At 27.9% G+C, this 115,343-nt stretch carries 106 protein-coding genes and 1 pseudogene (1 of these 107 running past the window's edge); 21 read left to right on the top strand and 86 right to left on the bottom strand.

The genetic code is table 11. The annotated features are described in order from the left end of the window. From OW729_RS03970 to OW729_RS03920, 11 genes are all read right to left on the bottom strand, one after another. Positions 1–705, bottom strand: partial view of an L-cysteine desulfidase family protein gene (locus OW729_RS03970; protein WP_268060159.1) — the 5' portion only. 624 nt of this gene lie to the left of the window's left edge; 705 of the gene's 1,329 nt are visible here — the first part of the coding sequence; the start codon lies at positions 703–705; the stop codon falls past the left edge of the window. 550 nt (positions 706–1,255) lie between these two features. Beyond that, complete coding sequence (locus OW729_RS03965; protein ID WP_268060158.1) at positions 1,256–2,464, bottom strand: dicarboxylate/amino acid:cation symporter; 1,209 nt, start codon at positions 2,462–2,464, stop codon at positions 1,256–1,258. Positions 2,465–2,852: 388 nt separating this feature from the next. Next, positions 2,853–4,607: a sigma-54 interaction domain-containing protein gene (locus OW729_RS03960; protein ID WP_268060157.1), complete on the bottom strand. Its 1,755-nt coding sequence runs from the start codon at positions 4,605–4,607 to the stop codon at positions 2,853–2,855. Between the two features lie 267 nt (positions 4,608–4,874). Next, positions 4,875–6,305, bottom strand: coding sequence for an aspartate ammonia-lyase (locus tag OW729_RS03955; RefSeq protein ID WP_268060156.1), 1,431 nt, complete (start codon positions 6,303–6,305; stop codon positions 4,875–4,877). A 291-nt stretch (positions 6,306–6,596) separates the two neighbouring features. Beyond that, complete coding sequence (locus tag OW729_RS03950) at positions 6,597–7,151, bottom strand: Fe-S-containing hydro-lyase (protein ID WP_268060155.1); 555 nt, start codon at positions 7,149–7,151, stop codon at positions 6,597–6,599. Between the two features lie 14 nt (positions 7,152–7,165). Beyond that, the gene (locus tag OW729_RS03945) at positions 7,166–8,005 is read right to left on the bottom strand and encodes a fumarate hydratase (RefSeq protein ID WP_268060154.1); all 840 of its coding nucleotides are present in this window, start codon (positions 8,003–8,005) and stop codon (positions 7,166–7,168) included. 68 nt (positions 8,006–8,073) lie between these two features. Further along, on the bottom strand, positions 8,074–8,784 hold the full coding sequence (gene cuyB, locus OW729_RS03940; protein WP_268060153.1) for a cysteate racemase: 711 nt from the start codon (positions 8,782–8,784) through the stop codon (positions 8,074–8,076). A 32-nt stretch (positions 8,785–8,816) separates the two neighbouring features. Then, positions 8,817–10,064 (bottom strand): dicarboxylate/amino acid:cation symporter, encoded by a 1,248-nt coding sequence (locus OW729_RS03935; RefSeq protein ID WP_268060152.1) that lies wholly within the window; start codon positions 10,062–10,064, stop codon positions 8,817–8,819. Between the two features lie 73 nt (positions 10,065–10,137). Beyond that, positions 10,138–11,313, bottom strand: coding sequence for an NAD(P)-dependent malic enzyme (locus OW729_RS03930; protein ID WP_268060151.1), 1,176 nt, complete (start codon positions 11,311–11,313; stop codon positions 10,138–10,140). 262 nt (positions 11,314–11,575) lie between these two features. Then, complete coding sequence (locus OW729_RS03925) at positions 11,576–12,256, bottom strand: response regulator (RefSeq protein ID WP_268060150.1); 681 nt, start codon at positions 12,254–12,256, stop codon at positions 11,576–11,578. Continuing rightward, the gene (locus OW729_RS03920; protein WP_268060149.1) at positions 12,253–13,872 is read right to left on the bottom strand and encodes an ATP-binding protein; all 1,620 of its coding nucleotides are present in this window, start codon (positions 13,870–13,872) and stop codon (positions 12,253–12,255) included. Before OW729_RS03920 ends, OW729_RS03925 begins: the two co-directional genes overlap by 4 nt. A gap of 442 nt (positions 13,873–14,314) precedes the next feature. Between OW729_RS03920 and OW729_RS03915 the strand changes: the two genes are divergently transcribed. Together OW729_RS03915 and OW729_RS03910 are read left to right on the top strand one after the other, a co-directional pair. Continuing rightward, positions 14,315–15,046, top strand: a complete 732-nt coding sequence (locus OW729_RS03915; RefSeq protein ID WP_268060148.1) for a hypothetical protein — start codon at positions 14,315–14,317, stop codon at positions 15,044–15,046. Beyond that, positions 15,039–15,848, top strand: a complete 810-nt coding sequence (locus tag OW729_RS03910) for a LamG domain-containing protein (protein WP_268060147.1) — start codon at positions 15,039–15,041, stop codon at positions 15,846–15,848. Before OW729_RS03915 ends, OW729_RS03910 begins: the two co-directional genes overlap by 8 nt. A gap of 448 nt (positions 15,849–16,296) precedes the next feature. Here OW729_RS03910 and OW729_RS03905 read toward each other — a convergent pair whose 3' ends face one another. After that, positions 16,297–16,791, bottom strand: a complete 495-nt coding sequence (locus tag OW729_RS03905; protein WP_268060146.1) for a hypothetical protein — start codon at positions 16,789–16,791, stop codon at positions 16,297–16,299. A gap of 591 nt (positions 16,792–17,382) precedes the next feature. Further along, positions 17,383–17,877 carry a hypothetical protein gene (locus OW729_RS03900; protein ID WP_268060144.1) on the bottom strand — a complete coding sequence of 165 codons (495 nt, stop codon included), beginning with the start codon at positions 17,875–17,877 and terminating at the stop codon, positions 17,383–17,385. Between the two features lie 310 nt (positions 17,878–18,187). Here OW729_RS03900 and OW729_RS03895 point away from each other — a divergent pair, with 310 nt between their 5' ends. Beyond that, positions 18,188–18,736 (top strand): hypothetical protein, encoded by a 549-nt coding sequence (locus OW729_RS03895; RefSeq protein ID WP_268060142.1) that lies wholly within the window; start codon positions 18,188–18,190, stop codon positions 18,734–18,736. Positions 18,737–18,826: 90 nt separating this feature from the next. Here the strand turns inward: OW729_RS03895 and OW729_RS03890 are convergent, their stop codons facing one another. From OW729_RS03890 to OW729_RS03865, 6 genes are all read right to left on the bottom strand, one after another. Continuing rightward, on the bottom strand, positions 18,827–19,093 hold the full coding sequence (locus OW729_RS03890) for a hypothetical protein (protein WP_268060140.1): 267 nt from the start codon (positions 19,091–19,093) through the stop codon (positions 18,827–18,829). A 1,053-nt stretch (positions 19,094–20,146) separates the two neighbouring features. Then, positions 20,147–21,790: a methyl-accepting chemotaxis protein gene (locus OW729_RS03885; protein WP_268060139.1), complete on the bottom strand. Its 1,644-nt coding sequence runs from the start codon at positions 21,788–21,790 to the stop codon at positions 20,147–20,149. 100 nt (positions 21,791–21,890) lie between these two features. After that, positions 21,891–22,130, bottom strand: coding sequence for a hypothetical protein (locus OW729_RS03880; protein ID WP_268060138.1), 240 nt, complete (start codon positions 22,128–22,130; stop codon positions 21,891–21,893). Between the two features lie 254 nt (positions 22,131–22,384). Next, positions 22,385–23,119, bottom strand: coding sequence for a hypothetical protein (locus tag OW729_RS03875; RefSeq protein ID WP_268060137.1), 735 nt, complete (start codon positions 23,117–23,119; stop codon positions 22,385–22,387). Positions 23,120–23,373: 254 nt separating this feature from the next. Beyond that, the gene (locus OW729_RS03870) at positions 23,374–23,610 is read right to left on the bottom strand and encodes a hypothetical protein (protein WP_268060135.1); all 237 of its coding nucleotides are present in this window, start codon (positions 23,608–23,610) and stop codon (positions 23,374–23,376) included. 151 nt (positions 23,611–23,761) lie between these two features. Beyond that, positions 23,762–24,184: a phosphate-starvation-inducible PsiE family protein gene (locus OW729_RS03865; protein WP_268060134.1), complete on the bottom strand. Its 423-nt coding sequence runs from the start codon at positions 24,182–24,184 to the stop codon at positions 23,762–23,764. A gap of 421 nt (positions 24,185–24,605) precedes the next feature. Here OW729_RS03865 and OW729_RS03860 point away from each other — a divergent pair, with 421 nt between their 5' ends. From OW729_RS03860 to OW729_RS03850, 3 genes are all read left to right on the top strand, one after another. After that, positions 24,606–25,256: a PspA/IM30 family protein gene (locus OW729_RS03860; RefSeq protein ID WP_268060133.1), complete on the top strand. Its 651-nt coding sequence runs from the start codon at positions 24,606–24,608 to the stop codon at positions 25,254–25,256. Between the two features lie 131 nt (positions 25,257–25,387). Further along, the gene (locus tag OW729_RS03855) at positions 25,388–26,044 is read left to right on the top strand and encodes a DUF1292 domain-containing protein (RefSeq protein WP_268060132.1); all 657 of its coding nucleotides are present in this window, start codon (positions 25,388–25,390) and stop codon (positions 26,042–26,044) included. Positions 26,045–26,205: 161 nt separating this feature from the next. Next, entirely contained in the window at positions 26,206–26,811 is a 606-nt protein-coding gene (locus OW729_RS03850) for a hypothetical protein (protein WP_268060131.1), read from the top strand. A gap of 162 nt (positions 26,812–26,973) precedes the next feature. Here OW729_RS03850 and OW729_RS03845 read toward each other — a convergent pair whose 3' ends face one another. Together OW729_RS03845 and OW729_RS03840 are read right to left on the bottom strand one after the other, a co-directional pair. Beyond that, positions 26,974–27,669 carry a DUF4878 domain-containing protein gene (locus tag OW729_RS03845; RefSeq protein ID WP_268060130.1) on the bottom strand — a complete coding sequence of 232 codons (696 nt, stop codon included), beginning with the start codon at positions 27,667–27,669 and terminating at the stop codon, positions 26,974–26,976. A 140-nt stretch (positions 27,670–27,809) separates the two neighbouring features. Then, positions 27,810–28,259, bottom strand: a complete 450-nt coding sequence (locus tag OW729_RS03840) for a GNAT family N-acetyltransferase (RefSeq protein WP_268060129.1) — start codon at positions 28,257–28,259, stop codon at positions 27,810–27,812. Positions 28,260–28,508: 249 nt separating this feature from the next. Here OW729_RS03840 and cooS point away from each other — a divergent pair, with 249 nt between their 5' ends. Beyond that, entirely contained in the window at positions 28,509–30,425 is a 1,917-nt protein-coding gene (cooS, locus tag OW729_RS03835) for an anaerobic carbon-monoxide dehydrogenase catalytic subunit (protein WP_268060128.1), read from the top strand. 66 nt (positions 30,426–30,491) lie between these two features. Here cooS and OW729_RS03830 read toward each other — a convergent pair whose 3' ends face one another. The 3 genes from OW729_RS03830 to OW729_RS03820 form a co-directional block, all read right to left on the bottom strand. Continuing rightward, positions 30,492–30,689, bottom strand: coding sequence for a cold-shock protein (locus OW729_RS03830; RefSeq protein ID WP_308152259.1), 198 nt, complete (start codon positions 30,687–30,689; stop codon positions 30,492–30,494). Positions 30,690–31,094: 405 nt separating this feature from the next. After that, on the bottom strand, positions 31,095–32,492 hold the full coding sequence (locus OW729_RS03825; protein WP_268060127.1) for an alginate O-acetyltransferase AlgX-related protein: 1,398 nt from the start codon (positions 32,490–32,492) through the stop codon (positions 31,095–31,097). Positions 32,493–32,506: 14 nt separating this feature from the next. Continuing rightward, positions 32,507–33,922: an MBOAT family O-acyltransferase gene (locus OW729_RS03820; RefSeq protein WP_268060126.1), complete on the bottom strand. Its 1,416-nt coding sequence runs from the start codon at positions 33,920–33,922 to the stop codon at positions 32,507–32,509. 636 nt (positions 33,923–34,558) lie between these two features. Here OW729_RS03820 and OW729_RS03815 point away from each other — a divergent pair. Beyond that, the gene (locus OW729_RS03815) at positions 34,559–35,668 is read left to right on the top strand and encodes a DEAD/DEAH box helicase (RefSeq protein WP_268060125.1); all 1,110 of its coding nucleotides are present in this window, start codon (positions 34,559–34,561) and stop codon (positions 35,666–35,668) included. Positions 35,669–35,757: 89 nt separating this feature from the next. On the opposite strand, the gene OW729_RS03810 is transcribed toward OW729_RS03815, so the two are convergent. From OW729_RS03810 to OW729_RS03675, 28 genes and pseudogenes are all read right to left on the bottom strand, one after another. Further along, positions 35,758–35,988 carry a DUF2164 domain-containing protein gene (locus tag OW729_RS03810; protein WP_268060124.1) on the bottom strand — a complete coding sequence of 77 codons (231 nt, stop codon included), beginning with the start codon at positions 35,986–35,988 and terminating at the stop codon, positions 35,758–35,760. 445 nt (positions 35,989–36,433) lie between these two features. Then, entirely contained in the window at positions 36,434–36,760 is a 327-nt protein-coding gene (locus OW729_RS03805; RefSeq protein ID WP_268060123.1) for a hypothetical protein, read from the bottom strand. Positions 36,761–36,865: 105 nt separating this feature from the next. Continuing rightward, a complete protein-coding gene (locus OW729_RS03800; RefSeq protein WP_268060122.1) occupies positions 36,866–37,981 on the bottom strand; it encodes a LolA family protein in 1,116 nt (371 codons plus the stop codon). Positions 37,982–38,135: 154 nt separating this feature from the next. Then, on the bottom strand, positions 38,136–39,593 hold the full coding sequence (locus tag OW729_RS03795) for a sensor histidine kinase (protein ID WP_268060121.1): 1,458 nt from the start codon (positions 39,591–39,593) through the stop codon (positions 38,136–38,138). Further along, on the bottom strand, positions 39,590–40,294 hold the full coding sequence (locus tag OW729_RS03790; protein WP_268060120.1) for a response regulator transcription factor: 705 nt from the start codon (positions 40,292–40,294) through the stop codon (positions 39,590–39,592). The genes OW729_RS03795 and OW729_RS03790 overlap by 4 nt, the downstream gene beginning before the upstream one ends. Positions 40,295–40,661: 367 nt before the next feature. Continuing rightward, positions 40,662–41,903: an MFS transporter gene (locus OW729_RS03785; RefSeq protein WP_268060119.1), complete on the bottom strand. Its 1,242-nt coding sequence runs from the start codon at positions 41,901–41,903 to the stop codon at positions 40,662–40,664. Between the two features lie 361 nt (positions 41,904–42,264). Next, on the bottom strand, positions 42,265–42,822 hold the full coding sequence (locus OW729_RS03780) for a hypothetical protein (protein ID WP_268060118.1): 558 nt from the start codon (positions 42,820–42,822) through the stop codon (positions 42,265–42,267). A gap of 332 nt (positions 42,823–43,154) precedes the next feature. Continuing rightward, complete coding sequence (locus OW729_RS03775) at positions 43,155–43,997, bottom strand: protein kinase domain-containing protein (protein ID WP_268060117.1); 843 nt, start codon at positions 43,995–43,997, stop codon at positions 43,155–43,157. Between the two features lie 222 nt (positions 43,998–44,219). Further along, positions 44,220–45,590: a GntP family permease gene (locus OW729_RS03770; protein ID WP_268060116.1), complete on the bottom strand. Its 1,371-nt coding sequence runs from the start codon at positions 45,588–45,590 to the stop codon at positions 44,220–44,222. A 121-nt stretch (positions 45,591–45,711) separates the two neighbouring features. After that, positions 45,712–47,430, bottom strand: coding sequence for a dihydroxy-acid dehydratase (gene ilvD, locus OW729_RS03765; RefSeq protein WP_268060115.1), 1,719 nt, complete (start codon positions 47,428–47,430; stop codon positions 45,712–45,714). 242 nt (positions 47,431–47,672) lie between these two features. Beyond that, complete coding sequence (locus OW729_RS03760; RefSeq protein WP_268060114.1) at positions 47,673–48,347, bottom strand: FadR/GntR family transcriptional regulator; 675 nt, start codon at positions 48,345–48,347, stop codon at positions 47,673–47,675. Positions 48,348–48,489: 142 nt separating this feature from the next. Further along, positions 48,490–49,512: a sugar kinase gene (locus OW729_RS03755; RefSeq protein ID WP_268060113.1), complete on the bottom strand. Its 1,023-nt coding sequence runs from the start codon at positions 49,510–49,512 to the stop codon at positions 48,490–48,492. A gap of 11 nt (positions 49,513–49,523) precedes the next feature. Beyond that, on the bottom strand, positions 49,524–50,177 hold the full coding sequence (locus OW729_RS03750) for a bifunctional 2-keto-4-hydroxyglutarate aldolase/2-keto-3-deoxy-6-phosphogluconate aldolase (protein WP_268060112.1): 654 nt from the start codon (positions 50,175–50,177) through the stop codon (positions 49,524–49,526). A 178-nt stretch (positions 50,178–50,355) separates the two neighbouring features. Then, complete coding sequence (locus OW729_RS03745) at positions 50,356–51,117, bottom strand: IclR family transcriptional regulator (RefSeq protein WP_268060111.1); 762 nt, start codon at positions 51,115–51,117, stop codon at positions 50,356–50,358. Positions 51,118–51,338: 221 nt separating this feature from the next. Next, the gene (locus OW729_RS03740; protein WP_268060110.1) at positions 51,339–51,806 is read right to left on the bottom strand and encodes a hypothetical protein; all 468 of its coding nucleotides are present in this window, start codon (positions 51,804–51,806) and stop codon (positions 51,339–51,341) included. A 27-nt stretch (positions 51,807–51,833) separates the two neighbouring features. Further along, a complete protein-coding gene (locus OW729_RS03735) occupies positions 51,834–51,971 on the bottom strand; it encodes a hypothetical protein (protein WP_268060109.1) in 138 nt (45 codons plus the stop codon). Between the two features lie 33 nt (positions 51,972–52,004). Beyond that, positions 52,005–52,196 (bottom strand): hypothetical protein, encoded by a 192-nt coding sequence (locus tag OW729_RS03730; protein ID WP_268060107.1) that lies wholly within the window; start codon positions 52,194–52,196, stop codon positions 52,005–52,007. A gap of 67 nt (positions 52,197–52,263) precedes the next feature. Beyond that, positions 52,264–52,449 carry a hypothetical protein gene (locus OW729_RS03725; protein ID WP_268060106.1) on the bottom strand — a complete coding sequence of 62 codons (186 nt, stop codon included), beginning with the start codon at positions 52,447–52,449 and terminating at the stop codon, positions 52,264–52,266. Between the two features lie 686 nt (positions 52,450–53,135). Continuing rightward, positions 53,136–54,176 (bottom strand): S-methyl-5-thioribose-1-phosphate isomerase, encoded by a 1,041-nt coding sequence (mtnA, locus tag OW729_RS03720; protein ID WP_268060105.1) that lies wholly within the window; start codon positions 54,174–54,176, stop codon positions 53,136–53,138. 13 nt (positions 54,177–54,189) lie between these two features. Beyond that, positions 54,190–54,345 (bottom strand): hypothetical protein, encoded by a 156-nt coding sequence (locus OW729_RS03715; RefSeq protein WP_268060103.1) that lies wholly within the window; start codon positions 54,343–54,345, stop codon positions 54,190–54,192. A gap of 261 nt (positions 54,346–54,606) precedes the next feature. Further along, positions 54,607–54,711 (bottom strand): annotated as a pseudogene (locus OW729_RS03710) (hypothetical protein); the annotation flags it as partial. Between the two features lie 15 nt (positions 54,712–54,726). Continuing rightward, the gene (mtnK, locus tag OW729_RS03705; RefSeq protein ID WP_268060101.1) at positions 54,727–55,398 is read right to left on the bottom strand and encodes an S-methyl-5-thioribose kinase; all 672 of its coding nucleotides are present in this window, start codon (positions 55,396–55,398) and stop codon (positions 54,727–54,729) included. A 219-nt stretch (positions 55,399–55,617) separates the two neighbouring features. Further along, positions 55,618–57,777: a YhgE/Pip domain-containing protein gene (locus OW729_RS03700; RefSeq protein ID WP_268060099.1), complete on the bottom strand. Its 2,160-nt coding sequence runs from the start codon at positions 57,775–57,777 to the stop codon at positions 55,618–55,620. A 342-nt stretch (positions 57,778–58,119) separates the two neighbouring features. Then, a complete protein-coding gene (locus OW729_RS03695) occupies positions 58,120–58,761 on the bottom strand; it encodes a YidC/Oxa1 family membrane protein insertase (RefSeq protein WP_268060098.1) in 642 nt (213 codons plus the stop codon). Between the two features lie 30 nt (positions 58,762–58,791). Beyond that, complete coding sequence (locus tag OW729_RS03690; RefSeq protein WP_268060096.1) at positions 58,792–59,043, bottom strand: hypothetical protein; 252 nt, start codon at positions 59,041–59,043, stop codon at positions 58,792–58,794. Positions 59,044–59,301: 258 nt separating this feature from the next. Then, the gene (locus OW729_RS03685) at positions 59,302–59,463 is read right to left on the bottom strand and encodes a hypothetical protein (protein WP_268060095.1); all 162 of its coding nucleotides are present in this window, start codon (positions 59,461–59,463) and stop codon (positions 59,302–59,304) included. A gap of 61 nt (positions 59,464–59,524) precedes the next feature. After that, positions 59,525–60,001 (bottom strand): ferritin-like domain-containing protein, encoded by a 477-nt coding sequence (locus OW729_RS03680; RefSeq protein WP_268060093.1) that lies wholly within the window; start codon positions 59,999–60,001, stop codon positions 59,525–59,527. A 132-nt stretch (positions 60,002–60,133) separates the two neighbouring features. Continuing rightward, on the bottom strand, positions 60,134–61,243 hold the full coding sequence (locus OW729_RS03675; RefSeq protein ID WP_268060092.1) for a Y-family DNA polymerase: 1,110 nt from the start codon (positions 61,241–61,243) through the stop codon (positions 60,134–60,136). Between the two features lie 238 nt (positions 61,244–61,481). On the opposite strand from OW729_RS03675, the gene brnQ reads away from it, so the two are divergent. Both brnQ and OW729_RS03665 read left to right on the top strand, forming a co-directional pair. Beyond that, positions 61,482–62,804: a branched-chain amino acid transport system II carrier protein gene (gene brnQ, locus OW729_RS03670; protein ID WP_268060090.1), complete on the top strand. Its 1,323-nt coding sequence runs from the start codon at positions 61,482–61,484 to the stop codon at positions 62,802–62,804. Between the two features lie 97 nt (positions 62,805–62,901). Next, complete coding sequence (locus OW729_RS03665) at positions 62,902–63,381, top strand: DUF4883 family protein (protein ID WP_407647632.1); 480 nt, start codon at positions 62,902–62,904, stop codon at positions 63,379–63,381. 194 nt (positions 63,382–63,575) lie between these two features. Here OW729_RS03665 and OW729_RS03660 read toward each other — a convergent pair whose 3' ends face one another. Next, positions 63,576–66,503: an insulinase family protein gene (locus OW729_RS03660; protein WP_268060089.1), complete on the bottom strand. Its 2,928-nt coding sequence runs from the start codon at positions 66,501–66,503 to the stop codon at positions 63,576–63,578. A 526-nt stretch (positions 66,504–67,029) separates the two neighbouring features. Here OW729_RS03660 and OW729_RS03655 point away from each other — a divergent pair. Continuing rightward, positions 67,030–67,881, top strand: coding sequence for a pentapeptide repeat-containing protein (locus OW729_RS03655; protein WP_268060088.1), 852 nt, complete (start codon positions 67,030–67,032; stop codon positions 67,879–67,881). Positions 67,882–68,025: 144 nt separating this feature from the next. Here the strand turns inward: OW729_RS03655 and OW729_RS03650 are convergent, their stop codons facing one another. From OW729_RS03650 to OW729_RS03600, 11 genes are all read right to left on the bottom strand, one after another. After that, on the bottom strand, positions 68,026–69,408 hold the full coding sequence (locus OW729_RS03650) for an ABC transporter substrate-binding protein (RefSeq protein WP_268060087.1): 1,383 nt from the start codon (positions 69,406–69,408) through the stop codon (positions 68,026–68,028). Between the two features lie 161 nt (positions 69,409–69,569). Beyond that, positions 69,570–70,394 carry a carbohydrate ABC transporter permease gene (locus OW729_RS03645; protein ID WP_268060085.1) on the bottom strand — a complete coding sequence of 275 codons (825 nt, stop codon included), beginning with the start codon at positions 70,392–70,394 and terminating at the stop codon, positions 69,570–69,572. Further along, a complete protein-coding gene (locus OW729_RS03640) occupies positions 70,394–71,308 on the bottom strand; it encodes a carbohydrate ABC transporter permease (RefSeq protein WP_407647636.1) in 915 nt (304 codons plus the stop codon). The genes OW729_RS03645 and OW729_RS03640 overlap by 1 nt, the downstream gene beginning before the upstream one ends. 346 nt (positions 71,309–71,654) lie before the next feature. Beyond that, complete coding sequence (locus OW729_RS03635; RefSeq protein WP_268060084.1) at positions 71,655–72,566, bottom strand: DMT family transporter; 912 nt, start codon at positions 72,564–72,566, stop codon at positions 71,655–71,657. Between the two features lie 113 nt (positions 72,567–72,679). After that, positions 72,680–73,498: a 2-amino-4-hydroxy-6-hydroxymethyldihydropteridine diphosphokinase gene (gene folK / locus OW729_RS03630; RefSeq protein ID WP_268060083.1), complete on the bottom strand. Its 819-nt coding sequence runs from the start codon at positions 73,496–73,498 to the stop codon at positions 72,680–72,682. Between the two features lie 43 nt (positions 73,499–73,541). After that, positions 73,542–74,354 carry a dihydropteroate synthase gene (gene folP, locus OW729_RS03625; RefSeq protein ID WP_268060082.1) on the bottom strand — a complete coding sequence of 271 codons (813 nt, stop codon included), beginning with the start codon at positions 74,352–74,354 and terminating at the stop codon, positions 73,542–73,544. 33 nt (positions 74,355–74,387) lie between these two features. Further along, positions 74,388–74,888, bottom strand: coding sequence for an HD domain-containing protein (locus OW729_RS03620; RefSeq protein ID WP_268060081.1), 501 nt, complete (start codon positions 74,886–74,888; stop codon positions 74,388–74,390). 80 nt (positions 74,889–74,968) lie between these two features. Further along, the gene (folE, locus tag OW729_RS03615; RefSeq protein ID WP_268060392.1) at positions 74,969–75,517 is read right to left on the bottom strand and encodes a GTP cyclohydrolase I FolE; all 549 of its coding nucleotides are present in this window, start codon (positions 75,515–75,517) and stop codon (positions 74,969–74,971) included. 18 nt (positions 75,518–75,535) lie between these two features. Next, entirely contained in the window at positions 75,536–76,291 is a 756-nt protein-coding gene (locus tag OW729_RS03610) for an aminotransferase class IV (protein WP_268060080.1), read from the bottom strand. A 134-nt stretch (positions 76,292–76,425) separates the two neighbouring features. Next, positions 76,426–77,787 (bottom strand): aminodeoxychorismate synthase component I, encoded by a 1,362-nt coding sequence (gene pabB, locus OW729_RS03605; RefSeq protein WP_268060391.1) that lies wholly within the window; start codon positions 77,785–77,787, stop codon positions 76,426–76,428. After that, positions 77,787–78,359 (bottom strand): anthranilate synthase component II, encoded by a 573-nt coding sequence (locus OW729_RS03600; protein WP_268060078.1) that lies wholly within the window; start codon positions 78,357–78,359, stop codon positions 77,787–77,789. The genes pabB and OW729_RS03600 overlap by 1 nt, the downstream gene beginning before the upstream one ends. A gap of 236 nt (positions 78,360–78,595) precedes the next feature. Between OW729_RS03600 and OW729_RS03595 the strand changes: the two genes are divergently transcribed. The 3 genes from OW729_RS03595 to OW729_RS03585 all read left to right on the top strand — a co-directional run bounded on the left by OW729_RS03595 (position 78,596) and on the right by OW729_RS03585 (position 80,028). Then, complete coding sequence (locus OW729_RS03595; RefSeq protein ID WP_268060077.1) at positions 78,596–79,426, top strand: PHP domain-containing protein; 831 nt, start codon at positions 78,596–78,598, stop codon at positions 79,424–79,426. Positions 79,427–79,450: 24 nt separating this feature from the next. Then, positions 79,451–79,705, top strand: a complete 255-nt coding sequence (locus tag OW729_RS03590) for a TfoX/Sxy family protein (RefSeq protein ID WP_268060076.1) — start codon at positions 79,451–79,453, stop codon at positions 79,703–79,705. A 158-nt stretch (positions 79,706–79,863) separates the two neighbouring features. Continuing rightward, on the top strand, positions 79,864–80,028 hold the full coding sequence (locus OW729_RS03585) for a hypothetical protein (protein WP_268060074.1): 165 nt from the start codon (positions 79,864–79,866) through the stop codon (positions 80,026–80,028). 159 nt (positions 80,029–80,187) lie between these two features. Here OW729_RS03585 and ptsG read toward each other — a convergent pair whose 3' ends face one another. The 6 genes from ptsG to glpX form a co-directional block, all read right to left on the bottom strand. Next, positions 80,188–82,212, bottom strand: coding sequence for a glucose-specific PTS transporter subunit IIBC (gene ptsG / locus OW729_RS03580; protein ID WP_268060073.1), 2,025 nt, complete (start codon positions 82,210–82,212; stop codon positions 80,188–80,190). 352 nt (positions 82,213–82,564) lie between these two features. Next, a complete protein-coding gene (locus tag OW729_RS03575; RefSeq protein WP_268060072.1) occupies positions 82,565–82,699 on the bottom strand; it encodes a hypothetical protein in 135 nt (44 codons plus the stop codon). A gap of 113 nt (positions 82,700–82,812) precedes the next feature. Further along, complete coding sequence (locus OW729_RS03570; protein WP_268060071.1) at positions 82,813–84,219, bottom strand: aminopeptidase; 1,407 nt, start codon at positions 84,217–84,219, stop codon at positions 82,813–82,815. 153 nt (positions 84,220–84,372) lie between these two features. Next, entirely contained in the window at positions 84,373–84,921 is a 549-nt protein-coding gene (locus OW729_RS03565) for a 5-formyltetrahydrofolate cyclo-ligase (RefSeq protein WP_268060069.1), read from the bottom strand. Beyond that, on the bottom strand, positions 84,911–85,828 hold the full coding sequence (hprK, locus tag OW729_RS03560; protein ID WP_268060068.1) for an HPr(Ser) kinase/phosphatase: 918 nt from the start codon (positions 85,826–85,828) through the stop codon (positions 84,911–84,913). Before hprK ends, OW729_RS03565 begins: the two co-directional genes overlap by 11 nt. A gap of 591 nt (positions 85,829–86,419) precedes the next feature. Next, positions 86,420–87,388 (bottom strand): class II fructose-bisphosphatase, encoded by a 969-nt coding sequence (glpX, locus tag OW729_RS03555; protein WP_268060067.1) that lies wholly within the window; start codon positions 87,386–87,388, stop codon positions 86,420–86,422. A gap of 376 nt (positions 87,389–87,764) precedes the next feature. Here glpX and OW729_RS03550 point away from each other — a divergent pair, with 376 nt between their 5' ends. Beyond that, positions 87,765–87,968, top strand: coding sequence for an aspartyl-phosphate phosphatase Spo0E family protein (locus tag OW729_RS03550; RefSeq protein WP_268060066.1), 204 nt, complete (start codon positions 87,765–87,767; stop codon positions 87,966–87,968). Between the two features lie 34 nt (positions 87,969–88,002). Here the strand turns inward: OW729_RS03550 and OW729_RS03545 are convergent, their stop codons facing one another. The 3 genes from OW729_RS03545 to OW729_RS03535 form a co-directional block, all read right to left on the bottom strand. Beyond that, entirely contained in the window at positions 88,003–88,551 is a 549-nt protein-coding gene (locus OW729_RS03545; RefSeq protein ID WP_268060065.1) for a flavodoxin family protein, read from the bottom strand. An 18-nt stretch (positions 88,552–88,569) separates the two neighbouring features. Then, on the bottom strand, positions 88,570–88,956 hold the full coding sequence (locus OW729_RS03540; RefSeq protein ID WP_268060064.1) for a hypothetical protein: 387 nt from the start codon (positions 88,954–88,956) through the stop codon (positions 88,570–88,572). A 677-nt stretch (positions 88,957–89,633) separates the two neighbouring features. Continuing rightward, positions 89,634–89,807 (bottom strand): hypothetical protein, encoded by a 174-nt coding sequence (locus OW729_RS03535; RefSeq protein ID WP_268060062.1) that lies wholly within the window; start codon positions 89,805–89,807, stop codon positions 89,634–89,636. Positions 89,808–90,025: 218 nt separating this feature from the next. Between OW729_RS03535 and spoVB the strand changes: the two genes are divergently transcribed. Then, positions 90,026–91,552 (top strand): stage V sporulation protein B, encoded by a 1,527-nt coding sequence (gene spoVB, locus OW729_RS03530; protein ID WP_268060061.1) that lies wholly within the window; start codon positions 90,026–90,028, stop codon positions 91,550–91,552. Between the two features lie 75 nt (positions 91,553–91,627). Here the strand turns inward: spoVB and OW729_RS03525 are convergent, their stop codons facing one another. The 6 genes from OW729_RS03525 to OW729_RS03500 form a co-directional block, all read right to left on the bottom strand. Further along, positions 91,628–93,244 carry a putative polysaccharide biosynthesis protein gene (locus tag OW729_RS03525; RefSeq protein ID WP_268060060.1) on the bottom strand — a complete coding sequence of 539 codons (1,617 nt, stop codon included), beginning with the start codon at positions 93,242–93,244 and terminating at the stop codon, positions 91,628–91,630. 45 nt (positions 93,245–93,289) lie between these two features. After that, complete coding sequence (locus OW729_RS03520; RefSeq protein WP_268060059.1) at positions 93,290–94,258, bottom strand: RluA family pseudouridine synthase; 969 nt, start codon at positions 94,256–94,258, stop codon at positions 93,290–93,292. A gap of 110 nt (positions 94,259–94,368) precedes the next feature. Then, positions 94,369–95,538, bottom strand: a complete 1,170-nt coding sequence (locus OW729_RS03515) for a M20 metallopeptidase family protein (RefSeq protein WP_268060058.1) — start codon at positions 95,536–95,538, stop codon at positions 94,369–94,371. Positions 95,539–95,562: 24 nt separating this feature from the next. Then, positions 95,563–97,830, bottom strand: coding sequence for a cell division protein FtsA (locus tag OW729_RS03510; RefSeq protein ID WP_268060057.1), 2,268 nt, complete (start codon positions 97,828–97,830; stop codon positions 95,563–95,565). A gap of 410 nt (positions 97,831–98,240) precedes the next feature. Next, positions 98,241–98,534 carry a hypothetical protein gene (locus OW729_RS03505; RefSeq protein WP_268060056.1) on the bottom strand — a complete coding sequence of 98 codons (294 nt, stop codon included), beginning with the start codon at positions 98,532–98,534 and terminating at the stop codon, positions 98,241–98,243. A 204-nt stretch (positions 98,535–98,738) separates the two neighbouring features. Continuing rightward, positions 98,739–100,901, bottom strand: a complete 2,163-nt coding sequence (locus tag OW729_RS03500) for an ATP-dependent helicase (protein WP_268060055.1) — start codon at positions 100,899–100,901, stop codon at positions 98,739–98,741. Positions 100,902–101,164: 263 nt separating this feature from the next. On the opposite strand from OW729_RS03500, the gene OW729_RS03495 reads away from it, so the two are divergent. Next, positions 101,165–102,640 (top strand): nicotinate phosphoribosyltransferase, encoded by a 1,476-nt coding sequence (locus OW729_RS03495; protein ID WP_268060052.1) that lies wholly within the window; start codon positions 101,165–101,167, stop codon positions 102,638–102,640. 45 nt (positions 102,641–102,685) lie between these two features. Here the strand turns inward: OW729_RS03495 and OW729_RS03490 are convergent, their stop codons facing one another. The 6 genes from OW729_RS03490 to OW729_RS03465 form a co-directional block, all read right to left on the bottom strand. After that, entirely contained in the window at positions 102,686–102,919 is a 234-nt protein-coding gene (locus tag OW729_RS03490; protein ID WP_268060051.1) for a hypothetical protein, read from the bottom strand. A gap of 103 nt (positions 102,920–103,022) precedes the next feature. Next, on the bottom strand, positions 103,023–103,730 hold the full coding sequence (locus OW729_RS03485) for a DUF4430 domain-containing protein (RefSeq protein ID WP_268060050.1): 708 nt from the start codon (positions 103,728–103,730) through the stop codon (positions 103,023–103,025). Between the two features lie 144 nt (positions 103,731–103,874). After that, positions 103,875–105,689, bottom strand: a complete 1,815-nt coding sequence (locus tag OW729_RS03480; RefSeq protein ID WP_268060049.1) for a DUF4430 domain-containing protein — start codon at positions 105,687–105,689, stop codon at positions 103,875–103,877. A gap of 196 nt (positions 105,690–105,885) precedes the next feature. Next, a complete protein-coding gene (locus OW729_RS03475) occupies positions 105,886–106,575 on the bottom strand; it encodes an ECF transporter S component (RefSeq protein WP_268060047.1) in 690 nt (229 codons plus the stop codon). A gap of 188 nt (positions 106,576–106,763) precedes the next feature. Beyond that, positions 106,764–108,374, bottom strand: a complete 1,611-nt coding sequence (locus tag OW729_RS03470) for an ABC transporter ATP-binding protein (RefSeq protein WP_268060046.1) — start codon at positions 108,372–108,374, stop codon at positions 106,764–106,766. 4 nt (positions 108,375–108,378) lie between these two features. Next, a complete protein-coding gene (locus tag OW729_RS03465; protein WP_268060044.1) occupies positions 108,379–109,239 on the bottom strand; it encodes an energy-coupling factor transporter transmembrane component T family protein in 861 nt (286 codons plus the stop codon). Between the two features lie 388 nt (positions 109,240–109,627). Between OW729_RS03465 and OW729_RS03460 the strand changes: the two genes are divergently transcribed. The 3 genes from OW729_RS03460 to OW729_RS03450 all read left to right on the top strand — a co-directional run bounded on the left by OW729_RS03460 (position 109,628) and on the right by OW729_RS03450 (position 112,199). Continuing rightward, entirely contained in the window at positions 109,628–110,257 is a 630-nt protein-coding gene (locus tag OW729_RS03460) for a TetR/AcrR family transcriptional regulator (protein WP_268060043.1), read from the top strand. Between the two features lie 155 nt (positions 110,258–110,412). Further along, the gene (locus OW729_RS03455) at positions 110,413–111,780 is read left to right on the top strand and encodes an MATE family efflux transporter (RefSeq protein ID WP_268060042.1); all 1,368 of its coding nucleotides are present in this window, start codon (positions 110,413–110,415) and stop codon (positions 111,778–111,780) included. Between the two features lie 68 nt (positions 111,781–111,848). Continuing rightward, positions 111,849–112,199 (top strand): hypothetical protein, encoded by a 351-nt coding sequence (locus tag OW729_RS03450; protein WP_268060041.1) that lies wholly within the window; start codon positions 111,849–111,851, stop codon positions 112,197–112,199. Between the two features lie 54 nt (positions 112,200–112,253). Here the strand turns inward: OW729_RS03450 and OW729_RS03445 are convergent, their stop codons facing one another. Beyond that, positions 112,254–113,492, bottom strand: coding sequence for a serine hydrolase (locus tag OW729_RS03445; protein ID WP_268060040.1), 1,239 nt, complete (start codon positions 113,490–113,492; stop codon positions 112,254–112,256). A gap of 275 nt (positions 113,493–113,767) precedes the next feature. Between OW729_RS03445 and OW729_RS03440 the strand changes: the two genes are divergently transcribed. Further along, positions 113,768–115,111: an erythromycin esterase family protein gene (locus OW729_RS03440; RefSeq protein ID WP_268060039.1), complete on the top strand. Its 1,344-nt coding sequence runs from the start codon at positions 113,768–113,770 to the stop codon at positions 115,109–115,111. The last annotated feature ends 232 nt before the right edge of the window (positions 115,112–115,343 follow it).

Genomic DNA, 115,343 nt, shown 5'->3' with positions numbered 1-115,343 from the left:
TCCTTTATCTATATATTTGTCAATAGTTTTTCCAACTTTAAGACCATAATCATTACTTAATCCTTCTTTAGATATTTCTTCATTTAATTTATCTTTTTCACGTATAAATTTTATATCTTCTAAAGGTGCATTTACAGCAAAATCATAAATGCTGTCAACTGATAAATATACCTCATCATCATTTTCCTCCAAAGCAACTTTTTTTACACTACTTTTCTCATTATCTTTTTTAAATAAAACTTTATTGTTTAATTCTACTAAAACAATATTTATATGAGTATCTTCAATAATTACTCTAGCATTATCGTTACCATTCCTACAAATAACTTCTATATAAAGGTCAGCAACATTTTCTTTAACTTTAACGTTTACTCTACCTTCTTTCATCATTCTTTTGCCTTCAATAACGTCTTTTTGAGTTATACTTTTTAAAACTTCTAATACAGCATCAGCAGTACCACCTAATGCTCCTGTTGCCGCTGCAATGTCTAATCCTACCATTCCTGTTCCAGGTACCCCTACTCCCATTCCATTTTTTAGCATGTTACCACTTACAAAAACATCTATTATTTCTGGTTTTTTATTTAATGTCTTTCTTGCCTTAGCTGCAGCATAAGCAACAGCTATAGGCTCTGTACAGCCTATAGCAGGTATTACCTCTTTATTTATTAATTTAATATATTTTTCCCAATTTTTATTTTCCATAATTTTTCCCTCCTAAATAGTTATATAGTAATATTTAAGCAAAATCCATACCATAATTGTGGATATAGTAATACCAGCACTTTCAAGGTTTTATTTGTTCTTACTTTTGAAAATAATCAAAAATAATTGATTTTTATAATGATAAAGCATAAAATTGTCTGAGTTATATGGTGATTTTGCTTGCTTTTTGCATCTTTGCAAATGCTTTCTCATTTTTGCAAATACTTTGTACTTTTTTTAATTATCTACATAACTTAGGAAATTGCATAAATAAAAAACCACATTTACAATAAAATTCTTATTTGTAAATGTGGTTTTTTGTTTATCCGATGTCTAGTCATTCTAGTATCCTATTTTCTTTAAAATAGTAGCAAAGAATGTCACGACCCTGGATAACGGCTTCTAGAGGAGTAAAACTCCTAAGAATCCTGTTTATCCGATGTCTAGTCATTCTAGTACTCCTATTTTCTTTAAAATAGTAGCAAAGAATGTCACAACCCTGGATAACGGCTTCTAGGGGAGTAAAACTCCTAAGAATCCTGTTTATAAATTAAATGCTAGCTTGTTCAACTTTATTTTTATTTGATTTAAGCTTTCCATCTTTATCATAGAATATTCCTCTAAGCATTAAAGCTAAAGCTCCATCTCCTGTAATATTACATGCTGTTCCAAAACTATCTTGAAGTGCAAATATTGCCATTAGTAATCCTACTCCTGATGCATCAAATCCCAAAACTCCTGTAACAATTGCTAAAGATGCCATAACTGTTCCCCCCGGAACACCAGGTGCTCCTATAGCAAATATACCAAATAAAATTATAAACAACACAACTGTACCTACTGGAGGTAATGTACCATAAAGTATTTTTGATATTGTAAAACAGAAAAATGTTTCTGTTAAAACAGATCCACAGAGGTGAGTAGTTGCTCCAAGAGGAATAGCAAAATCAACTACTTCTGGTATTAATACCTTTGATTTATGAGCACATTTTAATGAAACAGGTAATGCTGCTGCACTTGACATTGTTCCTACTGCTGTCAAATATGCTGGCAAATAATGTTTTACTACTTCTAAAGGATTTTGTTTTGAAATTGCCCCTGCAAGTGAATACAATATTGTAAGCCATATAAAATGTCCTATAAGCACTATAATTATAACTTTTAAAAATACAGGTAGTTGTTTAGTTAAACTTCCAGTATATGCTAATTCACTAAATGTAGCCGATATAAAAATGGGTAAAATAGGGACTACTATTCTAGTGATAATAGCAAGCACCATTTTTTGTAGTTCATTTAAAAGCTTATCCATAACTTCTGCCTTTGTCCATATTACTGATACACCTACAAATATAGCTAGAACTAGTGCTGTCATAACAGGCATAACAGGATCAATTTTTAATTGGAAAATAACCTTTGGTAATTTTTGAAGTTTTGCTGCTTCACTAGCAATATTAAAATGAGGTATTATAATATATCCTGCAATGGCTGACATTGTAGCTGCCCCAACTGCTGATAAATAGCACATAAGTGCCATAGCTCCAAGCATCTTACTTGCATTATTTTTAAGGCTTGTTATTGCTGGTGTTATAAATCCAAATATAACTAATGGTACAGTAAAGAAAATTATAGATCCTAAAATTTCTTTAATTGTTAATATTACCATCATAGCTTTTTCATTAATAATAAGTCCTGCTCCTACACCTATAGCTATACCTATAAGCATTTTGATTATTAATCCCATATCATGCTTCTTTTTCATATTCACACTTCCTTCTTTATTAATTTGTTATTTTTAACTGAAAGTTTAAAAATTTTTTGATGTTTACTAGTAAACGTTTATATTAAGTACTTTTATATTTGAAGCAAAATCCATACCATAATTGTGGATATAGAAGTACCACCATTTTCACAGTTTTATTTATCTTTATTTTTGAAAATAATCAAAAATAATTAATTTTTATAATACTAAAGCATCAAATTAACTCAGCTATATACTGATCTTACTTGTTTTTTGCATTTTTGCAAACGATTTCTCATTTTTGCAAATACTTTACATTTTTTTCAAATTATCTACACAACTGAGGAAATTGCATAAATAAAAACCACATTTACAATAATTTCTTTTATTTGCAAATGAGGTTTTTATTTTATAAATTATATTTTTTTAGTTTTCTATATAACGTAGAAAGTTCTATTCCTAATTCTTCTACTATCTTATTCTTACCTTTAGCATCATTTCCATATTTATTAATCATATGCATTAATATATTTGTTTCGTATTTTTCCATTCTGCTTTTAAGACTTAATTTACTTTGTACTTTACCTCCATAAATCTTTTGCTGCATTGTAATAGGCAAGTTTTGGGGTATTATTATTTTTTCTTCAGTTATATTAACCAAGTATTCTATAACATTTTCAAGTTCTCTTATATTTCCTGGCCAACTATATTTAATAAATATATCTTTAAGCTCATTAGAAAATATCTTATTTTCTTTTTCAAGTCTGTTACAAAATTTTTCAAGTAAATATTCGCTTAACAAAAGAACATCTTGTTCTCTTTCTTTTAAGTTTGGTAAAAAAATAGGTATTACATTCAATCTATAATATAAATCTTCTCTAAACTGTTCATTCTTAACCATATCTTCAAGATTTCTATTAGTTGCAGCTATAATCCTAACATTTACATTGATTTCTTTTTTTCCACCAATTCTTCTAAATCTCTGTTCTTGAAGAACCCTCAAGATTTTAGGTTGAAGGTGAAGTGGCATATCTCCAATTTCATCTAAAAATAGAGTACCACCATTTGCTAGTTCAAATTTTCCCATTTGTCCTTCTCGTCGAGCACCAGAAAATGCTCCACCCTCATAGCCAAATAGTTCACTTTCAAGAAGATTGTCTGGAATTGACGCACAATTTATTGCAATAAATGGTGCGCTACATCTATCACTTTCATAATGTATTGCTCTTGCAAAAATTTCCTTTCCTGTTCCACTTTCGCCCCTTAAAATGATAGTAGAGTTACTTTTAGCTATATTCTTTGAAATACGTTTTACATCCTTTATGCTTTTACTTTCCCCTATTATATCTTCAAATTTTACTATTTTTTCTCCTTCAATAAGCTTATATGCATCACGGACTTCATCACTAGTCTTATTAATTTCTATTATACTACTAACTTTTTTACCTTGAAAGATAACAGGGTTATTCTTAATTGTTAATGCAATTTTTTTGCCATCTGAATTAATTTTCTCAGCATTATATTTAACTCCAGTTAATTCTAAATTCACATTAGGTATAAATTCTTTTACCGAATGATTAATCACATTTTCTTTAATAGTATTAAAAATCTTTTTGGCTTTTTTATTTATATATTTTATCATTCCTTTACTATCAACACATAAAATTCCATAACTTAAACCATCTATTATTTGATTAGTCTCTTTTGTTTGAATTTTTAGCTGATTTATAGTTTCACTATAAATCATATTCCCAAGTAAAACCTCACTAAGTTTTTCAAGGAAAATCACTAAAGAATCATAATTTTTTCTAATTATATTCTCTTGTTCCTCTTTAAAGGAATTTATTCCTATAATTCCTATTACTTCATCATATTTTAGTATTGGATATCCTATAGTAGAAAACTCTGTACAAGTATCTTTTGCAGAACACTTTTCGCAAATATAATTAGAATAAAATTTATCTGAATATTTAGGTTTTTTTTCATTTAGTACAAATTCAAACAAACATTTTTTAGGTATCTTTTCACCTATACAATTTTTATATTTACCAGTAGCAGCTATTCTAATTAAATTTTTATCAACAATAGTAACATCTACATGTAATACTGCAGCTATAGCCTCTGCTACTTCTTGTACAGATGTACTTATATCTTTTAAAGACATTATACTATACCCTCCTAGTCAAACCTTATGTTGTATACTGATTAGCATATATATTTATTTAATTATATTATTACATTATTTTTTTGTCAAAACATGCTATATTTTCAGAGATTTAGCATGGAGATCTTATTGAAAAATTTATTAGCATTTTTCCACGTTTATAGTATATTATAAATACAACATAAACCCATCAAAGACAAATAAAAGTTAATCTGTAATAATCAATATATCATTACAGATTAACTTTTTTATTTTAATATATAACAATTAAGCTAATTTTAAGAGTTTATTTTTTATTAATTCTTCTCCTGATATTCCTGGAATGGTCATATTATATACATCAAGTATTGTGTCAAGCTCTTCTTTAGTTAACACACCCTCTTCTAATGCAATTTCTGTTACTGCTCTATTTGTTTTAATAGCTTTTTTAGCAATTTCAGCAGCTTTCTTGTATCCAACATGTGGACAGATAGCAGTAATTATTCCAACACTATTATAAACTAACTCTTTGCATCGTTTATCGTTAGCAGTTATATCTTTAATACAATTGTTAATAAAAGTATCAACACCATTTTTAATGGTATCTATAGATTGGAATAATTTATAGAATAATACTGGTTCAAATGCATTTAATTCTAACTGACCTGCTTCAGCAGCCATAGTTATTGTCACATCATTTCCTATAACATTAAATGCAACTTGACTAACTACTTCTGGTATAACAGGATTAACCTTTCCAGGCATTATTGATGATCCATTTTGTTTTGCTGGAAGATTAATTTCACCAAAACCGCATCTTGGACCAGAAGATAGTAATCTAAAATCATTTGCCATTTTTGATAAATTAACAGCACAAGTTTTGAGTGTAGAAGAAACCTCCACATAGCAATCTAAGTTCTGAGTTCCATCTATAAGATCTTCTGCTTGAGTTATTTGTAGTCCAGTAACTTTTCTTAATTCAAGAGCAATATTTTTAACATATCTATCGTCAGCATTAATTCCAGTTCCTATAGCTGTTCCCCCCATATTTACACTTAATAAATTTTGGGATGTAGCTTTAATACGATTTATATCTCTTTTAATAGCCTTTGAATAAGCATTAAATTCCTGTCCTAATCTGATTGGAACAGCATCTTGCATTTGAGTTCTTCCCATTTTTATAACATAATCAAATTCTTCAGATTTCTTTTTCAAAACCTGATATAATTGTACTAATTTTTCAAGTAAAGCATTTAAAAGTTTTGCTGATGTTATTTTACCGCTGGTTGGAATAACATCATTAGTAGACTGTCCCATATTCACATGATCGTTTGGGTGTACTATGCTATAATCACCTTTTTCTCCACCTAAAATTTCTATAGCTCTATTAGCGATAACCTCGTTAGCGTTCATGTTCATGGAAGTTCCAGCTCCACCTTGGATTGGATCAGTAATAAAATGTTCATGTAATTTTCCTTCTATTATTTCATTACAAGCATCAATAATAGCATTTCCTATTCTTTTTTCTAAAAGTCCAACACTCATATTAGTTATTGCTGCTGCTTTTTTTACTTCTGCCAATGCTATTATAAATTGAGGATGTATAGTTAAACCTGTAATTTTAAAATTTTCTGCAGCTCTTAATGTTTGAACTCCATAATAAGCAGATTTTGGTACTTGTTTTTCTCCTATTGAATCGCTTTCTATTCTAAATAGCATTTTGATTCCCCCTTAATTTATATTTTCAAATTAATAATCAATTTTTTTATTTAGGTTCTGTTTTAAAATAGTGTTGTTTTTTACACTCTCTTAAAATTTCCTTTAGCGTTCCTAATAACATGATTTAAATTGTTAAGTTCATTATAATGGAAAGTTACAATTCTTATTTAGTTTAAGTAATTGAGCGTTAATAAATTTAATTGTTTGAGCTATGCGAGTTATAAAATTTTAATGATGTTACTTAAACCAAATTTAGAATTGTTTTTGAAATTATACGAAATCAACAATTTATTAAAACATAGCCTTAATTTCATATTCTTTTCTTCCCTGTTCATATAAATCATTTCCATACATATCATTTACAACAATAGCTGGTAAACCTTCTACCTTCAATTTTCTCACAGCCTCCGTTCCAAGGTCTGGATAAGCTATCACTTCTGCACTCTTTATAGAGGATGCTATTAATGCTCCTGCTCCTCCAACCGCTGAACAATAAACTGCTTTGTTTTTTACTATGGAATCCTTAACATCTTTACTTCTAGGACCTTTCCCTATCATACCTTTTAATCCATTATCCAATAAAATTGGGGCAAATCCATCCATACGATAACTTGTTGTTGGACCTGCTGAGCCTATTGGTTCTCCTGGCTTAGCTGGGGCTGGACCAACATAAAAAATCACTTGTCCTTGTAGCTCCATTGGCAATTTTTCGCCTTTTTCTATTAAATCAACTAGTCTAGAATGAGCTACATCTCTAGCAGTATAAATTGTTCCATAAAACTCTACATTGTCACCAACTTTTAGTTTTCTTATAGTTTCTTCTTCCAATGGTAAATCCACTCTCATATTTTCATCTCCTCTTATATTATAATCGTTTCATGTCTTGCTGCATGACAATTAATATTAATTGCTACTGGTAAAGAAGCTATATGACATGGATATGTTTCTATTTTTACACCTAAGGCAGTTGTTCTACCTCCTAAGCCCATAGGTCCTATTCCTAATTTATTAACAGATTCTAAAATTTCATCTTCTAACTTTGCTATTCTAGGATCTTCATTATAATCATCAAGTGGTCTTAATAAAGCTTCTTTAGATATCAAAGCCGCTTTTTCAAAGGTTCCTCCAATTCCTATACCAATTACAATAGGTGGACAGGGATTTCCTCCTGCTTCACTTATAGTCTGTAATACAAAATTTTTAACTCCTTCTTCTCCCTCTAAAGGCTTTAACATCTTAATTCTGCTCATGTTTTCACTTCCGCCTCCTTTAGGAGCAATAGTTAACTTAATTTTATCTCCTGGCACAATTTTTATATGAATAACTGCCGGAGTATTATCATTAGTATTCTTTCTATATAAAGGATTTTCAACAATGGATTTTCTTAAATATCCCTCATTATATCCTTGTCTTACCCCCTCATGAATTGCTTTACTAATATCCCCATTAACATGTACTTCCTGACCTAATTCCACAAATACAACTGCTACTCCTGTGTCCTGACAAATAGGCATTTTTCTTTCAGCAGCTATTTTATCGTTTTCTAATATTTGTGATAAAATTTCTTTTCCAACAGGTGATTCTTCTTTATCATATCTTTCATTTAGTGCTTTCATTACATCATTACCTAAGAAATAATTAGATTTTATTGCTATAGTTTTAACAGCAGATATTATCTGTTCAGCATTGATTTCTCTCATCCCCATATTTCTCCTTTCAAATTATGTTCTATATTTTTCTATAGATAATTCATTTCCATGAGTTTTTCTTAAATTAATTTATTATCACTTGCCATTTTCACAGCTCTTCGTGCTAAAATATCTGTACTTGAAATAAAATTAAACTCTTTCAGTTCATCAAAATGAAGATTATCAAATAATATCGGAAGTTCTGTACAACCCAATACTATTGTTTTAATACCTTTATCTTTAAACTCATTCAACATTTCCTTTATTAGATCAGTTTTAAAAGATTTCACTCCTTTTTTAACCTGATAAATTAACTCTGATATTAAAGATTTATACTTTCCACTAGGCTGTACTATATTAATATTATATTTCTGAAAATATTTTTCATATACTCTTCCTTCATATGTTCCTTTAGTGGCAAGCAATCCTACCTCATCATTTTTATATCTATTTAAAATATATTTTGCTACTTCATCAATCATATTTATAAATGAAACGTCTACAACTTTTTTAATCTCATCTAAGAAATAATGAGCTGTATTACAGGGCATAACTATTATATCTGCACCCATTAGTTTCAATCTCATAGCTGTTTCTATTAAATCATTAACTGGATTTTCTCCTTTACCTAGTATATAGCTTGTTCTATCAGGTATTTTTGCATTATCTTCAACTATAATATGAATATGTTCCTGATCTTTTTCTGCAGCTGTATAATTAACTATCTTTTTGAATAAATCTGCTGTAGCTTCTGGTCCCATTCCGCCTAAAACACCTAATGTTTTACTCATTTCACCTCACCCTTATAACTAATATAATTTATTTACACATTCACATCTTGATCAGCTGCTGCTTGTGAAGCAATGTTAGGGTTAGCTAATTCTCCTTCTGAAGCGGCCACAACAATAGATGCAGCAGCATTTCCTGTTACATTAACAGCAGTTCTTCCCATATCTAAAATTCTATCAATACCTGCTATTAAAGCTGCCCCTTCCAATGGTAGTCCTACTGAAGATAAAACCATCATAAGCATCATAAATCCTGCTCCTGGTACGCCTGCTGTTCCAATTGATGCTAAAAGTGCTGTAAGAAGTATTGTTAATTGTTGCCCTATTCCTAAATTTATGCCATATGCTTGGGCAATAAACATTGCACAAACACCTTGATATATTGCAGTTCCATCCATATTTATTGTTGTTCCTAATGGTAGTACAAAACTCGCTATTCCATCTGATACTCCAAAAGTTTTTCTCACTATCCTAATTGTTAAAGGAAGAGTTCCTGCACTACTACTAGTACTAAATCCAAGTACCGTTGCTGGAGATACTCCTTTAAAAAAGCTTAATGGAGATATTTTTGCAAAAGAAGTAACTGAAAAAGAATATGCAACAATTGAATGTATAATAAATCCTAAGTATACAACTAATATAACTTTCATAAGTGGTAATAACACATCAGGTCCATTTTGAGCAATAACTGGTACGATAAGTGCAAAAACTCCATAAGGTGCTAATCCCATTATCATTTCAGTTAATTTATACATTATTTCTGCCAAACTATCGAAAAATTTTAAAAAAGGCTGCCCTTTTTCTCCTATCTTAGTAGCTCCTACGCCAAGTACCAATGCAAAGAAAATAATCTGTAACATATTTCCTTTTCCCAATCCTAGCAAAGGATTTGATGGAACGATATTAAGAAGTGTTTCACCTAATGATGGTGCTTTGTTAACTGCTTGTGTAGAATTATTAGCAATGGTTAGTCCTAACCCTACCCCTGGTTTTAAAATATTAGCTAGAACTAATCCTATAACTATTGCTATACCTGTTGTTGCAAAGAAAAAAATCATTGTTTTGCCGCCAATTCTTCCAAGTTTTTTAGTATCTCCTATACTAGATGCTCCAACTATCAATGAAGAAAACACCAATGGAACTATTGTCATTTTAATAAGATTTAAAAATAAAGTTCCCACAGGTTTTATATATGTTATAGCTATTATTGGATTTTTAGTAAATGCCAATCCTACTAAGATTCCTGCTATCATTCCTATCATTATTTTGGTTACAAGCTTCATATCATACCCTCCTAAACATTTGCCATTATAGAAATACATTTAATTTAGTAAAATATATTTCTATAACTGCATTCTAATATTTTCTTGCAATCCCAATCTTTCTTGCCGCTTTTTCTACTTCTTTTGATACTGCTAAAACAACTTTTTTATTAAATGCATCAGGTATTATATAATCTTCATTTAATTCCTCATCTGTAACTATACTTGCTATTGCCTTTGCCGCTGCTATTTTCATTTCTTCGGTTATATCTGATGCTCTAGCATCTAGTGCCCCTCTAAATATTCCAGGGAATACTAAAACATTATTTATTTGATTTGGGAAATCTGATCTTCCTGTAGCAACCACTCTAGCTCCTCCACGTTTTGCTTCATTAGGCATTATTTCTGGAGATGGATTAGCCATAGCAAATACTATAGAGTCATTGTTCATAGTTGATACCATATCTGCGTTTAATACATTTGGTCCTGAAACTCCTATAAATACATCTTTTTCTTTTATTATTTCTTTTATAGTTCCTTTTTCAAAATTTCTATTAGTATGTTTAGCTATCTTCTTTTGCTCTCCGTTCATCCATTCAGCACCCTCTACTAAAGCCCCTTTTTTATCACATACAACTATATTTTTAGCGCCAGCTAAAAGTAATAGTTTGCAAATAGAAATTCCTGCTGAACCAGCTCCATTTATAACAATCTTACCTTGTTCTAAGTTTTTATTAACTACTTTTAATGCATTTAAAAGCCCTGCTAAAACTACTATTGCAGTACCATGTTGATCATCATGAAACACTGGAATATTTAATTCTTCCTTTAGTCTTCTTTCTATTTCAAAACATCTTGGTGCTGAAATATCTTCTAAATTTATTCCTCCAAAAGTTGGAGCTAAATATTTTACAGTCTTTACTATTTCATCTACATCCTTTGTATCTAAACAAATAGGGAAAGCATCTATACCTGAAAATTCTTTGAATAAAATTGCCTTACCTTCCATAACTGGCATTGCTGCTTCTGGTCCTATATCGCCAAGTCCTAATACTGCCGTACCATCTGAAACAACTGCTACCAAATTTCCTTTTGAAGTATATTTGTAAACGTTATCATTATCTTCATAAATCTTTTTACAAGGCTCCGCAACTCCAGGAGTATAAGCAATACTTAAATCATCTCTGTTTTTAACAGAAATTTTTGAAATCACTTCTACTTTTCCTTTATTTTCTTCATGCAGTTTTAAACTTATTTCATTATAGTTCATATATTATCGCCTCCACGCTATATTATTAATTAATTCATTGTCTATATTTAACATACAGTATTTAATGGACAAAATAAATATTTTGTAATTATTTTTATATTTTTGTAAGTATATTTATTTATGTTATATTATTAACAACCGTTCCACAATTTTGAATTTTCCCAATTTTCTTGAAATATATAGGTCTATTCACTACGTTTGTTCATTTTATTAAATATAAAAGGCCAGTAAACAATCACTCGCCTTTCATATAACTTAATATTTATTTTTCAGTTCCTTTCACATATATGTTTTTAGGTCTTCCTATTGATCCATACTCTATTTCACTTCTAAGTTCCTGTATGGATACCATATATTCCATATATTTTCTTATAGTAATTCTTGAAAGTTTTAATTTTTCAGCTATATCATTACTTGTAAAACTATTTTGTTTATAGCCTTCAATACACTTTCTAATCCTATTTAAAGTTCTTATATTTAATCCTTTTTCAAGTTGAGGTTTAGAATTTTTATTTTTTATATTTGTTATTTTATCAAGATCCTTTTGATCTACTACTGTTTTCTCATGTAACAGTTTATACTTTAACATAAATTTATCAAGAGCCTCTTTAAATCTTTTATACTCAAAGGGTTTAATTAGGTAATCAACAACTCCATATTTAAACATCTCATCTACTTTTTCTACATTTTGTGCTGCGGTAACAGCTATTACATCTATTAAAATTTGATTTTTTCTCATTTTTTTTAATAATCCTATACCATCTAGTTTAGGCATATAAATATCTAATATAACAAGATCTACCTCATTTCCTTTTATGTAATTAAAAGCTTCTATTCCATCTTTACAAATTTTTATTACTATAAAATTATCTATACTTTCAGTATACTTTTTATTAATTTGTGCTACCATTGGATCATCTTCTACTATTAACACCTTAATCACTTTTTATCCTCCTTTTTAGGAATAATAACTACGAATTTTGTACCAACTTCAAACTCTGATAAAACCTTAATTTCTCCATTCAAATTTTTAACAATGGTATTTACTCTTGCAAGTCCTCTTCCTCTATTACTTCCTTTTGTTGAAAATCCTTTTTCAAAAATCTTATCTATATTATCTTTTAAAATTCCTTTACCATTGTCCTCTACTTCTATAACTATTCTATACTTCTCTTGTTTTATTAATATATTTATATACCTCTCATACTTATCACACATATTTATAGCATCAATAGCATTATCGATTAAATTTCCTATTATGGTAATTAATAGATTACTTTCTATTATTTCATTTCCTTTCTTTAGAATACTGTTTTTATCCAAACATAAATTAACTCCATTTTCTTTGGCATTACTCATTTTTCCAAGCAATAGCCCAGCAATTGTAGGATTTTTTATATTATTTATAACTCGACTTACCTTTTCTTGCTGCCGTTTTGTTTCATTAATAATAAATTTTTCTGCTTCTTCACTCTCGCCAATTTGTATTAAACCTAGTATTACATGCAATTTATTCATAAATTCGTGAGTATTAGCTCTCAATGATTCAACTATCTGCTTTACTCCTGTAACTTCTTCTGCTAATCTTGTAACTTCTGTCTTATCTCTAAAGATACATACTACGCCTACCATCTCATTTTTAACTTTAATTGGAATTATATTGCATAATATTTTAATATTATTTATAATCATTTCCACATCATATTCTGCTTGTCCAGTTTTTATAACCTTATTCATGTATGAACTTGATATAATGTTATCTATATTATCATTATTTACTTGTCTATCTTTAATTCTTAGAATTTCTATAGCCGCAGTATTAAAAAACGTAACTTTAAATTTTTCATCAATAACAATTATTCCTTCATATAGTGCATCCAATACTTCTTCCTTCTGAAGATATAATTTTGATATTTGTTCTGGTTCATATCCCAAAAGAGTTTTTTTTATACTTTTAGACGATACAAATATTCCTAAAAACCCTAAACAAAATCCTACTAATTCAATAAATAGTAATTTGGCTATACCTTTATACTCAACATCTTCCATATTATCAACAATACTTTTAACTATGACATAACCTACTTTTACTCCCTTTTCATTTCTAACATGTAAAAATGCTATAATTTGATTTCCAAAACTCTCTACTCCTTCAGACATATAATCATTTTGCATTTTAGGGATATTTATCTGCCCATTTATTTCATTATTAATCATTTCTGATGATTCTATAGAATCAGCTTTTATAGTAATACACCTTTTTGCACGAAGATCCGTTATTACAACAGTATTAATATCATCCACACAACTTAATATACCATTCATATAGCTTCTAATATTTTCTGGTGATTGATTATCTTCTAAAGTCTTGATTATTAACTTAGAATTTGAAATAATTTTAGCTATATTCATTGTGTTTTTTTTCATCTCGCTTTTTATACCAAACATTCTTAAATCTGAAATAAATAAAGTTGTAATTATTAAAGGTATAAATATAATAACTATATTCATAATTGCTATTTTCGTCTGAAGTCTTAAATTTATTTTTAATCTTTTCATATAAATTCCCTCTATAGATATTATTTTAATTTTGATCATTATTAACCAATTTAATTTTACTATCATTTGCCATCAATATTCAATAACGATATTTCATATTATATGTTATTTTTACATTATTTTTCATAAGAACACATGGGATATCTATATAACTCATAATAAAAGTATAGTGAATAGTATGGGTTGAATTTTATTCTATAAATAACTTTTATAATATAGTTAAAAGATTTTGTCCAAGACAAAATCCTCCTTTATTATTCACTATTCTCTATACTCCATTCACTATTTATGATACTCTATTCACCGGTATTTATGTTCTATTAACTGCATTTATTTAGTAATGAATAAATAAAAAAATATAGAAAAATTTTCAATACACATTGACACGGTAGTAAAAATATTATAATATATAAAAGTAAAATAATTACAAGGGAGACTATTTATGGGTTTATTCAATAAAATTATTTCAACTGTTGATGTGATTGCTAAGACAGCGGAGCTAGCCACCGGTATTTTGAAGAATAATTCTATAGAAAATTCTAATAGTGATATTCTATCAACAGCAGAAAGTGGTATTCAAGATGTTCGCTTCTTTTTTACAAAGGATAGAAAGATACGTATTTGTAATTTAACTGAAAATGAAGTTGTTTGTCAATTTTGTCAAACTGACCCAACAGGTATTTCAAGATCAAATTTTGTTCATGTTGAAGCTAATGGCGGGAATAAAGATGTAACTTCTTATTTTACAGAATACATGGAAAATGGTATTTGTTCAATTACAAGTATTGAATCACCAGAAAAACATGTAGGAGAAATAAACGAATCAAATAATGTTAAAACTCTAATTTCTACTCTTGCAACTAAAACCTTATCATTAGGAACTAGTGTTACCCTTGGAGTACTAGGAATTAAATTTATTCCTAGGGCAAAAGATATTCTAGTTCAACTCCCTGAAGATTTGAAATTCCAAGAATTACATGTACAGGGGTCTTTTTTATTAAAAGATAAAAGAATTACTTTTTCAAGTGATATAAAACCTAAAAATTCAGGAGAAATAACCATTGATTATAATAGTGGAACTAATATTGATTCTATTATTACTTATGCAGATTTTGATGTATATTCTAGCAAACCAGACGAATTTGTAAGATATTTAAGAGAAAATAATGTTTAAAGAAAATTTTGCTATAGAATTATTAAATAAAGAAACCTATGCTCTTGAAGAACAAGTAGCTTTAGATGTTATACCTTCTCAAAATAATTTGTATCTTCCTAAAAATGGAGAACTTACAATAGAAATGAAAATGATGCCTAAACTTAAATATGAGAATACTATTATATCATATTATTGTTATGTAAATGCAAATTCGGAAATCTTTGATGGTTATTTTAAATTTACTTTAATAAGAGAAAATATATTAGTTTTTCAAATATATTATGAAAATAAAGATATAACAAAATCCGTTCATACAATTAATCTTTGTGATAGCAAATGGCATCATGTAGCTGTCAGTTTAAAAAATACAGATATAATAATTTATGTTGATGGGCAAGAATGTGAAAGTTGTAAAATAAACTTCAATAATGAATCTTTTAAAGTACGTGACATACACAATTCTGCAAGTTCAATATTACGCATAGGAGCTTCTGTGTATATGAATCACCCGTGTTATTTTGGACAATTAGATGAAATAAGGATTTGGAATTGTGTTAGAAATAATAAAGAGATTTGTGAATTTATGAATGAAACTTTAGAGGATAAAACCAAACGATTATTAGGTTATTGGAATTTTGATGATAAAAATACTAAAGATTTATCTGGCTTTAGTAATAATCTCAGAATTGCAGGAAAAGAATATAATATGAGTTATGTGCCAGTATCTTCATTTAAAAACTTTACAACTTCCAAAGCTTGTTATGATGTTAAACATATAACTTCTCGTTTAATAAAATCTTTATTAACATGCTCAAAATAAAATATATTGAAATAATATTAAATGAAATTGTTTTATAGTTTTAATATAATATTATAAAATATAGGTTAAAAATAGGACTATTGCATATTTAAAATGTACCTCTTGTGAAGGAAATATAAAAAAGACTAGTTCAAAAGGAGTTGTCGCACTAATAATAAATTCTACAATATATTGTGTTCAATTTAAACTTTTAAAACAGTACATTGTATGTAAATTTCTTAATGCGATAGCCCCCTTTTTTATAGTGGGATTTGTTACTGCTATCCCTTCAGCATTTAATGGACATGATGGCGTAATTAAAAAATTTGATTTGATTTTTGAAAAAGAAGATTAAATTTATTGAATAATTGCATATTTTAGTGTGTAAATATGTAATAAGATCAACCTCATTAAATATGAGATTGCCCATATATCTTCTTTATTCTATTTTAAGATAAATACATAAAATCTATCCTCTTATATTGATAGTTCCTCCAATCATTACAGAGTCATAATTAATGATTTCAATTGTATAGTATTCACCTATTTTTGTGTTGCCTCTCAAATGTACTTTTTTAACTCCTTTACTACCATCTGGCGCTTCCCAGTCAACAAAAGATTTATTAGCTATTGTACGCCCTGATGAATTTTTTAAAAGTACTTCAAAATTTAATGCTCTTTCATTAAAAGCTATATTTATATTTACCTTGTTAGCTTTTGCAGTATAACCATATTTGTACGTACCTATTCCTGTTGGTAATACGTCAAATTTTTCATTTATATCTGGCATTCGTGATTCTATAAAATTATCAATTTCGCAATACTCGAATCCACCATTATCTTTTATTGAACTACTTTTAACTATATAATTCGAACTATTTTCTTGAGCTTGTACATTTGTTACTAAACCTTGTCCTAAAATTAAAGCACTTAAAATAAATGCTGTTATTGTTTTTTTATTCATATTAATTTCCCCTTCCCCTTTAATTGTTCAAAATGGTAATTATGTATTTATTATAAACCATTTAGTGTTTTATGTCAATTATTGTATGCACACCCATTTTTTTATTAATTTCATGTATTGAAAGCAGTAACAGTTTACAACAAAACTCCTTTATCCTTTATTTATACAGTAATTTAATCTTTATCTTACATATAAATTATATGCTAAACCAAAGAACGTTGTCGGTATTTTCTTTTACTAAAAACCAAAAGAAAATACACAAATACAACCAAAACTTCATTTACTTAAAACCAAGATAAAAAAGGGTGACCTCTTATAATAATTCACTTTAGATGGCTTGTACTTATTTTATTTATTTAACATACCCTCAATGTATACTTAAACATTCATGTATCTTTAAGATATATACACGTAAATCGACTAAAGTTAGTAATATAAACGTTTATATCCATTTTTATATAAACTTAATCTTTAATAACATACTTATTTCTATTGAATACATCATTAAAATTTGATTATAATAAAAGCAACCTCATAAAATATGAAATTGCTCCTATATCTTCACTCCATTTTAAAATAAATACATAGAGTCTATCCTTCTACATTAATAGTCCCGTTAACAATTACAGAGTCATAATTAATTATTTCAATTGTATATTTTTCACCTATTTTTGTGTTACCTCTCAAATGTACTTTTTTAACTCCTTTACTACCATCTGGCGCTTCCCAGTCAACAAAAGATCTACTAGCTATTGTACGCCCTGATGAATTTTTTAAAAGTACTTCAAAATTTAATGCTCTCTCATTAAAACTTATCTTCATATTTACCTTGCTAACTGTTGCAGTATAATCATATGTGTACGTACCTATTCCTGTTGGTAATATGTCAAACTTTTCATTTGTTTCTGGTATCTGTGATTGTGTAAAATTATCAATTTGTCGATATTGGGATTTGCCATTATTTTTTATTGAACTACTTTTAACTATATAATTCGAACTATTTTCTTGAGCTTGTACATTTGTTGCGAAACCTTGTCCTAAAATTAAAGCACTTAAAAGAAATACTGTTATTGTTTTTTTATTCATATTAATCTCTCCTTTTCTTTTAATAACTTAAAGTAGTAATTATGTATTTATTATACATATACTATCTATTGTAAAGCATTTACTATAATAGTTCAATTTCACTTGGGTAATTCTACAACCTTACTTCTTGTTCCAGGAAATCATTCCATTTATGATTAATTTTGTACATTTAGCATTGAAAAATTAGTTAGAAGATTATATAATTTAAATAAAGCCTTGGAAAATAATAACATTAATATAACTTAACCAATTAAAATGAAAACAATATAATAGAATTATTTTGTAAATAATAGATAGGGAGAATTTCTTTATGAAAAAAATACGTATAAGAATTATATTAGGAGCATTATTAGGAATACTAATATTAATCTATCTGTATACCGCTTTACCTAGAACATATAACAAAACTTTTCAAGGTATAAAATACAGGTTAGGAAAAACAAACAATCAATTTGTTGAGAAGGTAACCATTTCAATAAACGGGAAATTATCAGAAAATTTAATTTTCGGCAAAAAATTTGTAGGAAAAATAAAAGTTAATGATTTAGAATTTCCTAAACAAAACGAAAGGAAAGAAATAGAATTAAAATTTGATGAATTTAATAGATCTAGTATTGGATACTATTTCATTAATAAGTCACAAACCTTTTCAAATGTACTATACGGAACTATATATATTAATGATGATTTTAATCAGTTAACCATTAATATAATGGAACCAGAAGATTTATATGCAAGTAGTAAACAATGGACTGGGGTTAATGGACTAATGATATCTGCTCCTGCCTCTAACAGAAAAGAGGCCTTAAAAATATCTAATACTTTAATGAAGTATATTTTGAGTGAGAATTTAGAATAAATGTACTACGTATTATTAAATAAATTAAGAGCATAGGACAATCTGTTTATTGTTCTATGCTCTTTTGTTGTTTGACTACTATATGTTATTTCAAATCCATATAAAAAATATTCTTGATAAACTTGTTATTAAAAGTACTATTCCAAAAAATTTTTCTCCTAATTTTTTATGATTTTCAGAAAAAAACTTTGCTTCTATGAACGTCAAACATCCTACTATTGATGCTATACTATAATTTATAGTACTAAGAATGTTCTTATGAAAACTACTCAAATCCCAATTAAAATAGATATACGCAACAATAAGTCCTATTATACAAAAAACAATATATAAAATGTTTATTAACTTCACTCTCATTCTCTTTCCCCCTGGTAGTGCAGTATATTTTAATTATAACATTAATGCATGTGCATAAGACTTAAATATATTTTTGTGATAATTTTTTTAAAACTTTTTATAAAACTTACAATTGCTAATGAAAGTTTAAATATACATGGCATTTTTTAACGCTTTATATATTACAAATTACATTTTGTGGTATAATTTTATTACCATTATAAATCAAAATTCACATGTATTAACAAAATAGATTTACTAACGAGGGGGAAGTTAGTATTATGACTATTACTAAAAATAAAATTACATTACTTAGAGTAACTTATCTTATACTATTTTCAATAATGATGTTTTTCTGTATATTTCATTTTTTTATTCATCCATTATTAAAAAACAATCTAGATTTAGTATTAAGTTATATATGTCTTGGATTTACTAATCTATGCTTTTTTATTAAACCTAAACTTTCTCTAAAGGCTTTTTATTGAACAGATATAAGAAATAAAGATATATTTATGCTTCGATTGCAAGGATTTTTATTTGTTGTGTTATGTATTTTAAAATTAATAGAATACTTATAAAAGTAAAATACCACTAAATCCTTCTAGTGGTATTTATTTATAATTATCCATATAATTTTTAATTTATAAAAATACTTTGACCTCTTAGATTAAGCTCATGATGGACGCACATAAAAAGGCTTCTTATAAATTGTATCTCCTGTACTATATTCTCTATTTCTCTAGTGAAATCAGAGGTTTGTTCTGCAATAGATTGGATAAAATTTATTATTTCTCCTATAGTTAAAAAATATATAATTTTATAAACTTTTATTTCATTATCTAGTTTTTAATTATAAAATCCCATCATTTAACCAATAAATTCCTTAAGTCTATCCTTCTACATTGATAGTTCCCTCAATGAATACAGAATCATGATTAATTATTTTAATTTAATCTAGGCTTAGATTGTTTAAAAAGTCTTCATATAATAAAGGGTTTTTGAACAATCTGAGTACTTTCTAAATTAAATGCTAATTCATTTAATTTAAATATTTATTTTTAATTTATTAATTTATACATGAATTTCATCCACTCTATTAGCTAATTTATCTGATATTTCCGTAAGTGATTGAGTTGATGCTGAAATTTCTTCCATAGAAGCTGATTGTTCCTCTACTGATGAAGAAATTTCTTCTGTTGAACTAGCAAATTCTTGTGATATATGTGAAACTTTTTCTATGTTTTGTACTATTTTATCCTTATCTTGTGCGGCATCTTTTAAACTAAGGGATATCTCTTCAATATGAGGTAATAACTTTTCCACTTCTTCTAATATTTCTTTAAATGATTCCATAGTATCTGCTATAGATTCTGTTTGTACTTCTATCTTATCTGTAACATTCCCTGTAGTGTTAGAAACTTCATTACTATTCTTTGTTACAGTTTCTACTAACATATTTATATTTTTAGATGATTCTAATACTTGTTCTGCTAATTTTCTTATTTCATCTGCAACTACAGAAAAGCCTTTTCCTGATTCTCCTGCCCTTGAAGCCTCTATTGCTGCATTAAGTGCTAAAAGGTTAGTTTGCTCTGCTATACTATTTATCACATTTGTTATCTCTCCTATTTTAATAACACTATTATCTAATTCAAAAATTTTATCTGAAACATATTTAAAACTATTTTCCACATCTTCTATAGCTAAAACAAGGCTATCTATTTTAGTAGATCCTTTATCTGCATGTGTTTTTATAGTATTACTACTCTCTGATAGATTTATAATCTTATCAGTTATTTTATCTAAAATTTCACCAAAGTGAATTAATGAATTTGTTGCTTGATTTATCTCTAGTGCTTGATTAGTAGCCCCTTCCGCTAATAAATTTACAGAATTAGCTATTTGTGTACTTGCATCTGTTTTCTCCTCTGTAGCAGCTGAAACATTTTGAGCAACAACATCTACTTTCATAATAGCTTCTTTAATAGCTTCCATCATATTTCTAATTGTTGTCATTGTCTTGTTTAAAGACTCCATCAATATTGATATTTCGTCATCACCCTTTGCATGAAATTCTATTGAAAAATCCCCATTTGAAACTTTATTCATTTTATTAACTATATCAACTATAGGACTAGATATCTTTTTGGAGATAAAGTTAGCTATAATTAAAGAAATTAATACTATAATTAAACCTAAAATTAATATTTTGATAATAGTATTTCTAATCAATTGATACATATTTTCAAGTGAAATGCCTATATTAACTGTTCCAACAACTTCTTCATTCTTATAAAAGGGTACAGATACATTATAAACTCTTCTTCCATCTATATTTTTAGTTATTAATCCGTCTTCTTTTTTTTCTTTAATAACTTTATCAATATAAGATGAATTTTTTATTTTTTCTCCTATAACGTTTTTATTATCACTAGCTACTATTTTATGATTTTTATCTGTCAAAGATAAATAAGCTATATTTTTAACAGACTTATTTTTTATATCTTCTAGTATAGTATTAATTTTATTTAGCTCAGTTAAGTCATGTTCAGATATGTCCCTCTCTACCATATTAACTATAGTACTTCCGTCATTCTTCATTTGGTTTGTTACAATTTTAAAAATTTCTGCTGCACATATACCTCCTACACACAAAATAGTAACTAAAGATATTATAAGAAAATTAATTAATATTTTTCCTTTAACTGTTTTCAACCTTATTCACTCCCATGCAATTTACTATTTATTAACTGAATTCTATATTTTATACTTTTAATAAAAATGTTTCCTTATATATTAATAACTTTGATTATGTTCAAGTAAATATACTTCTATAATTCCTACAAACAATTTTTTCTTTACTCTCAGTTAATTTCACACCTTGTTTTATTAAATTATTAAACAAAATTCCTTGATTAAATTTAATTACTCGTTTTTTATTTATCTCTACTGTCTGATTACCAGTAAATATTACTAATTTAACATCAACTGATATAGATAATAGAAAATTAAGAATGCTTAATATTGCAATTTTTGTTAACTTTCTTAACATCATTAGTATCACTCCCTTTTTCTTTAAATCCAAGAATTATTATACATTTTTCATCTTATTTCTTCAAATTCTAAAAACGTTTTATCCTTAGTTATTAAAGTTTTACGTGTGGTCTTACCAGCTATATTCTAGTTTTTTTTATTTTTTATATTACATATAAAAACATTCTATAAATTAGATTTTTTATATCTGATTTATAGAATGTTTTTCAATTGACATATTTACATTTCTTTTATAAAGTTAAGTTCTAAATTAAATTACATTTTATTTATATTTTCAATAGAAACTACAATTCTGCTATTTGGAAGATAATATATTCTATAATATTTGTCCTTTTTTAACTTTATATTTTTTAGTAAAGTCTTAGGGCATAAAAACCTCTTACACTTTTCATTTGTATTAACTTTATAACTATTAAGTATTTTTAATGGCTTAGGTTTTTCAGCATAATATCCTCCTTCTATCTCTTGTTCTACCCTTTCTTCTATCATACCCTCATATACTTCTGTTTTTTGACTTTTTAACAAAATAATATCAGAATCATATCTCTTTACTATATCTATCACTTTCTCCTTTTGCAAATATACAAAAGAAAGAAACCCCATAAAAGCAACAAGTATTATAGATAAAATAATTTTTCCCTGTAATATTGTTAATGTGTTTAATTTATCCTTTCTTTTATTCCCTTTTAAACAATGTATAACTAACAATATGGAAAATATGCTTGTACCAATGGTTGTCCATATTAAAATAATTAGATTGCTCCAATAAGTCAATCTCAGAATAACTCCTGTTTCCCCTAGTTTATCTAAATGTATATATTTTGTCATATTTGATGGCAATTCTAAAGCTATTAGAAAACCTTTCAAGTATATAATAGTCAACAATAATGGAGCTATTATTTGTAAAGTTGCCCATATATTTTGTTTATTAATGAATTTTCTCTTTTCGTTACATCTGTTTGTCTTACTACAAATATTTTTATTATCCATAAATCTCCTTATATGATAAATCATTATACCTTATTTATTATTAATTAATTTGTTTTTTATGAGTATAGGAATAAAGCTAATTCTTTTTCAACTCCTGATAATATTTTTTTATTATGCCCTTATATATTACAGAAACTCAAATGTAGTATAATGTTACAAATAAAAATAATCTCAATTGAATATATTCAGATTGTAAATAAATGGGCTCTCAAAAATAATTTAAAAATTATTTTAAGACAGCCTCTTATAAATAATTATTTCCATTCTTCTTCATACGCAAAATCAAATATCACAACAGCTTTCTCACTCTTTTCTCCTATTCTGTACTTTACGCTATATATTCTCTCTCTAGAACTAAGTGATTCAATATCCAATACTTCCCCACCCATTTTTCTTATTTTATTCCTAATTTTTTCTTTACAGACTTTAGGTCTCCACCATATACTATATAGTAGCAGGCCTATCACTAATAAATAAAAAAGTATATCCATAATATTCTCCCCTACAATGTCATTAACATAATTTTTTACCAAACCAATTATATACCATATATGTAACTAAATAAATACTCTCATAAATTATATTTTAAATTTTACCAACTTATTTTTCAAAACATATATCTATTTAATTCTCATATAAATCTTAGTCTGATCCACTATTTTCATCTAAATATTCTTTTTTATTAAATAAATATTTTTTTATACCAAATAATAAAACTATGGCTAATATACCCATGAAAATTTCAGTCATCCCTTTATCTTTGGGTATTAATAAAATTTTTCTGGCTATAGCATATAAAAGTACATCTATTACACTCTCTGCTGTATGTAATGTTAGCATTACAACAAGCTCTACTCCTATAACTAATAAAAGAGCATATCCAAACAAATCTTCTAATTCATAATAAGTAACGGGATTAGATATGTTTTGTACATAAGAAACCCATATCATTCTAAATAAATCTATAGTTCCTAATAAAACTTTTAGTAATACCATTAATGCTAGTATTATTTCAAAAATATGACTTAATTTAAAAACAAATTCTTTTATTGAGTTTTTCTTCATATATTCACACTCCCAAGAATATAAATAATATCTTAACTATTATTGCTTACTTTCCTTACCCCTATTAACGATACCATTTGTAGATGCTAGAAAAATTCGTACATTAGTTTATAAAGTTTAGTTTCCTATTTTATTAAATTATATATTATTTATATTTATTTTAACATTATTTTTAATGAATTATTTTGATTTTCTTAATATTAATAAATAATTTTATAAAATTAACACTCTGTATATTAAACTACTTAATCTAATTAAATTATAGTTAATGCTATAATTTAATATAAGTACCTATAAATATAGTAGAATCCAAGAAAATTATGTTAAATATACTACAATTATGCTATAATCATAGTGATGTTTTATCAAAAAAAGTAAAAAAATCTAAAATTTAATTAATGTGGAAAGGAAGTCTTAATTTATGGGTATATTTCAAAGAATGTCAAATATAATTAAAGCTAAAACAAACGATGCTTTAGATAGAATTGAAAATCCAATTGAACTACTAGATCAAAAAATTAGAGATATGGAAGAAAGCTTTAATAAAGCTAAACTAGCTTCAGCACAAGTTTTAGGGAACATACATGAAACTAAACTTAAGTTAGACAAGCTAAAAACAGAAATGGACGATTTTGAAGCTAAAATCAAACTTGCCCTTAGCAAGGGAAATGAAGAATTAGCTAAAAAAGCTCTTGAAAGAAAGCTTACAACACAAAAAGAATACGATATTCTAGAAAAATCTTATGAAAAATCAAAAATTCAAGGTGAAGAATTAAAAAAGAAATTATCTAACCTACAAAAAGAAAGTGAAAATACTAGAAAGTATAGAGACCAAGCTGAAGCTAGAATGAATAATGCTGAAGCTACTCAAAAAGTCAATGAAATGCTTTCAAATGTAAGTACAGAAAGTAATAGAATAAATTTAGATGATATAGAAAGAAAAATTTCAAAAAAAGAAGCTTTAGCCGAAGGTTTAGGAGAATTAAGCTTTGATGATTCTTTAGACAAGGAATTTGAACAGTTAGAAACATTTGATTTAGATGCTGAACTTGCTAAGTATAAACAGCAATAAAATCTAGTAAATAAAAAAATATTATTTGAACTGGGAACTTAACTCAATACATCTAAAACAATAGCCCCCATTTAACATGGGGATTTTCAATAAATTTATAAAATACATTATCAACATGTGGGGGATACTTAATGAATAAAATTAAGGACTATACGGAAAACGAAAAGAATACATTTGGAAAAATATATACGGAAATTATGGACGCTACTATTGAAATAGAAGATTATCTTTCAAAAGAATACTTATATAGAAGAAAATATGTAAAAAAATCTAATATTTTAAAAGAATATATAAACCTTATAAATGAAGTAGATAACTTAGTTGACGGCAAGGGAATTCTTGAACTTTTTAAAAATGATGAAAAATACAAAAAAGTACTAGAAGCTTATAAACAAAAAAACAAAATTGATTTAAATCAACTAGAAAACTGTACTAAATGTGCTTGTTTAAAATGTCCTAATGAATGTAGATTTGACCCATGCCTTACATGTAGACAAGACTCTATAATAAAGTATTGTGATCATAAAAAAATAAATATGAGTACTTTTAAAAATTTCACATTAACCCTTACCAATAACGATACAGAAGAAGATAATACATATAAGGTGTTATCCATAATTCAAAACTTAGAAATAAAACAAAAATATATAATCATTGAAAATGTTTATGACAAAGATGATAAGTATATCTTATATTATTACCCTGGAATAAAAGAAGATACTTACGGTGAGATAACTGATGAAGAAGAATTTAATAGTGTAGTTTCTTTATATAAACAGAATTCTTAGCTTTAGATAGAGTTTTTACTCCCTCTAGAGCTTAAAAATCATTATACAGGAACGTTAGCCGCTCTTTATTTTATTCTCACTTTGAAAAAGATAGGAATATTACATCGGATAAATTACATTGTTAATAATAAAAGATATCTTAATTTTAAGGAGACTTAAATATGAATAATAAAATAGATAAAATATTTTTAGTTTTTGCACTTATATTCACATTTTTAATATCTGGACTTTTTAGCATTGATACAACATATGCTAAATCTAAAAGTTCTAAATCAAGTTATTCAAAGCACTCTAGCTCTAATTCAGGATTTAAAAGTAGTAGCTTTTCTTCAAAAAATAGTTCAAAATCAAGTTCTAATACTGTTAAATCTAGTTCTACTACCAGTAAACCTTCCTCATCATCAGATTTTAAAAGTGGTAATTTTTCTTCAAGTAGTAGCTCAAAATCAAATTCAAGTACTGTTAAACCTAATACTACTAACAAACCTACTACATCAACACCTAAAAGTAGTGCTCCAACAAAAAATAAAAAACAAAATATTCCTAATCGTACTAAACCTAGAACTACCCGAAAATTAAATAAAAGTACTTCAAAAAGCACACCTGTTGTAGTACCCATATCAGATACACCAAAATCAGAAAAAGTTAATGTTGAAAATTCTAGTAGTGGTAGTGATGATATTGGTTTTCCTCATGTATTGTTCTTTATTTCATCAATCGCCTTTGTCATATTGGGTATAAGAAAGTTAATAAAAAAGAAAAAATAAATTGATAATTAATATAACTGTAGATATCACTAAAAAGAGTATATCAGAAATTGTTATTAAATAATAATTTCTGATATACTCTTTTTATAAATAGCTCTGTTTTAAAAAATGTAGGCAATAACATTCTTTTAAAACAGAACCTATTGTTAAAACTAACAAATACTACTTTTTCATACTTTTTTCTAATTCACCAAAAACTTTTCCTAAATCACCTGTTAAAGCATTAAAAAGCTCATCATTTCCTACTATTAACCACATTTTTTTCTCTTTATCTTTCAATAACTCAATATCTATTTCGCTAGTACTCATTGAAACTTCAGAGTCTTTAAGGCTATTTAATAAACGTTCCATTGTCATACTTTCTATTTTTTTATCATCTTGCTTTCCACTTATTGCTTGTGAAAAGATAGTTGGCAATAAATCCCCAATTATATTTGCTGTTATTTTGCTTAAATTTGGTGCTGTAATCTTTACCCTTACTTTAGCACTGTTCCCATCTACCTTGGTTGAAATAACTTCATATTTTAATTTAGAAGTAAACTCCTTCATTACCTCTTCTTCATATTTATTTTCAAACTTGGGTTTATTATTCTTATTTGTAGACTTTGCCTCATCACTTGATTCTCTAATATAAGTTGCTGCTTTCTTAGTATCTTGTTTTTTAAGGCAATCAAAATAAGCTTTTACACTTTCTTGAGGTTTAGAAGACTTACTAAAAAAAGATAATGCATTAGTTGCTATAGCTTTAGGATTTGTGTCAAACTTTACACAGTAAAAACCTAATCCCGTTCCTAACATAAAACAAACTATAAATAATAATACAAAAAATATTGCTAACATTTTATTTGATCTATTCACACACTCAACCCCTCACCTCTTGTTTGTCTATATAATTATACTATTTTGTGAAAACCTTGTCAAAATGTACAATATATGGGGTTATTTGTGATTAAATACGTTCTTTGTATATTAATCTATTAATTAAATATAATTTTTTATTATTCATTATCTAAATTTTTTGTCATCAACGTTAATGTATCAGGTAATTCATATCCATTGTTTTTGTAAAATTTTTCTGTTTCTCCACCTTTAAGTGTCCAAAAATGAATAAATTTTACACCTAAAGTTTTTAATTCTTCCTCTAAATGTTTTAATAACTTACTTCCAATGCCTTGTTTTTGAATATTGGTATCTACAAAAAAATCTTTAATATAATATTGAGTTCCTTCATACCATTGTTCACAATTTCCCATAATAACACCTACTATGTTACCATCTTTCTCATAAATCCACCCTTTAAAATTAGGAGTTTTGTATGTCTCCTCTAATCTTTTAAAAGCAGTTTCAAAAGTCCATTTTTCATTCCATGGCTCTTTATTAAAAGTTGACATTAATAGTTTAGCACTTTCTTTTAAAGAATTTTCTTTAAACAGTTTAATTCTATCCATATATTCCTCCATATTTCATTTTATTAACCTCTATTAATTAAAATAATGGATGATGCACCTTTCCTTGAACAGACCATTTAACAACTTTTTCTTTGTTTGTCTTTAACATACTTACTACCTCTTTTCCATTTATAAGAATTTAAATATTAACCATTTAAAGCCATTACTCTTTAGATTTCATTATAATACATATTTATACTGATATGTGTGAAAACTTAATATAGCAAACTAAAAAGAGGTGATTATTTAATGAATGAAACTATATTAGAAAAAGCTGAGGGCCGTGTAAGCTATCATGACTCAGTTGAAGAGATGTTAAAACGTATAAGAGAAGATGGGATGTCTAATGTGTTTGACAGATGGGCAGCCCAAGAAAAAATTCGCTGTAAATTTTGCCTTCAAGGTTTAAGTTGTCAGCTATGTTCTCAAGGTCCATGTAGAATAAATGAGAAAGGAGATCAAGATAAAGGAGTTTGTGGAATTGGCCCAGATGCCATGGCAATGCGAAACTTCTTATTAAAAAACATAATGGGTGCAGGTACATATAGCCATCACGCATATGAAGCTTTTCGTACATTAAAAGCAACAGCAGAGGGAAAAACTCCTTTTTCAATTAAAGATGTAAATAAGTTGAAATGGATGTGTGAAAAATTAGGGATTGATACAAATCAAGATACAAATAAAATGGCTATACAATTAGCAGATTTATTAGAAGAACAGCAAAAAATTGATTCAGAAGATAAAAACCTTATGGTGGAAGTATTTGCTCCTAAAAAAAGAAAAGAGCTTTGGAGAAAATTAAACATTTATCCTGCTGGTACTGTTCATGAAGAACAAAATTGTGTAGCTAGTTGTTTGACAAATGTAGATGGAAGTTACGTATCTTTAGCAGCAAAAGCTTTACGCTTAGGTATTGCTACTATATACAATTCACAAATTGGACTTGAAATGACACAAGATATCTTGTTTGGAACACCTATGCCTCATGAAGTAAATGTAGATTTAGGTATTATGGATCCTGAATACGTAAATATAGTATTTAATGGTCATCAACCTTGGGGTGGTGTTGCAACAATACAAAAAGCTAAAATGACTGAAATTCAGGAAAAAGCACGAGCAGCAGGAGCAAAAGGGCTTAGAGTAGTAGGTTCTATTGAAACAGGTCAAGAATTACTACAAAGGTTTGAAGTAGATGATGTTTTTGTAGGTTTAATGGGAAATTGGTTATCTATAGAACCACTTTTAGCGACAGGTACTGTTGACGTTATGGCAATGGAAGAAAATTGTTCTCCACCTGCTATAGATCATTATGCAGAAAAATATCAAGCAACTTTGGTAAGTATAAGTACTATTATAGATCTCCCTGGTTTGCAACATAAAATTCCATACTATCCTGAAAAAGTTGATGCTATGGCTGATAAATTAATTGATTTAGCTATAGAAAACTTTAAAAAACGTAAAGATAATGTTAAACCTATGGTTCCTAAAATAATTCAAAAAGCTATTGCAGGCTTCTCTACCGAAGCAGTTTTAGGTGCACTTGGAAATAAACTTGATCCATTAGTAGATGTAATTGCTGCTGGAAAAATTAAAGGAGTAGTAGCTTTAGCCAATTGTTCAACTTTGAGAAATGGACCACAGGATTGGAACACAGTAAATCTTACAAGAGAATTAATAAAAAAAGATATACTTGTTGTTTCTGGTGGTTGTGGAAACCATGCATTAGAAGTAGCTGGTCTTTGTACCTTAGAAGCAGCAAATAACTTAGCTGGAGAAGGCCTAAAAGAAGTCTGTAACCTTTTGAAAATACCTCCAGTATTAAGTTTTGGAACTTGTACAGATACAGGTAGAATATCAATGCTTGTAACAGCCCTTGCAGATCATTTAGATGTTGATGTATCTGATTTACCAATAGCAGTTACTGCTCCTGAATGGATGGAACAAAAAGCTACCATAGATGGAATATTTGCAGTAGCATATGGTGCATATACTCATCTATCACCAGTTCCATTTATGACTGGAGCACCTAAACTTGTAAAATTGTTAACTGAAGAAGTAGAAGGGATAACAGGAGGGAAAGTTGCCCTTGGAGATGACCCAATAGAAGTAGCAAATAATATAGAAGCACATATTATAGGTAAAAGAAAAAAAATGGGATTAAACTAAAGTTTAATTCTAAGATATAACAAAAACCTGAAGATAAATCTTCAGGTTTTAATTTTTCTAATAAAATTAGATTTCAGTTATGTTTGAAGCTTGAGGACCTTTAGCGCCATCAACGATTTCAAATGATACTTTTTGTCCTTCTTCTAAAGTTTTGAATCCTTCTTTTTGGATTTGTGAGAAGTGAGCGAATACGTCGTTTCCTTCTTCTGTAGTGATAAATCCAAATCCTTTTTCGCTGTTAAACCATTTAACTGTACCTGTCATAATTTCTTACCTCCGAAATTTTTATTCCTTTAATTCTTTGTAAAAATAAATCATTAATAAAAATTTCGAAATCTATATACTTAAGTTATTCTTAATTTTAGATAATTCGAAACATATTCATTTAACAAATCATTTACTTCTGAATTAAGGTTCTATTTAAGTATATCCTATATAAAAAATATTGCAAGTGTTTTTTTAAATTTTTTATTAATTATTTAGGCTCTGTTTTAAAAAATGTAATTCCCCTAGTTTAGTACTCCATATTTAAATTTTAAATATTTATGATAATCTTGTATTTAGAAAGCTCTATTATATATGTTATTTGATTGTTTTTAATGAAAGATTATAATATCATATTGGAGCTTTTCTATTTGTAAATTATACCAAACTAACTATCACAAGAGATTAATTTAAATTACAAGGGAGTTTTACAATTTTGCTTTCATTTTGAGAAATTAAGTATAAACTAAATTTATTTAAATTTTTTATTTCTGAAGTTGGTATAGAAAATTCAACGTATTGTTTTCCACTAACTTCCTTTACTTTGCAGTCTAATATTCTATTTGCAATATCAGCATAAGCATAAGATGCTTTCTCTCCTTCTATAGGAATTGAAAAGTTCATCAAATTAGTATCTGATTTTTTAAAAGTATTATTTTTTATATATGCAAATTTACTTTCTGGAAGATTAGAATACGCTTTAAATTCCTTATTATGAATAGTGTTTTCCATTTTATCTACAGGAAAATAATAATTTAAATGAGTATATTCCGTAGACTCAAACAAAACTATATCTGGATTAAAAATGTTTATATAATAATCATAATCAACTACATTATGATAATTATGTATTCTAACTAATTCTGAAAAACTTTCCGTAAGGAACTTGTCTCTTCCTTGAAAATAACTTCCAGCAAAAATAAGTATTTTAGGTGCATTTTTATTATTAGGATTTTTATAATGAGCAAAATATGTAAAATTCTTAGCCAGCTTAATCTCATCTTTAAAATCAGTAATAGGCACAGAATTGTCTTTTTTCAAATTATAGTGTGTAGTTTTTTCATTTATGCCGAAATATGAAACTGGAAGTGTTGTATTAGTATAATCTACAGCTTCAAATTTGTTAATATCAAATTTATTTATCCTTGAATCTAAATCATTTAATCTATCTAATATAGATGAAATTCCAACAATAGCTCCAGTTTCATTCCAATGATTAGCATCATATTTTTTATCAAAAACTTGTTTTGAGCTTTTAGCATTCATTAAAGCTTCTCCAGTATATAAATAATTAACATTTTTATCTTTAAGAAGATTTAAAAAATATTGAAGATTTTCATTGTTATAATTATATCCCTGTGGTAGGAACTCCGAGTATATTGTTGTTTTACTAGGTTCAGCAGCATATAAAAATTTTATTCCTCTATCCGTACAATAATTTTGAAAATTTAGTATAAAATCAGAATAAGCTTCTTGAAACTCTTTATCTGTTTTATTTTCTTTTAATTTAGGAAATATATATCCATCTTTTCCATATTGATAACTTGGATGCACCATTTCATCAAATAATATATCCATAGATTTAGTATATAAGTTAACCATTTCAGTTCTAAACCCTATACGATCTCCTATATAATTTTGTATATTTTGGGTAATACTCTCTCCTGAAAATATCTCTGAAAACTCAGTGAGTTTCCTATTATCTATACCTGAAGCTTGATTACTTTTCAAATTCATACTAAATATAGGAAATACAATTATAAATAGAAATAAAATCATTCTAAAAAAATGTATTTTTTTCATCTACTAACACCTCCTTAAAATTGAAAATAAATAAATGGACTATATGTTGAATTAACTATAAATACTATTGCAATAATAAATAAAATTCCAATAAACACTGTTTTTGCTATTTGAAATATTTTTTTATTTTGATGTAATTTTAATATGTTACTAACTACAGCAGTACTCCCTATGATTGACATGAATATCCAAAATGCTATTTTTTTATTAGCAAAATAGCTAAATTGGTATGTAATCGTTGTAGCTTTGTTTATTCCAAACATTATTGATAAATAATTTATTGCATCCATCAATCCATTAGCTCTAAATAGCACCCATCCTAGTGTAACAATAGACATAGTAATTGTTCTTCTGATAAAAGAAGGAGTTTTTATATACCATCTTTTTTTATTTATAATTTTCGAAATAATTACAAATACACCATTCCATATCCCCCATGCAATAAAATTCCATGAAGCTCCATGCCACAATCCTATAACTAAAAAAACAATAAACAAATTTAAATATGTATTACCTTTTCTATTTCCTCCTAATGGTATATAAAGATATTCTTTTAGCCAAGTAGATAAAGATATATGCCATCTTCTCCAAAATTCATCTATAGACTTTGATATATATGGATAATTGAAGTTTTCCCTAAATTTAAAACCAAAAAAATAACCCAGCCCAATAGCCATATCTGAATATCCTGAAAAATCAAAATATATTTGAAAAGTATAACAAATAGCTCCTAACCATGCTGTAGGCTGATCAATTCCTCCATTTGAAAGTGAAAATATTGTATCAACTGTCCTAGCTAAAGTATCAGCAATAATTACTTTTTTTGATAATCCTATAACAAATCTTTCAATACCATAACTAAAATACTCTACAGATTCTTCTCTTTTTCGTATTTGAGTATATATATCTTTATATTTTACAATAGGACCAGCTATTAATTGAGGGAAAAATGATATGTATAATGCAACAGAAAAAATATTTTTATTAACATTTGCATCATTTCTATATATATCAATTATGTATGACATACCCTGAAATGTAAAAAAAGAAATTCCTATAGGTAGTGCGATTTCCTTATATTGAAACGAACTATTGAAAATTCTATTAATATTTCTTATTGAAAAATCGTAATATTTGTAATAAAAAAGTAAGCTTAAATTTAATATTATACCTACTAATAGAATAATTCCTTTTAAGCGTTTTCTTTCTTTTGATTTGTCAATAAGTAATCCGAAGATATAATTTATCAGAATAGAACTACATAGCAAAGGTAAATATTCTATTCCTCCCCAGGCATAAAATATTAAACTTGCAAAAAGAGACACATAATTTTTTAAGGTCTTACCAGGGAAAATGTTTCCTATAGTATAATAAATCAACAAAATTAATGGTAGAAATATAAAAATAAATATTTGGGAACTGAATACCATGTTTTTCCTCCTTTATGTTAGAATACTGTAATTGATTAATGGCTATTATATCACGTAATTAAATACTTATTTCGACAAAAAACAAATATTTAATACAAAGTTTATAGAATTTTCATTTTTACTAAAATTATAAATATAAAATAACCCATAAGCTTCCAATTAGGAACTTATAGGTTGTTTCCATTAGTACTAAAGTTATTTTTTGCTCATTAAACAATGCATCAGCATTATCTTTACCTGTGTAGCCTTTTCAGCTATTACTATGAGTAATCTTTTATTATAAACTAATTTTTATAAGACTACTTAATTATCTATATTGGCAGAGGTAAATATATAATCAGTTAAATTATTTCTATTCTTTATGAAATCAGGTGTTATTTCTTAATAAATATCATCAATAATGACAAAACTTATAATAATAAAGTCTTTAAATATTTAAATATTTATGGTAATGTTGTGTTTAGAAAACACTAACATATATGTTTGCCTCAATTGATTATTGAGTTGTTTTTAATGAAATATTATTTTGGGGATTTCTTTCATGTAAATTATTTTCAAATAATTAACTAGCACAAAAGATAAAATTAACTTATTGTACATCCTAAAAATTAGTTTAATATAGAAAGGTAAATTAAAATGATTAATTTTAAAGAATTTGGACTTAGTGATGATATATTGAATATTCTAAAAAACCAGGGTATAACAAAACCAACACCTATTCAAGAACAGAGCATAACATTGATAAAAAACGGTAATGATGTAATAGCAGAAGCACAAACTGGGACTGGAAAAACACTTGCATTTTTACTTCCAATGTTTGAAAATATGTCTCCTAATATGAATATGGTTCAAGGTTTAATAGTAACTCCTACAAGAGAACTTGCTATTCAAATAACTGAAGAAGCTATGAAATTAAATAATGCTAAAGGGTTAAATATATTAGCTGCATATGGTGGCAAAGATATAGGATCTCAACTAAAAAAGTTACAAGGTAGTGTTCATCTTGTAATTGCTACTCCAGGCAGACTTCTAGATCATATTTCAAGAAATACAATCAACCTTAGTAATTTAAAAACATTAGTATTAGATGAAGCTGACCAAATGCTTTATATGGGCTTTAAAAATGAAGTTGAAAAAATTATAAAACATACATCTTCAAAGCGTCAGACTCTTTGTTTTTCAGCAACAATGAACTCTCAAGTTAAAAAACTTGCCTATAGGTATATGAATGATCCAAGAGTGGTAACTATAGAAAAAGAAGAAATAACTCTTAAAAACATTAATCAAGTTGTCATTGAAACTACTGATAGAAGGAAGCAAGATGACTTATGTAAAATTTTAGACAGAGATAATCCATTCATGGCCATTATTTTTTGTAGAACTAAAAGAAGAGTTGATAATCTTGAGATAGCTCTTTATCAAAAAGGCTACAATTGCCAAAAAATTCATAGTGATATACCTCAAGGTAAGCGTGAGAGAATAATGAAATCTTTTAAAAATACAGATATTCAATATTTGATAGCTACTGATGTAGCCGCAAGAGGACTGGACATAAGTGGAGTTAGTCACATATATAACTATGATATGCCTGAAAATACTGAGAGTTATATACATCGCATAGGTAGAACTGGGAGAGCTGGTGAAGAAGGATATGCTTACTTATTTGCAGCTCCTAAAGACAAAAGAACTTTAGATTTGATAGAAAGTGAAATTAAAATGAATATTCCTAGGATTAATATAGAATAAGCATCGAAAACTCGATGCTTTATTTTTATACCCTCACAAAAATGTAAAAATCATCCTGCGACTTTCTTTTGAAGTATTCATCCTACATTTTAATATTTTTGAAGACCTAAAACATCTTCTATTCTATCATTCATATATGCATAAACATCATAAATTCCTTGATTGTAAAATTCAGGAGCTATTTTTTCTATAATAAAATCTAATATTAATCCTGAAGCTAAATCTCCTAATTCCTCATCTCTTTCATTTTCAAAATAACTTTTAATTTCTAAAATCATGGCTTCTCTTTTTTCCTTACTTAATTTAATATTGTTATTCATGCTTTTCTCCTTATTCCCTTATAAATAATTTATGTTAATAAGTAAATATACATTATATTACACCCTAAAAAGATTATAACACAAAAAGACTTACCTTCTAAGTAAGCCCTCCTTTAATAATACTTTAAATCCATTCCCTTATTAATACAAAAGTTACCCATATAAACAGGATTCTTAGGAGTTTCACTCCTTAGAAACCGTTATCCAGGGTCGTGACATTCTTCGCTCTCGCTAAAGAAGCGGGAGTATTAGAATGGCTAGACATCGGATAAACAGGATTCTTAGGAGTTTTACTCCTTAGAAACCGTTATCCAGGGTCGTGACATTCTTCGCTCTCGCTAAAGAAGCGGGAGTATTAGAATGGCTAGACATCGGATAAACAGGATTCTTAGGAGTTTTACTCCTTAGAAACCGTTATCCAGGGTCGCGACATTCTTCGCTCTCGCTAAAGGAGCGGGAGTATTAGAATGGCTAGACATCGGATAAACATTGCAATAGAAAAAATCGATAAAAAAGAAACTTTGCCCTTTTTTATAATAAACTTATTTAAACCTACTATAGCTAAGGAAACTACCAATGGAACAACAGATATTCCGATTATCATTCCCATAAAGTAAGCAACCTTTTCTCCAAAAACATAAGAATCTCTAACACTTGATAACTCTTTAATTTTCACTGTTACAGTTATATAAGATATTGCAATAAGGCAAATAGAAAGCATTTTTTTCTTTAATAATTTTGAATTATTGGTTTTATTACTTAGTTCTAGCACTGCTGTATTTTCTCCCTTCAGATTAGTACTTTTATCTTGTCTCACCAATCATAAAAATTATATCACAGTATGCTTTCTATTTACAAAATTATTCATTATAATTTTCTAAGGCATAATTTTCATATTTTCAATTACTTTTTTAGCTTCATCAAAAGTCATATTTGGATCTTCAATCATAAATGAATAACTTACTCCATTCTCACTCCAAGTTATTAATTTTATTACATCATCTAAAAACATACCTTTTTTCCCTCTTATTGTTATATCCTTTTCTCCTTGTAATTTGGCATTGTCTTTTTTATCTTTTTCATTTAATTTCTGCTCTTTTCTAATACTTAAATTAAATGACTTTTTATTGTTTTTATAATAATCTTGTATTATCTCATCTGTTACTATTTTACTTTCATACATTTGAAGATTCATTTCTTTTAAGTCATACCCTGATGTTTTTTCAACATAAAGAATTGGTTTTCCTATAAATTTTCTTGCTTCTGTTAAAGTTATTTTCTTTTTATTCTCTTTTGCTTTTTTATCTAGATCTTCAATTTTAACATTTGAAGGAAGATTTTGATTAAACAAGCTTTCATCAAATTTAGTTGAAAAATCAACTTTTGTATACTCTAATTGAATTTTTGAATTTCCGCTTTGAGATATAAGTTTCACTATAAACCAGTTTTTCTTATCCACCCAAATCTCAATAGTACCTATTATACTATCCTTTTGCTTTGGTGTTGCTTTTAAATGATATGCTTTCATACCATTAACGTCTTCTTCTCCTAAAGTAGACATCTCATGAGTATTTTTCATGCTTCCTAACATATCCATAGCTTGTTTTCTTTGAGAATTATCCGTAAGCCCCTTATTTTCTAACGCTTTACTGATTAAAGCCTTATTATCTTCTTGCATATATATAACAACTTTTTCTCCATTATTAGTAGTTACAGTTTTTCCTCTACTTTTACTAATAGTTTCTGAACGTCTTTTATATTTTCCTTGAGATAAGCTACTCCATTCTTTTATTTCACTTTCACTAGCGACTTTATCATTTTCAAAAACCAGAATTTTTCCTTCAGCATAATAAGAACTAGCTTTATCATTTACTTCCATTGCATTTGCAACAATTTCTTTTGGAAGAATACTAGTTTTCCCCATACTACACCCTGTAAACAACACCATACTTACTGTAAAACCACTTAATAATAATTTTAAACTCTTATTCATAATTATCAATCCACTCCTATTTGTTTTAATTTTGTTACACTTTAAGAAATTGGATAATCTCTCTTCCTCTATGTTTTGAGTTTATTCTAACCCTAGAAAAAAATTTTTGAAGCAGTGAACAATAAAATTTGCATGCAACTATATTGTTTTTAGATCATGCAATTTCTTTAGCCTTTCTTATATAACAAGCTATAATTGTGCCTTTGTCACCTTCTGACAAAATTTTAATTTTACCTTCATGTTTTTCTATTATTAGCTTAACAATACTCAACCCTAAACCTGTACTGCCCTTTCTTTGTTCATTTCTAGAATCATCAAGCTTATAGAAAGGTTCAAATATCTTATCTATATTTTCTTTTGATATTTTATCTCCCTCATTTTTCACTATAAAAACCACACCATCTTTTCTAAACTCATTTAATTCTAATTTAAAATCATCATCAACCCATAAAGGCAATTGGAACTCTTCTGAATACGCCCCAAGATATATATTTTTGCCCTTTGGTGTATACCTAATTGCATTAGATATAAGATTGTCCACAACTCTTACCATCTGCTTAACATCTACTTTATAAGTTCCTTCTACACAAATATCATATAGAAATTTTATTTCATTTTTTTCGCAAAGCTGATTATGCCCTGAAAAAAGCATTTCGAAAAATTCTTCTCCTTCTACATTAACTAAATTCATTTTATAATCTGTAGCTAATACTGTATACATAAGCAAATCATCAATCATATTTTTCATATAATCACATTTGCTTAATATAATTGATGTATCCTTATTCTTTTCTTCCTCTAATAAAGGACTTTGAGATTGTAACAATTCTGTATATGCTCTTATTGCAGTAAGAGGAGTTTTTAAATCATGAGAAATTGCAGCTATCATGTATTCTTTAGCTTTCTGTTCTTTTGTGACCTGTTTTCTTTTTTCTTCAATCTCATCCTTCATTCTATTAAAATGTTCTATGAGTTCTCCTATTTCATCTTTAACATTATATTGAATCTGTATCTCTTCTCCTGCTGCAAACTTTCCCATTACATTAATAAGAGAACTTAAAGGTTTATTTACTTTTTTATTGATAATTTTAATAACAGATATTAAAACTATTACAAATATGGCTACAAACAAAATACATCCTAAAATAGTTCTATTATTAACCCCTTCAATCCATTTTGTACGAGCTACTATAATTTCATAAAAACCAACAATATCATTGTTTTTAAATATAGGTTTTTTTATACTGTCTGCCTTATAACCATGTTTTAATTCATAAAGACCAGAGTACAATCGTTCCTTTACTTCATAAAAAAACATATCATCTTTAATTGAAGAATATATTTTTAGTCCATCCTTATCATATAAAGTAATCTCTACTTTATTTTTATCTTTTTCATTCACTAAATTATGTTCTTTAGATGATATTACATATAATTTTGGATCTTGAAGACGTTTTTCATACTTATCAAAAATAGTTAGATTATCTACATAATCATTTACTTCAACTTTAGTATTATAATTCACTATCCATTGATAAATAAAAAATGCTGCAAGCATAGGGATCATCATGACAAAAATATAAGAAACGGTTAGCCATTTTTTAATCTTCATATTATTTTTTCTCCAATAAATCTGTATCCTGTTCCCCATACTGTTTCAATGTATTTAGGGTTTTTAATACTATCCCTAAGCTTTTCTCTAATCTCTTTTATATGAACTGTTACAGTGTTATTCCCATTAATATCTTTTTCATTCCACACATTTTCATAAATTTCTTTTTTAGTAAATGCCCTATTAGGATTTACAATCATTAACATTAAAAGTTCCCACTCTTTTAATGTTAAACGAATTTTCTCTCCGTCTATTTCCAAATCCTTTTTATCCTTATATATCCTTAGACCTCCTTTATACTCTAATACACCCTCATCAATTTCTGAATTTTTGTATCTTCTATACCTTCTTAAATGAGATTCAATTCTTGCTTTAAGCTCTACAAGACTAAAAGGCTTTGTCAAATAATCATCAGCACCCAATTCCAACCCTTTTACCTTATCTAAATCACCATGTTTTGCACTTATAATTAAAAGGGGCACTTCACTCTTTAATCTTATATTTTTACATAATGTAAATCCGTCCATTTCTGGCATCATAATATCTATCAATAGTAAATCAAATTTCCCCCTATAAAATTCATCAAGTCCTTCTTTGCCAGTAGATGCCCATATAACTTCATATTTATCCATTTCAAGGTATTCTTTTATAGCTTCAGCAATTTCTTCATCATCTTCCACTACTAATATCTTTTCTTTCATAGTAAGGTACCTCCTACAATTTTTATTATAATTGTTATATTATTTTATTTGTAAAACTTAATAATTTCTTTATAAGTCTAATAAACAGGGTTCTTGGTTTCAGATAGCGTTTTTACTACATCTGAAAGTTACTAACAGAATTCTTAGGAGTTTTACTCCTTAAAATTCGTTATCCTTTAGAGAAAACCTTTATTCGGGTTCTAACCATTCTTTACTCCCTTTACTCCTATTTTAAAAAATAAGATTATTATAATTGTTAGATATCAAATAAATAAAGTTCTAAACTTAAAATAAATTTCAACTTTATTTTAAGCTTAGAACTTGTTATAAAACAATATAATAATATGAAATACTTAAATTTGATAAATTAACTCATTTCAATATTTGTTTCATGTTTCTTTAAAACAAGCATAAACAATGCAAATGCCACCATTATACTCCCCACTATTTTCCATCCAATAACAATAGAGTAACTATTTAATACATATCCCATAACTACTGGTCCTAAAACATTTCCCATTCTCATAATCAAAGGAAGTATGGCATTCATTCTGCCTCTATGAGATGCTGGGGTATGATTTACAATAAAAGGTGTAGAACTTATTGTCACTATAACTTCCCCTATAGTAAATATAAATATTGAAATAAAAAAAGCTAACTTAGTATTTACAAATCCAAGCATTCCAAAACCTATGGCATATAAAACACCTCCATAAAACACTTTCATTATGTTTTTTACTTTAGATAAAAGTGATGTAATAATTGGAGTTAATGTTATTACTATAATTCCATTAAAACTTGCTAATTTACCATATAATTTTGCTCCTTCATTTACAAAACTTTTCTCAACATACATTGGATACATAAAGCTCCATTGAGCATAAACAAAACTATATCCGAACATAATCAATGCAAACCAAATTAATATAGGTCTTTTTGTTAACACTTGAAATATAGATCCTTCTACTCTTTTTTCTAACTCTCTTTCCTCTCCAATAATTTCATGAGTTTTATTTATTGTTTCCTTAATAAAAATAACTATTAATCCTGTTGCTATAAGTGCAGTAAGTGCATCTCCTATAAATAAAAGCTTCAAGTGATTCTCGAATAATAATCCTCCTATTATAGGTCCTACAGCAAATCCTAAATTAAACCCCATATAAGATAGCGAATATGCTCCATCTCTATTTTCTGGATTAGTCAAATCAGCTATTATTGCTGAATAAGCTGGATCTGCCATTCCCATAAATACACTAGCAATCATTATAAAAGGTATCATTTTCATAGATGTACCTACTAATGCAGCCATTATATAGCTTAGTGCCGCTAATGTATTTACAGTTACAATAATCTTTTTTCTTCCATAGGAATCTGCTAATTTTCCACCTATCATACCACTTGGTACAAATAAACTTCCACATAAAGTTATAAATAATCCAGCCTGAGAATTAGACATTCCAAGCTTTTTTGTAAAAATCAAAGTTAAAAGTGGAAAAACAAAAGCTCCCGATGCATTAATCATTCTTGCTACAAATAAAACATACATTTCTTTTGGCAATCCTAAATAAGGATTCAGTATTTTTCTTAAGTTCCTCGTTAACCTCTTCATAAGTTATTCCTTTCCCGTTACCTGTATAAAAGTAAATTTCTAAAATGTAAAAAACCAAACTATACTACCTATTTAAAGTTAAGTATAGTCTGGCTTTTTAAGTATAATTCTTATATAGACATTTATTTAATACATTAAAAAGCCACAGGCAAACCACCTGTGGCATAACATGTCAAATTATAAAAATATTTTTTAATACTTTTTATACAGGTCGTTTACATATAATTTTGTTTCATTTTGTTGTTTGTACTGAACTTTATTTTGTGATACTACATTATTTACTACCATTTAAACGACCTCCTTTTTAAATTTTCTTAATTTTATCATGGTTAAAAATTCATGTCAAGTAATTTTATAACATTCAAATTAATACACTTTCACATTTCTTTATAAATTTCATAATTTTAACTGCCAATATAATTGATGCTATTGCTAAAACAATAGCAAATAGGATTGCAATTAGTGGTATATGAATTAGTAATCCCAAAAATACAATTCCTATAGTTAAATATATATATTTTCTCCATAAATCTTCAGCTTCATCATATAAAAGTGTATTTTCTTGTTGATGACACATTTCTTTAACACCCATAAACAAATTATATACAATATATATTCCTATTATTAATACTATAATGCTAATTGGTATAATAAATTTTTCTAAAACTCCTAGTTTAATCAAACCAGCTCCTTTACCATTTGGAGGAGTTTGATATATAGTGAATATAGATAATATTACCATTATAATACTACAATTTCTTCCCTTTATAAAATAATTACTTTTTGAAGACAATTCCTTAAATCCTATAAAAAATAATAAATATCCTATTGGATCAGGTAAAATGTCAAATCCCGTTATTCTAAAATTAATCATTATAAATAAAAATCCCCAAAATATTTTTGTAAATCCGTTCTTCATAGCCATATTCCCCCTTAATAAAATTACTAATTACTTATTTTATTGTAATTATAAATTAAATATATATAGTAATTTTTATATTCTATAAACTCTATCTTTAAAAACTTCAAGTTAAAATTATTTGGATTTTTGATTCCATTTTTTATATTAATTATAAATTTAAGCATATTATACCATATATAATATGCTTAATGTAGCATGTTTTACGTAACATTTCTTTTAAATTATCTTCATTATAATCTAAAAATTACAATAATATGTAAAATTAAAAGGGGTAATTATAAAACGGATTTATTTAAATAAGTTATTCCATATCTTTATAGTAATTATATTTAATTCCATAACATTTTGCTTCTTATGATTAAATTACATATTGCTGATACAATTACTCCTGTAAGTGCTGCCCCTCCCATAAGTATTGTTTTAAGCTTAAATCTGCTCTTTTTTTCAACTCTGATATCCACCTCAAAAATTCCTGTATTAGTATCAAGACTACTTGAAACAGTAGATTTAGTATATTTGTTGTCTTTCAATAAATTTATTATTATTTCTTTTTTTAATTCATGGATTGATACATACCTGTCCTTAGAATCAATCCTAAAACATTTTTGTATAATGTCTTTTACACTATAATCAACATAACTAGAATAATTTTCATCTATGAGAGGTTCTAAATATATAGATGGCAACTTTCCTGTAGCCATAAAATACATTATTGTTCCAATGTTATATACATTTTGTTGATTATGCTTTTTCAAGTCATATTCTCCTATACAAGTATAGTCACTGTCAATACTATAAACAATATACTTATTATCAATAGACCTAGTTTCTTGTGACATCCCTAAATTAGATAAGACAATCTTTTTATTTGAAGTTATTATTATATTAGCTGGATTCAAGCTTCCATATGTAATAACCTCATTTAATTTATTTAGATAGTTTACAATATCACATAAACTTAATACAATACTATATATATCATCCTTTAATAAAAACCCATTCTTATTAACGTATTTCTCTAGTGATATTCCTTCTACATACTCTTCAATTACATAAATCTTTTCATTATCAAAGCATATATCAACTATTTTTGATATTCCCAAGTCATTTAGTTTCTTTACTTCTTTAATTATTTCACATTTTTTCTGTATACTATCTCTTTGGTTAAACATATTTCACCTCTTAAACAAATATTTTCGTATATTACACTTAACTAATATACGAATAATAAACTAAATTTAAGAGGGTGCATATTTAAAATTTTATATTTTTTATTTGAAATATATTTTGCAGGTTTTCAAACACCAAAAACTATCATGATATTTTATATGTAAAAAGACTTTTATAACTATTAAGCTACAAAAGTCTTTTTTTACTGCAGTTTAATTTTAAATTTACATTAACCCTGGAAGCACTCCTTGGAATAATGATAAAATAGATACTGCTGCAAGTATTGCTAATCCTGCAATAAACCCTCCGATTGTCCATCCTCTAATAGTGTCACTAACAGAAATTTTAAAGAATCTACTAATTGCCCAAAATCCAGAATCATTTGGAAGAGATAACCCAATACCTCCTGCACAAATAGCAATTCCACATAATATTGGTGAAACTCCTGAAGATGCAATTGTTGAGGCAAGTATGGATGCTGTCGTTAAAAGAGCAACAGTTGTAGAACCTTGTGCGCAACGAATTATTTGAGAAATGATAAAGCAAAGTACTAAAATTGGAATAGCAAATCCTGATAGAGCTGTTGCAATATAATCTGCAATTCCTGTAGACTGAAGAACTTTACCATAAGCACCTCCTGCACCTGTGATCAAAAGAATTAGCCCAACTTGGTCAGCAGCTTCAGTCATAATATCTGAAACACCACTTTTTATATATGGCATGGAAATAAGCGCTGCATAAATAACACCAATAAGCATAGCTACATTTTTATCACCAATAAACTTAAGTAAAGGGGTTAATCCACTCTCTTTTCCAAGAATCATTGATCCAAAGCTTCCTGCTAAAATAAGTAAAATAGGTACAAGAAGTATAGATAACGATTTCATAAAACTTGGTTTTTCTTTAGAATCCTCTGTTGTTGATACTGATTCTTCTAATATTACATCTTCAAAAGAATATGTATGATTATTTTTATGATCAATTTTATCAATATATTTTCCGTATATAATTCCACCAACAAGCGTTCCTATAAAAGCACAAACTAAAGCGTATATAAAGAATACACCTACATCTATTTTTAAAGCTTCTGATACTGCAAGTGGCGCTGGAGTTGGAATAACTAAAGCATATGTACATGTAGTCGCAACAGAAAGTGCTCCAGCATATGTTACCATAGAAACTCCTGTCTTTTTAGAAAGAACTCTAAGCATCGGTGCAAACATAATATAAACTACATCACCAAATACAGGAATCCCTGTAAGAAAACCAGACACAGCAATAGCTTGTGGTGTGTTCTTTTCTCCAAACTTTTTAAGAATAGTATTTGCCATTACTTCTATACCGCCTGACTCAAACATAAACTTGCCAAGCATAACACCAAGGCCTGTTACAATACCTATACCTGCCAAAGTGTTTCCAAATCCCTTAGAAACTGTAGTTGCGATATCTTCAACGGGCATTCTAACTAGAACTGCTGTAGCTATAGCTGTAAGCAATAATGATACAAATGCATTTAATTTAAATCTTATAATAGTTACTAATAAAACAACGACTGAAAGTAAAAATACTCCAATTAATAATGGTCCCGTTAACATAGAAACTCCTCCCCTAAAATTAATATTAAAGATTAGATTAGATTAAATGAATTTAATGTATTTTAAAAATTATTTCTAAGTTTACTATGATTTAGATTGCCTTAGAGGAATATATGGAGTATTATTCCATATATCCGCCTTTCATTGGTGATACTGCAAGCTTTGTGTAAATTCCTAAAGCACCTTTAGTATATTTAGGTGACGGTTTTATCCATTTTAATCTTCTTTCCTTTAATATTTCTTCAATTTCCTCTTCTGTTCTTTCTTCTCCTTTAACTCCAACTATGGCAAGCAATCTTTCTGGTATATTTATCTTTATAAGATCCCCATCTTCAACTAATGCTATAGGACCTCCTTCACTAGCTTCTGGAGATACATGTCCTATTGCTGGTCCTCTTGTGGCACCTGAATATCTACCATCTGTTATAAGAGCTATGGATTCAACCAACTCTGGATCTGAAGCTATTGCTTCTGTAGTATAGAACATCTCTGGCATACCTGACCCCTTTGGTCCCTCATATCTTATAAATACTGCATCTCCGGGCTTAACTTCTTTTGTAAGAACAGCCTTTAATGCATCTTCTTCACAATTATAAGTTCTAGCTTTTAATACAACACTCATTAATTTTTTAGATACAGCTGAATGTTTTACTACAGCACCTTCTGGAGCTAAATTTCCTTTTAATATAGCCATTGCACCTTGAGCTTGAATTGGATTATCTTTAGATTTTACTATATCTTCTTTTTTAATTCCCAAAGCCTGAAGGTACTTATTACAAGTTTCATAATATCCAGTTTTCTTTAAATCATTTAGATTCTCTCCTAAAGTTTTCCCTGTAACCGTAATAACATCTAAATGTAAAAACTCTTTAATTTCCTCCATTATGGCTGGTACTCCACCTGCATACCAGAAATAAGCTCCTGGATAAAATCCACTTGGTCTGATATTCAATATATAAGGAATTCTTCTGTGAATCTCATCAAATAAGTCTGCTTCTATTTCTATTCCAAGCTCATGAGCAATTGCTGGTATATGAAGTAAACTGTTACTTGAGCCTGCTATAGCAGCATGTACCATTATTGCATTTTCAAAAGCTTTTTTAGTCATAATTTCCGAAGGTTTAATTCCTATTTCAACTAGTTTAAGAGCGTGTTTTCCTGCATTTCTAGCTGACATTTTAATATTCTCTGATGTAGCGGGCATAAGTGCTGTTCCCGGAAGTGCAACCCCTAAAGCTTCTGCCATAACTTGCATTGTGGATGCTGTACCCATAAAAGAACATGCTCCGCAGCTTGGACAAGCATTATGTTTTAAAGTAGTAAACTCTTTTTCTGATATTTCTCCTCTTTCATACTGTGCACTGTATGTTCCTATCTGCTCTAAAGTTAGCATATTAGGCCCTGCATCCATTATACCTCCTGGAACTACTACAGTCGGCATATTAAGCCTAGCTAAAGCCATAAGATGTGCCGGCATTGACTTGTCACAACTTGTTATAAATACCCCCGCATCATATGGAGTTGCCTCTACATGTGTTTCTATCATATTAGCCATAAATTCTCTTGAAGCTAGAGAATAATTCATTCCATCATGTCCTTGTGCTTGACCATCACAAATATCAGTTACAAAAAACTTAGCTGGTCTTCCTCCAGCACTATTTACACCAGTGCATGCTTCTTCAACTAATACATCTAGATGAGCACTTCCTGGATGACTGTGTCCAAAGCTACTCTCTACTATTATTTGTGGTTTTGAAAGTTCCTCCTCTTTCCAACCTGAACCTAGTCTTAAAGAATCCATCTCTGGTGCTTTTGCTCTTATTTCTTGACTTCTTAGCATTTTAAAATCATCCTCTCTAAGTACTTGTATGACATATATTTATGTATTTATTGCTATTTTCCAGACTTATCGAGAGTTTTTATAAAAAAATATATTTTTTTACCTCACTTGTCTTACAAGTATATTTTAATTTGAAAACGTTTCTTTGTCAATAGATTTTATTCACTTTATGAAAATGAGTTTCATAAAGTGAAAAACCATCCATGTATAATACATAGATGGTTTTATTTATCAACTTAAATTTACTTCTGTATATTTTTTAGCTCTTTTATAGTTCTCTCTATATGTCTTCTTACAAATATTCCAGCAAGTTCAGCATCTCTATTCCTTATAGCATCTAGTATAAGCTTATGCTCCTTAATGCCTCCACCAGGTCCTAATGTATGATATAACCCTCTTTGATGATAGTCAAGTATATCTCTTAACATCTCATTTATTTTTATAATTAATGAGTTTTGTGTACCTTCTGCTATCTTCATATGAAATTCTAAGTCTTTTTCCGTAAATTTATTCATATCTCCTTGATACTGAAGCATTTCATTATATGATTCTTCTAACTCTTTTATTATATCTTCACTGCATCTCTTAGCACATAGTTTAGCACTTTCAACATCCATAACCAGTCTTAATTCTAAAATTTCTATATAGTCATACTTATCCAAAGTAAGTATAGGTATTAAATTATTTAGATAAGTAGAAGTAGATAACTCACTAACAAAAGTCCCTTCCCCTTGCTTTTTTATTAGTATGTTTAAAGCCACCATTTTTTCTATAGCTTCTCTAACGGATATCCTACTTACATTTAGTTCTTTTGCTAATTGTGGTTCAGAGGTAATTTTTGTACCAGGGTTCCATTCACCACTAAATATTTTCTCTTCAATCGCTTTAAATACAATATCACTTGTTCTTACCTTCATGTTCTTCTCTCCTAGTATAAAATGTAGTATAATCATTGTTTTTAATATATTATACTGTATATTTATTACATTGTCTTGTGAACTTGTCTTTATAAGAATGAAGAGTACCCATCAGATAAGATATCTTTATAACCCTTTAGTATTACCTTCTAACACTTCCTGATATATTTCCATTTACAATCTCCATAACTTCATCAACAGTTACTAAATTAGCATCTCCACCAATAGTATGCTTTAGTGCAGAAGAAGCTACTCCAAATTCAAGAGCTTTTCTATAATCATTTTCCATAATTAACCCATAGATTAACCCTGCGGCAAAAGCATCTCCTCCACCTACTCTGTCTTCTATATTAAAATCATACCTGTTTGATTGGTATATTTCTTTTCCGTCATAAATAACAGCAGATAAAGCATTATAAGAAGCTGAAAAATTTTCCCTCATAGTCGTTACTACATACTTTATATTAAATTTCTCTATCATCTTACTAAAAATTTCTTCAAATCTCTTAATATGAATTCCTTCTTTTGCAAAGTCAGCTACTTGATATTCATCCTTTTTTTCCTCTACACTGCTAAGCCATCCAAAACATACATCTACGTCCTGTAGTAACCCTAGCATAACATTTTCAAATTCTTCCATTTTCCAAAGTTGTTTTCTATAGTTTAAATCCAAACTTATTTTAACACCATTTTGCTTTGCAGCTTCTACAGCTTTCTTTGCAATTTTTATCCCTTTTTTTCCTAGAGCAGGAGTAATTCCTGAAAAATGAAACCAATCTGCATCCTTAAATATTGCATTAAAATCAAAATCCTCTGGATCTGCTGTAGCCATTGAAGAGTTTTCTCTATCATATACAACTTTAGAAGGCCTTATAGAAGTTCCTTTTTCAAAAAAATATATACCTAATCTATCCCCACCTCTAGCTATATAATTAGTTTTAACTCCAAATTTCCTTAAAGAATTTAGTGCACTTTCACCTATTGGATTATCTGGAAGTTTACTCACAAAATATGTATCTAATCCAAAATTTGCTAGAGATATAGCTACATTGGCTTCTGCACCTCCATAAACTACATCGAAGGATTCTGCTTGAACAAATCTTTTATGACCTGGAGTAGATAGTCTAAGCATTAATTCTCCCATAGTTACAACTTTTTTACTCATGTCTTTTCCTCCTAGGCTAAGCCCTCTCTTGTCTCTTTAACTTTATTTACAAATTCTCTTGATAAGCGAGCAACCTCTTCATAATTTCCTGTTTTAGCTCCTTCAATGAGTTTTCCACCAACACCTACTGCAACACACCCATTTTTAATCCATTCAGCTGCATTGTTTATGTCAACTCCACCTGTTGGCATAATAGATACTTGTGGAAGTGGTGCTTTTATTGCTTTAACTATACTTGGTCCATACGCACTTCCTGGAAATAATTTTATTACATCTGTTCCAGCTTCTAGAGCTTTTATCATCTCAGTTATAGTCATACATCCTGCCATATAAGGAATTTGGTATCTGTTACAGAGTTTTGCTGTTTCTAAATCAAACCCTGGACTAACTATGTATTGTGCTCCAGCAAGTATAGCTATTCTAGCTGTTTCACTATCTAAAACTGTACCCGCTCCTACTATAAGTTCTTCTTTTGTAAACTTTTCTTTTAAAGCTGTAATTACCTTATCTGCATTAGGAACTGTAAAAGTTACCTCAATAGCAGGTATTCCACCTTCTATACATGCTTTAGATATTTTTTCGGCCATATCAGCATTATCTGCTCTAATAACTGCAACTACACCTACATCTGTAATCCTTTTTAAAGTATCTAATTTTTCTCTCACTATAATTATCCTCCTATATATTCGTATAATTTATTTCATTATACAAAATATAGTTTCATATATCAAAACAAATATTTTTTATATTTTAAAATTATCAACTTCTATCCCTTTTTATATGTATCATTCTTTAAAATTCTTATTATTATATATTTCTTGAAATAAAAGAAACTTGACTACATTATCCTCTGTAGCCAAGTTCCTTAGATATTTTTTCTGCATATTCAATTATAAGTTTCGAAAATTCTTCTAATTTCTCTTGAGTAAAACTAATTATAGAACCTGAAATACTTATAGCCCCACATACTTCTCCTTTATAATTAAAAATTGAAGTTCCTACACATCTTACTCCAATTTCATTTTCTTGTTCATCTACTGCATACCCTTTTTTTCGTACCTCATTTAAATATTTTTTGAATTCATTAAAATCAGTTATAGTATGTTCTGTAAGTTTTTCTACATTACTTTTATTCCATATTTCCTCAATTTGATCATCTTCCATATAAGATAAAATAGATTTACCTACAGCAGTACAATAAAGAGGTCTTCTATTCCCTATTCTAGAGTGTGTCCTTATTGTATTTTGTGATTCTTCTTTTCCAACATAAATGATTTCAGTACCTTCTCTTACAACTAAATGTACCACTTCATTAGTCTTTTCCACTAACTCTTTTAGATATGGTCTTGTCACCGTAACCAAGTCCATTTTCTGTATTTTTTTATTTCCAAGTTCAAATAACTTTAAAGTTAACTTATACTTATTTGCTTTATCTTCTTGCTCAACATATCCCTTATATATCAGTGTAGCTAGTAATCTATGTACAGTGCTTTTATGTAGGTTTACCTTTTCACTTATTTCAGTAATACCAAGCCCATTTTCATAATCAGATAACACTTCCAATATAGAAAGGGATCTATCTACGGATTGTACTATTTCCTGCATTCTTTTTTCCTCCCTTATGTGTTCTATTTCAATTAATTATATCATAACTTTTTTATAATTTAATACGTCTTTTACATGTACTATCTAATTCTAAGCAAATAACTTCTTAATTTTCACAAAAATTTATATTGAATAATTTAATTCCACGTTTAGTACTTGAGTAAATTACATAATTAAAAACTAGAGAATGCAAAATGTAAGTTTCTCAATTAGATAAATGATTATTGCTTATTATTCGTCTTTGTACTTTGGTGAACATTGCTTATAGTTGATAAAATATCATGCATAAAGTTGCTTCCTCTGCTTATTAATAGTCCTGTTAAAATCATTCCTAAATAAGGAATTGATAGTTGTATACCTACCATATATAAAAAGTCTACTTCACTTGCAATTGCTAAAAATATACCTATAGCCATAGCACATACTCTATCAACCCATTTTTCTATCTTAAATGGTATAGCCATTTTAATAGTTTCCCATGTAGCCTCACATATCATAGATAAAATAATAACACTAAAAAAATCCATATACTCTCCCCCAAAGATTGATTTTCTAAACTGAAATCTTATATTCTTACTGATATCCTCTTTGTAAATTTTATATTCTACAATATTCATTTTTATACTATAACCTATAAAAATATTTATCATTTCAAAAGAAAAGGCTGTCAAATACGATATTTTAATCATATTTGACAGCCTTCTTATGCAATTATACTAATCAATTATTTCTCCGTTAAAACTTTTATATTCGGAAGGATTTTTTTTATTTCCTAATGGCCTATCTTTAGGTTTCACTCCATCATGTTTTCCACCTTTTTTATGGGCTTCACCTTTTAACATCTCTTTTTTCATACTTTATTACCCTTTCTAGAATAAAATATCAAATTATTTCCCTTCATACTTTGAAAGTAATTGTTGAAGTTTTTGAGCTTGATAAGCGCACTCTTCTGCAAAATTTTTAAATGCTTCATTTACTTCTTGGCTATCTACTTGCTTTGCATATTCTTGATAATCTCTCACGTTTTCTTGTGCATCAAGCACTTTTTGTTTTATTATATCTTTTGTATTTAATTGCATAACACCACTCCTCTCAAATCTAATATTTCCGTAAATAAAAATTCTTATACTGTTAATAAATAGCTTTCTAATTCTTTTTATTATCATATACATCTATTTTATTTATAATATTATTTTCATCAGAAAACTCCTCTGGAAGTGTATCAATATTTTCTTTTTTATTAGCTATAAAATCATCCTCTATTTTTAAAACATAATTACTTGGCAAGTCTCCAAGATCTATTTCAATATTTTTATTTCTTTTTCTATTCACTAGACTCTCTCCTTTCAAAATTAATTTTCCTCTGAAATAAGTGTTTTATTCTAATTCTCATGCAATTTCCTCAAATATAATAAGACTAATGATAAAATATGCTTATCAGTAGTCTTGAATTTGTTATACTAATTTGTCTTTTAGGGATTATTTTTAAATTTTTCAAACCCAAACCCTATTTATGTTGCTATAAAAATATATTTTAACTTCATAAATAATTCAAATCAATTATGATTTTTTACAAAACTAAAAAGAAGTGAAATTTCACTCCTTTTTTGTATTAAGAATTTTTTTTATACATAGAACACCAACTAGTATTCCTATTGTTAGAAAAGATAAAAAACTACTGCAATAAGGTATTACATAATCTAAAGTACTGCCACTTCTAGTAAATATTTTGGATGAAATTGGAATAAAAAAAATAAAGAGCAAATCAATAAAAAAAATAATTTTATACATGTGTGTCTTCAAATCGCTTACTCCTTTTCATAATTTAGATAGATAATGTTTAATATCATTAGCAAATATAATAGTAAATAAAGCAATCATAAACATTAGACTTAGTTTTAATAAAAAATTTTTCTTAATCCTCTCCTTAAAATTTATATGAATTATTATAGCATAATTTTGTTATTTTTACAGTATATGTATCGTGTATTCATTGCATATACGTGAATAATTATTCATTATTTTTTAAATAACTTTTTTAGATTTTCTTTAAATGGAGGATAAACAATTCCCTTTTCAGTAACTATTGCAGTTATATTTTCATGAGGAGTAACATCAAAAGAAGGATTATAGGTTTTTACCCCTTTAGGTGCTGTCCACACACCAAATCTACAAGTAATTTCTTTTGAACCTCTTTCTTCTATGGGAATTTCATCTCCTGTTGGTGTACTTAGATCAATTGTTGGTGTTGGAGCAGCTATATACATAGGTATTCTAAAATATTTAGCTAAAATTGATACATTAAATGTTCCTATTTTATTTGCAGTATCTCCATTAGCAGCTACTCTATCGCACCCAACTATAACTGCATCTACTTTTCCTTGTGCCATGACAACTGCCGCCATATTATCAGTTATAGTGGTTACATCAATTCCTGCTTGATATAGTTCTAAGGCAGTTAAAGTAGAACCTTGTAGTCTTGGTCTTGTTTCATCTGAGTAAACCTTTATATGCCATCCTTTTTCATAAGCAAGATAAATTGGCGAAGTTGCCGTACCATACATTGAAGTAGCTAGTTGTCCAGCATTGCAATGAGTTAAAATACCCATATTATTTTTTATTAATGGCATAAAGTTTTCCCCAATAGATCTGCAAATTTCAATGTCTTCTTTATGAATTCTTTTAGCTTCCTCTCTCAAAATTTTCTTTATTTCTGATATAGGTTTTTCTCTTGATTCTTCTGCTTTTTTCTTCATCCTATTAAGAGCCCAGGAAAGATTAACTGCTGTAGGTCTACTAGAATTCAAATAATCTGCTTTTTCATTTATAATTATCCAAAAGCTTTCTTCTGGTACATCTTTTATTCCGAAATATAATCCATATCCAGCAGCAACACCTATAGCTGGTGCTCCTCTTACAATCATATCTTTAATAGCTGTCCAAACACCTTCTATTGAATCATACTCAATGTATTCGATTGCATTTGGAAGTTTAGTTTGGTCCAGTAATATCAATTTATCTCTATTATCATCCCATTTAATTGCAAGTAGTCCTTCCATACAAAATCCTCCTTTATATTTGTTCTTTAATTAACTTAACTAATCCACCTATACTATTTATTTCATTTCTTCTAATCAGCATTTCTTGTCCTATATTTAAAGCAAGCCTTTGAGCCTCAGCTCTCTCTTCTTCATTCTTTATAAAATCTAAGTCTGGTACATGTGCCATTCCCAAAACTCTTCTCATTATTTCACAAGAAGCAAAACCTATAGTCTCATGTAACAAATTGTTTATATAATACTCTTTATATCCCTTGACTCCAGTTGTAATTTCTTTGGAATCATTATCCCAAAGCTGCCCAAAATCTCTTTCAAATTCATTCCATATTTCTTTAATAGACTCTAATAAATATTCTCTAAAATCTTCAATTTGCTTATTTGATTTATCTTTTCTACCTTCCCAAGAAGAATAATTTAATATATAGTTTGCAAATAGTAATCCTATATCATATCCATAGGGACCATAAAAAGCAAATTCAGTATCAAAAATAACTATTCTATTCTCAGAAACAAAAATCGAACCTGTATGTAAGTCCCCATGTAATAGCGCCTATGCTTTAGTCATAAAAAGATTCTTTAATTTACTTGTTTCCAACCTAACCTTTTCATTTTTCCATAGTATTTTAGCATCTTCCATAATATATGGATTTACATTATTCGATTCTGCATTCATATATGGATCTGTTAAAACTAATTTTTCAGTTATATCACATAATTCAGGGTTTATAAATTTACTTATCATTTTCTTTTTCTCAATAGGACCAACGCCTAAATCTGATGTATAAAAAAGATTTCTAGATAAAAACTTTCCTATCTGTTTTGAAAGATTAGGATATCTTTTCATCTCCATAAAACCTGTTCTTAAAATATCCATACTCCCTAAATCTTCAGCAACATAAAGACAATTATCCTTGTCCACTTTATATATTTTAGGAACAAATCCATGGCAAGCTTTTTCCTGTTCAAACATAGCCTCAGCTTCTATTCTATTTCTATCTAAAGTTAACTTCCACCCTTCTCCTGCTATTCTTAAATAAGGCAAAGCTTGTTTTACTATAACGGACTTTCCACTGTTTTCTCCTTTAATTCTAAAAACTAAATTTAAATTTCCATCACCTATTTCTTCTGCTTTAAGATTTTTCTCTTTATAAAAGATATTTAAGTTCAAATTTCTTATATATTCAACTATTGATTTACTATTCATTTTCTTATAATCTGCCATAAAAAGCCCTCCCAAATATTCTTATATATTACTATATGGTCTAACTATATTCCGATATACATACATAAATGTATTTTTTATGCATCCTTTCTTTTAATATGCTATATTATTTTGATTTACACACATCTTTAACCTATTAAATAAAGTTTTCAATATATTTATTTACATAACCTAAATAAAAAAACACCCCATGTAACAACATGAGATGTTTAAGTTTATTTAATGTCCTACTAATCCACATTCCTTTAATTTACTTACTAGTTTTTCATTCATATTTTGTAACTTACCTTTTAATTGAACACTTAATATTAAAGGTATAATAAAATATACATTCAAAGTAGCTACATCTTTAACAAGTACATTCTTTATAATTCCTCCCACAGTTTCCCTCATTCCTCCTATAGCATACGTAAATGGTAAAAAAGGATTTAACATCTGGAAAAATGTTGGAGTTACCTGTATCGGAAAAGTACCCCCAGATGCAGATATCTGAAGTACTAAAAGAACTACTCCAATCGCTTTACCTACATTTCCAAAAATAGAAACTAAAGAATATACTATCATGGAAAACACTATACTTATAAATACAGACATTAGCACAAATGCTAATTTATGTGCAACATAGGTTTTCAGTAAGAATATATCTCCTATACTAACAATTAATGCTTGACATATAGCTATAGTCACAAATGTTAAATATCTTCCAAAATATATATCTGAGGTACTTAACTTCACTCCTTCCATTTCTCCTACATGAGTTGAAAGAAGTGAAACTAAAAGTAATGCTCCTACCCATAAAGATAATGTTGTAAAGAAAGGTGACATACCTGATCCATAGTTTGGAATCGGAAATATTTTATTCTCTTTTATATCTATAGGGTTAGATATAAAGTTACTCTCGCTTATTGCATCATTTTTCATTAATGATATAATTTCATTTAACTGCGAATCTGCATCTAATTTTCTAAGTTTACCTGCCACCTCATGAATTGACTTTTGTATAGGTGGAAGTTTTTCTTTGAGTACTTTGATAAGTTCATTAGCTTTTTTTGTACCATCCGCACCCTTATCTAATAATCCTGTTAGTTGTGGTAAACTTGAATTAGCATTGTTTAATATTGTTATAGTACTATCAGCTACACTTGTTAATTGATTAATCGTATCATTTATAGCAGGTACTATCTCTGAATCATATCTTCCTATAATTCCTTCTAAAGATGATGAAGCACTTTGAGATCTATCTCCAAGCTTATTCAATAAATCCATAGACGGTTGTTGTCCTTTATCTATAGAAGCTATTACATTGTTTAATGTATCTATTTTACCGTTTAAATTATTCTTTATAGAAGCAAGATTTTCTTTGATTCTATTTAAAGTTCCATTACTATTGTCTCTATCTAGATAATTTAATAAATCCATTATACTATTTATATTATCAACAGCATTAACATACTTTTCCCTTGCCCTTACAAAAAACTCCTTAGCTTTAGGTGCACTTTGAGATATTACATCTATTCCCTCTCTTGTTAGTGATTCTGCACTACTAGTTAAATCTCTAGCAAGTATTAAATCTTCCTTTATATAAGGAGCAGTTTTCTGTAATCCATCTTTTGCTTTATTTAAAAATACTACGCTAGTATTTACTATACCCTTTGCTTTAAGAATAGTATCTTGAAGTAATGGAATATCTTTTTTTACATTTCCTAAAAATTCTTCTAGAGTAACAGTACCTTTTTCTAGCGCATCTATCCCTTTGTTTATTTCAGGCATTCTATCATCTACATATAATATCATACTAATTAATTCTTTGAGTTTAGGCTTACTTTCATCAAGTTCTATACCTAATTTGTTAACAATTTCTAAGACCTTCCCATTTACCATTTTAACAAAAGTCTTTGATACTTCACTTTGTACAGTAGTTACTCCTTTACTAGTAATCTTAGGTGCTATAGCATTAACTTTTTCATTTACAGAGTAAATTAAACTAGGCTTTTCCTGCTTATCTTTTACTATCGTTAAAAGTTTCTCTGAAAAATCCTCTGGTATAAGCACACTTGCATAGTATTTCCCAGTTTCAACACCAGCCTTAGCTTCTTTTTCATCAACAAATTTCCATCCTATTTTATCATTACTTTCAAGTTGTTTTACTATGTCTTTTCCTGCATCTACTCTAATATCTTTAAAATTAGCACCATTATCCTTATTTACTACAGCAACAGCTATGCCATTGGTATTAGAATAGGGGTCCCAAGAAGCCTCTATATTGAACCAAGCATACAGTGATGGTAAAATCATGAGTCCTGTAATTATTACTAAAGCAACCCAATTTGTAACTACCTTTTTTACATCTCTTTTGTAAACTTTCAATGCATTTTTCATAAATTTTACCCACTCCTGATTGTTCCGAATATTTTATCGTTAAGTTATAAAATTATTATTCCCTATAATATCAAAAACATATTATAAATGATTCTATATTTAAATTCAAGTATATTTGTAGTAATTTGTCTAATTATTGTATTTATTGTTTCATTTCGAAAAACTCATTTCAACATTTAGTAAAGTAATATATTTACATTACATAATAAAATGCAATCTCCCTTTAAAATACATATGTATTTTAAAGGGAGTAATATTTATTATTTTACTTTTTAATAATCTTAGTATCAAAATTATATTTCAAACCTTTATATCATAATAGTCATTTCTTAAAACATAATTTTAAGCTACACATTTTTTATTTGAATATATTGAATATATTATTTGCTCTGCCGCAGAATAAAGACTAGTAGCTATCATATATAAGGCTATAGCTGCTGGAGCTTTTACTAAAAATAAAATGCTGAATCCCCCTATCATTACTAGATTCATAGGAGTAAGTTTACCAATTGATGTGTTCTTAAGAATTCCAATAGTACGCAATATATTGGGTAACAATTGAACTATCGCAGTAAACATAGGAAGTATAAAATATGGATCTGCAACATTTAAAGTTGAAATCCAAGGAACTAACTTTGTTCCTACCTCTACCACCATAGATGAAAATACTTTATATAATGAATACATTATTGGTATCTGCGTAAGCATAGGAAGACATCCTAATAAATTTACTGAATTACCCAAATAGATTTTTTGAAGTTCCTCATCTAATTTAACTTTATTGTGTTTATATTTTTCTTTTATCATTTCTATTTTTTTTGAGGTTTCCTGCTGTTTTTCCATAATCTTTTTTTGTTTTATAGACATTGGTAAAAATAAACTTTTTACCAATAAAGTCAAAATAATTATAGCAATACCATAGTCTCCAGTTATACCATATAATCCATTAAATATGTTGTTAAATACTGTGAAAATAATGTTCATTTTCTAATCTCCTTTAAAATAATTTAGAATTTAAACCACTACTTTCACAAATCTGCTTTCAACACAAAATCGCCATACATCATATTTCTCATAAGATACATAATCCTCTATAATAAGCTTGTTTAAAAATTGAGATACCTTAGCAATCTGACTTTCATTAATATTCTCACTTACTATCTCATTCTTTAGTTTATTAATAGAAAACTTTATGTACGATAAGGTAACAATAAAAAAACTTATACATAAAAAAATATATAGCGAATTATTAAAATCAATTTTCATATTAAATTCCACCTATATTAATACTAAAATACTTATGACGTATTATACCACACATTGATAATATAATATACTTCATTTGATAATTTTTAAAAAAATGTTAACTTAAAATTATTTATTTTGAGTTACTAATTTAACTATAAAAAGCTGCTTGCTAGCAGCTTTTTATAGTATCTTAATCTTTTATTACTATAGTAATATTCACTTAATTTAAAATCACCATTACTACATATAAATTACATAGTAATTTGTTTCTAGAATCTATCTTTTTTGATTTTTAGGATTTCCTTTTCCAGTTTGTTTTTTAGCATCTTCTATTTGAAATTCACCAGCAGCTTCCATATTAACTTTTTCAAGCTTTCTATGTATTTTCTCTGCCTCTATATTATTATTCTCCCTATTTAATTTTTTTCTTTTTCCCATTATACTTACCTTCCTTTTAAAATTATTATATATTTTATTGTTTTTTAGCTAAGTACTCCGGTTATTTAGGATTATACATTCCTTTACTTTCCATATACTTATATACAGCTTCCCCATGTTTTTGTTCTTCTTTTTGTATATGGTTTAGCAAATCTCTAGCATTAGTATCTCTAAATTCAAAAATAGTTGTATCATAAGTTGATGAAACATATTTTTCAGTCATTAATATATCTTCACATAATTTAGAATCAGCAACAACATTTAATCCAGCCCCTGCATTAGCTGTATTTGCAGGCATAGCTTGAGCAGCTTGTTGATTTGTTCCTTGTGAATTCATATTTGGAATTTGACCACTTAATAATTGGTTAATGCTATTTAGATGTTCCTTTTCTTGATTTAAATTACTTGTAAATATTTGTTTAAGTTGAGGGTCTGTAGCTTGATTTGTATAATCTGTATATTTGTCAATACACAATTGTTCATGGCTTTTTTGATCCTCTAAAAGATTTCTTTCTTTCTGTGTTAAATTTATATTCATAATATTTCCTCCTCTCTTTTTCCCCCTTAGTTTATGTAATATAAGCTTTTTTATTCTTTTTGATCCGATGTCTAACCGTTAAAATTTGATTTTAAATAAGAAATATTTTCATGTTTATTTTCAGCTTATAACTTATGATTGTTCATTATCAAAAAATGAAATTTGAAAAGAATCCTGTGGTGATAAACTTGATACCCTTACCCCTAAAAGTCTTATTGGATCTTTCCTCCAAACTTCATCAAACAATTCTTTTGTAATTTTTAAAATCTCCTCTTTAGAATTGACATACTGGTCTAACTTTCTTTGGTGTGAGTATGTTTCAAAGGAACTATTTTTAATAGTAACACTGATAGATGCACATGAATTTTTAGAATTTCTTAACCTAGATGTAACTTTATTCACTAAATAATATAAAATCTCATAAGCTTTATCTTTCTCCTTAACATCATAAGGTATAGTAGTTGAATTTCCTATCCCCTTCATTTTTGCCTCTATTTTTTCTCCTACTATTGACTCGTCTATACCATTGGCATAGTTCCAAATAAGTATTCCATATCTTTTAAATTTATATTGTAGTATTTCTAGATCATATAAAGCTAGCTCTCCAATAGTATTTATATTTAACTCTCTAAGCTTACTAGATGTCGCCTTGCCAACCATAAATAACTTTTCTATAGGCATAGACCACATCTTTTTCTTTACTTCAAAATCAAATAAAGTATGAATCTTATCTGGTTTTTCAAAATCCGAAGCCATCTTAGCTAATAGTTTATTACTTCCTATACCAATATTCACTGTAAAACCTAAATTATTCTTTATTGACTCTTTTATACTATTGGCTGCTTCTATATAATTTTTAAAAGAATATTTAATATGTCCATAATCAATAAACCCCTCATCTATTGAATATCTCTCCACTTTGGAAGAATATTGTTTCAATATGTTAAACATTTTTTTACTATATTCTATATAAACATCAAAATTAGGTGGAACAATCTTTAAATCAGGGCACTTTTTAAGAGCTGTAGCTATAGGTTCCCCTGTTTTTATGTTATATTTTGTAGCTGGTACTGATTTAGCTAAAACAACCCCTCTTCTTTTCTGTCTATCTCCTCCAACTATAGAAGGAATAGTCCTTAAATCTAATTTGTCTCCCATTTTCAATCTATGTGTGGCTTCCCAAGACAAAAAAGCTGAATTTGTATCTATATGAAAAATAATTTTATTAATCTCATTTTTCATTATAATTCCCTCTCTTTTTATATTTTTATAAAATAATAACTTCCATAACCAAGTCTTTATATATTTAAAATAAATTAAAATATTAATTTCTATAAACTTTAACTTAAAATTAAAATCACTTGATATTATTATATAGGAACATATGTTTGTTTTCAATAATCCCAATTTTTTTTATTTGAATAACTATGGGTTTATATGTTATCATTTTTTTTGTATTTACTTTTTAAGGAGGCTATTTATGAATAAAAAATTTAAAGATTTTGCAATAATAGGATTTGCATTATTTGCAATGTTCTTTGGTGCTGGCAACTTAATCTTCCCTCCATCATTAGGAAAATCAGTTGGCTCATCATATTTAATATCTTCAATAGGTTTTATAATAACAGGGGTTGGGCTCCCTTTACTGGGCATAGTCGCTTGTGTTAAAAGTGGAGGAAGCTTTGAAAAAATGGCTTCCAAAGTAAATAAACCTTTTGCTGTGATTGCCACAACTGCCTTGATTTTATCAATTGGCCCTATGTTGGCTATACCAAGAACAGCAGCTACAACTTTTGAACTTAGTATTCAACCTTTATTTCCTAGTATAAGTCCTTTTGTAGCTGTATCAGTGTTCTTTTTGATAAACTTATGCTTTGTATTAAGACCAACTTCATTAATTGATAATATAGGTAAATTTTTAACTCCTATACTTTTATTTATGTTGAGCTTAATAATCATAAAAGGTTTTATTTCCCCTATAGGTCCTATTATTAATACAGGTTATACAAATGTTTTTTCTAGCTCATTGTTAATGGGGTACCAAACAATGGATGCTATGGCATCTGTAATTTTTGCTTCAATTATAATTTCTTCTGTTAAAAGAAAAGGTTATACTTCTGACAAAGAAATTTCTTCTGCAACTATAAAATCTGGTTTTGTTGCAGTTATAGGACTTAGTTTTATTTATGGCGGACTTTTATATTTAGGATCTCAAACTGCAACTTTGTATGCTGATAATATTCCTAAAACAAAGCTAGTTATGGAAATATCTCAAAAGGCTCTTGGGAATTTTGGTGGAATAGCATTAAGTATTTCTGTTGGAGTAGCATGCTTAACTACTTCAATCGGATTAATTGCCACTGCTTCTCAATTTTTTACAAACCTTTTTAAAAATAAAATTTCATATCAATTTAATGCAATTATAATAACTGTAATAAGTATGATTATTGCATTAAGAGGTGTGGATAAAATAGTAGCTTTAGCAGACCCAATATTGCAAATACTATATCCAATAGTAATTGTTTTAATTATTTCCAACTTACTTACTGATTTTATTAAAAACAATAAGATTATAGAAATAACAGTATATGTGACTTTATTAATTTCTATTATAAGTACAGTAAGTAATATGGGAATTAAGGTATCTTTATTTGAGAGCTTATTAAAATTTATACCTTTATCTTCTCTTGGATTTGCTTGGGTAATCCCTGCATTAATTGCTTTTATTATTTCTTTCTTTGTTCTAAACAATAAAAAAAAAACTTCTATAAACACAAATAATTCAGCGGAAAGAGTATCTTAGAAAAATGTTGCTATGCAACATTTTTTTTATTGAGTAATAAACCTTTTTGTATAAACATATTTTGTTATATACAAATAAAAATGAGGTGACTTTAAAATTGAAAAAAGGTAGCCTTATAGTGTTGATATTAACCCTTTTATTATCAATCTTTATAAGCTTTAAAATGTATCTAGGTAGAGAAAAACCATCAAACTACTTCTATACAAATTTATTAGCAAAAAATATTACATTATCTGATAAATATGAAATAAAAGTTCTTGATACTAACTTCTATAAAACTGAAACACTATCTGGAGAAGACATTCAAATAATTAGACATTTTTTAAAACAACTTAGAAAACCTAACTTTATTCAAAAACCTGTAACTTTAAATAAAAAACCTGAGTACAAAATATTTTTCACATTTCAAGACACTAATGAAAAATACATAATAAATGTATACGACAACGAATTTATATCTGTATATCCTTGGGATGGCGATTTTTATATGGATTACATAGATATGAAAAATATTCCTGTAAGATATAATATGTATTCTCTATGTAAAGATTCTTTTGTTAAACAGCCCAATATTTAGAATAATACTCTTTTAAAGTAAATCCTAAAAGCCACTATGAAATTTCTTTTATTCATAGTGGCTTATTTTCAATTGCATAATTAAAAATTTGAATTACGTAATGCAAGTTTCATTTAAAAAAAGAATTTTTCTAAACAGTTAACAATAAAACTTGCATGAAGTTATATATCTATAGAATTATTCAATTTCCTCACTTAATTAAATACATCCACTAAATTATAAAATACATCCTCATTTTGTCTTAATTTAGATTCGTTTCCAAGGACACATATATAATTTTCACTTAACCCCTCTTTTATCATCTTAGCAAAACCTTTTATGTCTTCTCTAGATGTATTCAAGACCTCATTTCTTTCTCTTTGAACATCTTCAGCAGTAATATTACTTAAATAATAAGCTAATGCCTTATCTGCCTTCATAGGAGGAGTTAGCGGTGTATCTAAATTACTTATAGTTCCTATTATATATTTTGTCATCTCTCTCTCATCAGCTTCAAAGTTTTCTAAATACTCATATAACTTATCATAAACTTCTAATGTTTCCTTTAAATTAGGATCACGATAAGATCCAAAAAACATATTTCCACTTCTTCCGAAAGAAGCAAAAGCTCCATATGCACCACCTAAAACTCTAACCTTATTCCATAAATAATCTAGACTCACTATTGTTTTTAAAACTTGAAGACTTCCGCTATACTCATAACCTAATTTTCTATAATTAGATCCTTTTGCTACATATTGTACATCTCCTTGAGTCATAAGTCCTTCATTATAAGCTTTAATATCAAAATTATAATTTTTAGATTCAACTTTATCCTTACTCAATCTATTCACAAAAGAACATATATTTTCTTCTACTTTTTTATAATCTTCTTTTTCTACAGCTGCACTTAATAATAAGTTATTTTTATTAAATATTTCCTTAGACACCTTTGATAATTTAGAAATTATTTCATCAGATTTGGAATCAAATTTTTCATCTAATTCTTCTATAAACTTATAAAAATTCAATCCTGATATATTTTCTTCATAAAATCCTATAGGTGAAAAATATGAAAATAACCTATTAGCTGCAACAATATGACCACCATCAAAAATAGCCATTTCTAATCTAGATTTTAATTCTTGTATAATCTCCTTTAATCTTTTTTTATCATCAAATTTAGTTTTAAGAATTACTTCTTCTAACAACTCACATAATCTTGGTAATTTATCTACTAATGATTTAGATTTAACTAAAAACTTCGGTACATATTCTCCTGGGGTATTATTTATTAGATAGGTTACTGAAGCATATCCTATTCCACCAGTAGAGATATTAATTTCATTTGATAAATCCATATAATTATAATTTTCAGTTCCCATTTTACCTAAAACTGCAGATAATAATCCAATATAAGGTATGTCTTGCTGTTCAACTGTCTTAGTATCAAATATAAGCCTTAAATAAGCAATTTTATTAGTAAACATTGGATGAAGTAATACCTTATTTCCACAAATATCTTTCTCCTCTATTGGAAGATCTTCTATTTTAGGCTCTATGTCTTTTAAAGAAAGTAGTGGAATCTTTTCTAAATCTTCTGGCTTTTCTCCAGTAATTTGTCTTTCTCTTAAAGCTATTGTGTCCTTAACTAATTTATCTATCTCTACATCACTAAGAGATTTTTTGTAATCACTTAATTTTTTTCGTACTACATCTGCCCTTTCTTCAGCCATACCAGGTCTTGGTTTTAATAAAAGTAAACTGCAATGATTACTATCTATTAAATATTGCTTTATAAGTTTTTCAAAATAATCTGTAGTAAGAGCTGCCTTTATTTTTTCTAAAGGTGCTTCATATCTAAGATGAATTAAAGGATCTTTATCGTGAAGCCAGCTATCCATAGCTTTTGTATAATATAATAATCCTTTAGGATAAGTTCTTGTATCCCCTTCTCTTAATCTAAATTCCTTTATATTTATAGAAGCCTCTATTAACTTTTTATCTAAGCCTTTTTCGGAAAGTTCTCTTAAAGTATCAAAAACTATATTCTTAAATTGTTCTTTTTTGCTTTCATCAGAATTTTTAACTACTATACTAAATACTGGTTGAAGTATACTATTATCATAAAATCCGTAAACATCTTTACCTATCCCAGCATCTATAAGAGCTTTTTTAAGAGGTGCTGCAGATGTCTCTAATAATAAATATTCCAATATTTCAAAAGCCATAGATATTTCAGGATTTGTACACTCACCTACTACAAAGTTTAAACTTAAAAAAGCCTTATCTTTCCCATTATCATTAGGTGATACTGGGTAATCTCCATTAACCTCTTTTATACCATTAAAAGTTTTTTGAATATCTATGTGAGAATCTATCTCCATTTTATCAAATTCATTTAAATACTCATCATTTATAAATTTAAGTTGTTTATCTAAATCTCCATCACCATACAAATAAATATAACTATTTGATGGATGATAATATTTTTTATGAAATCCTATAAATTGCTCATAAGTAAGGTTTGGTATATCACTAGGATCTCCTCCAGATTCTACACCATAAGTTGTATCTGGGAATAAAGATTCTTGAATTTTTCTATAAAGAGCATCTTCAGGGGATGAAAAAGCTCCTTTCATTTCATTATATACTACACCTTTATATGTTATTTCTTCATCCTTACTGTTTAATTCATAGTGCCATCCTTCTTGAGCTAATATCTCTGGATATTTATATATGTTAGGATGAAAAACTGCATCCAAGTAAACATCCATTAAATTTAAAAAATCTTTGTCATTTTTACTTGCTATAGGATATATAGTTTTATCTGAAAAAGTCATTGCATTTAAAAAAGTATTCAATGAACCTTTAGCTAATTCTACAAAAGGATCTTTAATTGGAAATTTTCTAGAACCACATAAAACTGAATGTTCTAATATGTGAGGAACCCCCGTACTATCCTCTGGTGGTGTTCTAAATCCTATTGCAAAAACTTTATTGTCATCGTCATTTTCTAGACTTAAAAGTTTAGCTCCACTCTTTTCATGAAAAAATACTCTAACCTTTGAATTTATTTCTTTTACATGATTTTCTTCTATTAACTTAAAACCATGATATTCTTTGTTTACTTCAAATTCCATTAAATCTCCTCCTAATCTATATGTATATATTATATATTCTACCAAAACTTTCTCTAAAAAATATACACTTATGCAATTTTCTTTTAAATCTTTATAAACTTATAAAATAATTTTCTTTTAAATCTTTATTTTTAAGTCTTTCATTTAAACAAATTGTTCCTATATATAAAATTCACCTTTTTCTACTTTTTAATACCTAATAATCTTTAATTTAAGACTCTATTTTTAAAGAATGTAAATATCTTTCTTCTAAAACTTCCTTTAATAGTCCTAATACTATATTTAAAATTATACAAAATCAAAAATTTGCTAAACCATAGTCTAATTTAAATATATATGTGTTTTACTCAAATTAACATTATAACTATATAGTCAATCCTTAATTTAAATACCAAACAATAGAAAATATAAAATAGATTTATTTATTACTTAGATGGCTTGGTATATTGATGTTGAAACACACCATGTATATGTTATAATTTAAAAGTAAAATTTATTTATATTTTTCTAATATGAGGTACTAAATATGATATATAAAAATAAAGATAAACTTAATAAAGAATTTAGAGTTGACTGCAAAAAATGTTTTGGTCTATGTTGTGTAGCATTATACTTTTCAGCTTCAGAAGGTTTTCCCACCAACAAAGACGCCGGTAAGCCTTGTATAAACTTACAATCAAACTTTACCTGTTCTGTTCACAAAAATCTTAGGGCTAAAGGCCTTAAGGGATGTACTGCCTATGACTGTTTTGGTGCTGGTCAAAAGGTAGCTCAAATTACTTACGCTGGCCAAGACTGGCAACAAAACCCTGAATCTGCTAAAGAAATGTTTGAAGTATTTCTAATTATGAGACAGCTTCATGAAATGTTATGGTATCTTACTCAAGCATTTATCCTACAAAAAGACCACTGTGCCCAACAGGAAATAAGTTCATTGATAGACAATACTGAACGTCTCACCCTTCTTAACCCTGATTCTTTATTAGTACTAGATTTAGAAGCTCATCGAAGCAAAGTTAACATATTACTTAGAAGTACAAGTGAACTAGTACGTACTAAAGCTATAGGCACAAAAAATAATTCTTTAAGAAATCAGAAATCAACCCCTAAACGATTAGATTATTTTGGCGCAGACCTTAGAAAAACTAATCTTAAAGGTACGGATCTTAGGGGCGCATGCCTCATTGCTTCAAACCTTAGAGGAGTAGATTTGAGTGGAGCTGACCTCATCGGTGCTGATTTGAGAGATGCTGACCTTAGTGGAGCTAATCTGACAAATAGCATCTTTCTTACCCAAGCCCAAATCAACACGGCTAAGGGCGATTCCAATACTAAACTACCTATAATGCTAGTTCGTCCACCTTATTGGTCAAAGTAATTAAGTACTTTGATATGTAAAAATAGCTTATTATTAAATTTTAAACAATAAGCTATTTTTTATTAATCAATATTCTAATATTATATATTTATCAAAAATTACATTTTTATAAAAACTAGTGCAAAAAAATTAGTTCTTCTGCCTTTACTTATTATTTTGATTATAATTTTTTATTGCTCCATTTATTTTTTCAGCTGCATTTTGTATTGATTGCTCTGGAGTTTGAGTTCCTTGAATCATTTTCTCAATATTCATTTCTATAGTCTGTCTTGCTTCTGAGAATATTCCTAACAAAGCTCCCTGTGTAACAGAATTTACTGGAGTATCATGTAATTGGTCTATAGCTGTTTTAAATTGAGGATATTTCTTTAAATGATCATTCATTTCAGGAACATCATAAGCTTTTTTAGTTATTGGGAAATACCCACTCTTACTATTCCAATACACTTGCTGTTCTGGAGAAGATATATACTTTATAAATTCCCATGTTGCATTTTTCTTCTCTTCAGAACCATTGTCAAGCGCCCATAAAGATCCTCCACCAATTACTACTCCTCCCTTGTCTGTATCTGTTATACTTGGAAGATATGCAGTTCCAATTTCAAATCTGTTTCCAACGCCTTTTAAGAATCCTCCTAAACAAGCAGTAGATTCAAGTATCATTGCACTTCTACCTGCTGTAAAAGCATTTTTAGTATCATCTACTTTTCTTCCAAAATTTCCTACAGCACCAGTATCAATAAGCTTTTTCCATTCTCTTAATATATTCAAACCAGTTCCATTTTTATCCCATTCAACTTGTGTTACTTTACCTTTCCTTCCATTTTCATTATTTCCATAGAAAGCTCCTTGTTTTGCTAACAATTGTTCAAAAAACCATCCATATATACACATTGAAAATCCATATTGTGATATCTTGTCTCCATCTTTTTTTACAAGTTTTTTACTATACTCTTCTATTTCTTTAAAATTCTTAGGTGGTTTATTGGGATCAAGCCCAGCTTCTTTAAAAGCAGTTTTGTTATAATAAAGTATAGGGGTAGAAGAATTAAAAGGCATTGAACATAGTTTGTTATCAACAGTATAATATCCTAAAAGGTTAGGCTCCAATTGAGAAATATCAAATTGTTTATCTTTATCAATAAAATTTTGCATAGGAACTGTCCAACCACTGTCTATCATAAATCTAGTTCCTATATCATAGACTTGGCAAATATCAGGGCCTGATTTTCCCTGCATAGCAGTTTTAAGTTTCGTTAAAGCATCATCGTATTTTCCTTGGTACTGAGCAGTAACATGTATGTTCTTATGGGTTTTATTAAAGTTATCTGTCATGGTTTTTACTGCTTCTCCATTAACTCCTCCCATTGAATGCCAAAACTTAAGCTCTATAACCTTTCCGTTGGACGTCTCTTTTGAATCAGTTGGCCTATTATCTGCCTTTCCAGCGTTGTTTGCCCCACATCCTACTAAAGAAAATACTATTGATGTTGCTAAAGTAATTGAAAGAATTTTTTTTAATTTCATAATATATTCCTCCTTTAATTACATATTTATTTAATACACAAATTTAAAGATGTTATAAATGAATTTACATTAACTACACGCCAAGCACCATTTATGAAAACGTTTATAAAAATATATCCTTTATCTCATGTTTTTCTTTTAAACTATCTAATTTAAATTATTTAACTTTTAACAGATCCAGCTGTTAATCCCTCTATTAATTGTTTTTGGCCTAAAATGAATGCTATAATAGACGGTAAAATTATCATAATTATGCCTGCCATTACAGGTCCAAATGCTTGTGAATCTACATTTTCAAGCATACTTATTCCTATTTGTACTGTTCTCATTCCATCTCTGTTAGTAGTAAGCAATGGCCACATATACATATTCCACGCATGTAGAAAAGTATATATTCCAAGTGATCCTATGGCTGGTTTAGAAAGCGGTATTACAATACTAATTAAAAACCTAAAATTTCCACATCCATCTATAACGGCAGCTTCATATAACTCTTTTGGTATAGATAAAAAAAATTGTCTAAAAAGAAATATACCAAGAGCAGATGTTAAATATGGTAAAATAAGAGCTCTAAACGTATCTAATAATCCAAGAGAGCTTATAGTTAAATAATTTGCAATAATTACTGCTTGCCCTGGAATCATAAGCGTAGATAGTATAACTATAAATAAAATTTTTTTCCCCTTAAACTCCATAAAAGAAAAAGCATATGCAGCTAACATTCCTGTTATTATTTGTCCAGCAGTTATTGCTACAGACATTATAAAACTATTAAAGATAAATCTACCTATAGGTGCTATTTCTAACGCTTCTTTGTAATTTTTAATATACAATGACCTTGGGATAAACCTAGGAGGATACTCAAAAATCTGTTCTGGTGTCATAAAACTGACCCCTAAAGTGTATAAAATAGGCCCTAAAATCAAAATTGAAATCATAATATTCAAGGCATACACTATAAATTTAGAAGTATTTTTTGTTTTCATTAATAATTCACCTTTCTTTCTCCAACCCTAAACTGGATTAACGTAAGAACTAATAAAATTATAAAGAGAATTATTGATTGAGCACTAGCAACACCAAATCTATTATTAAAAAATGCTTCTCTATATATAGAATGTACAAGAACATTTGTTGATTCACCTGGTCCTCCAGAGGTCATTATATTTATTTGTCCAAAAGCTTGGAAGGTATTTATAATATTTATTACTAACAGAAAAAATATTGTTGGAGATATACAAGGAATTGTTATATTTAAATGTTTCCTAAATACTCCTGCCCCATCTATTGCAGCACTTTCATATAAATCCTGTGGAACTCCTTGAAGAGCAGCTATAGTAAATATAAAATTTATACCTATGTTAAGCCAAACAGTAACCAATGACACAGCTATTAGTCCCCATTTTTCATCTGTAAGCCATCCTATATTCGCTCTAAGTACATAATTAATTATTCCTATACTGGGGTGAAAAAGAAACATCCATATAATTGCAGCTGAAGCAGATGAGATTGCCATAGGAAGTGCATATATTGTTCTAAATATTCCAACTCCCTTTATTTTTGCATTTGCAAGAAGTGCAGATATAAATCCTATTATCATAGATGGAATTACAGTAAAGACAACAAATTTACCTGTAACTATTAAACTATTTTTAAAAGAAATGGACTTAAAAAGGTCTATATAGTTTTGTAACCCTATAAAACTACTTACCTTACCTTGAGAATCTGTTGAATTTAGACTTAAATATATAGTTTTAATAAAAGGATAAAAAATAAATAATGAAAAAATAATTAAAGCAGGTAAAATGTATAAGTAAGGTTCTATAATTTTTATCCTATCTTTAATTGGTATCTTATGTTTTTTGTTTTTTTGTAAATTTTTACTCTTTACAATATCTATTTCATTCACTATTCTCCCTCCATTTTTTAATACTAACTCTCATTTACTATGCTTATAATAGTCTAATATTTTAATTAATTATAGATAGAGTTTACTTATGTTATTTTTCATAATAAAATATATGTGCTATATATCTTAAACATTCTATATATTATAATTAATTGTAAATTTTCCCTGAATTTTCCCAAAATAATTAGGTTGCTACATAACTTATCCGATGTCTAACCATTCTTTATTCCCATTTTCTTTAAAGTTGGAGTAAAAAATGGCACAAGACTCTGGATAACGGTTTTCCCTAAAGGATAAAGGCTTCTAAGGAGTAGAACTCCTTAGAAGCCTTTAATAACTAATTCTCTTCTTTAACTATTTCATTTTGATTTTTTGTTTTTAAAAATCCCCATTTAGTTTCAGCTGTTATAACAGCTATTAATATAAATGCACATCCCCAAACCATTTTTATAGTAAAAGCTTCTCCTAATATAATTACAGCTAATAAGCTTCCAAATAGTGATTCCAAAGAAAGGATGATTGCTGCATGTGTTGCATATGTATATTTTTGTGCTACATTTTGAACTATTAAGCCAAGCATAGTACTAAAAATCGCTAAATATAAAATAGACATAATTCCATCTGTAGTAAACCCTTTAGGGACTGATTCAAATATAATAGCACACATAGCTGACAAAATACCACATACCCCTAATTGTACTATAGTTAATATTATAGGATCTAAATCATGGGTATAAAACTCTATTGCAACTATTTGTGCTGCAAATAAAACTGCGCACAAAAGTGTAAGGCTATCTCCTAATCCTATACTTAAACCACTTTCTAAACTTAACATTCCTATACCAATTAAATTTAAAAATGCCGCTATAGTAGAATATACATCTGGTCTTTTTTTACTAACAATCCAATATAAAAAAGGAACTAAAACCACATAAGTAGCAGTAAGGAAAGATTGTTTCCCTGCTGTTGTATATTGTAGTCCTATGGTTTGGGTCGCAAATCCCCCAAACAAAAATACTCCAACTACAAAACCACCTTTTATATGCTTTTTATCTATATTTCTTACTTTCTTAAAAAATATTATACTCAATAAAAAAGTAGCTATTATAAATCTAGCTGCTGTAATATAAAAAGGTGATATACTGTCTAACGCCCCTTTTGTTGCTACAAAGCCACCTCCCCACATAACAGCTACTAGAAACAATGATATATCTGCTATAATACTCTTTTTTTTGTCTATTTGTTTCATTAACTTCGCCCCTTTGCTTGTCTATAATTAAACTTGTTAAGAGTGATTGCCCTAATAATAGTATTTATAATTATTTATCATTATTTTTCTTTAACTCTAAATTCACATATGAATTATTTTTTTTCAGATTCATCTCTTAGTTGATATATTCTTTTATTTAATATAGGATGTATTAGATACGGTGCTATATCCGAAAGAGGCTTTAACACAAAGTTTCTTTCATGCATCCTAGGATGAGGTATTATAGCTTCCTCGAAATCTGTTATTAAATTATCATAAAGAAGAATATCTAAATCAATAGTTCTAGGACCCCATTTTATTATTCTTTCTCTTTTTAATTCCTTTTCAATTCCTAATAGTAGATTAATCAAATCTTTTGGATGAAGTAAAGTTTTAACTTCTAATGCTGTATTTAAAAAATCATCTTGATCTGTATAACCTACTGGCTTTGTAACATACATATTCGCGACCTTTGTTACCCTAGTAAGTTTTGATAAGTTTATTTTTTTAATAGCTTGTTCTATATTGTCTTCTTTATTCCCTATATTAGAACCTACGCCTATGTATACAGTATGCCATTTTCTATCTACTTCTACCGCCGCATACTTTATTGGCTTTCCTATAGGTGCCCAAGGTTTCTTTATCATAAGCTTAACTCTCTTTATAGTTTCATATTTTAAAAGCATGAACTTAGCAAGTTCTTCAGCTGCCTTTTCAATTAAATCATATTTACTTTTTTTAAACTCTTCTTCAATTTCTACACAAAGCTGTGCATAACTAATTGTTTTTGTTAAATCATCACTTATGCCTGCAGGACTCAAATCTAAATATACTTGAACAGAAATAAAAAACCTTTGACCCATATTTTTTTCTTCTTGGTTAACTCCATGGAAAGCATAAACTTCTAAATCTTCTATGTAAATCTTATCCATTACGTCACTTCCTCCTGTAATTTTATTAATTAAGGTATGTTTTCTAAAAAACGCTTCTCATAATTTTATCCGTCATCATGGAAGCCCTTTTATTTTCTTTAACATCATGTACTCTCACAAAATCACAACCTTTTGTTATTCCTATAACCGTAGTTGCAAGAGTTCCCTCTACTCTTTCATCTGTTGGCAAATCCAAAGCAAATCCTATCATTGATTTTCTAGATGTTCCTAGTAAAACTGGATATCCCAAAGTATTAAACTTCTCAAGATTTTGCATAACCTTTAAATTATCCTCATAAGTTTTTGCAAACCCTATACCAGGGTCTATCATTATCTTATCTTTTTCTACACCTGCCTTTAACGCTATCTCTATACTTTCCCTTAGGTCTTTCAACATATCTTCCATTATGTTATTGTAATTTTTATCTTCTCTATTATGCATAAGGCAACAAGCTACCTTATATTCAGCAGCTACCTTTGCTATTTCTTTTTCTCTCTTAAATCCCCAAACATCATTTATAAGACTTGCTCCTGCTTTTACAGCTTCCCTAGCTACTTCTGCTTTATAAGTATCTATAGAAATAGGTACATCTATTTCCTTTGATAAAGCTTTAATTATTGGAACTACTCTTTTTATTTCTTCATCTTCTGGTACAAAAATATGCCCTGGTCTTGTAGATTCTCCCCCAATATCTATTATATCTGCTCCTTCTTCTATCATCTTTTTAGCATGAATTATAGCAGCATCTATATTGTTATATCTTCCACCATCAGAGAAAGAATCAGGAGTAACATTTAATATACCCATTATGTAAGTTCTTTCTCCTAAATTAAATTGTTTATTTCCTATTATCACTTTTTTTATCCCCCTTAAACTATCTAAATATAATTAATAATATATATTTACATTTTTCTTTTCATCTGTCCAATTACATTTTTCTCTATTCCCGCAACTAAAACAACTTCTAGAAAGTTTATCTGCCCTATAAAAAATTTCTCCAAGAGAATTATTTTCTAATTTATCCTTATTTTCATTACTATTTCTATGATTTAATATTGCATTTTTTATTTGTTCTCTTTCATTTTGTGTAAAACCGCTATCGATTAAAATTTCATCACTTAAATCACAGCTTGCAATATTATGAGGTACTCCTTCCTCGTATTCCTTCCATCTCCCAATATCATGAAGTAATCCTAATGCATAAATTACTTCCTTGTCTATACCTAAATTATTTTCTAAATTTAAAATATAAGTAATCCTAGCCGCATCTAGAAAATGTATCATATCATGCTTACAAAACTCTCTTTTCTCCTCATGTTTAAGTATTTTACTTAAATATTCTTTATATTTATCATGATGTAAAATTTTATTTACTCTTTCTAAGTTCATTTAAAAACCTCACTTTTTACTAGATGCTACAAGTATCTTAGCTTTTGTAAAATTTTCAACAAATATCTATTACCTAGTGCCTAAATTAATCTTAAAACCTCGTTTCTAAGATTAATATCTTCCTTAAACCTTCCTCTTGTCACTATAGTAGATGTTTTAGCTCCAGGTTTTTTTACACCTCTCATAGTCATACACATATGCTCTGCTTCAATCACAATCATTGCTCCTTTAGCATCTAAATTTTCCATAATAGCATCTGCTATTTGTGCAGTCATTCTTTCTTGAAGCTGAGGCCTTTTAGCATATACTTCAACAGTTCTTGCTAATTTACTTAACCCTGCTACCTTTCCATTTGGAATATAAGCTATATGAGCTTTACCGTAAAAAGGAAGAAAATGATGTTCACACATAGAATAAAAATAAATATCTTTCTCTAAAATGATATCATCATTTTCTACCGAAAATTGTTTTAAAAGATGAGATACTGGATCCTCATTCATTCCTGAAAAAATTTCAGAATACATCTTCGCTATTCTATCAGGCGTTTCAAGAAGTCCTTCTCTTTCAGGATCTTCTCCTATAGCTTCTATTATCATTTTTACAGCTTCTTTTATTTTTATTTCATCTATCATTGTATCTCGCTCCTATCATAATTTAGCAATATAATCTTCATATGTTAATCTAATATCATTTATTATATCACTTTTTTTTAAAAGTTTTTCATTTACTCTTTCAACCTTCATAACGCCCATCAAACTATTTGTAAAAAAAGCCCCATCACTATTTAAAAGATCATTTAACTGAAACTTACCTTCACATACCTCAAAATTAGAAACAACCCATTTTCTAACTACTCCATCAAGAAGTCCACATTCTAAAGAGGGAGTATATATTTTTTTATTTTTAATCCAAAATAAATTAGAAACGCTTCCTTCACTTAGGTATTTTTCATAATTTAAAAATATAACCTCGTTATAGCCTTCATTTATAGCCTTCTCTCTTTCAATTAAATTATCTATATAATTTACAGATTTTAAATATGTAAAATGAGACTTAGGATTTCTATAAATGTGGCTTAGTTTAGTTTTAAATCCACTAATATAATCTTTTTCTTTATAACCTATTTCCCTTTTAGTGAAGATAATATTTTTTTCGCTAACTGTTAATCTTACTGCACAATTCTTCCATCCGACCTTACTAATATTATTTATAAAATACTCTTCAGAAACTTGTGTTTTTAAACCAATTTTTAAAAGTCCTTTATTTATTCTTTGTAAATGCTCCTTAAAAAAAATAGGTTTATCTTTAAGTAGAATAGTTTCAAATAATGCCTTTCCCAATAAAAAACCACTATCTAATTCTATACTATTTTCGTTTGAAATCTCTTGATTAACTATTATCACAAAATCACCCCATTAGTTACTTAATAGTCTCTAATCTCTAAATGCTTTGTTTAAAAAGTTCTTTAATTCTCTTTTATCCATTAGCGATTATCAACTAACGATTATTTTTTATCCTAATACCTTAGACCTGATTATTATTTACTAGATATAGCTCTAAATAAAGCTTTAGCTTTGTCCAATGTTTCCTCATATTCTGCTAAAGAATCTGACTCCCAAGTTATACCCCCACCTACCCCCATGTAGGCTTCATTATCTTTTATTAATATTGTTCTTATAACAATATTTAAATCTAAACTATTATCAAACCCTATATATCCTATAGATCCAGTATAAATATTTCTTCTTACATTCTCTAATTCATCTATTATTTCCATAGAACGTATCTTAGGTGCACCTGTTATAGATCCCCCAGGGAAACAAGCTTTAACGCAATCTATAGAAGTAGCATTATTTTTAAGCTCTCCCACTATTGTGGATACTAAATGATATACTGTACTATATTCTTCTAATTTAAATAGTTCTGTAACTTTAACAGAATTAGGTTTACAAACCTTGCTTAAATCATTTCTCTCAAGATCAACAATCATTAAAAGTTCCGATTTATCTTTTTCACTATTTAAAAGTTCGTTTTTATTTATTAAATCTTCCTCTTTATTCTTTCCTCTAGGACGAGTTCCTTTTATAGGCCTTGTTTCTACAATTCCATTTTTAATTTGAAGAAATCTCTCAGGAGACGAACATACTATACTAAACTCTTCTAGCTTCATATAAGCTGCAAAAGGAGCTGGATTTATGTTTCTTAACACTTTATATATCTCATATGGATCCTCTTCGATTTTACAATTAAACCTCTGAGTTAAATTTGTTATATATATCTCTCCCTCTTCTATGTAGTTTCTAACCTTTTCTACACAATCTATATATTCATCTTTTGTAAAATTGGATTTAAACTCAATTTTATCATAATCATTAATTTGTAATATATCAATTTTTTCACTCTTCAATATCTTTTTCTCTATAATCTCAATACTTTTATCCTTATTTTGCAATATTCCTAGGGCTGATATATGTACTTTATCATTTACATGATCTATTATAATAACATTGTCATAAAAATTAAAATAGCAATCAGGTATCTCTATATCTTCTTTTGCATAATTAGGTAAGCTTTCTATTTTTCTTCCTATGTCATAAGAAAAATATCCTATTCCACCTGATACAAAAGGTAATTTAGTATAGTTCAAAAATTTATATTTTTCTATAATCTTTTTTAATTCTTCAAAAGCATCTCCCTTATACTGTTTCCCATTCATAAAACACATACTATTTTTTGATTTAAATGTTATAAATGGATTTATTCCTATAAATGAGTATTTCCCTAAAGTTTTTTTATCTCTTGCACTATCTAAAAATACACTTTCTTTTTCATCTTTAAATATTGAATATATACTAAAAGAATCAAGTTCTGTAGTAATTTCTTTTATTAAAGGATTTATCATTTTCTACACCTCTTAATAAAATTTTTTAGCATTTCATGCCCTTCTTCTGTAAGCTCTGCTTCTGGATGAAATTGAACCCCTTCTATATCATACTCCTTGTGCTTAATTCCCATAATAACTCCATCCTTTGTCTCACATGTTATGGAAAAGCACTTAGGCAAACTCTCTTTTTCCACAATTAAAGAATGATATCTTGTAACCTTCAAAGGCTTTTTTATATTTTCAAATATACCTTTTCCATTATGAAACACTTCTGATATTTTTCCATGCATAGGCCTATCGCCCTTTACTATATTACCACCAAAAGCATAACCTATAGTTTGATGTCCAAGACATATACCTAAAATAGGAATCTTGCCTTTAAATTTTTTTATTATTTCTACTGAAATTCCTGTATCCTTAGGATCTTTAGGACCTGGTGATATTATTATTCCTTCTGGATTTATCTTCTCTATATCTTTAATAGTAATTTTATCATTTCTATATACACAAACTTTTTCTTCTAGTTCTTCAAGATACCGAACTAAATTATATACAAATGAGTCATAATTATCTATCATTAAAATCATATTTACATTCCTTCTTTCTATTAATATAATATAACATACTTATCTAAAAAGCAGATTTTTAACTAAAACCATATCATAAATAAAATTAACAAATAAACAAAAATTAGTTCTATTATATCAAAACCTTTTTAAAGGGTGTATATTAAACCCTTTGATTAAATAAAGATTTTAATATATACTAAATTAATATATGCTAAATATTTACTGCAACCCTTTATAAAAAACGAGGTGAATTTATGTATAAAAAAGCTGATCTACATAATCATACTACTGCATCAGATGGTAAATTAACACCAAGTCAATTAGTAACACTAGCTAAAAAACAAGAATTAGATATTATAGCTATAACTGATCATGATAATACTTACGGTTTAGAAGAAGGCTTGATAAAAGGAAATGAAATAGGATTAAAAATTATTCCTGGTATAGAACTTACTACACGTCACAATGGTGAAAGTATTCACTTATTAGGCTATTTTAAAGAAAATAGTTATGATTCTTCCACTTTTCAAAACTATCTCATTGAACTTCAGGAACATAGAATAAAAAGAGGAGAAAAAATAGTATACAATTTGAAAAAATTTTTTAATATATCTCTTGACTACGAAAAAATATTAAATAATAATAACAATGGAATTATTGCAAGACCCCATATTGCTAAAGCTATAATTGATGCAGGATACCATTACGATTGGAATTATATTTTTCATAATATGATTGGCAATACAAGCCCTGCATATGTTCCTAATAAAGATATAAGTATACAAGAAGGTTTAGATATTCTTAAATCTGTTAATGCATTTGTATCCTTAGCCCATCCTACTCTTATAAACAAATCTAAAATAGAAGATCTTATGAAATACAATTTTCATGGAATTGAAGGTATTTATCCATTAAATAAACCTAATGAGGAAAAAAAATTCAGAGAAATCTGCTTAAAATACAACAAACTTATAACTGGTGGTTCTGATTACCATGGATTAGATAAAAGTGATAAAAAACATGGCTATATTGGTAGCTCTACACTAGAAGGTGAAGATTTAGATAGATTTTTAAAAGTAATATAAAAAATTTAATAGGATGTGATTGATTTGAATAAGCTTAGCAGAATGCCTAATATTGGCAATACATTAGAAAACAAACTAATAGATGCAGATATAAAATCACCTGAAGAATTAATTAGTTTAGGAAGTAAGGAGGCCTTCATAAGAATAAAAATGCTTGATGACAGTGCTTGTTACAATATGTTGTGTTCTCTAGAAGGTGCAATTCAAGGAATAAGATGGCATCACTTAGATGAGTCAACTAAACAACAATTAAAAGTATTTTTTCAATCACTAAAATAATTGTATACAGTTTTATAATTTCAAAACAACATAACTGCATACAAATTTCATTGTGAATTTACTTTAGTCTATGTTTTAAAAAATTGCTGAGTTCATGTAATTCCAAAGTAATTCTAAATGTTAAAATTGTTTATGTATAATATATTAAGGAGGCTAATATGAAGAATTTAGTGATAAGTATACTAGCATTTATAATTACTTCACTAATATTAAATTTATTTTTTCCACCAGCCAATTGGAGAAATTTGATTTTTTATTTGTTTATATTCTGTATTAGCTCCGTAGTTATCTTAGCTGTGAAAAAATATAAAAATAAACCTTAAACACTTCTTATTTTTACTCATAAGACTATAAAACCCATGTGATCATCTATACTATACTGACCTTATTTTTTACTTATAATACTATAGAACCCCATGCCAACGCATGAGGTTCTATTCATTTTAGTTAACTATATTTTTAATTACACATGTTTTTTCCAATTACTTTATAGTCACGAATCCTTTTTCTCCACGATTTACTTTCTTTCCAAATTCAACTAAAAGTTTTTTATCCTCAGATAAATTTGTAAATATAACTGGAGTAATAATTGATGGGACCTTATCTGTAACTTTATCTAAATCAACTTTAAGTATTGATTGACCAGCTTTAACTTTGTCATCTTGATTTATAAGAGCTTCAAAACCTTCTCCCTGAAGATTTACAGTATCAATACCAAAATGAATTAATAATTCAAGACCATTATCTGCTGTTATTCCTATAGCATGCTTTGTTGGGAATAGCGTAGTTATTGTTCCATCTACAGGTGAAACCACTTCTCCATTTTCTGGATACACAGCAAATCCATCACCCATCAATTTTTGTGAAAATACTGCATCAGGAACTTCTGATAATTCTAAAATTTCACCTTCTATTGGAGCTACAAACTCATCATCTTTTGCTATCTTAACAATAACTTCTTTGACTTCTTCTTCTATTTTCGCTGTTGGTACTCTTCCTGCTATAACATCCTTTATTTGATTCTTTAATTGATCTGACTTTGGTCCAAAAATAGCTTGTATGTTATTTCCTATTTCCATAACACCAGAAGCACCTAAGTTCTTTAATTCTTCTTTATCTACATTTTTAATATCATTTACACTTACACGAAGTCTAGTTATACAAGCATCTAATTTTGCTATATTTTCTTTTCCACCTAAAGCTTTTAATACTCCTTCTGCAAGTTCTGATCCTTTTAATTTTGAATTAGTTGTAGATGCTACATCAGCTTCACGTCCTGGAGTCATAAGATTCCATTTTCTTATTGCAAAACGGAAACCAAAATAATATAATACAGCAAATCCTAATCCTACTACAATTACTAAATACCATGGTGTACGATTTGGAACTATACCAAACATGATAAAGTCAATTACACCACCTGAAAATGTCATACCTATTTTAACATTTAATATTTGCATTAACATAAAAGATAAACCAGCAAATAAACAGTGTATTCCAAATAAAACTGGTGCTACAAATAAAAATGAAAACTCAAGTGGTTCTGTAATACCTGTTAAAAAAGAAGTTAATGCCGCAGATGCTAATATACCTGCTGCAAGTTTTTTCTTTTCAGGTCTTGCTTCTTGATACATTGCAAGAGCTGCTGCTGGAAGTCCAAACATCATGAATGGGAATTTACCAGTCATAAATGTACCTGCCGTAAATGGAACTCCATCTTTTAATTGAGCAAACCAAATCAAGTTGTCACCATTCACTAAATTTCCTGCTTTATCTACATATTCACCAAATTGGAACCAGAATGGATTATAGAAAATATGATGTAGTCCAAACGGAATTAACGAACGTTCAATTACACCAAATACAAACGCTGATACAGTTTGGTTTGCATAAACCATGTTTTGAGAAAATGTATTCAATCCTCCTTGAATAGGTGGCCAAATAAATACCATTATAATTCCTAATATAAGTGCAAAAACTGATGTAGCTATCGGAACGAATCTTTTTCCTGCAAAGAATCCTAGGTAAGGTGGCAATTCAATATTGTAATATTTTTTATACACTTGTGCTGCCAAAATACCAATTATAATACCTCCAAAAACACCTGTTTGAAGAGTTGGTACACCAAGCACACTTGCAAATTCTGGGTGTTTAGGTCCTATTAGTTCTGGAGTTATATGAGCAAATATACCCATGGTTACATTCATAATTAAAAATCCAACAATGGCTGCTATTCCTGCAACTCCATCTCCATCCGATAAACCAACTGCAACACCTACTGCAAATAATAAAGAAAGATTGCTAAATATAATACCGCCTGCTTGTGCCATAACACTAGCTAATTGTTGAAACCAAGCAACATTTGCTGCTGGAAAAGCACCTAAAAACTGTTCACCTTGAAACAACGTACCAAAAGCAAGCAATAATCCAGCAGCAGGAAGCAAAGCTACTGGAAGCATTAAAGCTTTACCTACTTGTTGTAAAACACCAAATGATTTTTTAAACATAATTTTTCTCCTTTCATAATCCTTTATTTTTTAACCTATTTTTTTGCAAAATAAAAGACATGATCAATGCTAGTACAAGGCTGTTTATATTTGTCTAAACTAATAATATAAAATTAGTATAAACAAATATAAACCTCCTTATGCCTAACCGTTGAACATGCCTTGCCTGATCGAATCAGTAACACGCATAAACCAATACGTTAGTATATGGATTATTAATCTTTAAGTTGTCTACGTTTTCATTATAGCACTTTAAAAATTAGTTTTCAATGCTTTTTTAATAACAATATATATTTTCAATAACATATATTTTCATTTTTGTTTTGTTTACATTTTCTTACAAAATGTTTTATTATTTTTTCTTTTTTATTTCATCCATAATTCTTTTTATAGTTTTAGTTATTAATCCTAAACCTACAACTACAAAAAATATGTATATTTTTTCTTTGTTGTTTGGATTGTTTAAATACTGAAAAAATTTCTCCACCATAACATCTCCGTAAAATAAAACTTAGTTCAGATAAAGTCTTACCTTTATCTGAACCTTATTTATTATTATCTATTTTACAAATATTAAATACTATGTTTCAATACACTTAATTAAGCTTCTTGTAAAAATGCATAATATCCTCTCATTGTCTCATATACATCCGCTTTAGATACAACTTCCCATGGAGCATGCATGTTTTGAACAGCAACACCACAATCTATAACTTCCATACCATATTCAGCAAGTATATAAGCAATAGTACCTCCGCCACCTTGGTCTACTTTTCCAAGTTCTGCAGTTTGCCATGATACATTATGTTTTTCCATCATAGCTCTTATTTCAGCTATGTACTCTGGATTAGCATCATTACAACCTGATTTTCCTCTTGCCCCAGTATATTTATTAAATACTATACCTTTTCCAAAATAAGCACAATTTCTTTTTTCCATTACTGATGGATAGTTTGGATCATAAGCAGCACTTACATCTGATGAAAGCATTTTAGAATTTGTAAGAGCACGTCTTACCTTCAATTCACTATAGTCTCCGCATAAACTCATAACTTCTGCAACTGTATTTTCAAAGAATCTGGATTGCATTCCTGTAGCACCAATACTTCCAACTTCTTCTTTATCAACTAATAATGTTACACATGTTTTTACTGGTTTTCCTATTTTTAACATAGCTTCAAAAGAAGTAAATGAACATACTCTATCATCATGACCATACGCCATAACCATACTTCTATCAAGTCCATAATGTCTTGCGGAACCAGCTGGAACCACTTCAAGTTCTGCAGATACAAAATCTTCTTCATCTATATCATATTTTTCATTTAATATTTTTAATATATTTTGTTTAACTCTACTTTTAGCTTCTTTGTCTTCTATTGGAATACTTCCAACTAATATGTTCAAATCTTCTCCTTCAATTCCTTTAGCTAACTTCTTTTGAAGTTGATCTGCTGATAAATGAACAAGTAAATCGGAAATACCTACTACTGGATCCTCTTTATCTTCTCCTATAACTACATTTATTTTAGTTCCATCTTTTTTAATCATAACACCATGTATTGCAAGAGGTAATGTTACCCATTGATATTTCTTAATACCACCATAATAATGTGTATCTAATAAAGCTAGGTCAGTATCTTCATATAACGGATTCTGTTTTAAATCTAATCTTGGAGAATCTACATGCGCTCCTAATATACTCATACCATTTTCTAATGATTTTTCTCCTATTACAAACAAAGCTAAAGTTTTCCCCATGTTATTTGCATAAACTTTATCTCCATGTTTTAAACTACCATTTTTCTTTATTATATCTTGTATATTTCTATAGCCTTCTTTTTCTGCCATTAATATAAATTCATTTACACATTCTCTTTCTGTCTTGCATTTAGACATAAAATCTATATATCTATCATTTAACTCAAAGACCTTTTCTAAATCTTCCTTAGTATACTTGTTCCATGCGTATTCATATTTTTTTTCTAACCTTTTTTCTTTTTCCATAATGTTTCCCCCTATTCTTGTTATTATGTACTTTATTTGCATACATTACCCATTATATCATAAATTTGTTCTAACACTTTGCTTAAAATAAATGTTTTAAATTAAACATTCATTTAATACCAAATTTATAATATCATACTTAGTCTTTGCTTTTTAGTTGGTTATTATTCTATCTACCCTTATATCATGTTCTTTCATTACGACCTCATTCATAAGTTGAAAATCATAAGCTAAAGCAAATTTAGCAGCATTTGGGCTTAATTTTTTAAGAAATCTGTCATAAAATCCGCCCCCATACCCGACTCTTCCCCCTGATAAATCAAAAGCTACTCCTGGTACTATTACCAATTCTATAATATTTTCATCTACGGCATTATCAAAACTGTCCGGCTCATAAATACCGTAAGCACCAATTTTTAAATCCTTTAAAGTTTTTATCTCAACAGCTTTCATACCTAATTCTTTTGAAATAACTTTAGGTACATATACACGTTTATGATTTTTAAATGCATGTTTAATAATTCTATACGTATCTACTTCACCTTCAAAACTTACATATATAAAAATATTTTTCGCTTTAGAATAATCTTCACTCTCTATGAGTTTGTTGAATATACGTTTATCAAATTTATTTTTTTCTTCTAATTTTAATTCATTTCGCTTTATTTTTACATAATCTCTTATCTCTTTTTTATTCTTCATTTCTAAACATCTCTTCCATTCTTTTATCTATGGTTTCTACTGGAGATATTTTAGAGTGTAATCCATATCTATAATTTGCCGCTGCTGCTTCTATTATAACTGCTATGTTTCTTCCAGGTCTTATAGGCACAGTTATTTTCTTAATTGGAATATTTAGTATTTCTAAATACTCCCCATCAATACCTAACCTATCATAATTCTGTTCTGGCCTCCATTGTTCTAAATATATAACAAAATTTATGGTCTTTTGTTTTAATATAGAACTTAATCCATATAAAGCCGGAACATCAATTATTCCCATTCCCCTAACTTCCATCATTCCCGAGGTTATATAAGGAGCTGTTCCTACTAAATTTCCATCGATTTCTTTAATATCAACAGCATCATCTGCTACAAGTCTATGTCCTCTTTTTATAAGTTCAAGAGCAGTCTCACTTTTCCCTATCCCACTTTCTCCTGTTATCAAAATTCCAATACCATACACATCTACTAATACACCATGTAATCTAGTTTCAGGTGCTAGTTCTGCGTCAAGATAATTTTTTAATTTTGTTACAAGCTGAGTGGTAAGTAACTTAGTTCTAAGAATCCACCTCTCATTTAACTTTGCATATTCTATACACTCTTTGTGAGGTTCTAAATCCCTTGCTATAATTACACATGGAGTTTCAAATTTAAAAAATTTTTTCATTCTCTTTTTCAGAACCTCAATATGCATTGTTTCAAGAAAACTCCATTCTGCCATTCCTACTATTTGAATTCTTTCATTAGCGAAATAGCTATAGTAACCAGCAAACTGAAGCCCTGGTCTATTTATATCACTTGTTTTTACTTGTGAAGTTTTTTTACCTTCAACTAATACTTCAAGCTCTAATTCTTCAACTAATTTTTCAACTGATATTGCCATTTATTTTCCTCTCTCTTCTAAAGTTTCATAACTATATTCACTAATATTACCTTAGTCTTAGCTTAACCTTAGTAACATAGTATTAATAACTACTTATGTAATTCTTATTTATCCGATGACTACCCGCTCTTTACTCCCATCTTCTCCAAAGTTGGAGTAAAGAGCAAGTAATTCCGTAGATAACGGTTTCCCTAAAGGATAACGACTTATAAGAAATAAAGCTCCTAAGGATTCTGTTAATAATCTTTAGTGGAAGTAAAAACTCCCTCTGAATCCAAGAACCCTGTTTATATATTTTACAATATACTAAATCATTTATCTATAATTTAAAACATAAAAATATTAAAATAATATTACATTTCAATTTTATTAAATATATTTTTTCAAATACTTATACTCAATATTTTTTTAAATAACAACAAAAGCTAACAAAAAATTAAATTTTTCATTAGCTTCTTCTTATTTAAATTTAAAATTACATTTCAAATATATACTTTAAAAACATAACTTAATTTAATATTTTATATAAAACAGAAAGTTATTTAATGCTTATACCTATATATTAATTAATTTTTACTTATATACGTAATCTTATAATAAGCAAGTCCTATCTACATGATGTACTGCTTCAACAAATCTAATAGTTCTTGTCTTAGATCTCATAACAATTGAATGAGTTTTTGCTTTATCATTTTTAGAATACACTACGCCTTTTAATAAATCACAATCAGTTAAAGCTGTAGCAGCAAAATAAACATCATCTGATTTTACTAAATCATCTATAGTAAGTACTTTATCAAAGTCTTTTATTCCCATGCCAATACATCTTTCTTTTTCTTCTTCAGTATGTGGTTCAAGCATAGCTTGCATTTCTCCACCCATACATTTAATAGCTGCTGCTGCTATTACACCTTCAGGAGCTCCACCAGTTCCTATCATTAAATCTATACCAGTATCTTCAAATCCGCATGCTAAAATAGCTGCTACATCTCCCTCTCCAAATAATTTTACTCTTGCTCCAACTTCTCTTGCTTGTTCTACAATGTAATCATGTCTATCTCTTTCTTGTACAATTACTGTCAAGTCCGTAACATCTTTATTTAAAGCTTTAGCAACATTAATTATATTTTCTTTTGGTGATTTTTTAATATCTATAGCCCCTTTTGCTCCTTCTCCTACAGCGATTTTTTTCATATACATATCTGGAGCATGTAAAAGACTACCCTTAGGTCCCATTGCAACTACAGCTATAGAATTTGGTAATCCCTTAGCTATAAGGATTGTACCATCAATAGGATCAACCGCTATATCCATTTCAGGCATATCTTCATGTCCTAATCCTACTTCTTGACCTATATAAAGCATAGGAGCTTCGTCCATTTCTCCTTCTCCAATAACAACTTTACCTCTAATAGGCATCATATTAAATGCATCCTGCATTCCATTAACAGCTTCTTGGTCAGCAGCATTTTTATCTCCTCTTCCCATAAGCTTAGCTCCTCTAAGAGCAGCAGCTTCAGTAACTCTAACTAAACCCATAGCTACATCTGTATTAATCATATGTTAACCTCCACTATATCTCAGTATAATAATTCCTATATTATCAAATTAAGTATAATCAAAACATAATAATGCACACATATTACGTTAAATATTATATCACATATATCTATTTATACAAGATTATTGTATAACATTTTGACATATTTATTAGTTTTTTAAATTTACACAAAATTAAAAAAACTAATAATTACATTTTATGTAAATAGAATGCTTTATGTTTCCTCTTTCCCTTTAAAAAAAGTATTTATAAATAATTTATGTATTATTTTAACTTTTAATAGTTAGTTTTGTACTAATATAGGTATAAAAATTCCTTCACATCTTTTCAAAAATTTGTTAAAATATAACTACACCATAGAAAGGAGATCATAAAATGAAAAACAATGAATCTTTAGTGATTTTTATAGAATATAAAATAGACTTCATAAGAGATATACTTAATCATTTGCTGATTACCCTTGAACCCACAAATGAAATAGTCGTTAATGTAAGCCAACAATTGGACAAGTATTTAAACGAATATAATAAATTAAAAAATAATAATATTATCAAAAACAATTATGAATATATTGCCTAAAAACACAGCACAAGTCTTTTTTATAAACCTGTGCTTAACTTATTTTTTTAGCGATATTATATATTTTTTCAATAACCTCATTGTTTTCTTTTACAGAAAAGTTATCTGTATTTGGTACATATAAATTATACACCAATTCACCATTAAGACCTTTCATAAAATATTTAAACATTTTTTCCATATGATTAAACATTCCTTCCCACTCACTTCCAGCATTTATAAATAGTATTCCTCTTCTTTTCTTATTTTCTTTAATGTTTAATATATGTTTTTTACTCCAATAAATCTGAGTTCTATCTATAATATTTTTAAATGTACCTGGATAGGAAGCAAAGTACATAGGTGAAAAAACAACTATGTTATCGCTTTCTTCTATTAATTGATAAATTTTTGTCATATCATCTTTTATAGAACATTCTCCTTCATTTGAATAACAAAATTTGCAATCAATACAAGGTTCAATGTTGACATTATATGAATTAATCACATAACTTTCCCCACTTAGTTTTTCTAAAAAAGCTTTTGTCATAATTTCAGTATTTCCTTGTTTATTAGGGGAAGCTGTAAATATTAAAGTCTTCAAACTATTCACCACCAAATGTTAGATTTCTAACTTCTCTATAATACTTTCTATATCAACCTCATTTTTTGAAAAAGCTACTATAAACTCATTATTATCTTCCTCATCATCTATTCCTCTAGAAACAAACTCTCCAACTAAATCAAATTTTTCACAAATCTCTTCTATTATTTCTCCTACATTGTCTTCTGCTATATCTATTAAATAAGGTATGTAAAAGTCATCTCTCCATTTTTCTTCTTCATCTTCTTCACTTTCTTCTACAGCATAATTTTCAGCAGCTGCAATTTCTATCTCATCATAATAATAATAAAATTTTAACACCAAAGTATCTTCTTTCGATATTATCTCTTCTATATCATCGATTCCATTATCGCTTAAGTATTCTATTATCTGTTTTTTATTCATATAAATCACTCCCAAGTATTTTTTATAGTTATTATATTACCACATTAACTATATATAATACATATTATAATAATGTTGTGACGCAACATTATTATAGAGATTAGTGAACAGTGAATAGTGAATAGTAAAGGAATAAGTTCATGATGAAAATTTAATTTTGCATTATGATATTTGTTTTTGACTTAAACAAGAGAGCTGATAAGCTCTTAAAATCAATAGCTTATGGGAGTTATCTCTTAATTTAAGATTAAAAGATAGTTGCTATAAAAAACTGAATAAACATACATAATACCGCTAAACGGTTTAGTTTAAAGATTTTCTGACGTTAGGAGGAAAATCATCCTTTAGTGTTCCTCTCCTCCCCAATATACATTTTTAACTATATTAATTATAAAAAATCAAAGCAGAGGAACAAGGTTTTCTTATATATGTAGTTAGCATATTAAACTTTGAAGTAGCAATTAGAAGTACTTAAAGTGTAGAATTCTAAAAATCCGTAATTGCAGGAATGGACTTCTGCAGCCGAACTGCGTCATGGATGACATATAGTGAGGGTAGAATTTTTAGAAGGCTACGCCTTTAGTACTTCTTTGCGTGCTGAAGGTTTAATGGATAACTACATATATTTAGAAAACCTATTCCTCTGCCGTTATCCATTATTAAGTCGTAATATTATTCTATTCTTCATCTGGCATTATAATTCCTATAGTCATAATGCCACAACCTATAATCATAAGTATAAGCGTTTGTAGTCTGCTTAGTATGGGTATTGCTATGCCTATTTGAAATCCTAATACTGTAACTAAAAAACCGCTAAAATACACAATTGTACTATCATCTTTCTTAACCATAACAATCCCCCTTATTTAAACGTTTTCATTTTCGGGTTATATCATTTCTTTAAATATAAATCATATAAAAATAAATTGCAATAATATTTCGAATTTTTGTTTAAAATGTAATATATATAATTAAAATACTCTTTAATTATCGCATTTAATAATTCTAAGAATATAATACCCTTTATTCTCATAATTATTAATGTTACTAATTAATTGAGGTACTATAAGTGAAGAAAGATAATTTTCTAAAAAATTCCATACTGCTTACAATTTCCAACTCCACTACAGGAGTATTAAAATTTGTATTTTCCATAATATTATCAAGAGAACTTGGCGCAGAAGGCATGGGTCTTTATGCATTGATAATGCCTATATATGATTTATTTGCTTGTCTTACTTGTGGAGGTATGATGACAGCATTATCGAAAGAGTCTTCTTTATATCAAAGTAAAGATGATTATGTAAGTTTGCATAAATCTGTTCATATTTCTCTTATATTTGATTTTATTTGGTCTTTACTAATAGTTATATTTGTATTTGCAAATTCAAAATATATAAGCATAAATATAATTAAAGATACTAGAAGCCTTCAAAGTCTTATTTTTATATGTCCAGCTTTAATATTCTTATCTTTATCTTCTATTATAAAAGGATATTTTTACGGTACTTCTAGGGTAAATATACCTTCTATTATAGATATTTTAGAAAAAACAGTTAGAATAGCTATAACCATTTTGGCAGTAAGAACTCTTCCACATAAAGATATTCAAAGTACAGTATCTGTAGTATATGGAGCTTTATCCGCTGGAGAATTCATAAGTTTTATTCTCTTATATATATTTTATAGATTAAATAAAGATAAAGATATAAGAATATCCCAAATTGATTTTTCAAGAGAAGGACGTGCTCAACTATTATTTAATATTTTGATTATGGCAGTCCCTTTATGCATCAATGGTTTCTTATCGACTGCTCTTTCTGCTATTTCAACACTAATTTTGCCTAGAAGACTTTTAATCGCTGGATTCACTCACACCACATCTCTAGAGATGATAGGTAAATTTTCTGGAATGGCTTTGACAATTATATTTTTTCCACTAATTATAGTTACATCTATGTCTATAGTTTTAATTCCAGACCTAGCAGAAACCTTAGAAAAAAAAGACTATATGAATTTAGAATCTAGAATAAGAAATGTATTAAAAATTTCTTTTTTATTAGGAATATCTACCCTTATAATTTGTTTTAGTATTCCTAATTTACTTGGAAAATTATTTTTTGCAAGAGAAGACCTAGCTCTTTATATAAAAATCGCAGCAATATGTGCTCCCTTCTCTTATACAGCTGCTACTACTTTTAGTATATTAAATGGACTAGGAAAACAAGGTGTTCTTCTTAGAAATTCTATAATTATGTCTATTGAAGAAGTCATTCTTTTATATGTTTTGACATCTATCCCATCAATAAACATATTAGGTTACGGACTAAGCCTTACAATCACTTCTATAACAAGTTTAATTATGAATATGTATGAAATAAAAAAGAAGCTTTACATAAACTTCTCTTTTGAAGAAATATTTATAGATATGCTTATAAGCCTGTTAGTCTATTTTTCTTTAAACATTATAAATTTTTTAGTTCCAAATACACTCTTTAAACTTAAAACAGCAATGCTAATTTTCTCAGGATTTTTATTATTCTTCTTGTTATACTTTGTGGTAAATAAAACAATAAAAAAAGAAGGTGTTTATTAACACTTTCTTTTTTATTGTTTTATCTAGTTTTAAGAACTCTAACGTTTTCTTGTAAGCTAGATATATATTTTGAAATCACTTCATTTTCTTTTTAATAATCTTTGGAACCATTCTTCTAATAGGCCCTGGTAAAACCTTGAAATCACTTTGAGTTATTCCTCCTGTTAATGCTAGTCCATACATATATGAAAATGCACCTATTGCTATAGCTCCAATACATGAAATAGCATTATTTAGATATCCCTTTACAAAATTTTCAATTAGAACACTTAACCCTAAATAAGAACCATAAGCCATTACTCCCATTAATGCAGATGAAATTACTGGTTTTACAGCATGATTAAGTATCTTCATTTTTATTTTTAATGATTTATTTATAAAAATATAATTTAATACAAGAGGAATCATAAAACATATCATATTACCAAATACAGCACCTACAATGTTTATTTTAGGTATTCCAACAAAGAAGTAATTAGCAACTATCTTACCCACAACTCCAAGTATCATAAAAAACGTAGATATGTATAATCTACTTATACTTTGAAGTATTGTAATTTGGATCTGAACTATAGAAGTTAATACCAAAACTATAGATCCAAAAAGTAAAAGCTTCCATCCCTCTTGAGAACTTGGAAAAAGTAATTTAAAAATTGGATTACTTAATACAGAAAGTCCCACTGCTGAAGGTACTGCAACAAGAAGGCATAATCTAAATGTATTACTTATCTTATTTTCTAATTCCTTTTTATCCTTAAGAGCAAATGTTCCAGATAATGACGGAAGTACAGAAGCTGATAATGCTGAAACTAATGCAATAGGCACACCTAAGAGTTGCCTGTATTGTCTGAATACTCCGTACTTAATATCAGCTAATTTTTGAGGAAACCCTACCCCATGTAAAAGTCTGCTTTTAACAATCGCTAAGTCTACTATTTCACCCACATTCTGTAAGCCTACACATATAACTATTGGAAGACCATAATAAATTATTTTTTTTAGTATTAATTTATTAGAATGTGTTGGATGTTTTATATTCTTATATCCTTTAGGTACAACTATTTTTTTATTTTTCTCATACACAATTATTAAGTATATCATGGCACCTAAGGATCCCATAGCAGTACCTATAGTTCCACCTGCACAAGCAGCCTCTACTCCGTATTTCAAAAGTAAAGCAGCAAATACAAGAGTAAAAATAGTATTTAATACTTGCTCTATAACCTGTGAAACTCCTGTAGGGGTCATATTTCCTCTTCCTTGAAAATATCCCCTATATGTAGATACTATGGATGTTATAAAAATAGTAGGTGCTAACGCCATTATAGCCAGTTTTGCGCTTTCGCTATTAGTTGCTTTTGATATAGGTCCTGCTAGAACAAACATGAGTACAGCCATAATAGATCCTATAACAAGCATTAATAATCTAGCTATTTTAAAGCTTTTTACCGCATCTTTATATCTTTGTAACGCCATATATTCTGATACTGATTTTGAGATAGCTATAGGTATACCAGAGTTTGTGAGAACATATGCAAATGCATAAATCTGATATGCTGAAGAATATATTCCCCATCCCTGTGTACCAATAACATTAACCAAAAACGGTATATAAAGCAAAGATAATATTTTTACAATCATGCTTGCAGCTGATAATATAGCAAAACCCTTAGTGGTTGACTGTTTCTTCATAATAATACTACTCCCCCGTGTAAAATTAACAATTCTAAATAAATCTTAAAATTTCAACGCATCATTTTTTATTCTTTTAAATATCGGCGGCATAGTTTCTATAATTGTCTTATTTTTCAAATAAGATAATTCTTCAGAGCAATCTTTAAAAATAAGTTTATATGCATATAAAAATTGATAGTTTAAACCATATTTATTATTAAAAAAGCTATTTAACTTTTTATCTCCATACTTGTCATCCCCAATTATATAGTTTCCAAGATGAGCAAGATGAGCTCTTAATTGATGGCTTCTTCCAGTTATCAAGTCAAGCTCTAAAAAAGAATAGCTTCCCACAGTATCTATTACCTTTACTTCCATAGCTATCTTTTTTGTATCTGGTTGTTCATTATCATAAATCTTGGATATATTATTTTGGGCATCTTTAGAAATATATGCTTCATAGTACCCATCTTTTATCTTTCCTTTAACAAGTGCATAATAATATTTATTTATTTTTCTTTCCCTTATCATTTCATTTAATATTTTTAAACTCTGATAATTCTTTCCAAATATAACCAAACCAGAAGTATTTCTATCTAACCTATTACATGGAGCAGGAGTAAAAGTTATCTCTTTTTCTGGATCGTAATCATCTTTCTGATATAAATAAGTAAGTACATAATCTGTTAGTGTTGGTTCGCCTATTTTTTTATCTGAATGAACTAAAACTCCAGGCCATTTTTCTACAATAACCATGTTTTCATCTTCATATGTAATTTTCATTCCACTATAATCTACTTGCTCAAAATTAAGTTTTTTACCTCTAGATTGTGCATTTGAATTTATATATTTAACTTCTACAATATCCCCTTCATCTAAAAAATAATTTTGCTTTACTTTTTTTCCATTAACTCTTATATCACCTTTTCTTATACCTTTAAATATAGCTCCTAAAGGCACATCGTTTAGCCACTTTCTAGCAAATTTATCTATTCTCTGTCCAGCTTCATTTGTTCCAATCTCTATTCTCATTTTTTACCTCCAAAATATTGCACAGCATAATAATAAAAGCTGTGCTAACGTAAAACAACATAAAGAATTATATATCAACTAACCTAAATTAGCAATGAACAATTCGTTTATTAATTGTTAAGAAAGTTTATTACTGTCTTGCAATTAACTATAACTCCATTAATTATACTATCCTCATCTACATCAAAGTAACTACTATGTAGAGGGTACTCTGTGTCTTTTTCTTTATTTCCTGTACCTAAATAGTAGAAGGCTGAAGGTCTTTCTATGGAAAAATAAGCAAAACTCTCAACCCCCATAGTTGGTTTTTCAAGTATTACTATATTCTCTTCTCCTAAAATTTCATCCCCAGATTTTTTTAATATATCTACTACATCATCATTATTATAAAGACAAGGGTAACTCTCTTGTATATTTATTTCACATCCGCCTCTCATAGATTCACAAATACCCTTAGTCAATTCTACAATTCTCTTTTTTACATATTCTCTATGTTCTAAAGTCATAGTTCTTATAATACCAGAAATCTCAACTTCATCTGGTATTATATTTTGGGTAGTTCCTCCATGAATAGAACCTATAGTTATAACTGCTGGATCGGTTGGGGGTATTTCTCTACTAACTATTGATTGAATGGCTGTAATAACATTAGCACTTATTACTATTGGATCTATGGTGCTATGAGGATGAGCTCCATGTCCTCCTTTTCCTTTTATTTTAATATTAAATGGATTAGACGCTGCATTGACTACTCCCCTTTTAATACCTATTTTACCGCATTTTATATTAGGCTCTACATGAAGTCCTATAACTGCATCAACTTTAGGATTATCTAGAACGCCTTCTTCTATCATGTGAATAGCCCCACCTGTTGTTTCTTCTGCTGGCTCAAAAAATAACTTCACATTACCCTTTAATTTATCTTTCATACTATTTAATATTTTTGCTGTTCCAAGTAATACCGTAGTATGTGCATCGTGGCCACAAGCATGCATTCTTCCTTTAATTTTAGATGAATAATCACATTCTCTTTTTTCATCCATAGGAAGAGCATCCATATCAGCTCTTATTCCTATTGTTTTTGATCCATTTCCTTTTATTATTCCACAAATACCATTTCTAGATGTTTCAAAATATTCTATTCCTTCTTTATCTAAAAAACATTTTATTTTTTCTACAGTCCTATTTAAATCAAAGTCCAATTCAGGATTCATATGAAAATCTCTTCTTATTGAAATTAATTCATTTTGTATCCCTTTTGCCGCATTTAAAAAATCCATTCTTTTGCCCCCATTTTATAATATTTACACTACATCCCAATATACTCTTATTACATCTCCATTTTTTAGCTTATCATAATAACCTGCTTTTTTATCATTTAAAGTAAGTATAAGTTTACCCCTTGCCACAGATAGATCAAATTGAATTTTTGAGAATATATCTATAAAGATATACTCTTGTTTTCCTTCTAAAACTACAGGCTTATCATTTACAATAACTTTTACTAAATCAGAATTTTTTTGTTCTTCTAAATTTTCTTCATCAGATTTTTTTGAAATTAATTGGTTATTATTTTCTTTTTCATTTATATTATCTAATTTTTTTTCAATGTATATATTGTCATCTTCTTTAATATTATCTATTGCCGCTTCATCATCTGCATTGTTAACAGTACATTCATTATTAATTCGTGTTTTCATAAATGTGTCAGTATTGTGAAGGTCATTTTGAGGTAAGTCTTCTATATGTTGTACTTTATTCTCCCCATTTATATTGTTTTCATCAATCTCATTTTCTTTAATATTACTCTCTTCATTATTTATATACTCAACTTTTCTCTTATATATTCTATCTCCTTCTTTTATGATGTAATCTTTAAATATTTCTTTATCTTTTAAATAATATACATATTGTTCTTTATCATCTTCATAATATTCAATATATTCCCCTAAAGTAGAAGGAAAAATAATTTCAACCTCATCTTCTTCTTTTATAGTTTGTTCCATATCTACAATTTCTTTATTTATAAATCCAACTGGATCTAAATTATGAATTACATCATTTAGGTAAAAACTTAAAGAATTTATCTTTTTTACATATTCAATCAACTTTGGAGAAGCTTCTTTTCCGTCTTTTGCAAAAATAATCTCTATATTATCGCCTTCTCCTATATTACTGTCTATGTTAGCCTCTACATCATTCACTTTTATTACTGCACCCTCACCAAAGCTCCCAAAAGCCACTCTTTTTATACCGTTTAATAAAAATCTAATATTTTTTCCATTCTTAGCCATAAGCATCTTATGATTAATTCCTGCTTGTATCATTGCATCCATAACTGTATGTTTATGTGAATTAAAAAGACTTATAACCTCATCATTTAAAGTTACATTTATAAAATCAGTACCTGATTGTTTTATTCTAATAAGAGCAATACCTATAACAGTAACTCCAACACTTCCAAGAGTATCATCCAATGTTATACAATCTATAACTGCATCTCTACCTTTTATAGCTATTCTTTCATATGGCAGATTTAATTTTTCCGCTAGAAAATCTTTAAAATTTGGAGTATGGGCTCCTCCTCCAACTAAAAATACTGCATTAGGAGCTTTACCACCATTTAATTCTACTATCTTATTTGCAACTTCATTGCATAACTTTTGTGTAAATGGATTTATAGTTTTTATTATTTGATCAGAGGTAACTTCATTTTCCATTCCTAATATATCCGTATATTTTACAATATCATTACAAGAACATTGTCTTTTTATATCTTCAGCCGTATTAAAATCCACTAAATAATTCTGCACTATACATTCAGTAATTTCATCTCCCGCTACAGGTACCATTCCATAAGCACTTATAGCATTATTACTGCTTATAGCTATATCTGACGTACCTGCCCCCACATCTACTAATGCTAAATTTAAAAGCCTTAATTTTTTAGGGATGACAGCTTCTATAGCCGCTATAGGTTCTAAAGTTAAATTATTCACCTTTAAATCTACCTTTTCTATTACTGAATAAAGACTATCTACAACCGATCTCGGAAGAAATGTAACTATCAAATCTGCAGAAATCTTATCTCCTTTTTGAGATATCAAATTAGATATTACATATCCATTTAAATAATAATTTTTAACACTATAACCTACACAATAAAGCTTACCTTTTGTACTCTTATTTACTTCTTCTTCGGCTCTTTTTACTCCTGTCAATTCTAAACTTCTAATAATTTCTTTATCTATTTCTTTACTCTCATCTATATCAAGATCTACTTTAACTTCTACCGTTCTTAAAAATCTTCCTGCTGCAGCTATTGCAACTTCTCCTAATGGTATATTGATTTCTTTTTCCAATTCTTTTTTTACTTTTCTAACAGTAGATGCTACTAAATTAATATCATGAATTTGACCATCTACCATTGCTCTTTCTTCATGTTCTATATATTTGTCACAAATAACATTAAATTTTTTATCTTTTATCATACCAACCGTTCCTATAATAGAACGTGTTCCTATGTCTAAAGCAAAGATCACATCTTTAGGGTTAATATTAAGTAAATCCATATTCTATCTCCCTCTTTATAAAACATAATATAAAATCAACAATTTATTAAAACATAGCATAATATATAATTCTGTTTTAAAAGAATGTTGTTTTTTACACTCTTTTAAGACTTCATTTAGTAGTCCTAAGGATATGTTTTAAATTATTGAGTTCATTATAATGAAAAGTTACAATTCTTATTTAGTTTAGGTAATTGAGCGTTAAGAAATTTCATTGTTTGAGTTATACGAGTTATGAAATTTTAGCCATATTGCTTAAACTAAATTTAGAATTGTTTTTGAAATTATACGAACTTAACAATTTATTAAAACATAGCATAATATAAAAGCTCATATTCTTAGAATATGAGCTTACTAAAATTATATAATATTATTCTACTTTATTCAACAAAACACTTGCAAATAAGTCATTAGTCTACTAACTGTAAAACTCCTGAATTTTCTTTTATATAAGGAAGCTTTTTAACTACATGATAAACATATTTAAACTTATCTTGCTTGTTTGCATCTTCCTTAGAAAATTCTTTAAAACATAACATTCTACACCAAAAATCTACAAAATCATCTTTTGTAATAAATTTAGTTATTCCTTCTTCTTCTATAACAAACCCAGTACTATATTTTTCTACTATATATATGTCTTCAACTTCATCTTTTGAAATAATTCCGAAAGCATCTTCCCACATCTTTTTAAACGGTACCATATTGCACAACTCCTTATAAAATATTATATTAAAAACAATACTTTACGCCCACTACCTTAATGATAATTTAACACATTTATAATAAATATGTCAACATTATTATACTTACATATGAAAAAATAGTATATCACATATTATTTTATGTTTTACAAATTAGCAATATTCTATTTTATTATTAGTCATTTCTCTCTAATTACTACTAGTCTAGTTACTTTTTTCTATCAAACCATTGTTATATAATACCATAGGGTCAAAGGCCCTTATTACTTCATCAGTAAATTTTATTTCTATCCTCTTATTATCTATATAATTAACTTCTCCACTTCCAAAAGTCTTGTGAAGTATTTTATCTCCAGTTTTAAATTCTTCATTTAATACAGAAGCTAGATTACATTCCTCTATAAATCTAGATACTGTTTTATTCTTTCCTCTTATACTACTACATGTAGAAAGCCATAAATTTTCTATAGTTCTTGTAATACCAACATAAAAGAGTCTTCTCTCTTCTTCAATATTTTTATCCATACTATTTATATGAGGAATATTTTCTTCATTACAATTTATTATAAACACATTTTTAAATTCCATTCCCTTAACTCCATGTATTGTACTAAGTATAACTGCATCTTTTTCTTCAATAGGCTTATTCTTAATTGTTTCCTTTACTTCTTCTACATGAGATAAAAATGTTATAATTGTTCTATATTCTTGCAAAGAAGATTTAAATTCATCAACTATTTCTTCTAGTTCCTTTATATCCATCTTAAATTTTCTGCTATATTCTTTTAAGTAATCGTAGTATTTTAAATCATTTAACACAAAATTTACTGCTCCACTTAAAGACATCTTATTTAAATTTTGTATATCTTTTTTTAATTTATCTATATCCTTAAGTTGAAATACAGGTATACCTTCTACATCTTTCAATGCCTGAAAACAGTCCTTATTATCGGGACTTCTTTTTACTTTTTCAATATTCATTTTGCCTATATATCTAAAAGGTTTATTTATTATTCTAAAGAAACTTTCTCTATCTCCTTTATCTATGCTCAATTTTAGATAAGATAAAATATCTCTACATATAAAATGTTCAAAAAAATTATACTGTTTATCTAACAACTTAAAAGGAATCCCCTTCCTTATGAAACAATCAATTATACTTCTACTTTCAATATTGGTTCTATATAATACTGCATTGTTAGAATACTCATACTTATTTATCTGTTTTAGTTTTATTATATTTAAGGAAATATCTTCTGCCTGTGTATTTTCATCTCTATGATTTAAAATACTGATTTTAGGCCTATCTGTTTTTTGGGCATCTATATCTTTACTATTTCTCATAACATTATTTTTAATTAAATTATTAGATATTTGAACTACATTTTCAGGACACCTGTAATTTCTACCAAGATAAAGTTTCTTTCCTTCTTTAAAGTGCTCTTTAAAACCTACTAAACATTCTGGCTTAGCGCCCCTAAAAGAATATATGCATTGATCTTCGTCCCCTACTGCAAAGATATTACTATTATTAAAAAATTTTAATATGTCTATCTGCATTTCATCACAATCTTGAAATTCATCCACTAAAATGTAATTAAAAAGTCTTCTATATCCATTTAAAATATGCTCATTTTCTCTGAATAAATCTCTACATTTAATTTGAAGATCATCAAAATCCAATAAATTTTTTTCCTTTTTATACTCCTCATAAGTTTTATAACACTCTACAAATACATTTTTGTCCATATTAGGACTAAATTCTTCCATACTTATATTATTTGTTTTGTAAAATGAAATGGCATTAACAGTTTCTTTTACTTTTTCATCACTAATTTCATCTAAATAAGTAGCTAAAACATTTTTAATTAATCTATATGCTGTATTACTGTCTATTATATTAATCTTTCCATAATGTCTATTTAAAATCTTATAAAATAACCCATGAAAAGTTCCGAAAAAAGGACTTTTCCCTTTATTCATTCGTTTATATCTTTCTTTCATGGTTAAAGCTGCCGCTCTAGTAAAAGTTATTATAATTATATTATTAGGTGAAATAGAATTACATCTTAATAAATATTCTATTCTATTGTTGGTAAAATTTTCATATAAATATTTTTTCAAAAAAAATATATCTTTATGCGAAATATTTTCAGGAACTATTTTTGTTTTATATATATTACCAAAATTAACTAAATAATCTATTTTCCTTATAAGTGTAGTAGTTTTTCCTGCTCCAGGACAAGCTATTAATGCTATATTTCTATCACTATTTAAAACAGCTTCTCTTTGCTGATTATTTAAATTTTTATATCTCTTCTCTATTATTTTATCTCTAAGTATACAAAATTCTTCCACTATACTCATTATGCTCCCCTTCTTACTCAATTCTTTTTCTTACATTATATACATTACTCTATTATAGTCATAAGACGAGTATTTTTGCACCTTAATGAATAAAATAATGTTTAAATAGTTGTAATAATTTAATTTAGGTATTAAAATAGATTTATTAATGCCTACTGTAACCAAATTAATGAATTTAACTGATAAGAAGCCTAAAATTTCATATCAGATAAGTTTTATACTTAATTAAATTCATATATACTTTAAAAGTAGAGGGGAAAAATATGACTAATAGTGATTTTCTGAATATTAAAAATGGTAGAAATCTTACAATGTTAGTTGACTTTTATGAGTTAACAATGGGAAATGGTTATTTAGACAATAACGTTGGAGATAAAATAGCTTACTTTGACATGTTCTTTAGAAGAGTTCCTGATGGTGGTGGTTACTGCATTATGTCAGGAGTTCAACAATTAATAGACTATTTAGCTAATTTGAAATTTACAGAAGAAGATATTGAATACTTAAAAAGTAAAAATACTTTTTCTGAAGAATTTCTACACTATTTAGAAAACTTTAAATTTGAATGTGACGTTTGGGCTATTCCAGAAGGCAATCCAGTATTTCCTGGTGAACCTTTAGTTAGTGTAAGAGGTCCTGTCATTCAAGCTCAATTTGTTGAAACTATGATACTTTTAACAATTAACCATCAGACGCTAATTGCAACTAAAGCAAATAGAATTTGTAGAGCAGCAGAGGGAAGATCTGTAATGGAATTTGGATCAAGACGTGCTCAAGGCTATGATGGTGCTATTTATGGTGCTCGTTCTGCTATTATAGGTGGATGTTCTGCAACAGCATGTACAATAGCTGAGCAAATGTTTAATATCCCTGCCTCTGGAACTATGGCTCACAGTTGGATACAATTATTTCCAACAGAATATGAAGCTTTCAAGGCATGGGCTCAAACTTATCCTGACAATTGTCTTCTTTTAGTAGACACATATAATGTTTTAAAATCAGGTCTTCCTAACGCTATAAAAGTTTTTGACGAAATTTTAAAACCTATGGGATACAGGCCAAAAGGAATAAGAATAGATAGCGGAGATATAACCTACTTAACTAAAAAATGTAGAGCCCTTTTAGATGAAGCCGGCTACTCTGATGTTCAAATTGTAATTTCTAATTCTTTAGATGAACATATAATAACAGATGTACTAAGTCAAGGTGCCCAAATTGATAGCTTTGGAGTAGGTGAAAGACTTATTACAGCAAGATCAGAACCAGTCTTTGGAGGAGTTTACAAATTAGTTGCTGTAGAAAAAGATGGTGAAGTAATTCCTAAAATAAAAATAAGTGAAAATGAAGAAAAAATAACAAACCCTGGTTTCAAAAAGATTTATAGATTATTTGATAAATGTTCAAATAAAGCTACTGCAGACTTAATATGTTTAAACAATGAAGTAATAGATGATTCAGTGCCTCTTGAAATATTTGATCCAGTACATACATGGAAAAAGAAAAAACTAACAAATTATTATGCTAAAGAACTAATGGTACAAATATTTGATAAAGGTATTCCATGCTATGAAAGTCCTTCTGTTAAAGAAATTCAAAACTTTGCAAAAGAAGAAACAAATAAACTATGGGAAGAAGTCTTAAGATTTGAAAATCCTCATACTTATTATGTAGATTTATCAAGAAGATTATGGAATTTAAAGCAAGACTTACTAAATCAATATTCTGACCTTTATAAATAATAAATACAAATAAAAAGCAGAGAGAAAAGATATTTTCTCTGCTTTTTAAATTTGAAAGATTTCTAAAAAATTATTTTCTCTATATATCTCTTCTAATACATTGCAACTATCCTCTTCAAATTCTTTATATTTATTAAAAAAAACCCCATCATATTCCATAGATTCTAAAATGGCTTTAAACGGACATTCTCCATTATCATTCTCATATTCATGAAGTAAACATTCTTTAAAACAATTAACCTTATTATCATCTGTTGATAAAAATGGACATTTTGACATTATAATATCCCCCCAGTTTACATTTGTAACTATATTATAAACCAAAATATGTAAAAATTGAATAGGTTTTCATTATTTTATTTAATAAATTCTAAATATTCCACTAATTCACTCCATCTTTTTTAAATACCCACTGAACCTTGTCACCATTCTTCAGCTTATATAATCCTGCCCCTACTGATGGCTTACTTCCATTTACATAATAACACCATCCACTTAAAGGTCCTTGAGATCTTTCTTTTATTCCGTTTATTGAAGAAAAATATATTGTCTCGCCACTTCCTACTGCTTTGTATCTTATACCCATTTTATTTAAGACATCTATGGTAACATCCGCTGCACTTCTATTATCTAGATTACAATAAATATTCCCAATTACCTTGCCACTTACTTCATCTTTTATTAAAACATTTTTTATTTGTTGAACTTCTTTATTATTTGTTTCTTTGCTACCTGCTTGTTTACTATCTGTTTCTTTTTTACTTGTTTGTTTTATTAAAGTATTGCTACTTTGCTGTTTTGAACTAGTACTTGATCCATTTTTAGAATTATGTTCATCTTCGCTTTTAATACTTTTCTTATTCTCTACTACAGCTTTTTTATCTTCTTGTTTTTCCTCATGTTTAATTTCACTGTTAGAAGGATCGACTGTCTTTTCTTCTTTTTCCTTTACTTGAGCATTTTCTAAAACTATGTCAGTTTTTTTATTGTTTTTTGGTTCACTGATATTGGTTTGATAATACTTAACTCCAAGTATTACACTTACACATAAAGCAACCATTACTATAATCAATCTAATTTTTTTCTTCATATATATATCACCTCTTAAATATATACTACCCATTCAACTAATAAATCTTATCTATTATAAACCCTACATAACTTAGCTTACCCCATAATTCATAAGAAAAATAAATTATGGGGCTATTTATAGTTAGAAGGTAATCCTCTACTATTAATTAGTTTTTCTTCTATTTTTTAGTTGTAATGATAATCCTACCAAGACAAATAAAGTTCCTAAACTAATTAGCACACTAGTATCTACTAATCCTCCTGTCTTAGGAAGTTCTGTTGAATCTTGATCTTTTTCAATGCTTTGTTTTACAGTATATTCTTTTAGGTTTTCAGTTTTTATATTATTATTATAATAATTGTATTTTTCTCCTTTTGATTCTTTAATAGCTATTAACGCTCTTAAAGCTTGTTCTGAAGACATATAATTACCATTTTTGTCTTCAACAAGATGTTTGTATATTTCATTATCATCTTTAAATGACACTAGTGCTGAAAGAAGATTTCCTTTATTCTTTGCAAATTCTCCCTTTTCAACATCTACCCCTATAGATTTCAATCCTACAATAACTGCTGATAATGTTTCACTTGATATACCATAATTGCTTTGTATATATCCATTTTCATTTTCAGAATAAGCTAAGGTTTTTATAGCTTTATCTACAGTTTCTTTTACTTTTGAGTTGTTATTATAATATTTAGATAAAGCTGTTATTACCATTGCTGTCATGTCAGGATCAACTTTATCACCATAAAAAGCCCACCCTACCATATCTTTACCTTCAACCTTATAAGAAAGTTTACCACTCAATAAAGATTCAACTAATTTATCTCGATTTATATTATTTTTATTCTCTATATTGCAATAATCATATGCTATAAGAGCAAACACTTTATCATTAATTAAATATTCTTTTAAATCTCTATTATATAGATCTTTTGCTAAATCATGTCCTTGAAAACTGCTTGGATTATACCCATTATTTACTAAAGTCATCATTAACTTTTCTAATTCTATATTAGTGAAATCTTCTGTTCCATTTTTAGCTATCTCTTTTGCATTATCTTCTATATATTGATTTCTACTATTTATAAATTTTTCATTAGATTTTATTCCTAGCTTATTCATACTTATTTCAGCCCATAAATCATATTTTTCTGATTTAGCTATATATTTTGAAAGACTAGCAATTTCCTTATCTATATCTATTGAAGTGTTTGCATCACCTGTAGAATCTTCATCTTTATTATTCCCTGGAATCGCTGCTGCTTGTTCTAATTTGAATTTTATAGTGTCATTTACTACTAATGGACATTTAGCTTCTCTAAAATCTATTAATTGTAATAAATGTTCTCCTTTATCAAGCCCTTCTTTTAAATAAATTTTATTTTCATCTAAAATTACTGATTTTCCATCTAATTTAACTTGTATCCCTTTTATTGGTTGAACAATTTCCTTCTTTGTTTGCCAATCTTCATAATAATTATTTAAAGATATAGTTAACTCTTTGTTAGCTTCTTTTGTAGAATACTGAATTTTATTTGCAAGTAAAGTACCCATATCTCCATAATATACTATAAGCTTATCTCCATTTTTTAAAGTGAATCCATCAATAGAAGTCATTATATTTTCATATTTTCCATCTCTGTAGACTGCATAAAGCCATCCATCATATCCACCAAATTTACCTGCTTTCACATCTGCTATAGAAGAAATATATTTACCATACTGACTATCTTGAGCCTCTATTTTTATATTATTCTTATCTAGCACTTCTTTTAATGCTCCATAGGCATTGTCCTTATTAGCTTTGTCTAATGCTAAAATCTTATTATGACTCTCTACCAATACTTCCACTGAAATATTTTCTTCGGCTTTTACTTTTGTAAAATTCCCTAGTATTCCTTGAGTTATAAAAAAAGTAAACAACAAAACGAAGCTCATTATCTTCATTTTTCCATAATTGCTTTTTTTCATTATTACATCACTCCCTTTAATATCTAGTGTAACATCTACCACACTTATTGATTTTATATTTGTTTTGACATCCAACCCTTCATAGTAACTGGTAATCAATGCCCAATAACCAATATTAGAAGTATTTCTGTTTTAAATAAAATTCAAATTAACCAATTGTCAATTACTAATATATAGAAATCAATTACTATAAAAATTAGTCTTTTAAGTAGGTGATTTCTAATCTCTCTTTAAATCTAAATAATACTTTATAAATGTTATCAAAAAATATAATACAAAATATAAAATTTCCTCCTGCATGCATTATATCCAAAGTCAGAGATGTTAAATTAGACGCCATTATTGTTTTTATATTTATTATTTTTAAACTACCTACAATAAACCATAAATTTGTAATCCATCCAAATAGAATTCCATATACAAAACATATAACTGAAAACTTTTCACTAGAAATTTTTTTGTTTGTCTTACCTATTAATCCAGAAATAGCTCCAACTATCCCCCATGCCATCATCTGCCATGGTGTCCATGGTCCCTGTCCAAGAAAAATATTAGATATAAAAGCTGCTAAACTTCCAACTAAAAACCCTTCATAACTCCCAAATACAAGCCCCGAAATAGCCACTAAAAAAGTAGTTGGCTGTACATTTGGAATCATAGCAAAAGGTACTCTACAAACTGCTGCAAAAGAGCCTAGCGTTGCTATTAATGCTATCTCCTTAGTTCCCATAGAACTTTTTTCAAAATAAAAGTAACTAAAAAATAATGTTAATAATACCCCTAAAGTAATTAATATACCTAAATTTTTACTATTGGCAAATTTCACACTAAAAACCACAAGGATTATCAGTGTACTTATTGCAACACCTATGCTAATTTTCCTCATATTAATTATCCTCATTTATATTTTATAACTCATAATAAATCCTAGAGCAATCCTGTTTATCCGATGTCTAGCCATTCTAATACTCTCACCTTTTAGTGAGAATAAAGAATGGTACAACCCTGGATAACGGCTTCTAAGGAGTAAAACTCCTAAGAATCCTGTTTATCCGATGTCTAGCCATTCTAACTTTACTTAAAAACATCATCTAAAGTAAATATTTTAGGATTTTTACTTCTAACTAACTTATTAATTTCAGTAGTATAATATATACCTTCCCCTAAAACATCCTCAGAATTTCCATAGCATACTATTTCTCCATTAAACATAAGAGTAAACTTTGTACAGTATTTAGCTGCAAATTCTATATCATGAGTGACCATAATTATAGTAGTTCCTTTATCATTTAAATCTTTCAAAGTTTCACCTAGATTTATTTTAACATTATAATCAAGACCTCTAGTAGGTTCATCTAATATCAAAATTTTAGGTTTCATTACTAGAATAGATGCAATTGCAACTCTTTGTCTTTCTCCAGAACTTATGTCTCTAGGATTCTTATCTCTAATTTCATAAATATCTAATCTTTTTAATGTTTCATCTATAATTTCATAATTTTTTATGCCATAGTTATCTAATGTAAATTTCAATTCATCATATACTGTATCTTTAGAAATATAATCATTGGGATTTTGCGAAACATATCCTATTTTCTTAGATATATTTCTTGTTTTAATTTTCTTTACCTCTTCCTCTAGAACTTTTATGCTTCCTTTGTATTTTATAACTCCCATTATAGCCTTTAACAAAGTACTTTTACCTGATCCGTTTGCTCCTAATACACTTATAAATTCCCCTTCTTTTATATCTAAACTAACATTTTTTAGAACTGATATATTTTCATAACCACAGGTCAGTTTTTTAATTTGAATAAGTATATTTGAAAAATTAATATTTTCTCTTTTTCTTTCTTTTAGATTTAAACCTAACTTCTCTATTTTCAATCTTGCATCTTTGAAACTTAAAGGCATCTTATCCATACCTATAAATTTAGAAAATTTCATGTATGAAGGAAGAAAATCTCTTATATACTTGTCCTCAATATTATATAAAGTTTTTTTGTCTCCACTAAAACCTATGTTTCCTTCTTTCATTACTAATATTCTATCTGCTATATCGAACCATTTGTCTATTCTTTGCTCAATTATTATGATTGTAATTCCAAGCTCTTCATTTACCTTTTTTATTAACTTTATAATTTCTTCTGCAGCTGCAGGATCTAATTGGGATGTAGGTTCATCTAAAATTATACATCGAGGTAAATAAGCTATAGCTGAAGCAATAGCTACCTTCTGCTTTTCCCCTCCTGATAAAGTACTTATATCTCTATATGCTAAATCTAAAATGTTAGAGAACTGAAGGGCTTCAAATACCCTTCTCTTTATATTTTTTGCTTCTACAGCTATATTTTCTAAACCAAATGCTATTTCTCTATGAACTTTATTCATAAGGAGTTGTCTTTCTGGGTCTTGAAAAACCATAGTAATCTCTTTACTTCTATCACTATTGCTGATTTTATTAATGCAAACATCATTGATACTTATTTCCCCTGATATTTTTCCCCCATAAAAATTAGGTATAGATCCTGAAATACATTTGGCCAAAGTAGATTTACCTGAACCTGATTTCCCTGCGATAAATACTATTTCTCCTTTATTAATGGTTAATCTTATATTATTCAAAGCCCTAATGGTACTTCTAGGATAATAGTAGTTCAAGTTTCTTATATTTATATATTTCATTTCACTACTCCATTCTATCTACTTTAAAAAAACTTGTAAATCCTATAACCAAAATACTTATAAAAATACTTATAACTCCTATATTTATAGATTTGTTAATATTAATACCCCCATAAATATCAAACTCCAAAAAACTGTATATTTTAAATATTATACCAAATATTAAAGTAGTAGCACATTCAGCATATAGAATATAGTCTTTATATTGAAATTTTTGTTTATCATATATAGTTCTTGTACTACTTAGAAATCCTCTAACATAAGCAGCTTCTCCTATGTCAAAAGCACCTTCTAGTGAGTTTTCTAATAATATTGAAAAAATAGGTACGTAAGCTAAGATTTTTTCTTTCAAGCTTTTTCCATTAAACTCTACCCCTCTTATTGCATAAATATTTTTTAGACTATTAATTCTATTCTTCATTATAGGAAAGAACTTTATTCCTATCATTACAAGCAAAGTTGTCTTAGGTATTTTACTAGAGAAAAAAGAAATTGCATTATCAGAATCAACTAAAATATTCAAAATCATAGATATATAAATTATAAGAAGAAGTTTAAAAGAAAATATAACAGCATATACTAATGATTCTAAAGTGAATACTTTATTACTTATCTCAAACAAAATTATTTTTCCTTCTGTTATAAATAAAAAATTTATTATTATAGAAACAAATAAGAAAGGTATAAAATAAATAAAACCATTTACTAACTTACTCTTATTCCTTGTATACATAAAAACTATACTACAGTAAATAAACACCGAAAATAAAATAATTGGATTATTAGTAAAAAAAATAATAATCATTAATACTGTCACTATTATACAAGCAGTCATTACATGCAATTTCAAAGGCATCTTATCCATTATTGCCTCCTTACATTAGGTGATTTTCTACTTCAAAAATAAAGTAGCTTGAATTTAATACTAAATCCTTACACTATATAATTCCCTATACAAATAAAAATCCGAGCACGGAGAGCTCGGGCAAAGCTAATGTGAATTTAAAACACATTCCCTTATGTAATTTATACTTCTCGTTTATTATTTCACATATATTATACAGACATACTATCGTAATAGCAAGAATTTTAATAACTCTTACACTCTTGTATATAATACCATTTATATTTCATATATAACTATTTTTAACAAGTTATTATAATTCTATTAACTATATTGACTTACTGAACAGTATTCATTATAATTTTTATTGAACATCGTTCAGTAATTTATTTTAAAGGAGTGACTTATAATGCCCAAACAATATGATGGTTTAGAAAAAAAAATACTAGATTGTGCTGAAAAAAAATTCATACATAGTTCCTATTCTGAAGTTAGTATGCGCAAAATAGCAAAAGATTTAAACATTTCAGTAGGTACTATATATAATTATTATTCCAATAAAGATCACTTATTTATAAGTGTTTTAAAATATAGCTGGGATAAAACTTTCTCTATCCTCAAAGAAGTAACTAATTCTAATTACAATGTAGGAAAAAAATTAGAGTTATTTTTAGAAAGCATATTTAATGAACTTAACAGAAGAAATGGAATTGGACGCCAAATATTCAAGATACAAGAAATGGCCTTAAAACCCAATCATAGTGGAAATGAAATAAAAAATTCATCACAAAATGAATTTACAAAATTTATACAGGATAACTTAATGAATCATTTAGAAAAATTATTGAAAGAACTAGAAAATAAGTACAAACTGCAACTAGATGATAATGAAAGAGATAAATTAATACTTAGTATTATTACCACAGCTTTTGTGCTATGCAATCAATCCTTAAATCAAGTCGCTGAAAACACTAAGTTTATTTTGGAACTAGTTAACGGTTTCTATATAAGTAAATCAAGTAAAGCTTTAGTTAAGTAGCTTTTATTTTTAAATTATTACTGTTTAGAAATTATCTCCATTAATATAAATATAGCTATTTAAATTTATTTTCTATGAAAATTTATATAGCTAAAATATTATATTACAGTAAAACATCATACATTATAAAATTTCATATAAAAGGAGAGAATGTCATGAATAAAAACTCACCAGATTTAGGGAGTGGTAATGTAGGAAATTTATTGTTTAAACTGGCAACACCAGCTATAATTGCACAAATAGTGAATGTACTTTATAACATAGTAGATAGAATATTTATAGGAAGAATGCAAAATGGAGCACTAGCTATGGCAGGAGTAGGAATTGCCTTTCCTGTCATCATAATAATTTCAGCCTTTAGTGCTTTGATAGGAATGGGTGGTGCCCCACTTGCCGCCATCAAAATGGGAGAAAACGATAATGATAGCGCTGAAAAAATTATGAGTAATAGTTTTTCAGTTATAGTTATATTATCGATAATATTAACTACAGTATTTTTAATATTTAAAAATTCAATCCTTTGGAAATTTGGAGCAAGTAATTCAACTATTGGATTTGCCGAAGATTATTTAACAATATATCTTATTGGAACCCTATTTGTTCTAATATCATTAGGAATGAATCCCTTTATAAATACTCAGGGTTTTGCAAAAACAGGAATGATTACAGTAATGATTGGTGCTCTTATAAATATAGTTTTAGATCCTCTATTTATATTTGTATTAAATTTAGGAGTTAAAGGAGTTGCCATAGCTACTGTTACATCACAATGTATATCGGCTATATGGGTATTATTTTTCCTATTAGGCAAGAAAAGTATAATCAAAATAAGGAAAAAATATTTAGTTCCAAATAAAAAGGTAGTTTTATCTATTATACTTTTAGGAATTTCCCCTTTTGTAATGCAATCCACAGAAAGCTTAGTACTTATACTTTTAAATAGTAAATTACAAACCTATGGTGGTGATTTAGCTGTAGGCGCAATGACTATAATGAGTAGCATTATGCAAATAATACTTCTTCCAATAATTGGATTAACCCAAGGAGCTCAACCTATTATAAGCTATAATTTTGGAGCAAAAAAAATAGAAAGAGTAAAAAGTACATTTAAATTGTTAATACTATGTTGCATTTCCTATACAATTATTATGTGGGGATCTTTGATGCTACTTCCAAAACTATTTGTTAATATATTTAACAGCAAACCTGAACTTGTAGCAATTACATCTTGGAGTATAAGGATATATTTTGCAGGTATTGGTATATTTGGCGCACAAATAGCCTGTCAGCAAACATTTTTGGCTTTAGGACAAGCAAAGTCATCTCTTATATTAGCTTTACTTAGAAAAATAGTATTGTTAATACCACTTATATTTATACTTCCATTATTTATAGAAGACAAATTATTTGCAGTGTTATTTGCAGAACCAATAGCAGATATAGTAGGCTCCATAGTAACCATTATATCCTTTACTATTTTCTATAAAAAAACTTTGAATACTATAGAATTATCTTATAAATAATTTTATAATTATTTTTTTATATCAGGACATAATAAAAGTAATGCCACTATTGGAGGTGTTACTTTACAATGAAAATAACTAGTTTTTCTTTATCATATCTTTTCTTAGGAGTTTTTTTAATTTCGCTACTTTTTTTTATATACTTTAAAGTACTGACGATTAAAACTGAATCTGAGGGAAATGAAAAGGAAAAAATAATAGGTACTATGAAAGATCCTGATACTTGGAAAAGAAGAAATAATCTAATGGCTTACATATCTGCTTTTTGGTGTGTATTGTCTTTAATTCTATTTATATATATAAAGTTCTTCTATAAAGTGGGGCTAATAAATATAATTTACTTCTTTATATATCTAGCAGCTATAGTCCTTTCAATAATCTTTATAGTACTTAAGAAAAAAGACCCTGAATCCATTTAAAAAATATCGAGTTCATATAATCGTAATAATATTATATGAACTCAATTTCTTTCATTATGCTTTTTTTCTGCTCTCCTCATATTTATAAATTTCTCTTCCTACGCTTGATAAAAAAGGCATACCTACTGTATAGTATTCATATTTTCCATCATTAAAAATCTTGTTTTTATTTGAACATATTACCCCTGTAAGTAAAAATTCTATGCCCTTAGTTTCATCAACTATGTATGCATTGTCTATTAAATATCCATAAGCACATCCAATCTTATTATATATTTTTATATTTTCAGGAATTTTGTCATTACTATCACCAAATATAAAGTACTTTCCATAACTATCCTTTAAACTATACTTAGGACTATTACACTCTCTTGGAAGCATACACATATGTTTTTTTAAAAATTCATAGTCTTCCTTTTTCAAATTAAATCGTTTTTCCTCTGTTAGTGCTTCTGGAAAGACAATAGCTTTTAGAACTTCTTGCAAACATTCTATAGAAAAATAGTTTGAATTTGAAAAGTCTTTAGGTTCATTTATATATCTTCCTCCACTCTTATAGGCTTTTCCTTTTTTTGTATCTGTAATATTATTTTTATAAGATTTACTATTATATAACATAGGCTGATTATATATAACTTTATCTTTATTATAAAACTTCATAGGATTTGTATATCTATTTTCTTCTAAATTCATAGAATTTCCTAATCTATGTAATATGAGTACATCCTTATATCCTTTTTTCCAAAGTGTCTCATTATAATACTCTTGCCCTAAAAATTCATACAACCTATCAAATCCATCATTATCACTAGCTACCAAAACTTTTTTAATGTAATTTGCTATAGTTGGAAGTTTAGATTCTGATGTACTATCCTTATCTACTGTACTCTGAGACTCTCTCCCTTTTTCAATTATTAAAGGTGTATTTTTATCTATACTCAAATTATTTAATTTTTCTAAAGCTAAAGCGCATGCAGAAAGTTTCACTGAGCTTGCTGGATAAAAGTATTTGTCCTTATCTACCCTATATTTAAAAGATTTAAAAGAAGGCTTATTATTAGAATCCCTATCTATTTGAGTATACAAAATTTGCACTTCATACTTATCAGGTTCTTTCAGTATATTTCCAAAAACATCAGGCTTATTTTTTAATATTTCTTCTACTAAATTTTCTTTTTGATCCGTTAATTCAATACCCTTTACTCTAAACTCTAATACAAATGAGCTAATTAATCCTAATGTTAAACATACTAATAATATTTTAGTTACCAAAGCAATGACTTTTTTCTTCATATAAAGTTATCCCCACTTTCTAATTTATCTATTTGAGAATACTTTACCCTTAGTAGTTATTTTTTATTAAAATATTAGATCAATCAATATATTATTCTTTATAAATTCTTTATAAATTTATTTTATTATGTATATAAACAGTTTTCTTGGTTTCAGGTAGAGTTTTTAACTATTCTTATATTATTTTAGATAAATCTATAGTTAACATAAATTTAATAAAGTAATTTAAACATACAAAGCCTGTAACCAATAGAAATTTTAAGGGGGATTTTTTAATGAAAACAACTAAATTGTTAGTCAGAGCTACAACAATTATTCTATCAGCTGTAATTTTTTTTAATCCAATAACAGCATCAGCCTATACCTATGAATTATTAAAATCAGATGCACAAAAAATAGAATCACTTAACTCAAATAATTATGACGATTTGCAATTTTTAAAACCTATATTAAAAGATAAAACAGTAGTATGTCTTGGTGAAAACTTTCATAGAGTTGGCGATTATAGCTCTATGAAAACGAGAATTATAAAATATTTACACCAATATCTTGGATTTGAGGTAATTGCATTTGAATCTGGTATAGGTGAATGTAGTACAGTGTATCAAGACATTAATTCATTAACACCAAAACAAATGATGGAAAATTCAATTTTTCCTATATGGCACTCAAAAGAAACTCTTAATCTGTTTAAGTATATAAAAGCACAAAGTAAAACTCAAAGTCCTCTTCATTTAGCTGGTTATGACATGCAAGCTACTACTAGATATTTTTCATTCTTTATGTTTAAATTGCTTTATATACTAGATAAAAATTATGCACAAGAATACATCAATTTTGAAAACTCATACATTCCAGATGTATATTCAATAATAAATAAATATGGTGAGGATTCATATAAACATATTGATGAATTGCTCAAGGTAAAAAATAAATATCAATCAAAATATAAAAAATTGCTAGCTTTTATTGATGATAATAAAGCTAAAATTACAGCGCTTTATCCTAAAAATCCACATATCATTGATATTATAAAGAAAACTATAAATGGAAGATTACAATTCATCGATATGATGATGCTTGATACTAAAAATAGTTACGAATTTAGAGATAGGATAATGACTGAAAACGTAGAATGGATAACAAATGTCTTATACCCAGGTAAAAAAGTAATCTTATGGGCTCATAATGATCATCTGGCTAAAAACACATCCAAAATACTTACAAAAGAACAAGGCAAATGGATAAATAGTTTTACTAGCATGGGAGAGTTACTTAACTCCAAACTTAAAGACAAAGAATACGTTTTAGGATTTTATATGAACAGTGGTAAAGCCACTACTATAACTACTGCAAAACCATTTGATATAGCTCCTATGCCTAAAGGTAGTCTTGAAAATGTAATTTCAAAAAGTGGTTATAACTATACCTTTGTAGATTTATCAAAACATAAATCTGAAACTCCTTCTAATTCATGGATGTTTAATCCTATATTTGCAGCAGAAGATGGAATGACTTCTGAAACAATTATTCCAATGTCTATGTTATTTGTACCTAAAGATCAATATGATGGATTAATTGTTATAAACAAAGTTAGTGAACCTACACTGGATTACTAAAACTACTAAAAAGTATTATATTACAATTAGTTTTATCCGATGTCTAGTCATTCTAATGTTCCATTTTAAAGGAGATAGGAGTATTAAAATAGTTAGACATAGGATAATAAATATCCACCAGCTTAGCTGGTGGTTTTTCTTAAGCCCTATAAGGGCACTTTACCAGCATTATGCCTTAAGGCACGTATAAAAATCTCGCCAGCCGCAATTTAACTATTACCTGCCACCCTTA

The sequence above is a fragment of the Clostridium brassicae genome (genome assembly GCF_026738875.1).
Taxonomy (GTDB): domain Bacteria; phylum Bacillota; class Clostridia; order Clostridiales; family Clostridiaceae; genus Clostridium_H; species Clostridium_H brassicae.
This window is presented reverse-complemented; position numbering and strand designations above follow the sequence as displayed.

What these genes read in the sequence shown, in the direction of transcription:
- OW729_RS03965 (WP_268060158.1), bottom strand. Translation starts at nt 2,464, where the DNA reads ATGAAAAAGAAGCATGATATGGGATTAATAATCAAAATGCTTATAGGT.
- OW729_RS03960 (WP_268060157.1), bottom strand. Translation starts at nt 4,607, where the DNA reads ATGTCTTTAAAAGATATAAGTACATCTGTACAAGAAGTAGCAGAGGCT.
- OW729_RS03955 (WP_268060156.1), bottom strand. Translation starts at nt 6,305, where the DNA reads ATGCTATTTAGAATAGAAAGCGATTCAATAGGAGAAAAACAAGTACCA.
- OW729_RS03950 (WP_268060155.1), bottom strand. Translation starts at nt 7,151, where the DNA reads ATGAGAGTGGATTTACCATTGGAAGAAGAAACTATAAGAAAACTAAAA.
- OW729_RS03945 (WP_268060154.1), bottom strand. Translation starts at nt 8,005, where the DNA reads ATGAGAGAAATCAATGCTGAACAGATAATATCTGCTGTTAAAACTATA.
- cuyB (WP_268060153.1), bottom strand. Translation starts at nt 8,784, where the DNA reads ATGAGTAAAACATTAGGTGTTTTAGGCGGAATGGGACCAGAAGCTACA.
- OW729_RS03935 (WP_268060152.1), bottom strand. Translation starts at nt 10,064, where the DNA reads ATGAAGCTTGTAACCAAAATAATGATAGGAATGATAGCAGGAATCTTA.
- OW729_RS03930 (WP_268060151.1), bottom strand. Translation starts at nt 11,313, where the DNA reads ATGAACTATAATGAAATAAGTTTAAAACTGCATGAAGAAAATAAAGGA.
- OW729_RS03920 (WP_268060149.1), bottom strand. Translation starts at nt 13,872, where the DNA reads ATGAAAAGATTAAAAATAAATTTAAGACTTCAGACGAAAATAGCAATT.
- OW729_RS03915 (WP_268060148.1), top strand. Translation starts at nt 14,315, where the DNA reads ATGGGTTTATTCAATAAAATTATTTCAACTGTTGATGTGATTGCTAAG.
- OW729_RS03910 (WP_268060147.1), top strand. Translation starts at nt 15,039, where the DNA reads ATGTTTAAAGAAAATTTTGCTATAGAATTATTAAATAAAGAAACCTAT.
- OW729_RS03905 (WP_268060146.1), bottom strand. Translation starts at nt 16,791, where the DNA reads ATGAATAAAAAAACAATAACAGCATTTATTTTAAGTGCTTTAATTTTA.
- OW729_RS03900 (WP_268060144.1), bottom strand. Translation starts at nt 17,877, where the DNA reads ATGAATAAAAAAACAATAACAGTATTTCTTTTAAGTGCTTTAATTTTA.
- OW729_RS03895 (WP_268060142.1), top strand. Translation starts at nt 18,188, where the DNA reads ATGAAAAAAATACGTATAAGAATTATATTAGGAGCATTATTAGGAATA.
- OW729_RS03890 (WP_268060140.1), bottom strand. Translation starts at nt 19,093, where the DNA reads ATGAGAGTGAAGTTAATAAACATTTTATATATTGTTTTTTGTATAATA.
- OW729_RS03880 (WP_268060138.1), bottom strand. Translation starts at nt 22,130, where the DNA reads ATGATGTTAAGAAAGTTAACAAAAATTGCAATATTAAGCATTCTTAAT.
- OW729_RS03875 (WP_268060137.1), bottom strand. Translation starts at nt 23,119, where the DNA reads ATGGATAATAAAAATATTTGTAGTAAGACAAACAGATGTAACGAAAAG.
- OW729_RS03870 (WP_268060135.1), bottom strand. Translation starts at nt 23,610, where the DNA reads ATGGATATACTTTTTTATTTATTAGTGATAGGCCTGCTACTATATAGT.
- OW729_RS03865 (WP_268060134.1), bottom strand. Translation starts at nt 24,184, where the DNA reads ATGAAGAAAAACTCAATAAAAGAATTTGTTTTTAAATTAAGTCATATT.
- OW729_RS03860 (WP_268060133.1), top strand. Translation starts at nt 24,606, where the DNA reads ATGGGTATATTTCAAAGAATGTCAAATATAATTAAAGCTAAAACAAAC.
- OW729_RS03855 (WP_268060132.1), top strand. Translation starts at nt 25,388, where the DNA reads ATGAATAAAATTAAGGACTATACGGAAAACGAAAAGAATACATTTGGA.
- OW729_RS03850 (WP_268060131.1), top strand. Translation starts at nt 26,206, where the DNA reads ATGAATAATAAAATAGATAAAATATTTTTAGTTTTTGCACTTATATTC.
- OW729_RS03840 (WP_268060129.1), bottom strand. Translation starts at nt 28,259, where the DNA reads ATGGATAGAATTAAACTGTTTAAAGAAAATTCTTTAAAAGAAAGTGCT.
- cooS (WP_268060128.1), top strand. Translation starts at nt 28,509, where the DNA reads ATGAATGAAACTATATTAGAAAAAGCTGAGGGCCGTGTAAGCTATCAT.
- OW729_RS03830 (WP_308152259.1), bottom strand. Translation starts at nt 30,689, where the DNA reads ATGACAGGTACAGTTAAATGGTTTAACAGCGAAAAAGGATTTGGATTT.
- OW729_RS03825 (WP_268060127.1), bottom strand. Translation starts at nt 32,492, where the DNA reads ATGAAAAAAATACATTTTTTTAGAATGATTTTATTTCTATTTATAATT.
- OW729_RS03820 (WP_268060126.1), bottom strand. Translation starts at nt 33,922, where the DNA reads ATGGTATTCAGTTCCCAAATATTTATTTTTATATTTCTACCATTAATT.
- OW729_RS03815 (WP_268060125.1), top strand. Translation starts at nt 34,559, where the DNA reads ATGATTAATTTTAAAGAATTTGGACTTAGTGATGATATATTGAATATT.
- OW729_RS03810 (WP_268060124.1), bottom strand. Translation starts at nt 35,988, where the DNA reads ATGAATAACAATATTAAATTAAGTAAGGAAAAAAGAGAAGCCATGATT.
- OW729_RS03800 (WP_268060122.1), bottom strand. Translation starts at nt 37,981, where the DNA reads ATGAATAAGAGTTTAAAATTATTATTAAGTGGTTTTACAGTAAGTATG.
- OW729_RS03795 (WP_268060121.1), bottom strand. Translation starts at nt 39,593, where the DNA reads ATGAAGATTAAAAAATGGCTAACCGTTTCTTATATTTTTGTCATGATG.
- OW729_RS03790 (WP_268060120.1), bottom strand. Translation starts at nt 40,294, where the DNA reads ATGAAAGAAAAGATATTAGTAGTGGAAGATGATGAAGAAATTGCTGAA.
- OW729_RS03785 (WP_268060119.1), bottom strand. Translation starts at nt 41,903, where the DNA reads ATGAAGAGGTTAACGAGGAACTTAAGAAAAATACTGAATCCTTATTTA.
- OW729_RS03780 (WP_268060118.1), bottom strand. Translation starts at nt 42,822, where the DNA reads ATGAAGAACGGATTTACAAAAATATTTTGGGGATTTTTATTTATAATG.
- OW729_RS03775 (WP_268060117.1), bottom strand. Translation starts at nt 43,997, where the DNA reads ATGTTTAACCAAAGAGATAGTATACAGAAAAAATGTGAAATAATTAAA.
- OW729_RS03770 (WP_268060116.1), bottom strand. Translation starts at nt 45,590, where the DNA reads ATGTTAACGGGACCATTATTAATTGGAGTATTTTTACTTTCAGTCGTT.
- ilvD (WP_268060115.1), bottom strand. Translation starts at nt 47,430, where the DNA reads ATGCTAAGAAGTCAAGAAATAAGAGCAAAAGCACCAGAGATGGATTCT.
- OW729_RS03760 (WP_268060114.1), bottom strand. Translation starts at nt 48,347, where the DNA reads ATGAAGGTAAGAACAAGTGATATTGTATTTAAAGCGATTGAAGAGAAA.
- OW729_RS03755 (WP_268060113.1), bottom strand. Translation starts at nt 49,512, where the DNA reads ATGAGTAAAAAAGTTGTAACTATGGGAGAATTAATGCTTAGACTATCT.
- OW729_RS03745 (WP_268060111.1), bottom strand. Translation starts at nt 51,117, where the DNA reads ATGCAGGAAATAGTACAATCCGTAGATAGATCCCTTTCTATATTGGAA.
- OW729_RS03740 (WP_268060110.1), bottom strand. Translation starts at nt 51,806, where the DNA reads ATGATTAAAATATCGTATTTGACAGCCTTTTCTTTTGAAATGATAAAT.
- OW729_RS03735 (WP_268060109.1), bottom strand. Translation starts at nt 51,971, where the DNA reads ATGAAAAAAGAGATGTTAAAAGGTGAAGCCCATAAAAAAGGTGGAAAA.
- OW729_RS03730 (WP_268060107.1), bottom strand. Translation starts at nt 52,196, where the DNA reads ATGCAATTAAATACAAAAGATATAATAAAACAAAAAGTGCTTGATGCA.
- mtnA (WP_268060105.1), bottom strand. Translation starts at nt 54,176, where the DNA reads ATGGAAGGACTACTTGCAATTAAATGGGATGATAATAGAGATAAATTG.
- OW729_RS03715 (WP_268060103.1), bottom strand. Translation starts at nt 54,345, where the DNA reads ATGGCACATGTACCAGACTTAGATTTTATAAAGAATGAAGAAGAGAGA.
- mtnK (WP_268060101.1), bottom strand. Translation starts at nt 55,398, where the DNA reads ATGGCAGATTATAAGAAAATGAATAGTAAATCAATAGTTGAATATATA.
- OW729_RS03700 (WP_268060099.1), bottom strand. Translation starts at nt 57,777, where the DNA reads ATGAAAAATGCATTGAAAGTTTACAAAAGAGATGTAAAAAAGGTAGTT.
- OW729_RS03695 (WP_268060098.1), bottom strand. Translation starts at nt 58,761, where the DNA reads ATGAACATTATTTTCACAGTATTTAACAACATATTTAATGGATTATAT.
- OW729_RS03690 (WP_268060096.1), bottom strand. Translation starts at nt 59,043, where the DNA reads ATGAAAATTGATTTTAATAATTCGCTATATATTTTTTTATGTATAAGT.
- OW729_RS03685 (WP_268060095.1), bottom strand. Translation starts at nt 59,463, where the DNA reads ATGGGAAAAAGAAAAAAATTAAATAGGGAGAATAATAATATAGAGGCA.
- OW729_RS03680 (WP_268060093.1), bottom strand. Translation starts at nt 60,001, where the DNA reads ATGAATATAAATTTAACACAGAAAGAAAGAAATCTTTTAGAGGATCAA.
- OW729_RS03675 (WP_268060092.1), bottom strand. Translation starts at nt 61,243, where the DNA reads ATGAAAAATGAGATTAATAAAATTATTTTTCATATAGATACAAATTCA.
- brnQ (WP_268060090.1), top strand. Translation starts at nt 61,482, where the DNA reads ATGAATAAAAAATTTAAAGATTTTGCAATAATAGGATTTGCATTATTT.
- OW729_RS03660 (WP_268060089.1), bottom strand. Translation starts at nt 66,503, where the DNA reads ATGGAATTTGAAGTAAACAAAGAATATCATGGTTTTAAGTTAATAGAA.
- OW729_RS03655 (WP_268060088.1), top strand. Translation starts at nt 67,030, where the DNA reads ATGATATATAAAAATAAAGATAAACTTAATAAAGAATTTAGAGTTGAC.
- OW729_RS03650 (WP_268060087.1), bottom strand. Translation starts at nt 69,408, where the DNA reads ATGAAATTAAAAAAAATTCTTTCAATTACTTTAGCAACATCAATAGTA.
- OW729_RS03645 (WP_268060085.1), bottom strand. Translation starts at nt 70,394, where the DNA reads ATGAAAACAAAAAATACTTCTAAATTTATAGTGTATGCCTTGAATATT.
- OW729_RS03635 (WP_268060084.1), bottom strand. Translation starts at nt 72,566, where the DNA reads ATGAAACAAATAGACAAAAAAAAGAGTATTATAGCAGATATATCATTG.
- folK (WP_268060083.1), bottom strand. Translation starts at nt 73,498, where the DNA reads ATGGATAAGATTTACATAGAAGATTTAGAAGTTTATGCTTTCCATGGA.
- OW729_RS03620 (WP_268060081.1), bottom strand. Translation starts at nt 74,888, where the DNA reads ATGAACTTAGAAAGAGTAAATAAAATTTTACATCATGATAAATATAAA.
- OW729_RS03600 (WP_268060078.1), bottom strand. Translation starts at nt 78,359, where the DNA reads ATGATTTTAATGATAGATAATTATGACTCATTTGTATATAATTTAGTT.
- OW729_RS03595 (WP_268060077.1), top strand. Translation starts at nt 78,596, where the DNA reads ATGTATAAAAAAGCTGATCTACATAATCATACTACTGCATCAGATGGT.
- OW729_RS03585 (WP_268060074.1), top strand. Translation starts at nt 79,864, where the DNA reads ATGAAGAATTTAGTGATAAGTATACTAGCATTTATAATTACTTCACTA.
- ptsG (WP_268060073.1), bottom strand. Translation starts at nt 82,212, where the DNA reads ATGTTTAAAAAATCATTTGGTGTTTTACAACAAGTAGGTAAAGCTTTA.
- OW729_RS03570 (WP_268060071.1), bottom strand. Translation starts at nt 84,219, where the DNA reads ATGGAAAAAGAAAAAAGGTTAGAAAAAAAATATGAATACGCATGGAAC.
- OW729_RS03565 (WP_268060069.1), bottom strand. Translation starts at nt 84,921, where the DNA reads ATGAAGAATAAAAAAGAGATAAGAGATTATGTAAAAATAAAGCGAAAT.
- hprK (WP_268060068.1), bottom strand. Translation starts at nt 85,828, where the DNA reads ATGGCAATATCAGTTGAAAAATTAGTTGAAGAATTAGAGCTTGAAGTA.
- glpX (WP_268060067.1), bottom strand. Translation starts at nt 87,388, where the DNA reads ATGATTAATACAGATGTAGCTATGGGTTTAGTTAGAGTTACTGAAGCT.
- OW729_RS03550 (WP_268060066.1), top strand. Translation starts at nt 87,765, where the DNA reads ATGAAAAACAATGAATCTTTAGTGATTTTTATAGAATATAAAATAGAC.
- OW729_RS03540 (WP_268060064.1), bottom strand. Translation starts at nt 88,956, where the DNA reads ATGAATAAAAAACAGATAATAGAATACTTAAGCGATAATGGAATCGAT.
- OW729_RS03535 (WP_268060062.1), bottom strand. Translation starts at nt 89,807, where the DNA reads ATGGTTAAGAAAGATGATAGTACAATTGTGTATTTTAGCGGTTTTTTA.
- OW729_RS03525 (WP_268060060.1), bottom strand. Translation starts at nt 93,244, where the DNA reads ATGAAGAAACAGTCAACCACTAAGGGTTTTGCTATATTATCAGCTGCA.
- OW729_RS03520 (WP_268060059.1), bottom strand. Translation starts at nt 94,258, where the DNA reads ATGAGAATAGAGATTGGAACAAATGAAGCTGGACAGAGAATAGATAAA.
- OW729_RS03515 (WP_268060058.1), bottom strand. Translation starts at nt 95,538, where the DNA reads ATGGATTTTTTAAATGCGGCAAAAGGGATACAAAATGAATTAATTTCA.
- OW729_RS03510 (WP_268060057.1), bottom strand. Translation starts at nt 97,830, where the DNA reads ATGGATTTACTTAATATTAACCCTAAAGATGTGATCTTTGCTTTAGAC.
- OW729_RS03505 (WP_268060056.1), bottom strand. Translation starts at nt 98,534, where the DNA reads ATGGTACCGTTTAAAAAGATGTGGGAAGATGCTTTCGGAATTATTTCA.
- OW729_RS03500 (WP_268060055.1), bottom strand. Translation starts at nt 100,901, where the DNA reads ATGAGTATAGTGGAAGAATTTTGTATACTTAGAGATAAAATAATAGAG.
- OW729_RS03495 (WP_268060052.1), top strand. Translation starts at nt 101,165, where the DNA reads ATGACTAATAGTGATTTTCTGAATATTAAAAATGGTAGAAATCTTACA.
- OW729_RS03490 (WP_268060051.1), bottom strand. Translation starts at nt 102,919, where the DNA reads ATGTCAAAATGTCCATTTTTATCAACAGATGATAATAAGGTTAATTGT.
- OW729_RS03485 (WP_268060050.1), bottom strand. Translation starts at nt 103,730, where the DNA reads ATGAAGAAAAAAATTAGATTGATTATAGTAATGGTTGCTTTATGTGTA.
- OW729_RS03480 (WP_268060049.1), bottom strand. Translation starts at nt 105,689, where the DNA reads ATGAAAAAAAGCAATTATGGAAAAATGAAGATAATGAGCTTCGTTTTG.
- OW729_RS03475 (WP_268060047.1), bottom strand. Translation starts at nt 106,575, where the DNA reads ATGAGGAAAATTAGCATAGGTGTTGCAATAAGTACACTGATAATCCTT.
- OW729_RS03470 (WP_268060046.1), bottom strand. Translation starts at nt 108,374, where the DNA reads ATGAAATATATAAATATAAGAAACTTGAACTACTATTATCCTAGAAGT.
- OW729_RS03465 (WP_268060044.1), bottom strand. Translation starts at nt 109,239, where the DNA reads ATGGATAAGATGCCTTTGAAATTGCATGTAATGACTGCTTGTATAATA.
- OW729_RS03460 (WP_268060043.1), top strand. Translation starts at nt 109,628, where the DNA reads ATGCCCAAACAATATGATGGTTTAGAAAAAAAAATACTAGATTGTGCT.
- OW729_RS03455 (WP_268060042.1), top strand. Translation starts at nt 110,413, where the DNA reads ATGAATAAAAACTCACCAGATTTAGGGAGTGGTAATGTAGGAAATTTA.
- OW729_RS03450 (WP_268060041.1), top strand. Translation starts at nt 111,849, where the DNA reads ATGAAAATAACTAGTTTTTCTTTATCATATCTTTTCTTAGGAGTTTTT.
- OW729_RS03445 (WP_268060040.1), bottom strand. Translation starts at nt 113,492, where the DNA reads ATGAAGAAAAAAGTCATTGCTTTGGTAACTAAAATATTATTAGTATGT.
- OW729_RS03440 (WP_268060039.1), top strand. Translation starts at nt 113,768, where the DNA reads ATGAAAACAACTAAATTGTTAGTCAGAGCTACAACAATTATTCTATCA.